The following is a 114,162-nucleotide window of genomic DNA, read 5'->3' as shown; positions in this document are numbered from 1 at the left end:
ACGAGACCCGCGCGGCGATCACCTCCGGGCTTTCCGTCAGCAGGCCGAAGGAGCGCAGTCGATCCAGACGATCCTCGAGATCGCGTTCCGCTCGTGCCCGGGAGTCAGGGACGGGGTCCCAGCAACGGACCTCGGTGCCGGCCCGGGCGAAGACCAGCGCGAAGGCGACACCGATGGACCCGGTGCCGACGATGGCGATGGTCATGCCGGCACCGCCCCCGCGTCGAACTCCCGGAAGGAGCGGTCGTCGGCGTACCCGCGGCGCAGGATCTCCACGATGCTCTCGTGTGTGAGCTCGCGGGGGTTGTTCGCGGTCAGGCGCGTGGCGAGCAGGGCCTGGTCGGCGACGTAGTCGAAGTGCTCGGGCGTGAGGCCGAGGTCCTTGAGGTTGAGCGGGCAGCCCAGTGTTTCGAGGAGCTGGTCGACGCGTCCGATTCCGGCCCGAGCCTGTGCCTCGAGGCTGCCGGAGGTGTCGGCGGCGCCGAGGATCCGCCCGATCTCGGCGAACTCCTCCACTCGTGCCGGCAGGTTGTAGCGCATCACATACGGCAGCAGGGCTCCGACGCCGAGGCCGTGCGCAGTGTGCGTCAGGGCGCCGACCGGAGACTGGATCGCGTGCGCGCCCGCCGTGCCGGCCGTGTTGATCGCCATGCCCGCGTCGAACGCGGCGCGCATGGTGTCGGTGCGGGCGGCGAGGTCGGACGGGTTCGCCACGACGCGTGCGAAGGACAGGTTGACCAAGGCGAGGCCCTCGCGGCAGTAGTGATCCGTCAGGAGGTTCTTGCCGACGTACAGGTGGGCCTCGATCTCTTCGGATGAGGGGTTCTTGGCCCGGCTGGTGAACGCCTCCACCAGGTGGGTCAGCGCGTCGGCGCCGGTCGCGGTGGTGAGCCCGGCCGGGCAGGTGAGGGTGAGCTCGGGGTCGATGACCGCGGCGGCCGCCTCCAGGTAGGGGCTGGCGACGCCGATCTTCATGCCCTTGTCGCGGTCGTAGACCACTGCGGCGCAGGTGACCTCTGCGCCGGTGCCGCCGGTGGTCGGCACGGTGATGAGCGGGAAGCCGGGGCCGTCGACGTTGTTCTCGCCGTACAGGTCGCGGACGTCGCCGCCGCGCGCCAGCAGGATGGAGGCGACCTTGGCGAAGTCCATCACGCTGCCGCCGCCGATGCCGACCATCACGTCGAACCGGCGGCCGGCGTACAGCTCGACGATGTCGAGGAGGTTCTCCCGGGGAAGGTCCGGCTCGACCTTGGAGTAGACGCTGACGCCGACTCCGCGGCCCTCCATCGCCGCGACGATCGCGGTGAACACCGGGTCCGCGGACATCCGTTCATCGGTGCAGACGAGGGCGGTGTCGCCGCGCGCCGCCACGAGGGCGGGCAGGTGTTGGCGCTGTCCTGGCCCGAAGAGCACGGTCGAGGGCTGGCGGAGCAGTCCGAGCTGCAGGGTGTTGGCGGTGCGGCTCATGCGGAGATCGCCTCGTTCTCGTCGACGGTGATGGCCAGGTACTTGGGCTCGAGGAACTCGTAGATGCCGTCGTGGCCGCCCTCACGGCCCAGGCCGGAGGCCTTCGTCCCGCCGAAGGCCGCGGCAGGGTCGGCCATGATGCCGCGGTTGACCCCTACCATTCCGAAGTCGAGTTTCTCGGCGATCGCGACGGCGCGGTTGAGATCGCGGGTGAAGAGGTAGGCCGCCAGCCCGTAGTCGGTGTCGTTGGCGAACTCCAGCGCCTCCTTGACCGACGTGACGGTGTACAGCGCGGCGAGCGGGGCGAACAGTTCCTCGGTGCACAGCGCGCTGTCGCGGAAGTCGAGGCGCATGACGGTTGGCTGGTAGAAGAAGCCGGGGCCCGCGATCTCGGCGCCGCCGACGAGGATGGCGGCACCCTGTGACCGGAAGGCGGCGACCAGTTCGGTCACCCGGTCGCGCTGGCGCTCGCTGATGATGGGGCCCACGTCGACGCCGTCGTCGAAGCCGTTGCCGACGGTGAGCCGGCGCGTGCGGGCGACGAACTTCTCGGTGAACTCCTCGGCGATGGCCTCGTGGAGGATGATCCGGTTCGCCGCGACGCACGCCTGACCGGCGTTGCGGAACTTGCAGATGACGGCCTGCTCGACGGCCAGGTCGATGTCCGCGTCCTCGAGCACGAGAAACGGGCCGTCGCCGCCGAGTTCCATCGAGGCGTTGACGATGTTGCCCGCGGCCTTTTGGAGCAGGTGGCTGCCGACACCCGTGGAGCCGGTGAAGCTGATCTTGCGCAGGCGTGTGTCGTTCATCATCGCGTCGGAGATCGCCGCGGAAGTGTTCGTGTGGAGCAGGTTCACCACGCCTGCGGGGAAGCCGGCGTCGTGCAGGGTCTTCACGAACAGCGCTCCGGTGAGGGGCGTCTCCTGCGCGCTCTTCATCACCACGGTGCAGCCGGCCGCGAGGGCGGCGCCGGCCTTCCGGGCCGACATCAGCAAAGGGAAGTTCCACGGCGTGATCAGCAGGCACGGGCCCACCGGCTGATGGGTCGTGATGACGCGGTAGCCGCCGGGGGAGCCGTGAGCGTAGGTGCCGTGCAGGTGTGCGATCTGCTCGGCGTACCAGAGGAAGAAGCCGGCGGAGAGCGCGAACTCCGCCCGTGACTCGGCGAGCGGCTTGCCGCTCTCGGCCGTCATGACGACGGCGAAGTCCTCGGCGCGGTCGACCAGGAGGCGGTGCGCGGCGTGGAACAGGTCCGCGCGGGCTCGCGGCGCCCAGGCGGCCCAGGCGTCCTGGGCACGGACCGCGCTCTCCAGCGCCTCACGTGCATCGTCGGCGGTCGCGCCCGCGACCTCGGCGAGGGCGTTGCCATCCGCCGGGTCGAGGACGGTGAACGTCGCGCCGGCGTCACGGTAGGCCCCGTCGATGTAGAGGCCGACGGGCACCTTCCGCCCGTGGACCTCGGCGTACGTGAGGGGTTCCATTGAGGTCATGGGAACGTTCCTTTCGGGGGAGAGGAGAGGAGGCAGAGCGCGGACGGCGGGACCGATGAGCGGCCACCGTCCCTTACCGGTGCGGAGTGCACGGGGTGCCGTGGCCGCGATCCGGCTCGGCTGAGGGCGGGGGTGCCTTACCTGTTCGACGCGCCGGGTGGAGCCGGGGACGAGTCTTCGTGCCGCTCCTGACCCGTGACGGCGCCAGGCTCAGAAAGCCGCCGGCCGGCGCACCAGGTCCGCGCGGAACGACCTGTAGCCGTTCGACTCGGCCTGGCGGCAGTACTCCTGGTAGACCTGACCGCCGCCCATGTACACCTGGAACGCCCGCGGCTTGCCGGGCACGTTGTGGCCCAGGAACCAGGCACCGGCCTTCTCGCCCTCGGAGCACATCACTGTCGCCTCGCCGGCGCGGTTGGTCTCCTGGGCCCACCACTCCTCGGACTCGCGGGTCGCCTCGATCTGCTCGACCTGGTTCGCGCGGGCCCACACGAGGAGCCGCTGCAGCCACTGAGCGCCGAGCTGGATCGGGACCGGCAGGTTCGAGTACGGCGTCTGCGGACCCAGCGACATGAAGAAGTTCGGGAAGCCGTGGACCGAGATGCCCAGGTTGCTGCGCAGCCCTGCGTCGGCCCACTTGTCGCGCAGGATCAGGCCGTCCCGGCCGACGATGTCGATGGTGGTCAACGTGCCGGTCATGGCGTCGAAGCCGGTAGCGAAGATCAGGACGTCGAGCTCGTACTCGGTGTCACCGACCTTCACGCCTCGGGCGTTGATCTCGGAGATCGGCGTCGACTTCACATCGACCAGGTGCACGTTCTCACGGTTGAAGGTCTCGTAGTAGTTGTGCCCGGTCGGGACGCGCTTGCCGTTGAAGGAGTAATCCTTCGGGCACAGCAGCTCCGCAGTCACCGGGTCCTTGACGATCTCGCGGATCTTGGACCGGATGAACTCCGAGGCCAGCTCGCTGGCCTGGTGGTTGGTGGCCAGGTCGTTGAAGCACTCGTTGGCGAAGTGGAATCCGCCCGCCTGCCACTTGCTCTCGAAGACCTCCCGTCGCGCCTTCGGGCCCACCTCGAGCGCGCTGTGCTCGGCGGGGTCCATCGCCACGCCGAACGGATGGTTCGCCGCCTGCTCGAAGATCTCGTCGTAATGATCACGGACGTACTGCATCCACTCCGCCGAGACCTTCTCGTTGTCGGTCTCGACGACATAGTTGGGCGTGCGCTGGAAGACGTGGAGTTCCTCGGCCTGCGGCGCGATGACCGGGATCGCCTGGATGCCGGAGGCGCCCACACCGATGATGCCCACCCGCTTGCCGGAGAGGTCGACGCCCTCCCGCGGCCACTTGGCGGTGTGGTAAAGCTCGCCGGCGAACGACTCGATGCCGGGGATCGGCGGGTAGACGGGTTGTGACAGCACGCCCATGCCGCTGACGAGGTACCTGGCGGTGAGCGTCCGGCCGCCTTCCAGGTGCACCGACCAGCGATTGCTGTCCTCGTTCCAGACCGCCGAGCTCACGCGGGAGTTGAGCTGGATGTCCTTGCGCAGGTCCAGGCGGTCCGCGACGAAGTTGAGGTAGGCGAGAACCTCCTTGCCGTGCGGGTACCGCTCGGTCCAGGTCCACTCCTCACGCACCTCCTTGGAGAAGGAGAACGAGTAGTAATGGAACTCGCTGTCGGTGCGCACGCCCGGATAGTTGTTCACCCACCACGTACCGCCGACGCCGTCGGTCGCTTCGACGACGCGGGTGTCGAAGCCGGCTTCTCGGAGGTGGTGGAGCATGGCGAGTCCGGAGAAGCCGGCGCCGATGACGACCGCGTCGAAGTCGGTGCGGTCGGGGTGCTGCAGGGTCATGGTCGTGTCCTTCCGGGGTGCGGGATGCGGTGGATGTGAGGGCCGAGACCGTCAGCCGTTCCGGTCGGCGGCGTACCAGGCGGCCATGGCCGCGATCTCCTCGTCGGCCCGCGGGTGCCGGCCGGCCAGGAAGGGATACACGTGCTGCTGACCCACACCGACGGAGAAGGTCACGTCGACGCCGCACTTCTCGGCCAGGGCGTGCAGCCGGACACTGTCGTCGAACAGGGACTCGATGTCGCCCGCGCAGATGTAGAGCCGGGGGAAGCCGGTCAGATCCGCGTACAGCGGGTTGACGAACGGGTCCGTGGGCTCCGCGGCTCCCTCGAGGTAGCGGTCGATGTTGGCTTGGAGGCCCTCGCGGGTGATCAGGAAGTCGGTGTCGTCGTTGGTCTCGATGGTGCGGCCGGAGTTCTCCATGTCGAGCCACGGCGACATGGTGAGCACCTGGCGGGGGAGTTCCCGGTCGGCTGCCATCAGGCGCAGCACCATGGCGATCGCCAGATTGCCGCCCGCGCTGTCGCCCACCGGGGTGATGTCCTCGATCCGGTGGCCGCTTTCCAGCAGCGCGTCGATGATGCTGAGCCCGTCCTCGACTGCGGCCGGGTACGGGTGCTCCGGGGCCAGGCGGAAGTCGGCGACGAACGCCGTGACGCCGCAGGCCTTGGCAAGGTGGCCGGCCAGCTTGCGGTGGCTCGCGGAGGAGCCGAGCGCGAACCCGCCCCCGTGCATGACCAGCAGGACGCGGGAGCTGTCGGCACCCAGCGGCGTCACGAGGATGCCCGGGACGCCACCGATCTCGGTGTGCTGATAGGTCACGCCCTCCGGCTCGGCGGTGGCGCGCTGCCAGTCGTCGAACAGGATCCGCAGCAACGAGGTGGACATGTCGGGGTGGGTCGTCATCTCGACGGCCCACTGGGCGTAGATCTCGCCGAGGAGGTCCGCGGGCTCGGGCCGAGTCGTCATGTGTCGCATCTCCCTGAGCGGTGGAAGGGAAAAGGCTCCTGCTGGGCTCTGTGGATCACTGTGAACCGGCCCTCTCCGCGTGCAGAAGAGCCGTCGCAAAATGCGACAGTGCGGGTCTCACAGTGACCCAGATCATGCCTCCGGCCGGCCCCGACACTGCTGTCAGGTGAGGCGCCTGTCACACGGCGGCACCCGGGAAAGACGGACCGGATCCCATGCCTCTGCAACACGAACGGGCCCTGGCCGCGGCGGTCCGTCGGCCCGTCGCGGCCAGGACATCCCCACCCCACCCCATCTCGTCTCCGAGGAGAAGTCATGCCCCGTCTGCGGGGAAAGGTCGCCATCGTCACCGGCGCCGGCCGAGGTGTCGGGCAGTCGATCGCCGAGGTCTTCGCCCGTGAGGGCGCCACCGTCATCGCCACCAGCCGCGGCAAGGAGGGCGACTACGCCGACGCCCCCTCCGGCGTGGAGTACCACCGGCTCGATGTGTCGAACGCCGAGGCATGGGAGCGTGTCGTGACCGCCGTCGTGGACCGGCACGGTCGCGTGGACGTTCTCGCCGACAACGCCGGGATCATCACGTACGAGCCCGTCCACGAACTCACGGTCGAGGACTGGGAACTCGCCGTGGCGGTGAACCAGACCGGCACCCGGCTGGGCATGCGAGCGGTGATCCCGCGGATGCTCGCCCAGGGCGGGGGTTCCATCATCAACGTCTCGTCCATCTGGGGCTCGGCTGCGGTCGCCGGGCGCACGCCTATCACGCCGCCAAAGGCACCGTCCGCAACATGTCGAAGAACGCCGCCATCACACACGCGAAGGACGGTATCCGGGTCAACTCGCTGCATCCGGGCTTCATCGTCACGCCCCTCACCGACGCCCAGGACCCCGTGGTCAACGACTATGCCGTGAGCCAGGGAACAGAACGTCTCAAACGGTCAGGTGATAGGTCTTCATCTTGCGGTAGATGGTCGCTCTCGAAATGCCCAGGATCTCTGCCGCCTTGGCCCGGTTGCCGTCGGCCTCCTGCAACGCCTGGCGGATGGCGCGGACTTCGACCTGTTCGATGAGGGACAGCGCGCGGTCGTCGCTGCGCAGGGACTCGGGCAGGTCGTCCGGACCCACAGGACCCCGCTTGCCGGACGCGGCAAGCTGACCCACCAACAGGCGCAGCTCGGTGAGGTTGCCCGGCCAACGGTACGCCCGCAGCAGCGGCAGCGCGTCGGGATGGAGGACGAGCCCGGCACCGGGTGCCGCGACTCTGGCGAACGCGTTCCACAGGTCCGGTATGTCGCCTGCCCGTTCAGTGAGCGGCGGTACCCAGATGATGCGGCCGCCGCCGATACGCACCGCGAACTCCTCGGCTTCGTGGGCGTCGTCGATGGACAGCGTGATCACCGGGCTCGCCGTGGCGCCGCGTTTGAGTACCGACCGCAATCCGGCCACCGTTGCCCGGTCGAGGGTCTCGGCGCCCCGTACGCAGACAGCGTCTCCGGACGCGATCTTGCCCGCCACGTCCTGCAACCATTCACGAGCGCCGATCACGTGGCTCTCCGCGGAGTCCACGACGACACGACCGGCAGGCAGACGACCCGGGACATGAGGGACACCCAGCGCCACCGAGATTTTTCCCACCCCAGGAGCGCCCGCGAGGATCAGCGGCGACTGCTCCTCGCGTGCCTGGGCCACCTGACGCAACATGGCCAGCCACCCAGGAGCCCGGCCGACGAGACGCGCGACACCGTCGCTGCCGGGACGTGCCCGACCGGTACGGGTCGTGGCCGGTGCGGTGAGGATCACGGCGACGTGGTTGCCGGGCTCGGGCGAGGTCACTTCGAAGGTGAGGCTTTCGGTACGGATCCGGCGGGGTGTGCCCGACGTCGGACCGATTTCCTGGCAGACCTCCTGGATTTCCGCGATCTCCTGCCGGCTGAGTCGGCTCGCCAGCGCGTTCTGGATCACCACTCCCTGCGGTCCGATCGCGACCACGGGGCCCGTCCGGGAACTCGCCGTCTGCAGAAACGCCTCCAGGGCACGGCGCGACGCCGGCTGCTCGACGTCGAGTACGTGCTGCTGCAGTTGGGCGGTCGCCGTCTGCAGCAGTGGGCGCAGTAGCTCCACGCGGGGCGAGACCTCGCAGGACAAGGTGACGGAGCCCAGGATCTTCCCGGTGACCGGATGACGTACCGGGGCGCCGGTGCACACGGCTTTGTGGTAGAAGTCGGCGAAATGCTCCGCGCCCCGCACCTGCACCAGACGCCCGACGGCCAGCGCGGTCCCGACGCCGTTGGTGCCCACGGCTTCCTCGGAGAGGACCGCGCCACGCAGCGTCCCGACGCTGTCCAGGTGGCGCTCAGCGGCGGAATCGCTCGCCCAGCACTCCAAGATCCGCCCGCTGGCATCCGACAGCAGGAGGCCGAGTCCTGTCCCGTCCAGGGTGTCGGTGAACCGCTGCAACGGGGCGCGGAAGATCTCCAGCAGCTGTGAGTCCAGCAGTTCGTCAGCCACTCGGGGGACGTTCCGCACGTTTGACGGTACGCCGAGAGCGGCGTGGCTTCGCCGCCAGGAACTGATCAGTTCGGAGGAAGGCGCCGTCTCCGCTTCCGCTTCGGCCAACAAGGCCGCCTTGGCTGCCTCGATCCGGGCCGTCCGCTCACTGTCCAACGAGTCGACCTCCCTGTCCCGCCTGATACGGGCCGTTCGGAAGAACACTCGGCGGAAAGCCGGCGCGCAGACGAAACACGCCCGAAATGAAGATGACTGCAATCGGGCATACAGTCAAGCGTTCGGACGAATCCGGCGTTGTGGCCTCTCGGCCACACGGAAGGTGCGTCGGCCGGCGCGATCGCCTCATCCCTGGCGTCTCCGGCCTGCCTTTGGAGGCCGAACGGGTGGGGCTCGAATCGCCATCGCGGCTGGTCAAGCGGCATAGCTGTACTCGTGGATCAGGCCGCCGAGGCCGCGGGTGCGCAGGACTCCACGGCTGGCCGGTGTTCGAACCGGAGGCAGTGGTTCCTGGGGCCTTGGGAGGTAGTTGGTCGGGGCCGCAGTGGGGGCGGCGCACGTTGCCGGGCGATGGTGGCGGGGAGACGGGGGCGGCGCCGACCGCGGGGGTGGATGCCCTGGCGGCCACGAGTCCGGCGGTGATCACGGCGCGTCATCCGCAGCGGCCGGAGAACGGGCCGGAGAGGAGGAATCCGGCGGCGTAGGCCCGGCCGTGCCCGCGGGCTGCTGCAGTGGATCGTCTGCGCATACGTCCTCGGCCACGGAGGCTTCCTGCTGCTGGACACCGGCCCTCCGGGGCCGACACGGCGGGCCGAGGTTCGCCGCGGCCGGTTACCAGCGCTCCGGCGTGATACGAACGCTTACGGCCAAGGCGAAGCCCCCGGCGGCTCGCCACCGCGGGCCCAGAAGCGTACGCGCCGCGTACCGCACCGTCGCAGGCTGGACGTGTGACCACATCACCGACGGGAGGCTCCCCATGAAGTTCGCAGTGATCGGCGGTACCGGACTGATCGGGTCGCAGGTCGTGAAGAAGCTGAACGCGGCCGGACACGAGGCCGTACCGCACTCCATGTCCACAGGCGTCGACGTGATCACGGGCCAGGGCGTGGAGGAGGCGGTGGCCGGAGCCGACAGTGTCGTCAACGTGACGAATTCCCCGACCTTCGACGACGCCTCCCCGGAGTTCTTCCGGACCTCGATGGACAACCTCCTGGCCGCCGGCCGCGCAGCCGGGGTCGGCCATGTGGTCATCCTCTCGATCGTCGGCGCGGACCGTGTGCCCGACCTCGTCTACTACCGGGCCAAGGTCCTTCAGGAAGACATCCTCAAGGCCGGGCCGATCCCCTACTCGATCGTCCGCGCCACCCAGTTCATGGAGTTCATGGACGCGGTCCTGTCCTGGACCACCGAAGGCGACATCGTCCGCCTGCCCACCACCCCGCTTCAGCCGATTGCCGCCCAGGACGTCTCCGACACCATCGCCGAAGTCGCCGCCGGCACCCCGTTGAACGGCACCCTCAACATCGCCGGGCCCGACGTCTTCCCCCTGGACGACCTCGGCCGGATCACCCTGAACGCCCACCCTGACGGCCGCACCGTCGTCACCGACGACACCGCCGGCATGTTCGCCGCTGTCCACGGCGATGCTTTCACCGCCAAGGGCGACGCCCGTATCGCCCCCACCCACTACAGCGACTGGCTCTCCTGAACCGCCAACGCACCACTGGAGGTCCTCGCCATGTCGAGCAATGAGCCGGCGGCAGGCAGCGCTGAGAGCCCACCGCGCTCGGAAGCGTGGAAGACGGCGCTCACTGTGCTGCAGTCGGTGAAGCCGCCCTTCATTCCGGACGGGGCAGAGGCGATGACGGTCCTCATCGAGTTCCCTCCCGGCGACCCCGGCACCCCTCCGCACCGGCACGCGGGACCCGCTTTCGGCTACATGCTGGAAGGGGAGATGCTCTTCGAACTGGAAGGCGAGCCCGAGCGGGTGATCAAGGCCGGGGAAACGTTCTGGGAGCCGGGCGGCGGTGTCATCCACTACCAGGACGGAAACAACCGGACGGACTCCTGGAGCCGTTTCCTCGTCACCATGATGTGTGTGCCCGGTCAACCCATGCTCACCCTGGTCGACGACGAGGAACTGGCCCAGCGTCAACACCTGCGAGCCCCGCGTCCCGTGAAACCGCGTCGTCGAGGCGGACGCTGAGCTGGGTTCCCAGCTCCTGGAAGCCCAGCGCAAGTGCTACTCGCTTCGACGGATGCGGCCGTGCCCTCCATTGCGGAAGCAGCCCGGCGCCAAGTGCATGCGCCACCGCCGCAGATGCCGCAGCCCGCGCGAGTCCTCGGCCCCGATGCCCCGGCGCGACCAGCACACTCAGGTGAGCCACCGACCGCGGCCAAGCGTGATAGCCGGCCGCGGCAACCACGTCGTCACTCTCACGCAGGACGAACGCGGGAGAGGTGATGTCCTCCAAGCCGCTTTCGCCGGCGTCCTCTTCACCAGCACGGGCAAGGAGCGCGGCCAGCTCATCCTCGCCGCACACCGCCTCCTCGTCTCCGGCTACCGGCAGAGTTCCGCTATCCGGTTCTCGAAGTCGGGGAACTCCTCGCGGGCAAAACCGGCCAAGGTCACGGCCGGTCGTCTGCGCTCGGGGGCGAACTGTTCTGCTACCGCCGCGAGGTCGGCGTTCGGGCGGGAGACGATGCCCGCATCGTAGGGGTCCATCGCCTCCCTGGGGCCGACACCGTCGGCCAGGATCCACAGGAAGTCGGCCAGATCACGGGCGACGACTCCGGTCTCGCCCTCGGAGCCCAGGAAGACCACAGGCTGGTCTGCGAGTTCGCTGCCCGGGCGTACCAGCCAGAAGGCCGCATAGCCGCCGGCGCCGTCCATGCCGAACACCCGGAAGGCATCCCCGCTCACCTCCTTGTTGCCCGTCCACGCCTGGAACCAGTCGGTCGTCTCCTCGGCGGAGACAAAGGCGTCGAAGGGCTCGAAGTCGACCCCGTTGCCGTGGTCGTAGTCGAACGGGTGGGCCAGAGCAGCGGCGAGCGCGGCGGGGAAGCGGCGGTCATCATCGGTGGAGGTCATGCGCGCAGATTAGTCAGGGGGACTGACATCGCCCCCATCGGCGGCCGCCCCGCTCAGCGTGGTGTCTTCTGGCCCATGGGCACGGTGGCCGTCGTCAATACGGCCGCTGTCCGGCGGTGGACCGCAGCGCAGCACCGGCGGGTGCGCCGCCGGCCCCGTTCGAACGGGGCCGGTCCGCGACTGCCGGTTCGCTGAGGTGTTTAGAACAGGCCGTTGCCGTGCGGCAGTTCGGCCGGGATCGGGGAGATGACGTCCCAGTGCTCGACGATCCGGCCGTTGGCCACGCGGAACAGGTCGTAGTAGGCGACCGGGACCCCGAACTCGCCCTCGGACTGCAGAAGGACGAACTCGCCCTCGGCGATGACCCGGTGGACCTTCTTGTAGAGCAGGTTCTTGCCCTGTTCGGCCCACCGGGCCGCGGCGGCGCCGAATCCGTCGAGACCGTCGGCAGCCTCGGGGTTGTGCTGGTAGTAGGTCTCCGTGGAGATGTAGTCGGTCAGCACGGAGTAGTCGGCGCCGACGAGTACCTTCTCGGCGAACTCCGCGACCAGAGCACGGTTGGCCTCCGTGGTGCCGGGCTCGGTGACCTCGGAGGGACCGTCGGTCTGGGAGCGGCCCGAGGCGGTCTCCTTGACCTGCGGGGTCAGGGCGTCCCAGTGTTCGGCCAGCTTGCCCTCGGCGTCGACGCGGAAGATGTCGAAGCTGACGAGCGGGTCGGGGCCGAAGCCGTGATACGTGCCGTGCAGCGCGACCAGGTCGCCGTCGGTGATGACCCGGGCCCCCTCGTACCGGAAGTCGTCGCTGAGGCTGCCGACCAGCTGGCGCAGCGCCTCGGGGCCGTCGGCCGCGAGCGTGCTGTGCTGCTTGTAGTCGGCCGCGACCCAGCGGTCGACGGCGGAGGGGTCCTTGTCACCGAAGAGCTCGGTGGCGGCCTTGAGAACGATGTCCTTGGCGTTGCTCATGATGTCTGTTTCTTCCTTGGGTGCGGACCGGTGCCGGGAAGGGGATAAGCCGTGACGGCCCGGAGAGTGCTGGCGGGGAGACTGATCACCGCGGCTGTTCCGGTTCCGTTGTGCGGCCGGAGGCTGCGGGGTGGTACATGTCCAAACTAGGTCACCGGCGTTGATCGAACACGGTGAATCGGGGACGGTCTATGGTCAAAAAACGACAGGGGCTCGGAGAAGGTCGGACGGTGGCCGGGCCGACGTGCGCGGCCCCTCCCCGTCCATACCAGCCCCCGCAGCGCGGACAGAAGAGCCTGCTGCGCCGCCGCGGTCAGGCGGTCATGCGCAGCACGGGCTTGAGCACGCTTCCGGCGGCGGCGTCGGAAGCGGCCTCGTTGATCTGGTCGGGGGCGTAGACACGGATCATGCGCTCGAAGGGCAGACGCCCGGACCGGTGCAGGCCCACCAGGGCGGGGATGAAGGTCACCAGGTCGCTGTCGCCCTCGGTGACGCCCCGAATGACGCGGCCGTTGAGGAGGGAGTTGACGTCGAAGGTGCCGTCGGTGCCGACCGGCGGGGCCCCGACGACGGCGACGGTCCCGCTCACCGCGAGGGTGTCGATGGCCTGCCGCAGCACGGCGGGTACGCCGCTGCTCTCCAGGGCGTGGGTGACACCGTGTCCCGCGGTGAGTTCCCGCAAACGGGCCGGGACGTCCTCCTGCCGGGCGTTGATGACGTCGGTGGCGCCCAGTTGGCGGGCGAGGTCGAGGCGGGCGGGTACGACGTCGACGGCGATGACTCGGGCGGCGGAGGTCAGCGCGGCGGCCATGACGGCGGACAGACCCACCGCTCCCGCGCCGAAGACGGCCACGGTGTCCCCGGGGCCGGGGCGCAGTTCGTTGAGCACCGCCCCCGCACCGGTCTGGACGCCGCAGCCGATGGGGGAGAGCAGGGCCAGTTCGTCCTCGTCGGCCGCTTCGACCGGTACGACGCTTCGTTCATCGACGATGGCGTGCCGGGCGAAGGAGGACTGGCCGAAGAAGCGCCCGCCGAGTGGGGTGCCGTCGGCGGCGTGGATCGGAGTGCTGCCGTCGGGTCGGGTGCCGCCGAAATTGCGGTCGATGAAGGTGTCGCAGTAGCCGGGGTGGCCGTGCAGACAGGCGGTGCAGCGGCCGCAGGAGCTGAAGGACAGCAGTACGTTGTCGCCGACCGCGGCCCGCGTGACGTTCTCGCCGACGGCCTCCACGACGCCGGCCCCTTCATGGCCCAGGACGGCGGGCAGCGGGGTGTGCAGCTTGCCGTCCCGCACGCTGAGGTCGGTGTGGCAGATGCCGACGCCCACGATCCGAACCAGGACCTCGTCCGGGCGTGGCTCCTCCAGCCGGACGTCCTCCCAGACAAAGGTTCCCGTGCCGGGACGGGCTATGGCTGCTCGGGTCTCGATCATGATCGGATCCTTCTGCTCCTTCCGCTCGCTCTTTCGCGAGCCACGGCAGTACGGGTCAGCCGCGTGCGGCGCGGATGACGTCGGCGAGGAAAGTGGCCAGGCGGCCGGTGAGACGGGGCACGGCGTCGCTCACGCCGTCGAGCTGTCCGGCCGCGATGGCCGTGTAGGTGGACACCCAGGCGTCGAGCTGCCACTGCGGGGCGCCGTGGGAAGCGCGTGGTGCCGGCCGGAGCAGGGGCTCGCTCGGGGCTGCGGGTCGGCAGCCGCTGCGGCAGGCCCCGCTCGGCCAGGCGGCGGGTGACCCGCCCGCCGAGACGCCCTGCGGATCCCGTGACCGCGATCGCCGCGTCCGGCAATTCGGTCAGGTCGGGCATGGTGGGCGACGCTTCCTGTCGGGACGGTGCGGTGCCGGGCGGAGGCGGTGTCCGCGACGGCTGTCGTCACGGGGTGAGCGCGTCCAGGAGCTGGTCCGCACCGAACGGCACGGACAGGGCGCGGTCTTCGAGGTCGGCGGGAACCTCCGGGTGATGGGGGTTGACGCGCACCAGTCGCGCCCCGGGGGTGTGGCGTACGACGTTCTCCATCGGCCAGCGGATCACGCCCGGGGTGTTGAATCCGGCCCCGAACTCCAGGACCAGCAGGCCGTCTTCGCCTGACGCGTCACCGAGCCACCGCTCCAGTCGGCCACCGGCGGGCAGGTAGGCGCCGTCGACGAACTCCGGCCCCACCCGCACGTTGGGGAACATGGCCTCACCGCAGTGGGGGCAGGCGGGCAGGGCGGCCGGGTCGGGCACCCGCCCGGTGGCGGGATCGTAGGCGGCGAGGATCCGGTCGAGGAACGGCTTGCTGGCCCAGGTCTCCTGCCTGCACGGCACCGTGCACTGCAGACGCCCGTAGTCACCTTGGGGAGCGAAGATCCGGTCGGGGTCGAAGCCGTTGCGGGCGAACAGGGCGTCGACGTTGGACGTCATCACCCAGTGGTCACGGTCCCCGACGAGCGCGCGCAGATGCCGGTAGAGGGGGTTGGGTTGGGAACCGTAGCGGATGTCGTCGATATGGACGGCCCAGTAACCCCACATCATGTCGGCCGGCAGCGGCGCGCCCAGCAGGTAGCGAGAGCGCAGACCGAGCCGGTACAGCGCCGGGAACAGCTCCCTGAAGCGCTCCACATCGCCGTAGTCGTATCCGGCGGCCGCACTCAGCCCGGCCCCGGCCGCGATCAATATCCGGTCGGCCTCGCCGAGCCAGGAGCGCACGGTCTCCGCCGCGTCCGTGAGGCCGGCGGGCCGCCTTTCGTCGCGAACACTCATGTCTCCAAATCCCTTCGGCGTGTGCTCCCTTCGCGTCCGGATGCCGGATCGGGCGGGGCAGTGGGGTTGACGGTTGCGGGAACAGCAGGTGCGGGCGCAGAGCGCGCCCGAGGGGGAGGGGATCGCAGTCCGCCCGGGCGGTGGACGTCGTCGGCTGTGTGACACAGCAGCGTCGGCCGGCTCTCCCGGCCCAGTCGCCGTACGGCCCCGACGCCGGCCCGAGCCGGGCCCCGGAACGGGTGGCCGGTGTGGCCCAGGGGGCAGGCCGGCCTCGGTGTCCGGACTCAGTTCGGCGCGCGGGCGGCGGCGAAGCAGCGCAGCACCGGCGCGAAGGCGTGGCGCCGGGCGTCGAACCCGTCGAAGGCACACCTCGGCCCGAGCCGGTCGGCCGCGTCCATGCCCACCTCCTCGAGCCGCCTACGGGTCTTGCCGCTTTCCGCCGCTGAGGTGTTGCTCGGTGGCGGTCTCCCCTCAACGTACGAGGTGATGTCTCGTGGAACGGAATAGGATTGTGACTGGTCATGGTCAGAAACGGACAAACTGCGGCCCCGGTCGGGGGCTGCGGTCCCGGGGCGGGCGGGTGAGGAATTGCTGGGAGCCTTCATGCGCTGATGAAGCAAGAGAACATGGGGTGCCGGCGGTGTGCGAGCCGAGCAGCCCGAGTGACCGAGGCACGAGATATTGGAGGGGCCGACATGGCAGCGCAGACGCAGAGGGCCGTGCTGGCGGGCGGATGCTTCTGGGGGATGCAGGACCTGATCCGCCGGCTCCCGGGCGTAGTGGAGACCCGGGTCGGATACAGCGGAGGTGACGTGCCGAACGCGACGTACCGTAACCACGGCACCCACGCGGAGGCCGTTGAGATCCTCTTCGACCCCGAGAAGACCGATTATCGCGCGATCTTGGAGTTCTTCTTCCAGATCCACGACCCGAGCACCCAGAACCGCCAGGGCAACGACATCGGTCTCAGCTACCGCTCGGCGATCTACTACGCGGACGACGAGCAGAAGCGGGTCGCCGAGGACACCATCGCGGATGTGGACGCGTCCGGACTGTGGCCGGGCAAGGTCGTCACCGAGGTGGAGCCGGTCGGTCCCTTCTGGGAGGCCGAGCCCGAGCACCAGGACTACCTGCAGCGATACCCGAACGGCTACACCTGCCACTTCCCGCGCCCGGGATGGCGGCTGCCCGCCCGCGCGGAGGGCTGACGGCCGACGCGGCCCGGGGCGCGGCCGGCTGACCGGGGTTCCCCTCGGGTGTGTGCCGCAGGGGCCCCGGGCCCTCGCCCGCGAAGCCCACCAAGAGCGAGTTGACCCTCCCCCTACGTCAGGCTTGAGGCTGTGAGCCGACGAAAGGGCAGGTGGGTGAGTTACTCCGTGGGGCAGGTCTCGGCATTCGCCGGGGTGACGGTGCGAACGCTGCACCACTACGACAAGGCAGGGCTGCTCTCCCCCAGCGGCCGCAGCCACAGCGGCTATCGGCTCTACAGCGACGCCGACCTGGCCCGTCTCCAGCAGATCCTCTTCTACCGCGAGCTCGGCTTCACCCTCGATGAGATCGCCGCGATCCTCAAGGATCCACAGGCGAACGCGCTGAAGCACCTGCGGGACCGGCAGCGGCAGTTGAGTGAGGAGATCGCCCGGCTGCAGCGGCTGGGCGAGATGGCGGAACGGGCCATCGAGGTCCAGCAGACCGGGGTGTCCCTGACCCCTCAGGAACGCTTCGAGGTGTTCGGTGAGATCACCTTCGACCTGAGCTACGCCACCCAGGCAGAGCTGAAGTGGGAGCACTCGGAGGGGCAGCGCGAGGCGATGGCGCGCGCCGCCGCCCACACCAAGGAGGACTGGCGGCAGCTCATGGGGGAGGCCTCCGCCTGGCGCGCGGAACTGCTCGCGGCCTTCGACGAGGGGGAGCCGAGCGACGGCGAGCGGGCCATGGACCTCGCCGAGGAACACCGTCTGTACATCTCACGCTGGTTCACCCCCTGCCCACCCGACACGCACCAGCGCATCGCGGACGACTTCATCGCCGACCCACGCGCCTTCGCCCTGGTCGTACCGCCCTCACAGCAGCGTCCGGGCCTGGCCGCCTATACGCGCAAGGCGGTCCACGCCAACGCGGCCCGCCACGCATGCGGCCGTACCGACTCCGAGGAGCGCCGATGACGATCCTGATCGCCGCGGCCGGATCGCGCGGCGACATCGTGCCCTACACGGGCCTGGGCGCCGAACTGCGCCGGGCCGGGTACGACGTCGCCCTCGCCACCACGGACGCCTTCGCACCTCTCGTACGCGACGCCGGACTGGAATTCCGGGGACTCCCCGGCGACACACGGGCGCGCAGCGGCGTCACCGGGGGACGTGAACTGATGCGCACCGCAGCCGCGTTCCTCACCGAACTGGGCCAGGGGTTCGCCGACGTGATGGACGACGGCACGGATCTGCTCCTGCTGTCGACCACCACGGCCCCGCTCGGCTGGCATCTCGCCGAGGCCACGGGGATCCCGAGCCTCGGCGTGTACCTCCAGCCCACCGCCCCGACCGGGGAGTTCCCGCCCGTCATCACAGGCCGCCGCTCACTGGGCCGCCTCGCCAACCGCGCGACCGGACGCTTCGCTCTCCGCATGGCCGACCGCGTGTCCGAGCAGGCGGTCGTACAACTACGCCACCGCCTCCAACTGCCCCCGCTCTCGGCCTCCGCGATGCGTCGACGGCAGGAACAGGCGAACTGGCCCGTCCTGCACGGCTTCAGCACGGCACTGGTGCCACGCCCTTCCGACTGGCGTTCCGGCCTGAAGGTCGTGGGGAACTGGTGGCCCCACCTCGACGCGACCGAGCGGCTGCCCTCGGACCTGGAGGACTTCCTTCACGCCGGGCCCCGGCCCGTCCTCATCGGCTTCGGGAGCATGGCGTCCGGAGACGGCGAACGGCTGAGCGAGATCGCCGTACGAGCGCTGCGTCGCGTCGGGCTGCGCGGCATCCTCCAAGCCGGCAGTGCCGGGCTCGCGGCCGACGGCGACGACGTCCTCACCATCGGTGACGTACCGCACGCGCTGCTGTTCCCACGGCTCGCCGCGGTGGTCCACCACGCCGGGGCCGGCACCTCGGCCGCCGCGTTGCGCGCCGGAGTACCCGCGGTCACCGTACCCGTGACCGCGGACCAGCCGTTCTGGGCGGGACGACTTGCCGCCCTCGGCGCCGCCACCCACCCGGTCCCCTTCCGATCCCTCACCGCCGAACGGCTCGCCGACGCACTCGGCCAAGTCGTACGGCAGCAGACATACACACGAGCCGCCGCAGAAGCGGCTCGCCGCATGGCGACCGAGGACGGAGCGGGCCAGGCCCTCACCGCCATCCAGCAGCTGACCAGGGGGTGATACCGACAAACCGCGCCGTGGACCGCCGCGCCCCCAGGGCGCCTGCGGCCCCGCCCGGGGTCGGTTACTCTGAGAAAGTACCTGGTCAGAGGGGGGTAACAAGCCGTAACCCACGGGGGACACTCCATGACCGGCTTGACCGTCATCCTGCTGCTCGTGGTCCTGGCCACCGCGGTGGCGACCGGTGCCCGCCGCTGGAGCCTGCCCGCCCCCTCACTCCTTGTGGTAGCCGGTCTGGCCGTCGGGCTGCTGCCCTGGGTTCCCGAGGTTCAGCTGCCGCCTCACGTGATCAACGTGCTGGTGCTGCCGCCACTGCTCTTCGCCTCGGCGGGGGAAATCTCCGTCCGCGACCTGCGCACCGTGTGGCGGCCTGTGACCGGTCTGGTCTTCGGCCTGGTCCTCGCCTCGGCCGTCGCCGTCGGGTACGTCGCCCGACAGATCACCCCGCTCACCGCCGCGACCGCCTTCATCCTCGGCTCCGTCCTGGCCAGCACCGACCCGGTGGCCGTGACCGCCCTCGGCCGGCGCCTGTCGCTTCCACCACGCGTGCAGGCCATGGTGCAGGCGGAAAGCCTGTTCAACGACGCCACGTCCCTGGTCCTGTACAAGGTCGCCGTGGCCACCGCGGTTTCCGGCAGCGTCATCACCGTGTCGGGGACCGTCGAGCAGTTCCTGATCCTTGCGGGCGGAGGAGCCCTCATCGGCGCGGCGGTCGCCGGAGTGGTGACCCTCATCCGCAGACGGACCGAGGACCCCGTGCTGGAGACCGTCATCGCACTGGTCACCCCGTACGCCTCGTACGTCATCGCGGAGGACGCGCACACTTCCGGCGTGACCGCAGTCATCGTGTCCGGAGTCGTCCTCGGCAGCACCGGCCACAAGCTGAGCAGCGCCCCTATCCGCCTCCAGGTCCACGCCGTCTACGACACCGTGACCTTCCTGCTGGAGAGTGTCGTCTTCGCCCTCATCGGACTCGAGCTCCCCTCTGCCGTCCGTCAGCTCGCGCACGACGAACGCGGCTGGCCGCTGTGGGTGCCGGTGATCGCCTTCACGGTGCTGACGATCCGCCTGCTGTGGATCTTCCCGCTGTCCGCACTGATCCACTACCGGCGCGGGGAGGGCGACAGCCGGCTTTCCTGGCGCGTTCCGGCCGTCTTGTCCTGGGCGGGCACCCGGGGCGTCATGCCGCTGGCCGCCGTGCTCTCCATCCCCCTGACCACGCACACGGGGGCGCCGCTGCCGCACCGGGCACTCATCCTCACGCTCACCACCGGGACCGTCGTGCTCACACTCGTCTTCCAGGGTTTCACCCTCGCCCCTATCGTCCGCCGCTCCGGCATCGCTCTGGAACCGGAGCACACCGCCCGCGAGGAGGCCCGGACCCGCCGGCGCATCGCCCACGCCGCTCTCGAAGAGCTCGAACAGCTTGGCGATCCGGATCAGCTCGCCCATCTGGGCACCGCCGCCGAGACCGCCTTGAAGCAGGCCCGTCGCCAACTCGAGGCGCGTGTCCACCAGGCCGACGATGCCCACTACAGCGACCCGGACGCCCGCCCCGCCGACGCCTACCGTGAGATACGCCGGACACTCATCGCCATCGAGGCGGCCGAGCTCCAGCGTCTCTACCGGGCGAACAAGATCAGCAACGCCACCCGGCGCCGGATCCAGCACGAACTCGACCTCGAAGAAGCCAGCCTCCGAGCGCGCGGCTGACCGCTCGTACTGCTCGTGCGTCCACGCGCCCCCCGAACGTGATCACACCGATCCCCAAGGACAAGGCGGCACTCGACCGCCGGCTCGCGGGCGACCCCGGCGCGGCCCGTCGGCTGGAGAGCGCTCAGGCCGCCCCGACGGCAAGGGCACGTTCGGCGGCTTCGCGCAGGACACGGACGCTGCTCTCCAGGGCCCGTTGCTCCTCGGGCGCCATGGCGGGTACGTGCATCTGCTGGACCCCGCCCGCGCCGAGAACACTGGACAGGGACAGCGTGACCTGGTGGGCGGGGCAATAGGCGGCGACGGGCAGCACCGCGCGTTCGTCGCGCAGGACCGCCTCGACGAGTCGGGCGGAGACGGCGCCGATGCCGTACTGGCTCGCGCCGGTGCCCTCGATGATGGTGATGTTGGCGTAACGGATGTCGTTCTCCACCTCGCCGCGCAACTCCTCCACCGACTGGCCGTTCTGGCTCAGCAGGTCGGTGACGGGGATACCGCCGACGGTCGCCGAGGACCACAACAGCACCTCGGAGGTGCCGTGTTCGCCTACCACCAGTGCCTGCACGTCGCGCGGCCGGACCCGGAGGCGCTCGGCGAGCTGCACGCGAAAGCGCAGGCTGTCGATCAGGGTGCCGGTCGAGAACACCCGGCCGTGTCCGGCGAGATGCCGGGTGAGGTCGGCCAGCGGATCCGGTGGGTCGGTGACCACCATGAGCACCGCCTGCGGCGCGATGGCCACCACGCGGGGAACGATGTCGGCGTAGACCGTGGCGTTGGTGTCCAGCAGCCGCAGCCGCCCCTGGGCGTCGGACCGGTCGGTGGCGCCGCCGGCCTTCTCGTTCGTCCCGGCGGTGATGACGACGACCACGGCGTCGGCCAGGTCGTCGTAGCCGCCGGAGCGCACGTCGACCGTCGGTGACAGCGGCGCGGCGTAGCGCAGGTCGGCGGCGACTCCGTCGGCGCGCGCTGTGTCGCGGTCGATCAGCACGATCTCGCGGCAGGTTCCCCCGCGTTCGACCAGGGACAGGGCCGTGGCCGACCCGACGGCGCCCACGCCGACGATGGCGACCTTCATGTCTGTGCCTCCAACGACTCGACGGGCCAGGCCGCCTCGGCGTCCGGGACCCTGGCGATGTGTGCGATGAACGGGTGGCCGCAGCCGGACGTTTCGCCGACAGGCGCCCGGCTTCCCTCCCGGCGCGAGACCACCCGGCTCGGGGCATGCCGGCGAGCCGCGACACGCCGCGTGACCGTCTGTCGTGCTTCGTCCGCGGCCACTGGTTCGAAGGCGCGGGATCGGTTCCGCGGCGTCGTCACGGTGCGGGCCGGCCCGGACGGTGAGCGCGGAGCGGGGACGTGGGTGCGGGACGGGCGGCGATGCCGGTTCCGGCCCGGCGGCGGGCCGGATGCGCGCACAGGCGCCGACCGCATCCAGCGCCCGCGGGAACGCTTCCCTGCCCACCGTATGACGCAACCTGAGCCCTCGCCACCGCGTCCCGCGGCGCGTGGGCCACCCACGCCGGTAGCCGGTCCGCCTGACGCCGTATGCCGGGGGTGACGGTGCCGGTCCCGCGGTCGGATTCCGCAGCGTGCACGTACGGGAACGAAGGTGTGCACATGCGGACCGCTGTGCCGGCTCAGGCGCGTCTAGCGTGATCACGCTGGCGTCTTGGAGCGGCACAACGCCTTGTCTGATGGGGACTCAGGGCAGGACATCTCGGTGATCGGAGCAGGGACGGCGTTCCCTCGGGGAAGGGCGCGGCATGCCCTCCGGGAGTCACGGGCGGTGGTGCGCGTCTCCGGACCGCGGCTGGAGCCGTCGGACCACCGGCGGTGTCGACAGAAGTTCCGCCCTCGCGCTGCCCGGCTGTCACGCAGCCGAGTCGATCCACCACAGCGTGCTCTTCGCGGCCCCGCATCCCGGCGGGTTTCCGGTCGCGGGGAAGCCGGTCGACCGGGACCGCCCCGGACGTGCCGACCGGCTCGGTCGGTGCGCCCTGCGGTGGACCGTCCCGACGGTGCTCCCCGGTACCGGGCAGCCCCCCGTCGACCCCGACGATGTCGTCGCCCGGCACACCGCCGGATGACGGCCGCCGGCGCCGTGCAAGCCGGTGGTGGCACCGTATGCGTGCCCGATGCCCCCGGCCGAACGCGTGCGCCGCGTATCGGCCCGGCCCGGCGCAGGGCCTCGTTCACAGGGAGTTGTGTCATGTCTCATTCCGGCAACCCGACGGTCGTCCTGGTTCACGGCGCTTTCGCCGACGCATCCAGTTACGCCCAGGTCATTCCCGAACTGCTGGCCCGCGGCCTCGATGTGACGGCCCCGGCGGTGCCCAACCGCAGCCTGCTCGGTGACGCCGCGTACATCGCCTCGGTCGTCCGGCAGATTCCGGGCCCGGTGATCCTGGTGGGACATTCGTACGGCGGTGCGGTCATCACCGTCGCCGGTGTGGAGGACAACGTCAGCGCGCTGGTCTATCTGGCCGGCTTCGCCCTGGAGGAGGGCGAGAGCCTGGGAGAGCTGCAAGCCCGTTTCCCCAGCCCCGGCCCCGACCTCGGGAGCGCTCTGGTGTCCGGGTCCTTCCCGATCACGGGCTCGACCACGCCCGGCACCGAAGTGTCGGTCGCGATCGACGAGTTCCCCGCCCTGGTCGCCGCCGACGTCGACCCCGCTCTCGCCTCCGTACTGGCCGTCTCCCAACGCCCCCTGGCCACCGTGGCCTTCTCCGAAAAGGCGCCGGTCGCGGCTTGGCGGACGAAGCCCTCGTGGGGCATGGTCGCCTCGGCCGACCTCAATCCCGCGGTGGAGCGTTACGGCTACCGCCGGGCCGGCATGACCGTCGTCGAGGTCGACTCCGCGCACCTGGTGATGCTCTCCCACCCCAAGCAGGTCGCGGAACTGATCCATCAGGCGGTCCTGGCGACCGTCCGGTGAAGCGCCCCATGAGCCCCTTCAACGCCCGCCCGCGCGCGGAGAAGAACCCCTTACTCCACCGCAGGATCGGTCCTCCCGCCTGCACTGCTCCGAGAGGTCGTTGAACCATGTCGAACGTCATTCCACCGCACGGTCACCCCGGAGGCCGGGACTCCCTGAGCTCCGACGAGGACAGGAGCACGGGGCCCGCCGCCCCTTCCGCCGTGCCCGAACCCCGGGCGGCCGCGCTCCTCCCGGCGTCGCTCATGCGCGCGGTCAGTTTTCTCTCCTTCTACGACCGGTTCGCAACCGCGCCCATGCTGGTGCTGCTCACCAAAGAGGAGGGGATGCCCCTCGACAGCGCCGTGCAACTGGTCACGTCCTACGTCCTGTTCTACGCGCTGGGCCAGCCGCTCTGGGGTCTGCTCGCGGATCGTCTCGGTCGGCTGAGGGTCCTGCGCCTGGCCCTGATCGGGGCTCTGCTCGGCAGCGTGGCCAGCATCGCCGCCCCAGGATTCACCGCGCTCCTGGTGTTCCGAGCCATCACCGGGTTCTTCGTCGGCTCACTGTTCCCGAGCATGCTGACCGTCGTCGGCGATTCCTACACCGGTGCGGCCAGGGCCCGTGAGATATCCGGCCTCCAGACCTTCACCGCCCTGGGCACGACGGCGGCGACCTTGGCGGCGGGCGGCCTGGCCGCCTGGCTGGACTGGCGTGTCGTCTTTGCCGTGACCGCGGCCGGGGCGGCGATCTTCCTGGTGTTGCTGCGGAGTGTCCAGATGCCCGCCATCAAGGGAGTACGGCGCGAAGTACGGAGTGCCTTCACCGCCTGGCCCGTGTGGACCTATGCGCTCGGGGTGCTGGAGGGAGCGATTCTGCTCGGCATCCTCACCTACATCGTCCCCGCCCTGGAGCGGGACGGCTTGTCCACTGCCCTGGCGGGCGTCGTCGGCGCCACGTACGGCGTCGGGATCATCGGCGGCGCCTACCTGGCCAGGCGGGTTGTGGCGCGCGTCGGCCGGACGGGAATGATCGCGATCGGCAGTACCACGCTCTTCGCAGCCTTTCTCGTGGCGAGCCTCTCGCAGGGCGTCGCGGCCCTGACGGCGACCTCGATCCTCATCGGTACATCGAACGCCTTCCTCCACTCCTCGCTCCAGGGGTGGGCCACCGATGTCGCACCCGCCGCGCGGGCGACGACCGTCTCGCTGTTCGTCGCCTCGGTCTTCCTCGGCAGTTCCGCCGCGACCGGCCTCACGGCCGGGCTGACCCGGAACGGCTACGGATCGGTCTTCGCGGGGACCTGCGTTGCCACGGTGCTGCTGGCCGTCCTCGCGGTCGGCAGCCATGCCCTGTGGTCCCGCCGCCGCACCGGCTGACCCTACGATGCAGGGCTGTCCGACGGGCGCGCGCCGTTGTGGGGCTGCTCCCGCCGGGCGGCCCGCCCTGTCGGTCAAGCCGTCGCGCCGGGGTCACCGGCCGGAGCACCGCTGAGGAATACGGTGGGCCAGGCTGCGCCGCCTGGCCCGCGACGCATAGGAGGATCAACGCGCGCCTGATGGCGGGCGGCCGAGTACCACCCGCCTGACCAGGCGATGGCGACGGGACGGCGAGACGCCGGAGCCCCGTCAGCGTACGACGTCGAAGACCTGCTTCTGCAGGCCGTTGGTGTAGACGTCGTGCTCGACCAGCTCCAGCTTCTGGGTGTCCTTGTCCGTGGTGCTGAACAGGCGCTTGCCGGCGCCGAGCAGCAGAGGGTAGACGAGCAGGTGGTAGCGGTCGATCAGACCGGCGTCCGAGAGGCCGTGGTTCAGGGAGGCACTGCCGTGGACGATGATCGGGCCTCCTTCGGTCTTCTTCAGATCGGCGACCTGGTCGAGTGAGCGCAGGATCGTGGTCTCACCCCAGTTGGAGACCAGCTTGTCCTCGGTGAGCGTCGTGGAGACGACGTACTTCGGCATCGTCTTGTAGCGGGCGAATTCCTCCATGTCGGGCCACACCGGGCTGAACGCCTCGTAGCTGACCCGGCCCATCAGGATCGCCGTGGCCTCGCGCTGCTCCCGCTCCTTGATTTCGAAGGCTTCAGGGACGAACTCGACCTCCTTGAAGGTCCATCCGGAGTTCCGGTAGCCGGGTTCGCCCCCCGGGGCCTCCACGACGCCGTCGAGCGAGATGAAGGCGGTGCTGATCAGGGTACGCATGGGGGATTCCTTGGGGTCTCGTGTGTGGTTTTCGACCGCTCGCGCGGAGCGTGTGGAGGTGGAAGGCCGGCCGTCGTTCCAGGATCAGACCGACAAAAAAATTTGTCAAGAAAAGAAGAGTTATCGGAGCGCCGTCACGAGACCGCCGGACGCTACGGAACCCGGGGGAGCCCGGTGGGGGAGGGCGCTGGCTCCGGGACAGTGGTGCGCTGGAGCGCGACCATGGCGGCGTCGTCGGCCAGTCGGCCGCCGACGTGGGCCAGCAGGTCGGCGCGCAGATGAACCAGGGCCACGGGGCTGTCGTGCGTCCAGGAGGCGGCCCGCGCGGCCAGTGGGTAGTAGACGCCCCCGGGGGTGCGTGCTTCGACCACACCGTCGGTGTACAGCAGCAGGAGGTCCCCGGGCTTCAGCGGGAAGGTGTCCACCCGGTACTCCGGTGCGGTCAGCTCGCCCAGCCCCAGCGGCGGTGCGGGGGAGCTGGCGCGCAGTGCGGTGACCTCGTGGTCGCGGAGCAGCAAGGGCGGCGGATGCCCGCAGGACACCATCCGCGCGTGCGGCAGCGCGTCCGGGACGTCGATGATCGCGGCTGTGATGAAGCACTCCCCCTCCTGCCCCGGCTCGGTGGGCTCGGCCAGGTTCCAGCACACGCTGTGCTCCAGGTAGGCCATCAGCTCGGGCAGGGCCGCCGTCCGGTGCGCGGCCTCCCGGAACGCTCCCAGCAGCAGCGCGGCATCTCCCACCGCTGTCAGGCCCTTGCCCATCACATCGCCGATGATCACCCTCGTGCCGGCCGAGGTGCGGACGGCCGCGTACAGATCGCCGCCGATCTGCGCCTGCTCCTGGGCCGCCAGATATGCCGACGCCACCCGCAGGGGTCCGATCCGCCGCGGCAAGGGCCTGAGCACCACTCGCTGCGCTGCCTCCGACACCCTCCGCACCTGCTCCAGTTCACGAGTGTGCCGCTCGCGCAGATAGCGGAACGACGTCACGATCAACGAGACCACCACCAAGGAGACGATCTGCGCGCCGATGCTCTCCGTGGTCAGGATGTGCAGCCCCACACCGACGCCGAGCATGGCCGCCACGGCGATGACGGCGATCACGCCGGTCAGGAAGGGACTGGCGAAAGACGCGGTGATCGCGGGCGCCACGATCAGCAAGGGTCCCAGCGGCACGCCGGGCGGTGTCAGCACGTCGGCTACGACGATGGCGGCGATCAACCCGAGCGGGACCGCGATCAGAACGTCGCTGGCCTGCCATGAGCGATAGCGGAGCGTAGCCCGCTGCCACAGGCGCATGCTTTCTGCTTACACCCCCGGTGCGGCACGGCAGCCCGGAAGGGGGGATCGGCGCCGAGGGCCGCGGACGGTTGCCCGCTCGCTCATCGGCGGGGGCCCTGCGACCCGCGAATACGTGCTCCACCCGTGTATGTCGCCGGTGGACCACCGGGCCACTCCGGACCGAGTTGTTTACCATTTAGTACAAAATTGACTAAAATGGGCGCATTTTAGGACGGGAACGCCCAAGACTCCCGCCGGCAACGAAGGCGTTGACAGGTGACCATGGACCCCTTGACGAGTGGAGGCGCCGGATTGCCCGCAGGTCTCTGCAGGCCTGAACACGCCGGCCGGGTCGGCTGCTCGAGCCGATGCCGGGCGGCCCGCACGCTCCTCACACACGATCAGGGAAGAACACCATGAGCGCACACCGCACCATTGGCGTACTCGGTGCAGGAGAGGTGGGACAGGCGGTCGCCGACAAGGCCGTCCGCCACGGCCATGCGGTCCTCATCGGCAACCGCCGAGGCCCCCGGACCCTCGAAGCCCTCGTGAGCAGGCTGGGGCCGAAGGCGCGCGCCGTAACGGCCGAAGAGGCGGCGAAGCCGGACATCGTCTTCCTCTCGGTGCCGTTTCCGGCAGTGCCGGAGCTGACAGACCTCACCACCTGGTCCGGGAAGATCGTCGTCGATACGACGAACCAGTTCGCAGCGGCGAACCCCTATCGGGGCCGGTACGACGTCGGTGACCTCACGGGCAGCGAGTGGGTTGCCCGCCACCTTCCCGGCGCCCGGGTGGTGAAGGCTCTCAACACCCTGTTCGCCCCGTTCATCGCCGCGGACCCCCGGCATGCCGAAGGCCGGCAAGTGGCCTTCTACGCGGGCGACGACGGCGACGCGAAGGCAGCCGTGGCCGGCCTGCTGGAGGAGTTCGGATTCGCCGCCCTGGACCTCGGCGGTCTGCGCGAGGGCGGCCGGCTGATGCAGTTGGACGGAGCGCTCAGCGCAAAGCACCTGCTGCTGCAGGACGTCGGCTGATTCCCCGGCCAAGCCCCACACATATCAGTGCGTAGGAGGAATCATGAACCGCCGTGTCGTCCATACCCGTGGCGGATCGCCGGCCGACGTCCTGACCGTCATCGAGGAGCCGGAACCGGTACCCGGGCACGGCCAAGTCCTCATCCGCATCACCGCCTTCCCGGTGCACCATGGTGATCTCCTGGCCGTCGAGGCCTACCCGGGGGAGGCCGCAGACCCGGTTCCGGTCGGCGTGGAGGCCACCGGAGTGGTGGAGGCGATCGGCCCGGGCGCGCGTGTGGCGCCGGGTGTCAAGGTAGGCGGCCGCGTATCGGTCTTCCCGCAGCCGGGGACGTGGTCCCAGTGGATGGCGGCGGACGCCGAGGCGGTCGTCGCGGTTCCGGACGAGCTGTCGGACGAGGTCGCCGCGCAGATGCTCGTCAATCCGCTCACCACGGTGATGCTGCGCCGTGAGGCGGAGGAGCACCCGGCGTTCGGATACAACGGACTTCTGGTGCAGACCGCCGCGGGCTCGTCGGTCGGGCGCTTGGTGACGGGCGTGTGCCGGTTCCACAACCTGCCGCTCGTCAACGTCGTCCGCAGCGACCGTGGTGCCGCCGAGCTGCGCAAACGGTTCCCGGACGTGCCGGTCGTGGCAACAGAGCAGCCGGGCTGGGCGGGCGAGGTCCGCAAGGCGGCCGACGGCCGCCCGGTCGTTGTGGTCTTCGACCCGGTCGGCGGGAAGCTGACGGAGAGTCTTCTGGACCTGTTGACGCCCGGCGGGAAACTGGTCAGTTACGGGCAGCTCGCTCAGGAGCCGATCTCGGTGCATGCGTCGACGCTCCTGTACCGGTCGCTGACGCTTCGGGGCAAGAACGTCGGCCGGTGGCTGTCGGAGGCTTCCGCCGAGCGGCGGGCATCCGATGTCGCCACCGCGCAGCAGATCGCGCTGGCGCTCACGGACCAGTTCGACGTGGCCGCCACGTACGGCCTTGACGAGCTGACCGACGCCGTGGAGCTCGCGGTACGGCCCGGCAAGGTCGGGACCGTCCTCGTCCGCCCCTGGTAGCCGCCGCTGCGCGGACGGAAGTCCTGGTGGCCGCCGGCAATACCGGAAGGCCTCGCCCATGCTCGCTCGGCGAGCGGCCGCATGCAGAGGGCCTTCGCAGCGACGTTGACGCTGCGAAGGCCCTGCGCACGTGCCCGTCCCCTTGCCCGCCGCGGGATCGGACGCACGTGGTCAGACGAGGGAGACGGCGAGCAGGGCGACGGCGGAGCCGGCGAAGACCACCGAGTTGCGGAGGTAGGTCTGCGCGCGCACCCAGCGGGGGAAGGCGTCCTCGGCGGCCTGGAGAAACGGCGCGACCTCGACACGAGCGAGCTCCGGGTCGCCCTTGCGGCGGAACGCGGCCTCCACGGACTTCACCGCAGTGAGGTTGCTGTAGACGATTCCCGCGTTCATCAGCAGGACCAGTGAGGAGAAGACCCAGGTCAGAGGCTGGGCCAGAGCGGCGCCGGCGAAGTTCAGGGCAGCGGTGCCGATCATCACCACAGCGACGGTTGCCGGGGCCGCGGTCTCGTGGCCTGACGCGTCGAAGCGAAGCTTGTTCTCCTCCAGCACCTCGGGGCGGACGTTCTGGCGGCGGAGTTCGGCCACTGCGGCGGCCTTGGCGGCGGGGCCGAAGCGGTGGCGGACCACCGGGATGCTGATGAACGCGATGGCGACCAGCAACTGCATGACGGCGGCAAGTGAGTTCATGAGTCTCCCCTTCGAACTTTTACTTAGTTCAATTGCCCGGCGTGCTGAAGGTAGCCGACGACTTGAACGCTGTGCAAGACGTTTCTTGAACTAAGTGCAAGGTGCTGAGTACAGTGAGGGCATGCCACGCGACACCCTGACGACGGACCAGATCGTCCGCACCGCCATCGAGCTCCTGGACACCGAGGGACTCGAGGGACTGAACATGCGCGCACTGGGCAGGCGACTCGACTCCGCCGCCACCGCCGTGTACTGGCATGTCAAGAACAAGGACAACCTTGTGCTGCTGGCCACCGACCGAGTGTGGGGGGAGCTGGAGCTGCCCGACCTGGCTGCGGTCGACTGGCGCACCGCAGCCACCGCCATGGCCACCGGGCTGTTCGCGATGTTCACCCGCCACCCCTGGCTGGTGCAGGCCTTCACCGCACACCTGCTCTACGGAGAGAACAAGGCCCGCCATGACGACCACAGCCTCGCCGTGTACGAGGCCGCCGGCTTCCGTGGCGCCGAGGCCGACCAAGCCGCCGCCGCCGTCTTCACCTACGTCCTCGGGAACGCGGCAGGCACCGCCGCGACCGCCTCACTCACCCGGAAGCTCACCGCGGACCACAGCACCGCCGAAGAGGAGTTCCACAACGCCCTCACCAAGGCCCAGGAGATCGCCGCGCGTTACCCGCGTCTGCGCGCCCGCCTCGAAACCCCGGCTGCGACCGACTACGCCGCCGCTCCCGATCAGACCTTCGAGCGCGGCCTTCAAGCCCTCCTCGACGGGCTGGAGAAGCGACTCGCCGCATAGTGCACCGTGCGGTGATCCGTCCCGAGAGGATCACCGCCGTACCCGTCCGCCGGCCGGCGTCGCAGGTGTCGGCGCTGCCTCGGATCATGACGGCCGCCCGCCGAACTGCCAGTGGTGGACCTCGATGTCGGCATACCGGTCCCGGGTCAGGACGGCGCGTGCCGTCGCCGGGTCCGGCGCCCGGACCACCGCAGCCGTGCCCAGCCAGGCGGCGCCGTCGTCGGACAGCAGCGGCCCGTAGGCGATCAGCTCGTCCCGGTCGTACGGCACAGCGAGGTCGGCTGCCTGCCCCGTGCCGAGGCCGAGTACCAGGTACCTGTTGCCGCCGGTCCGGCCGCCGGGGAAGTCCCACATGGTGCGCCCCAGTGTGTTGCGCCACCGCCGCAGCAGCACGTCCCGGTACACGCCCGCCTGGTAGTTCGGCTCGTCGAAGGCGAACGCGCGGGCGGCGGCGGGATCGGGCAGGTCGACGATGTGCACGCTTCCGGTGGGTGTGCCGCCGTCGTCGGCGAAAGTCGGACCCCGGACGATCATTTCGTGCGCGTACCGGTCCATGTACGACCAATGTTCTTCCAGCAGCGCGTCGCGCAGCGCTACGGAGCCGGGGCGGTCGCGGTGGTAGCAGAGGAACTCCATGCCCACAGGATCTCTTCAAGGAGATCACCGGGTCGAGTGGGTTTCACCGCGCCGCCCGGCCGTTCCACTCCGGTCGTCCGTCCGCGTGGCCGCACGTGGTGATCCTCATGGCAGCCGCCCGTCCTCCCGACCGGTCGGCAGAGCGGCAGCGGCACCTACGCGGAGTTGTCGGGCCTGCGGATCGCGGCGACGTCGAATTCCAGTGACACCTTCGGGCTGACGAACATTCTGGTCGCGGCATTTTCGTTCACGCCCCAGTCGTTGCGGTTGATCGTGATGCCGCCCTTGAAGCCGACCCGGAGGCCGTCCCGCGGGTCGTTCTCGGTGCCGGTCAGCTCCAAGTCCACAGTGACCGGCTTGGTCACGCCGCGGATGGTCAGGTCGCCGGTGATCCTGAAGCCGGTGTCGGCGAGCCGCTGCACCGTGGTCGAGGTGAAGACGAGCGCCGGGTGGCGGTCCACGTCCAGGAAGGTGCTGCGCAGATGGCCGTCCCGCCGCTGGTTGCCGGTCTGGATGCTCTTCATCCGGATCAAAAGCCGGGCGCTGGACTTCGACGGGTCCGCGCCGTCGATGTGCGCGCCGCCCTCGAAGTCCTCGAACCGTCCGCGCACCCTGGTGGCCCTCGTGTGCCGGGCGACGAAGCCGATCCGCGTACGGGTGGGGTCGAGGACGTAGTCGCCCGTCAGTTCGGTCAGCGTGGTCATGGTCGACATGGTGGGTCGCTCCTGGTGGGAGACAGGTGGTTGATCCTTCGGTTCCGGTACGGTCATGACGCGCGTACGGACCCGGGCGCCGAGCCCGTCAGCGGCGTCGTGTCGAAGTACCTGACCTCATAGCGGCGTTCGGTGAACCTCCAGCCGTCCCGGGTGCGCCGGTAGCGGTCGTGGTACAGGGCATAGTTCAGGTGTGAACTTCCGTCGCGCATACGGCCGAACTCCGCGACGTAGGCACGGCCGGTCGCGGTGTCGCCCTCGACCCGGATCGTGCCCGGGTGCACGGTCTGCACGAAGTACTCCCAGTGCTCCTGCAGCCGCTCGACCGCGGCGCGGATCTCCTCCCGGCCGACGAACTCGACGGGTATGTGGGGCATCCGCCAGGCGCCGTCGTGGGTGAACAGCGACGCGAAGCGGTCGTAGTCGTGCATCATTCCCGCGTCGGTGAACTCGCCGCGCAGCGACTCGATCTCCACGCGATCCGCGAGGGCCTGGATGTCGGTCATGGTGTCGATGATCTTCCTGTTCGATGGCAGGTGTTGTCTCAGCAGTACGACGGGACAGCCGCTCGGAATGTCAGGCCGACCTCCCGCCTCACATTCCGAGGGGGTGGTTCGTCGTACTCGGTGTGAGCAGACACGACCAAGGAGAGTCGGTAGCACCATGAACACCTCATCCGAGCCGGGACCCGGTCCGCTCGATCCGGGCCTGAGCGGGATCATGAGTGAGCGGCGTCAGCTGATCGGCGTGGCGTACCGGCTCCTCGGTTCCCTGGCCGACGCCGAGGACGTCGTACAGGAGACCTACGCGCGCTGGTACGCGATGTCCCGGCAGCAGCAGGAAGCCATCAACCAGCCCGGCGCCTGGCTGACGAAGGTCGCCAGCCGCATCTGCCTCGATCTGCTCGGCTCGGCACGGGCCAGGCGCGAGAGCTACGTGGGCGAGTGGATCCCCGAGCCGCTGCCCGGACGTCCGGCGTGGATCGACGAGCGGCCGGGTGACACCACGGTCGACCCGGCCGAACGGGTCACCCTCGACGAGTCGGTCCACATGGCCTTCCTCGTCGTCCTCGACTCGATGACCCCGGCCGAGCGCGTCGCGTTCATCCTGCACGACGTCTTCCGCTACTCCTTCGCCGAAGTGGCCGAGATCATCGGCCGCACGCCGGCCGCTTGCCGCCAGTTGGCCTCCTCGGCCCGCCGGCGCCTCCACACATCGCGGACCCCCGTCACTCCGGCGGTTCAACGAGCCGACATCGTCAGGGACTTCAAGCGAGCCTGGGAAGCCAAGGACATCGATGCCCTCGTCGGCCTGCTCGCACCTGACGCCACGGCGGTCGGCGATGGCGGCGGCCTCGTCAATGCCGCACCGCGGCCCATCGAAGGCAACGAGAGGATCGCGCACTACCTGACCGACCTCGTCAGCAGGGCTCCCGACCTGACGATCCTGGAGCACACGGTCAACGCCCAGCCCGGTCTGACGGCACAGCAAGACGGCGTCACCGTGGCGGTGTTCGCGTTCGACGTCGCAGACGAACGGATCAGGCGCATCTGGGCGGTCCGGAACCCCGAGAAGCTCCGACTCTGGACGGCACGCACGACGTAGCCGTGGATCGTGGCCGCCCGGAACAGGCAGGCACTGCCGGTGCCACGTCAAAGGGGCGCTGAGACCCCGTTTCAGCGAGGGTGGGGATCAGGCGGACCGGTGGCAGAGGTCATCGACATACGTGCGCGCATCCACCTCGGGCAGCGTCCAGGCCAGGAAGACGACGGCGCACCATGAAGACGTCGATCGGGTCCTGAACCTCCACGGTGAACCCGTGGCGCTCGTACAGCCGCCGGGCGGCGCTGCCCTGCAGGACGTTCAGGCGAACGGGCACGCCGTCGGCGTCGATCCGTTCCAGCAGTGTTCGCAGTACAGCCGATCCAAGTCCCCGGCCCTGGAGGCCCGGAGCGAGATAGAAATGCTCCAACCACCACCCGTCGTCCTGCGCCGGCCGCACGGTGACGCAGCCCGCGAAGGCGCCATCGGCCACGATGACCGACGTGTGCTGCGGGGAGAAGGAATCCCGCAGCCGCTGCCGGACCCGATGCTCGTCGAACCGCCCCAACCGCTCCAGGTCCGGGCGCATCACCGTCGCCCGCAGCTCCGCGATCGCCTCGACATCCGCCGGCTCTGCGGAACGCAGCGCCCATTCCAGGGGACGGCCCGGCCGTATCCCGTCCGCCCGCGCACTCGTATCCACGGGCCGAAGTATCTCAATGGCCCGCCGCGACCAAGCGCACAGCAAGACGGTGTGCCGGCCGGGCACGCAGCAGCCCCTGTCGCGCACCCCGTCGTCAGCGGCATGCGGCGTGAGTGGTGCACTGTGGATCCTCACCATGGACGACCACGCGCGGTTGCCGGGGAAGGGCGACGTGTCTCGCACACCGGAGTTCAGGCCCGGCGAGCCGCGGCCGACTGAACTCGACGGGGCACCGAACGGGGCCTCGGGGCACTTGCCGTCAGGCCAAATCCGTCCCTGGATCCATGGCCCAGTGGTTGCTCCTGAGGACCCGGCCTGCGAAGGTCACGTCGACCTCTGCGAGGAACCGGAAGCCGACAGAACGGCAGATGCCGTTCGAGGCCGCGTTGCTCGTTGCCGGGAAAGCATGCACGAGGCCCCAGCGGTCTTGATCCCGAGCCTCCTCCAGGAGGGCACGGACGGCACGTCGGCCCAGCCCCCGGCCTTGGAATTCAGGCAGAACCATCCAACCGATCTCAGAGATCGGTCCGCCATCGGTGTCATGAGACCAGATGGTCACCGTCCCTGCCACCACGTCGGGGCCGGCCTGATCGGGAACGATCATCTTGAACCACGCAAGGTCAGCTGCTGCCTGCTGAGCATCCCGGCGAACCTTGTCCACCATCCCCTCACGCGGCAGGGGTCCGCCCAGGTCGGCCATCATGCGGGGATCGCACCGCATCCGGACATAAGCGTCGACATCGTCCGGCGACACGTTGCGCAGCTGCACCGGCTCCTCCTCGGTCTCACCGGGGATGGTCCCACGGTCAGGGTCCGGGAAGAGGATCACCAACGGCCAGAGCTCCACATCTGCTGTCCGGCCGCGACTGTTTCCGCAGCGAGTTCTGGCGGATGTCAATTCTCAGCCAGTGCGGTGGGCGCAGTCGAAGCCGGATGGGGCCCGGGAGGTACGGGAGATGCGGGAGGTGCCTGAGGTGCGGGGGATGCGGTGCCCTCCCGCTGGACGGCGGGGAGCCGACCGCCTTCGTCGAGCTGCCGGTCGAGTGCGGCGGGCGGGTCTGGCGGCAGCCTTGGTTCGCTCTCTTCCCGAGCGCCGTCCCCCGTGCTTCGCCGCACCCGGATGTCGATCGATGGAGGGTGACCTGTGGTCGCGAGTGTCCATTATGCGAGACGGCGAGATGTGCAGACCGGAATCAATCCGGCATTCGGTCATGCTGTTCGGGGATTCGGCGCCTCCGGCTCGGGTCCGGGTATTGACAAGCTATTCAGACGTCACGGAGTCTGCATGACACTATGCAGCCAGGTCCGGGGACGAACACGATCGTCTCGGCGGATCCCTGGCTGCGCTGACACAACTGCGAAGCACAGGATGGTGAGTGAATGGGCGCATCGGTGGAACTGAGGTCCATAGACGTCGTCCCGGACGCCGAACGCCACGGCACGGCATTCAGTCAGTTCACCCTCTGGCTGGGTGCCAACCTCCAGATCACGGCCGTCGTCACCGGCGCCCTCGCGGTCGTGTTCGGCGGTGACGTCGTCTGGTCGGTGATCGGCCTGCTGGTCGGCAATCTGCTGGGTGGCGCGGTCATGGCCCTGCACTCGGCCCAGGGTCCGAAACTGGGCCTGCCCCAGATGATTCAGTCCCGCGCGCAGTTCGGAGTGCGGGGAGCGGTCGTACCTCTTCTGCTCGTGATCGTCATGTACGTGGGCTTCTTCGCCAGCGGCAGCGTTCTGGCCGGTCAGGCGGTCGGTGAGCTGACCCACACGAACGACACGACCGGCATCATCGTCTTCGCGCTCGTCACCGCCGTCGTAGCGACGATCGGCTACCGGGTCATTCATACGCTGGGCCGCGTGGCGAGTGCCATCTGTGCCCTGGCCTTCATCTACCTGGGCATACGGCTGCTCGACCGCGTGGATCTCGGCACCCTCCTGAACGACGCGCACTTCTCGCTGCCGATGTTCCTGCTGGCCATCTCCTTGTCGGCGTCCTGGCAGCTGGCCTTCGGCCCCTACGTGGCGGACTACTCGCGCTACCTCCCTCGTACGACGTCGGCAAAGGCCACCTTCTGGTGGACTCTGTCCGGCTCGGCGCTCGGCTCCCAGTGGTCGATGACCTTCGGAGTGCTGGTGGCTGCGACAGCGGGGGAGAAGTTCCTGGCGAGCCAGGTGGGCTATGTGGTCGCGCTCGGCGGCACGGGCCTGACGGCTGCCTTCTTCTACTTCGTGATCGCGCTCGGCAAGCTCACGGTCAATGTGCTCAACACCTATGGCGGCTTCATGTCCATGGTGACGAGCGTCAGCGGCTTCCGGGGGCAACGCGTGCTGTCGCCGCGTGGCCGAGCGGCCTATATCGCGCTGATCATGGTGGCGGGGACCGCGGTCGCACTCCTGGGCAAGGACAGCTTCCTCTCCTCCTTCAAGGACTTCCTGCTCTTCCTTCTGACCTTCTTCACCCCGTGGTCCGCGATCAACCTGGTCGACTACTACCTGGTCTCCAAGGAGCGGTACGACATCGCCGCGCTCAGCGATCCCAACGGCTGCTACGGCGCGTGGCGTTGGCGCGCCCTCGGCGTGTACGCAGCCGGTCTGCTCGCGCAACTGCCGTTCCTGGCGACGAGCTTCTTCACGGGCCCGTTCGTGGCCGGGCTCGGCGGCGCCGATGTGTCATGGATCGTGGGTCTGGTAGTGCCGGGACTGCTGTACTGGCTCGTGGCACAGCGCTCCACCGTGCAGCCCCTGGGGGTCATGGCTGACGCGCCGGTTCCCGACCGGGAAGTGGTGTCCCGGGATCGGTGATCCGACGACGGACCGGGACGCGTAGAGCGGTTCGGGCCCGTTCCGGCCGCCCGGCTCCAGCCGGCTGCTGCCCACTTCCCGCAGCAGGCACGTGGGCGGACAGGGACGCGGTGGTCGGAGTCGGCCCGTCGTGTGCCACCCCGATGCCCAGGTCGGCAACCCGGTCGGCTCAGTACGGCTGATCCGTCGCCTGGGGACGGCCACCTGAGGCACGCCGGCCCGGGTGGCCGTCGTCGTGGTGCCCTGGCCCCCGCGGTGCACGACGGTGGCCACCCGGCCGAACAGTGTCTGGTGGCCGGGCGGCCGTCGAGGCGGTCCGCGCGTCGGCCGCCGCGGCGCCCGGCGAAGGGCAGCGAGCCGCGCACCGCTGAGTGCCGTGCGTGAGTCCGGGTGGGCTGGACCGTTCCTGGTGGTCTGCGAGACGGCCGTCTGCCCGGCTACGAGCGGGAACTCGTCGACGGGCTTCCTGCGGAAAGCCGCCCAGCCCCGTGGGCTGTCTGCGCCGTGCACCCGAAAATCACATGCGCGGCCCCTTCACCCGTGTCAGGCTCCCCTGATGGATCGCGACCAGATCTCCCGGCTTGCCCATGCGGATCACCCGATCGCGGCGCCGCTCGACGACGACACGGTGCACCGCCTCCTCGAACGCGGCATCACGCGCGGCGACGCGCGCGTTCTGGATCTGGGCTGCGGCGCGGGGGAGTGGCTCGTGCGCGCCCTGGCGGCGCATCCGCACCTGCGCGCCGAGGGCGTCGACATCTCCGAGAGGTCGTTGGCCGACGCCCGGAAGGCCGCGCGCAGCCGCGGCGTCGACGAGCGCCTCGTCCTGCACCACGCGGACGCCGCGCACGTCGCCGCCTCGCATGCCTTCGACCTCGTGATCAGTGTCGGAGCCACCCATGCCTTCGGCGGTCTCCTCCCGACCCTGGCGGCCGCACGCAAGCACCTGGCTCCTGGCGGACGCGTGCTGATCGGTGACGGATTCTGGGCCCAGGAGCCCTCCCCCGCGGCCGTGGAGATGCTGGGCGACTTCAGCGACCTGCCGACCACGATGGACCGCGTCGGCGGCGAGGGCTGGACACCGGTCTACGGGCACATCAGCACCCGCCACGAGCTCGACGACTACGAATGGGCATGGACGGGCTCACTGGCCTCATGGGCCCTGGACCACCGCGATGACCCGGACGGCGCCGACGCACTGCAGGCAGCCACCGACCACCGCACCGAATGGCTGCGCGTCTACCGAGACGCCTTCGGCTTCATCTGCCTGATCCTGCGCCCGACGTCGGACTGAGACGAGCCGGCGCCGGTGCTGCCCTCGACCCGTTCACAGGGCGCCGGGCGGTCATCCGGGCCCCCGCGACCTGCCGCCTGATCCCGGCCGCTCGCTCACCTCGATGGCGAAGCTGCTGGGCACCTCCCCGGGCACTCTCTTACGACCGCCTCCCGCACCTCGGGAGCCGAGGGCCGGCACCGTCCTCAGCCCGTACGGAGCCCCCACGAAGCGGGCGTACCCGAGCAAGATCATTGTCACTGGGCCCGCCCGTGCCCATTCGTCCAGCGGGCGCCGGGGCGGGGGCAGGTGTGGGGTTCGGTCAGTGGTGGGCGTGGACGACGGCGTGGCCCTTGCCGCGGCCGATCATCCACTTGTTCACCGGTGTGGTGATCAGGAAGGCAAGGACGAAGCCGCCCAGGAGCGAGGACCAGAACAGTCCGTCGGACAGGTGGGCGTCCATCGCGCCGGGAACCAGGGCGATGATGCCGTTGTCGACGAGCTCCATCACGACGATGGAGACGGTGTCGGCGGCGAGCGCGACCTTGATGGCGGTGGTGAAGTCCAGACCGGCGCGGCGGACGCTGAACAGCGTCAACGAGTAGCCGAACACGAAGGCCAGGACGATCGCCAAGATCATGGTGGGCACGTTGCCCCACATCAGGGCGGCGCCGATGGCCATGCCGAGGATCTCGCCGATGGCGCAGCCGGTCAGGCAGTGCAGCGTCGCCCTCACCGCCATGGACCACGATGCGCCGGCGGTGTGCGCGCTGTGGTGCCCGGTGTGGCCGTCGGCGGACGCGTGGCCGTGTGCGATGCCGGTGTGATGCGGGCTGTGGCCCATGAACGTCATCCCCAATCCAGTCCCGTGTGACCCGCTGCCGGGCCTCCGCTCGCTCCGACTGTATACCCCTGGGGGGTATACCGCGAGGAGGATTCGGTGATGGAGACAATCGGCTGGGCGTGCCGCTGCGGGGCGGTCGGTTCTTGCCGAGGGGCTCGTTCATCGCGTCGATCTCGGCGGTCCGGGGGCACGGTCGCCACCCGCGTAAGCGAGGGGAAGGCGTGGGTCCGTCGCGCGGGAGGCGCGGCAGGCTGCCATGAAGGCGTGGCGCGCTGAGGCCGTGGCCGAGCTGTCAGCCGCGGGGCAACAGCAGGCGGGAGAGGGCGGTGGTGGCAAGAAGAAGCACGGCGAGGGTGAGGAGGCCGACGCGCATGCCCGGTAGGGAGAAGGTCCCGTCGGCGCCGGAGAGCAGGCTGCCGAAGAGGGCGACGGCGAGCGCGCCTCCGGTCTGGCGAAGGGAGTTGAGGAGCCCGGACGCGGTCCCCGCGCGCTCTTTGGGGACGGCGTCCATGAGCAGCGCGGTCAGCGCGGGCACCGCGAGCGCCCCGCCGACGCTCAGCGGCAGCAGCAGGACCAGCACCAGCCACACCGGGGTGTGTGCGGTCAGCGGCAGCATGGCCAGCATCGCTGCGGTGAAGACCAGTTGCCCGGCGACGATCACAGGCCGCCGCCCGATCCGCTCCGCCAGCCGTGGCGAGACCAGGTTGGTCGCTGTCACCACCGCCGACATCGGGACGAACATCAGCCCGGCCGCGATCGCCGACATTCCGCGCAACTGCTGGTAGTACAGCCCGAGGAGGAAGACACCGCCGTAGAAGGCGGCGTTGACGGCGAAACCGACCGCGAGCGGGACCGCGACCTCCCGGTCCCTCAGTATGCCCAGCGGGACCATGGGCCGGCGGTGCCGGGCCTCCACCACCCGGAAGGCGTACCCGCAGACGACGGCAAGCACCCCGGCTGCCAGCACGGGGACGCTGGTCCAGCCGAGGTGGCCGCCCTCGATCACCGCGAAGGCCAGCCCGGCCAGGGCCAGTACCGCGGTGAGCTGCCCGCCGCCGTCCAGCGCGGCGGGCCGGCGCGGTGAGCGCGGCACCCGGACGAGCAGGCCGAGGATCACCGCGCCCACCGGGAGGTTGAGCAGGAAGACCGCCCGCCAGCCGGCCGAGTCGGTGAGCAGCCCGCCCAGCACCGGGCCCGCGGCCATCGCGACCGAGCCGCCGACCGTCCACAGCGCGATGGCGCGGGCGCGCGCCCGGGCGTCCTCGTAGGCCTGCCGGATCAGCGCCAGTGAGGCCGGCATCACGACGGCGGCGGCGCCGCCCTGTGCCACTCGCGCGGCAACCAGTACGCCGATGCCTGGCGCGAACGCGCAGCCGAGGGAGGCAAGGGTGAACAGGGTGACGCCCCAGACGTAGGCGCGGCGGGCACCGATGCGGTCGGCGAGGGCGCCGGCGGAGAGCATCAAGGCCGCGAACATGAGCGTGTACGCGTCCACCACCCACTGCAGCCCGGCCATTCCGCCGCTGAGGGAGTTCCGGATCGCGGGCAGCGCGATGTTCACGGCTGAGACGTCGATGGTGATCACTGAGAACCCGAGCAGAGAAGCGACCAGCGCGACGCCGTTCCGCCACGGCGCGGTTGGTCGGGCGCGCCGCCGTGGTCGGAGTGTGGGCGCTGACGGCTCGGGGGCGTACCGGTGAGCGGGGGCGGGGAACCGGGGCGTGGTGGTCGGCATAGTGAATTCCTCGGAAGCAGGCAAGGTTGACGTCCCGTCAAGGGCTGCAGAGCGGGCGGCCACAGCTCGCTGGGGCCGCGGTCCGGTGTCCTGCACCCCCTGGGCCCCGACGGCCGGGCCGCCCGCTCCGGAACAACTCTGCGCCTGTGCGTGGCCGCGCGGCAGACCGCCCTGTTCGGGGGTTTCGCGTTCCAGGCCTTGATACGGCCCCCCACGCTCCCCGCCCGCCTGCGACAATGACCGGATGGCAGCAGCGGACGCGCGGGGCACCGAGCTCGGCAGATATCTCAAGGCCCGCAGGGCACAGGTGCGCCCGGAGGATGTCGGCCTCCCGGTCGGAGCGGGCCTGCGACGCACTCCAGGACTGCGCCGGGAGGAGCTGGCCACGCTGGCCGGGGTGAGCGTCGACTACTACATCCGCCTGGAGCGCGGCCGGGAGAGCAACCCCTCACCCGCCGTCGTGGACGCCCTCGGCCGCGCCCTGCGGCTGCGCGGCGACGGCTACGAACGCCTGCACGAGCTCGCGGAGCTGGCCTCCGGCCGGATCTCCGAACTGCCGGCATCTTCGGACCACACCGTCCGCGACTCGGTACTGCGGATGCTGGAGTCGGTGCGACCGCTGCCCGCCTATGTGGTGAGCCGCTACAACCGCCTCCTGGCAGCGAACCCGCCCGGCCGGCGGCTCCTGCCCGGGCTCTGGGACTGGCCCGAGCACCAGCGCAACCTGACCCGCTACCTCTTCCTCCACCCGCTCGGCCGGACGCTCTACGAGCCGTGGGAGGACACGGTCGCACACTCGGTGGCGCATCTGCGGGCGGTCGCCGGCGCGGACCCGGACGACCCGGAACTGACCGCGCTCGTCGGCGAACTGATGCTGAAGTCACCACAGTTCGCGCGCCTCTGGGAGCGGTACGACGTCTGCGAGCGCGGCGGCGGACAGAAGACCTTCCGGCACCCGAAGGTCGGACCGATGACCCTGACCTACGAGGTCATGCAACTGGCCCGGACGGGCGGCCAGCGCATGGTGGTCTACCAGGCAGTCCCTGGCACCCCGGACGAGCAAGCCATGATCCGCCTGGAGTCCGCCGACGCCCGACCGAAGTCGACGCCGGCGGGCCACCCGAGGCCGGCCGCCGAGCCGTGCCCCACCCGCTCGCCGTCCCCGACCCACGCCTCGGCAGGCTGACCCCGGGCCGCCCTCCCCGTCCCATGGGTCACCTCGGCCGCTGGTCCGGCTCCGGGCGAGGGTCTCATGGGGCCGCGCGCGGCTCTCGACCCAGAGCGACGGTGTCACCAACGTCATGGCCTCGTACGTCTAGGGTGCGGGCATGATCCCGCAGAGCTACCTCTCCGAACTCTTCTCGCTGGACGGCCGGGTCGCCGTGGTGACAGGCGGCAGTTCCGGCATCGGCCGAGCCATCGCCGGGGCTCTCGCGCGAGCGGGGGCAAGCGTGGTGATCGTGGCGCGCAAGGAGCCGGAACTGGCCGCCGTTGTCGACGAGTTGGTGTCGGACGGATGCCAGGCGGCCTGGGTGAGTGCCGAACTGAGCACCCGCGACGGGGTGCGCGCAGCGGCGGAGCAGGCAGCCGAGGTGTTCGGCGAGCCCGACATCCTCGTCAACAGCGCCGGGATCAACCTGCGGCCGCCGATGGGCGAACTGAGCGAGGCGGTGTGGGACGCCACGATGGCGGTGAACCTGGAGGCGCCCTACCTGCTGGGCCAGCGGTTCGGGCCCGGCATGGCCGAACGGGGTTTCGGGCGGATCATCCACATCACCTCCCAGCAGGCACACCGGGCGTTCGTCCAGAGCGGCGCCTACGGGGTCTCCAAAGGGGCACTGGAGTCCCTGGCCCGCTCACAGGCCGAGGCATGGTCGCCGCACGGCGTCACCTGCAACACGCTGGTGCCTGGCTTCGTCATGACTCCGCTCAACACGCGGCTGTCGTCCGACCCGGAGAAGGTGGCGGCGCTGGCCGCACGCACGATGGTCGGGCGCAACGGTCTGGCCGAGGACTTCGCCGGCGCGGCGGTGTTCCTGGCCAGCCGCGCTTCCGGCTACATCACCGGGCAGGCGATCTTCGTCGACGGCGGGCTCTCCGTCCACTGAGAAGCTCATCTCGAAAGGCCGGGCCTCAGCGGCACAGCCGCACCATACTGTGAACCGGGTCACAGTCGGTCATGAGAGGCCGGGGCGTCTCGTCTTGAGTTCACAAGCACGACGAACGGAGACGCCATGAAGATCTTCATCGCCGGAGCGTCCGGCGCCATCGGCAGCCAGCTTGTCGCCCAACTTGTGGTGCGCGGCCACGAGGTAGTCGGCACGACCCGCTCGGCCGCCAAGACCGGTGAGTTGCGTGCGCTAGGCGCCGAACCGGTCGTCATGGACGCGCTCGACCCCGACTCGGTGGCCGACGCAGTGGCCAAGGCCGAGCCCGAGGTCATCGTCCACCAGCTCACCGCCTTGAGCGGACCGGCGGACTTGCGGAGCGTGAAGCGGATGGCAGCCGCCACCAACCGGCTGCGCACCGAAGGCACGGATCACCTGCTGGCCGCCGCACGTGCCGTCGGCGTCCGCAAGTTCGTGGCACAGAGCAACGCGCTGTGGATGGAACGCACCGGCGGACCGGTCGCCGACGAGAACGGCCGGATCGAGCCCAACCCCCCAGGGGACGCCGAGGAGGCGGTGGCCGCACTGCGCCACGTGGAGAACGCGGTGACCGGCATCACCTGGGCCGAGGGCATCGCGCTGCGCTACGGCGGCTTCTACGGCCCCGGGACCGGCATCAGCACCGCGCCGGATGCCGTCATGGCCGAACAGATCCGCAACCGGAAGTTCCCGATCGTCGGCGGTGGTGGCGGGGTGTGGTCGCTGGTGCACATCGCCGACGCCGCGTCGGCCACGGTCGCGGTCGTCGAACGCGGCAAGCCCGGTATCTACCACGTCGCCGACGACGAGCCGGCACCGGTGCACACATGGCTGCCGTACCTGGCCCGTGCGCTCGGCGCCGAACCGCCGCGCCGCGTACCGGCCTGGCTCGTTCGCCCGCTGGCGGGCAAGGCCGCGGTGGATACCATGACGCGGGCCCGCGGGATCTCCAGCGAGAAGACGAAACACGAACTGGGCTGGACGCTCCGGTACCCGAGCTGGCGCACAGGTTTCATCCAGGGATTGGAATAGCCCGACATGTCCGCCTCGGAGCTGTACGGCGAGCTACGCCCCCGGGCATTCGCCATCGCCTACCAGATGCTCGGCAGCGTCAGCGAAGCCGAGGACGTGGTACAGGAGGCCTTCCTGCGGATGCACCAGACCCAGCAGCGGGACGAGCCGATCGCCTCGCCGCGCGCGTACATCGCCACCCTGGCCACCCGGCTGGCCATCGACCACCTTCGCTCGGCGCGGGTACGGCGAGAGAGCTATGTCGGTGAGTGGCTGCCGGAACCGCTGGTCACCGGTCCGACGCCGGCCGATCACGCCGAGACGGCGGACTCGCTGTCGCTGGCGTTCCTGGTGCTGCTGGAGAGCTTGTCGCCGCGCCAACGGGCCGCGTTCCTGTTGCGCGAGGTGTTCGACTATCCGTACACGGAGGTCGCCGAGATCCTCGGCACCGACGTGGACAGTACGCGGCACCTGGTCGCGCGGGCCCGCAATCACCTCCGAACGCGCCGACCGCGCTACCATCCCTCGCGACGGCAGCGAGAAGAACTGGCCCAGCGCTTCTTCGCCGCCGCGGGGCAGGGCGACCTGCGGGCGCTGGAGGCGCTGCTGGCCCGGGACGTGGCGCTGCACGGCGACGGCGGCGGCAAGGTGCCGGCACTGGGCCGGCCGGTCAACGGCCGAGAACGCGTGGCCCACACCGTGCTGCGGGGGTTCGCCGTATACGCACGTCACGGCGTACGCATCCACCTCACCGAGGTCAACGGCCAGCCCGGCGCCATGGCGTACGACGAGCACAACCGGCTGGTCGGCGTCATGGGACTCGGCATCGCCGACGACCAGATCCACAGCATCCACTCGATCAGCAACCCCGAAAAGCTGCACCACCTCGACCACACCAGTGACCTCGGTATCCGGATGCGCGCGGGCCGCCGTTGAGGCGGCGACGGTTGAACGGCCGATCACACCGGCGCCACACCACGACCACTGAGACGGACCTCCCGCACCGTGTGACGCTCCGACGAGTCGAGATGCCGGAGCAGCAACGATAAATCTCTCGCGCCGTTGATGATCACCTGGTGAGATCTGGTACATGGCTGCATCGGCTTCCGGGGAAAAATCGGCCACCGCGACGTACGACCGTATCGGCATCGGATACCGGAATGTGCGCCGGCCCGACCCGCGCCTGGCCGCGCTGATCCACAAGGCCCTGGCCGGGGCGCGCACGGTCGTCAACGTGGGGGCCGGTACGGGCTCGTACGAGCCGGCCGACGCGGAGGTCACCGCGGTGGACCCCTCTCAGGTCATGCTGGATCAGCATCCCGGCCGGCGGAAGTTCCTGGCCGCCGCTGAGGAACTGCCTTTCGAGGACGGTGCGTTCGATGCCGCGATGGCGGTGATGACGGTGCACCACTGGCCCGACCTCCGTCACGGCCTGGCCGAACTGCGCCGCGTCTCCCGTCGGCAGGTCGTCTTCACCTGGGATCCCCATCACCTGCCCGAGCTGTGGATGATCGAGGAGTACCTCCCCGAGATCCGGCAGCTCGAACACGCCCGCTTCACCTCCCTGTCCCACGTGGTGGAAACGCTGGGCGCGCACACCGTACTGCCCTTCGCCATCCCCCACGACTTCACCGACGGCTTCCAGATCGCGTACTGGCGCCGCCCGGAGTTCTACCTCGACCCCGTCGTCCGCCGAGCCAGTTCCACGTTCGCCCAGCTTTCGCCGTCCGTGGTCGAACCTGCGATCGCCGGACTGCGCTCCGACCTCGCCTCGGGAGCCTGGCGGCACCGCCACGCGGACCTGTTGAGCCGGGAGTCCATGGACTACGGCTACCGCCTGCTCATCGCGGGACACAGCGGGCCCGGCGTAGCCTGACACGACCGACGCCCCACCCACGGATGTCACATCCGGGGAAGGGGGCGTCGGTTCGGACACGGCGCGGGCACACCGTCGGAGACGTCGCCGCCGCGGAACGGAGCGGCGCCCGCGGGCGTCAGCTACGCAGGAGCCGCAGGTCGATCGCGTCGGCCATGGCCTTCATGCCCTCGTCGTTGGGGTGGATGTGGTCGCCCGAGTCATAGGCGGGGTTGAGGGCGGCCGGGTTCGAGGGGTCACGCATGGTCTTGTCGAAGTCGATGACGCCGTCGAAGGCGCCGCTGGTGCGGATCCACTGGTTGACGTCTTGCCGGATCGTCTCGGCGGCAGGCGTGTAGTAGCCATTGCCCTGGTCGGGCATCAGGGTCGCGCCGATGACATTGACGTGGGCGGCATGCGCCTCGTCGATCAGAGTGCGGTAGCCGCTGATGAGATCCTGGGCGGTCAGCGGCCGGCCGTCGGGGCCGGCGTTGTTGCCGATGTCGTTGATTCCTTCGAAGAGGATCACGTCCTTGACGCCCGGCTGGCCGAGGGCGTCGTGCCGGAAGCGCTTGAGGGCGCTGACGCCCTGCCACAGGTTGGGGACGTCCGTGAGGACCCGGTTGCCGCCGATGCCGGCGTCGACGACGCTCAGCCTTTGCGGGCTCGGTCCGGCGCCCAGTCGGCGGCCGAGGAAGTCTGGCCACCGGGTGTAGGTGCCGGTCGAGGAGTGGTAGCCGTCCGTGATGGAGTCGCCGAAGGCGACGACGGTGCCCCTCGCGGTGGGCGATACGACGTCCAGCCCTGCCAGGTAGTACCAGGAGGTCGTGGTGGTGCCGAACGCGGCGGTGCCGTCGTCACCGGTGTGGTTGCCGGAGGCGATGTAGGTGGTGTCGAACGCGTCGGAGTGCCAGGTCGACATTCCCGTCGTGCCGGGCACGTAGAGGCTGACGAGCAGGTTCTCCCCGGCGGTGACCGAGATCGGGATGACGTCGCTGACGGCCTCCGCTCCGGCGGGGATCGTGACGTGGCGTGAGCCGCCGAAGGTGACGTTACGAGTGGTACCGCGCGTCGCCTCCCCACCGCTCGCCTGGACGGCCACGTCCACGGTGGGGACATCGAGCGGGGTGGTGCTGTACCGGTTGGACAGGGTGATGCGTGCGCCCGAGCCGGAGACGCTGCTGTGCACCACCATCCGGATGGTCTGGTTGTCGAAGGACGGGCCGCCGGTCGTCATGCTGGGCGACCAGGCACTGACTCGTGTGCCCTTGGCCTGCGGCGAAGACACGGCGGCGCTCGCCGTGTTCGCGGTGCTCAACGGAACGACCGTCAGCGCCATGCCGGTCACTACGCCGAGCACGGACAACAAGGTCCTGCGACGCGGTCGGTGACCCGCCGTCGTGTTTTCCCTTTCCGGGGACATCGTCGATCTCTCCACTCTTCTCGCTCTCCGCTCTTCTCGTCGTCCAGGGCAGCCGCTCGGTCCGCCGAGCGGCTGCCGAACCGCCTCAGCCGAGGTTGCCCAGCGTCACGGACTCACCGGGCTTGAGGCTGATGTTCCGCGAGGTGCCGCCCGCGACGACGGTCGTGGCACGGCCGCCGACGCTCTTCAGCGTCACCTGCGTGACCTTGCCGTTTTTCCACTTGAGGTCGGCGACGAAGCCACCGCGGACGCCGACGCCGGATATCGAGCCGGATGCCGCCCACGCGGCGGGCAGAGCGGGCAGCAGTTCGACGTGACCCGGCCGCGAGTACACCAGCATCTCGACCATCGCGGAGGGGGTGCCGAAGTTCGCGTCGATCTGGAAGATGCCGCGGCCCTGCCCCATGTCCATGATGTCGAAGAGGTTCGACGCGCTGCCGTTGCCGCCGCCCACCGACGGCTTCAGGTTGTTGACGACGAGCTGGTAGGCCTTGCCCGCGTTCTTCAGCCGGGCCCAGCACAGGCTGCGCCAGGCGTTGGACCAGCCGTAGCTGTTCATGCCACGGGCGGTCAGGAGGGCCGTCGCGCCGGCGAGGATGTCCTTCGGTGTGGAGTCGTCCGGGCGGATCCGGTCGCCGGGGAAGAGTCCGAAGAGCGGGGAGAGGTGACGGTGCGTGGTCTCGCCGAGGTTGTCGGGCGACATCCACTCCTCCAGCCAGCCGGTCTTGGGACTGACCACGGGCAGGTACAGGCGCTGACGCAGCCCGTCGATCGTCGCGCTGTAGGAGCTGTCCTTGCCGAGCACCTGGGTTGCGGTGCGGTAGTTGCCGAACAGGTTCCACACCAGTTCCTGGGCGTAGGTGATGCCCTTGGCGTCCAGCGGACCCTGCTCGGGGGACCAGTCGCTGTCCGCGATGAGGACCTCGCGCGAGGCTCCGGAGGCGTCGGTGACGGTCGTGGTGATGAGGCGGGCCTCCCAGAATTCCACGGCACCCTTGAGGACCGGATAGATCTTTTCGAGGTAGGAGCGGTCCTGGGTGTACTCGTAGTGCTCGAACAGGTTGTGGCAGAGCCAGGCGTTTCCGGCCGGGTGCCACCACCAGCCGCCACCGCCGTAGGGATTGGTGGAGATGGCCACGGTCCAGCCGGCGATCTTGCCACTGGAGTTGCGGTATCGGTTGGTCGGGCTGTTGAACAGCCGCTGGGTGACGTCCGTCCATGAGGGCAGCTGCGCGAGGCAGTAGTCCGCGAAGGCGTCGAAGCAGCCGGGCAGACCCGCCCGGTCGGCCATCCAGTAGTTCATCTGGACGTTGATGTCGGTGTGGTAGTCGCCCATCCAGTCCGGATCGTTGCCGTCCAGCCACGGGCCCTGGAGGCCCATCGGCAGGCTGCCCCGCGACCCGGAGATCATCAGATACCGGCCGAACTGCAGGTAGGCCGACTCGAGTTCCGGGTCCGGAACGTTGTCCCGGTAGCGCGCCTGCAGTCGTTGCCAGGTGTCCAGCCTGCGCTGAGCGGTGGACGACGTACCGAGGTTGATGTCCAGTTGCTCGAACACCGGGCGGAAGTCGGCGACATGGGTGTACAGCAGCGTGCTCGCGGAGTGGCCGGCGGCGCCCAGGACCTTGGTCCGGGCCAGGAGCTCCGGATCCAGGGACGGGTCGCGGAACATGGCGGCCGCGTCGGGCGCGTAGTTGGTGCCGCCGCTGACGACGACCGTGAGGTCCTTGCAGCCGCTGAAGGAGATCGAGGACCCGTTGACGGCGACCTTGCCGGTGCTGCTGCGCGCCGTGACGGCGGCGCCGTACTTCAGCCCGTTGGCGAGGGAGGAGCCGAACGAGGCAGAGGACCCGGTGCGGTCGGCGGTGGTGGACTCGCCGTGCGTGCCGGTGAGGGAGACGCTACCGGTGTAGGTGCCGCCGCCCTTCTGGGAGAAGTACAGGACGATGACGTCGTCGGGGCGGCTGGCGAAGATCTGCCGCTGGTAGGTGACGCCGGACAGGTCGTACGAGGTGCTGAGGAGGCCCTGGGCCAGGTCGAGGGTGCGACGGTAGTTGCCGACGGAGCCCAGGTCGTGCGCGGGGATGTCGACGGTGAGCTCGGCCAGCAGGGTCAGGGAGCCGAAGTCGTCCCGGCCGTAGGGGAACTGGCCGTCGTCCTGCAGCGTGTCGTTGAGGCCACCGGTCCACAGGGTGGCGTCGGTGATCGTCAGCAGTTCGCTGGAGGGGTCGTTGCTCGCGAGCGCTCCGAGGCGCCCGTTTCCGACCGGCAGACCCTGCTGGATCATCGAGCCGGGGGAGCCGGGAGCCTGCCACCACAGCTGGTTCTTCGCGGCGGCGGCCGCGGACAGCAGGGGCGAGGAGGTGGGGCGCGCGGGCGCCGCCGAGGCGGTGAACGCGGGCAGACCGCCGAGGGCGGCGGCCGTGCCGGCCGCGGCGGCGAGGGCGAGAAAGCCTCTGCGGCTCGGGCGGTTGTCGGGCGATTCGGTGTGCTGGGTGTCCACGTTGTGCACTCCATGTCCGGGGAACGGCGCATGCGGGAACGGCGGATGCGGGTACGACGGATGCGGCCGTCGGGCGGTGTGTGAGACGAATGCGGCGGGCGTGGGCACGCCCGGACGCTCCGGGACCGTGTGGGGGAGGGGGCGGGAACGTTCCCGGGTGCGGGGCCCGGGGTCGTGTCACTCCCGGGCCCCGCGGCGGGGTCAGACGGACTTGGGTACGTCGATCCTGTCGATGTCAGGTGAGTAGTCCCAGCCACTGTCGAACGTGATGCTGTTGGAGCCCGCCTTCAGCGCCAACTGGACGCTGATGGTCTCGACCGTTCCCCAGTCGCCCGTGGAGGGGAACTTCAGGCTGGTGCCGTTGCCGCTGTTGGAGTAGACGGTCACGGAGCGGCTGTCGCCGCTGACGTAGGCGACGTTGACGGTGTAGATGCCGTCCTTCTTCACCGTGATGTCGTTGAACTGCAACTTGCTGTCGAGGTAGAGGTTGCCGATCTTCTTTCCGCCGGAACAGGCGCCGCATGTGGCGATGGAGGCGTTGCCGGTCAGGGTGTTGTTCGCGGACTCGGCCTCGTACCTGGTGGTCGCCAGCCCGGCGCCGCCGGGCTTGACGGTGAACAGCCGCGAGCCGTGTGCGGGCAGTGTCGCGGAGATCTTGTTCCGGTACGTGCCGAGGTTCTGGTGGTTCCACAGGTCGCGTACGGAGGCCGCGCCGGTGAAACCGAAGGACGCCCAGTCGGCGGTGACGGAGGCCGGCGCGTTGCCGAGGTTGAACAGGGCGACGGTGTAGCTGCCGTCGGGGTTCTTGGTTCCCCAGACCTGCTGGTCGCCCATCGGGGTGACGGGACGCGCGACGGGCGACGTGTTCTGGTCGACCGCGATGACTTCCTGGTTGCTCAGCAGGGAGAGGCCGTAGCTGTCCAGCTTCGTGATGTCGTCACCGGTGTACAGGGGCGACTTGTTGATGGCCCACAGGGTCATGTAGCTCTGCCGCTCGGCCTGGGTGAGACCGTCCATCGCCCCGTTGCCGACATCGATCGCGTCGAGGTCGTTCCAGCCGCCGGGACCTGCCTTGCGGCTCCAGGCCGGGGCGTCGTTCCACCGGTCGTTGACCGAGTTCTCCCAGGTGACCAGGGTGTCGCAGTAGCACTCGACGTCGGTGTCGATGCGCCAGCCGTTGGAGTACTTCTTCCAGTCGGCGGCGTGACCGACGTCGAGCGACCAGGAGAGCTCGAGGTGGATCGCTCGCCCGGTGTCGGCTATGGCCTTCTGCCAGGCGGCGACGTCCGCGACGTTGTCGTAGTTGTCACCCGACTTGAACGAGCCGGGGCCCACGCCGTCCAGCTTGAGGAAGTCGTATCCCCAGTCGGCGAACATCTGCGCCTGCGAGTCGATGTACTTCTGCGCGCAGGGGTTGCCGAAGTTCAGCTTGTAAGCGCTGTCCCAGCCGTTGGTGGTGCGCAGGTCCGGGTAGACGACGTCCGCGGTGGTGCAGCCGGGGGCGTTCCAGATCGGCACCTTGCCGTCGCCGTACGCCCCCTTCTCCAGGCCGACGGGCAGGTAGATGCCGGCCTTGAGACCCTTGGAGTGGATGTGGTCGGCGACCGACTTCATGCCGTGGGGGAACCGGGCCGGGTCGGGCGTCTGCCGGCCGTACTGGTCGAACTCCGACGTCCACTTGGAGTCCATCCACCAGCCGGCGTCGATGTTGACGTAGGTGTAGCCGTACTGCTTCAGCGTGGTGGCGAGGGCGTCCGCCTGCTTCAGGACGTTCGCCTCGGTGAGGTAGCTGTAGTCGCCCGTCGGGTTCAGGCCCGGGTAATGGGAGGACTGCATGCTCCAGCTGGACCAGCCCATGAACGGCTTGGCCGCCGTGCCGGAGGCGGCGTCCGCCGTGGTCGTGGCCGCGGTGACGGCTGTGGTCGTGGACGTCGAGCCGACGGCCATGGCCTCGGTGGCGGCGGCCGGGACCGCTGTGGCGAGTCCGGCCGTGACGGCCAGGACCATCAGCGCTCTCGTGGTACGGCGCGGGAAGCCGGGGAGGGCTCCGCGCAGGGCTCTGTAAGGGGATGACCGCATGGGTCGCCTCCTGGGATGGGGTGAGCACAATCGTGCGGTGGTACCCGCTGGGGGACGGGCGTTGATCCGGGCAGAAGACGGGTGTGGTACCGGACGGGGCGCCGGGGCGAAGCGGCCGGGTGGCCGACCGCCGGGGCGTCGGGCCGGTGCGGCTCAGCCCCTGCCCGAGCTGGTGGTGAGCCCGCTGATGAACCGTCGCCGTAGCGCGAGGTACACCAGGGGCGTGCGGGTGAAGTGCACAGGGAGCGCGGGGATCGCGGTCATGGATGCACGTGGCATGGTTACTCCTCGTACGTGTCTGATCCCATGAAGGACTGGATGGCGGTGGCCGCGGCCCCGCGCGCCCACTCCTCGAACGGCAGGGGACGTGTCATCACGTCGCACTGCGCAGCGGTACCGAAGGCGGACGCGGCGAACGCGTCACGGATGCCCTCGGCGACAAGGTCGTAGGCGGCAAGGCCCTCCCCGGAGATGATCACCAGCTCGGGACCGAGGATGTTCGCCAGGAAGCCGATGGCCTTGCCGATGGCTTCGCCGGCCCGCGCATAGACCCCTCTGACACCGGGGTCCCCGCTGCGGGCCAGCTCCAGCGCCTCGGCCACGTCGGTCACCTGCCTGCCCGTGGCCGTGCGCACCGCGTGGAGTATCGCGGGGTCCGCCGCGATCGCCTCCACACACCCCCGGTTGCCGCAATAGCAGAGCGGCCCGAGCGGGTCGAGGGACAGATGTCCGATCTCGCCGGCCACGCCGTGTGCGCCCGCCACCACCCGCCCGTGCACCACCAGGCCGCAGCCGATGCCGGCGCCCACGGTCACCAGGGCGAAGTCCGAGCGACCGACTCCGGCCCCGAACCAGTGCTCGGCGACCGTGAGTGCCCGCACGTCGTTGTCGACCGTGACCGGCAGCCCGGTCGCGGCCCCCGCGATCTCGGCGAGCGGTACGTCCCGCCACTCCAGGAAGGGCGAGTAGCGGACCACACCGTCCTCGCGGTCCACGTCCCCCGAGATCGCGATGCCCAGCCCCCGCACCCGCACACCGAATCCGTCGGCCTCCGTGAGCAACTCCTGTGCGAGCGCGGTGATGGCGGGGAGCACCGTCTCCGGCTCGCGGCCCGTGAGCCGTACGTGCCGGGAGACCCGGATACGGCAGCACAGGTCGGTCAGCACGGCGATGATCTCGTCGCCCGTCACCTTGATCCCGATGAACAGCGCCCTCCCTCCGTCCACCCACACCAGATTGGCCGGTCGTCCCACCGTGGGCCGCGCCCCTTCGTCCACGCCCTCGACCAGATAGCCGAGTTCCATCAGCGGACGGACCGCCTTGGTGACGGCGGCCGGAGAGAGCCTGGTGCGCCGCGCCACCTCGGTCCGGGTGAGCGGACCGTGGGAGAGCAGGGTGGTGAACACCAGGGAAGCGGCCGGCGTCATCGTCGGAGCCGCCTCGTGGGAGGGGGCCGGGCACATGGCCGGAAACTTAGGGAGGTTCTTTTTCGCTGTCAATAAATAAATCACACTCCTTTTCAAGAGCAGGAGTTGACCATGATGAACCTGCGAAAGACAGACAGCGAGAAGGCGTTGACAGCTGATCAGAGGCAGGGTTGGCTGCGCACTGCTTCTGTGTGGCGCTCTCTCAACGTGAGGAACCATGTCTGCCATCTCCTTCGACCCCACCTCAGGTGTCTGGCTGCTCTCCACCGCGCGCACGTCGTACGCGCTGTGGATCGACCCCACGGGAGCGCCCTGTCACCTCGCCTGGGGGCCTCGGCTGCCCCTTGCCGCGGCCGGTCAGCTCGTGCCTCTCCCGGCCGGGGAGGTCAGCAGCTTCGAGGGCCGCTCCCCGGCCGGCGAGGAGCTGCCGGTCGACGGCGGGGCCCGGTACGGGGCGCCGTCCCTGCGGGTGCGGTTCGCCGACGGCACCCGGGCCTTCGAGTGGGCGCACCTGGGCCACCGGACCAGCGAGCCGGCGCCCGGAACGAGGGAACTCGCCCTTGAGTTCCAAGACCGCCACTACCCGCTGGCGGTCACGCTCCACTACCGCGTGCACGACGACACGGACGTGATCGAGCGCTGGACCGTGCTGCGCAACACCGGGCGGCAGCCGATGACGGTGCTGCGCGCGGACTCGGCCGCCTGGACCCTTCCGCTGCGCGACGACTACCGGATCAGCCATGTCACGGGCCAGTGGTCGGCGGAGAGCCTGCTGCACAGGGAGCCGGTGCCGCACGGCGAGACCGTGCTCACCAGTCGGCGCGGCATCACCAGCCACCACGCGAACCCGTGGCTGATGCTGGACGAGGGCGGGGCCACCGAGGACCGGGGCGAGGTGTGGAGCGCGGCCCTGGCCTGGAGCGGAAGCTGGCACCTCATCGTGCAGCGCACGTCCGACGGGCGTACGTCCTTCACGGGCGGAGCGGGGCAGGACGGAGCGGAACTGCCACTCGGACCCGGGGAGGAGTACGCGACCCCGCGCTTCGCGGCCCTGTACACCGACGGCGGCTTCGGGGCGGCGAGCCGCGGCTGGCACGGATACGTCCAAGGCCATGTGCTCCCGTACCCGGACGAGACGCGCCCGGTGTTGTTCAACTCCTGGGAGGCCACCGGCTTCGACGTCGACGAGGCAGGTCAGCGGGAGCTTGCGGCCCGGGCCGCGCAGCTCGGGGTGGAACTCTACGTCGTCGACGACGGCTGGTTCCGGGGCCGCCGCGACGACACCGCCGGACTCGGCGACTGGACCCCGGCCGCCGAGCGGTTCCCGCAGGGGCTGCGTCCGCTCGTCGAGGAGGTCCACCGGCTCGGCATGCGATTCGGCCTGTGGGTGGAGCCCGAGATGGTCAACCCGGACAGCGACCTGTACCGGGCGCACCCCGACTGGGTGTTGCACTACCCGCACCGCACCCGCACCGAACTGCGCAACCAACTGGTGCTCAACTTCGCGCGTGACGACATCGCCGAGTGGGCGTACGGATGGCTGACCCGGTTGGTCGCGGACAACGGGATCGACTTCCTCAAGTGGGACATGAATCGTGCCTTCAGCGAGGCCGGCTGGCCGGCCCGCGAGGACGGGCAGGACCTGCTGTGGACGCGGTACGTGCACAACCTCTACGGCGTCATCGACCGGCTGCGCGCGGACCATCCCGGGCTGCGCATCGAGACGTGCAGCGGTGGCGGCGGCCGCGTCGACCTGGGCATCCTCTCCCGTACCGACCAGGCGTGGCCGTCCGACAACACCGACGCGGCGGACCGGGTCTCCATCCAGCACGGCTTCAGCCAGATCTACCCGGCCCAGGTGATGGCGGCCTGGGTCACGGACGTGCCCAACCAGCTCACCGGCCGCTCGGTGCCGCTTCGTTACCGCTTCCACGTCGCGATGGCGGGGGTCCTGGCCGTGGGCGGTGACCTCGCGCGCTGGACACCGGAGGAACTCGCCCAGGGCGCGGAGCTGGTGGCGGAGTACAAGAAGGTCCGTCACATCGTGCAGCACGGCGCCCAGCACCGGCTGCGCGGTCCCGTCGACGACGGGCCGACCGCCGTCCAGTACACCACCGCCGACCGCCGGGAGGTCCTCGTGCTGGTGTGGCAGCGGGCACCCCGGCACGGCACACCGCGTCGCGCCCTCAGGCTCGCCGGCCTGGACCCCGCCGCGCGCTACCGGGACGCCGCCACCGGCGCCGTGCACCACGCGTCCGTACTCACCGGATACGGGATCACGCCCGAGCTGCCGGCCGGTGACTGGTCCAGCACGTCCCTGCACCTGATCAGGGTCGACGACGTGGCGGCGGACGGCACCGGCCCCCTCTGAGACGCCGATTTCCTATACGATTTCGACCCCCATCCGCGCGGGCGGCGACCGGTCCCCGGGTCTGTGTGACCGGATTCCGGTGCTTCTCCGCATGTCTGGCTGTCCGTTGACTGGCGCTGTGAGCTGCCATGTCAGAGCGATCGTCATCGATCGTTGCGGTTCAGGGGGTTGACGGGGGGCGGTGCCTGGCTGAACATCGCCCTACCGATTTCCTATTTGATTCTGGAAAGTGGTGGAGATGCGTCCCCCGACCCGTTCCGTTCTGTCAGGAGCTGTCGCAGCCGCTGTACTCATGGCGGGCTCGGCGGCCTGCACCATCAAGTCCTCCGGTCCGTCTTCCAGCACCGGGGCCCCGGCCCCCGCGTCCGGCAAGTCCGGCACGGGCACCGCCGAGCTGGCCGACGGGTCGGGCACCAAGGTGGCCCTCGTGCCCGGCGGCGCCCACCCGTACTTCCAGCCGTGGAAGACGGCCGGAGCCGCGGCGAAGAAGACGTACGGCCTCGGGGACGTGACCTTCGACGAGACCTCCGAGTGGGACCAGCAGAAGCAGGACAACCTGCTCTCCACCCTGGCGGCCCGCGGTTACAACGCGTTCGGGATCTTCGGGGTCTCGCCCACCGACATCAACACCACCTTCGCGGACCTCAAGTCACAGGGCTTCGCCGTGGCGTCGCTCGCCTCCTGCCCGGCCGGAGGCGTCAACAAGGCCGACTTCTGCCTGTCCACGGACGTGGAGGTCGCCGCCTACAAGGCGGCCAAGGCCGCGATCGACGCCATGGGCGGCAAGGGCACGCTGGTCCACCTCACCGGCAACAACGTGGACGCCAACACGCAGTTGCGCATCAAGGGCGTGACCAGGGCGGTGCAGGAGACCGGCGGCAAGGTGAAGCTGCTGCAGACCATCACCGACGTCGACAAGGACCTGCAGACCGCGCAGAAGGCGGTCTCCGACCTGCTCGCGGCGAAGGGCAACCAGATCCAGGGCATCGTCACCACCGCCTACAACCCCGCCGTCGCCGCCGCCGACGCGGTCAAGAGCTCCGGATCCAAGGCCAAGGTCGTCGCCATCGACGACGACGCCAAGATCCTCAGCGGGATCAAGGACGGCTCCGTCGCCGCCACCGTGGTGCAGAACCCCGTGGGACAGGCCGAGGTGGGGACCTGGGCGCTGGCGCTGCTGCAGACGAAGCAGTGCACCATGCGCCACCCGGGCCAGATCATCGACTCCGGCTCGTTCGTGGTCACCAAGGCGAACGTGGGCACCTACGACTCGGCCAGGAAGGCGAAGACCGAGCAGCTCAAGAAGCAGTTCGCAGACACGTTCCTCGCCTGCACGTGACCGCCGACGGCACTACGGAAAGCGGACCTCGAACGATGACCATCATCACGACCGCCACGGCACTGCTCGCCGACATCGCGGTGGAGAAGGACCGCACGGACGCCGTGCAGGCCTTCGTCAAGCAGGAGACGATCCTCGTCGAGATCACCACCGGGGACGGCCTGAGGGGAACCGGCTACGCCTACACGATCGGCACCGGCGGGTCGTCCGTCCTGGCCCTGCTCCGGGAGCACCTGCTGCCTCTCCTCGTCGGAGCGGACGCCCGCAACGTCGAAGCCCTGTGGCAGCGGCTGTTCGCCACGACGCGGGCCACCACCACCGGAGCCATCACCTCCCTCGCCCTCGCCGCCGTGGACACCGCGCTGTGGGACCTGCGGTGCAAGCGCGCCGGCGAACCGCTGTGGCGGCTGGCCGGCGGCCACCGCCAGGAGGTCCCGCTCTACGACACCGAGGGCGGCTGGCTCCACCTGAGCACCGAGGAGCTGATCCGATCCGCGCTTCAGGCCCAGAAGGCGGGGTGGGCGGGCGTCAAGATCAAGGTGGGCAAGCCGCACGTGGCCGAGGACGCCGAACGGCTGCGCGCCGTCCGCGAGGCCGTCGGTCCGTCGATGCACATCATGACCGACGCCAACCAGTCGCAGACCATCTCCTCGGCGCTCCGCCTCGCGGCCGCCCTCGAACCCTACGACCCGTACTGGCTCGAAGAGCCCCTTCCGGCCGACGACGTCAGCGGACACGCCCGCCTGGCGGCCGCGACCCGGATTCCCGTCGCCGTCGGCGAGTCCCTCTACTCCGCCATGCAGTTCCGCGCGTACCTGGAGTCGGGCGCCGCCTCCGTCATCCAGGTCGACGCCGCGCGCGTCGGCGGCATCACACCGTGGCTGAAGGTCGCGCACACGGCGGAGAGCCACAACGTCATGGTCTGCCCGCACTTCCTGATGGAACTGCATGTCAGCCTGGCCGCCGCGGTGCCCAACGGCATGTTCGTCGAGTACATCCCGCAGCTGAGAGCCGTGACCCGCACCGAACTGACGGTCCGCGACGGACAGGCCGTGGCACCGGACGTGCCGGGCATCGGGATCGACTGGGACATGGACGCCATCGACAACAGGAGGGTGGCATGAAGGCACCCACCGCGACACCGGAGAACGACAGCCGGGCCGAGGGGGCGGATGCCGCGCCGCAGCCCGCGCAGCGGCTGCCGTTCTGGGTGAACCAGCGGCTCGGTCTCCTGGTGCTCACCGTCGCTCTCGCCGCACTGTTCGGCGTTCTGCGGCCGGCGTTCCTCGACGAACGGCTCGTACTGTTCCCCCTGTTGCGGGACATCTCGACGCTGACCGTGGTGGCGCTCGCCCAGATGGTGGTCCTCTCCGTGGGACACATGAACCTCGCCGTCGGCCGGATGGCGGCCTTCGGCGCCCTCTTCGCGGGCCTCGGCTACGACCGGCTCGGTCTGCCGCTTCAACTCGGCCTGCTGCTGTGCCTGTTCGCCGGTGCCGTCATCGGCGCCCTGACCGGCTGGATCATCGCCCGTACCGGCGTGAGCTCCTTCGTGGTCACCCTGGCCATGGACTTCGCCCTGCTGGGACTGGTCTCCCTGCTCTACTCGGCGTTGACCGAGAACGCGGCCTTCACCACGCAGCCGAACGGGCTCCTGGACCTGCGCTCCACCTCGCTCGCCGACATCTGTGTCGGTCCCGTCTGCGGATCCCCGGCCGTCCCGCAGCTGGCCCAGTTCACGGTGCTGGCGCTGGTCGGCCTCGGTTTCCTGTACAGCCGCACCCGCATGGGCCGGGAGCTGCTGCTGACCGGCGCCAACCCGGCGGCGGCGGAGCTGTCGGGCATCCCCACGGGCCGCCGCGTGATCCTCGCGCACACCCTGTCCGGACTGCTCGCCGCGCTCGCCGGCTTCATGGCCGCCGTCAGCACCGGCACGTTCCGCGCCTCCATCGGCGAGGACTTCATGCTGCCCTCCTTCCTCGGCGCCGTCCTCGGCGGCACCCTCCTCACCGGCGGCGTCGTCTCCGTACTCGGCGTCCTGCTGGGCACGTCGCTGGTCGGCGTGATCCGCAAGGGCCTGGATCTGCTCGGCGTCGGCCTGGAGAGCCTGAACATCTACCTCGGCTGCGTCCTCCTGCTGGCCCTGTCGGCCGACCGGGTACGCGCCGTCGTGTCCTATCGCAAGGTGGTGCGCTCCACGTGATCACCAGCAACGACCGCGGAGCCCGTACCGGCGCGGCCCTGCGCCGCTTCTCCCGCTCCACGACGATGACACTGCTGTGCGTGACGCTGGCCGGCTACGTCGCCCTGGGGGCGGCCTCGTCGGGCGAGTTCTTCCAGGGGCCGTCGGTCCGGACCTTCCTGCAGTACCTGGCCACACCCATTCTCATCGGCCTGGCCCAGATGACCGCTCTGTGCGTCGGACAGCTCAACCTCGCGGTCGGTGCCCTGGGCGGCTTCACGGCCTGTCTGATGGGTGTCCTGATGGCCGACGACGGTGTCCCGGCACCGATCGCCGTCGCGGCCGGCGTCCTCGCGGCGACGCTGGTCGGTCTGGTGACCGGTGTGTTCATCGTGGCGACGCGGATCAACGGCTTCATCGTCACGCTCGGAACGATGACCATCCTGCTGGGAGCCCAGTACCGGCTGGCCGGCACGCGCACCATCGACGGCTACTCACCGACCCTCAGACGCCTCGGCCGGGCTGCTCTCCTGAACCTCCCGCTGGTGTTTCTCACGGCGCTCGCCGCGGCGGCCCTGCTGGCCGCGTTCCTGTACCGTGCGACCGCCGGTCGCCGGCTCCTCGCGGCCGGCGGCAACCCGCTGGCGGCGAGACTGTCGGGTATCTCCACCGACCGGCAGATCGTGCTCGCCCACACGCTGTCCGGCCTCCTGGTCGGCGTCGCCGCCGTGACCGCGACCGCGTCGCTGCCCGGCGTCAACCGCAGCGTCGGCGGAGACTGGCTGCTGCCGAGCTTCGCCGCTCCGATCATCGGAGGTGTCGCCCTGAACGGCGGATCCGTCGCGGTGTTCGGCACGGTGCTGGCGGCATTCGTCATGCGGCTCATCGACGCCGCGCGCGCCCAGTTCTCGCTCGACCCGAGCTGGGTGAACTTCCTCATCGGCCTGGTCGTGCTCGGCACGGTGGTCGGCGGCCGCATCCACCAGTCACATGTGGAGAAGAAGGGCAAGGGGCGCAACGGACGGCAGAGCATCCCGCCGGCACCGGTCGACCCGGGACCGACGGCCGACGCCGCCCTGCCGAACACGGGAGGTGCCCGATGAGCGACATCCTTCCGAACGTGAAAGGTGCGCGATGAGCGACGTTCTTCTCGAAGGCCGGGAGATCGTCAAGGTCTTCCCCGGAGTACGGGCCCTGGACGGCGTCGGCCTGCGCCTGACGGCCGGATCCGTGCACGCGCTGCTGGGCGAGAACGGTGCGGGGAAGTCCACCCTCATCAAGGTCCTGACCGGCGTCCACCCTCCCGACGGCGGCCGGCTCACCTGGCGCGGTGAGGAGGTCCATCTGCGCTCGCCGCTGGAGGCCACCCGGACCGGCATCGGCGTCGTCCACCAGGAACGCAACCTCATACCCGACTTCTCGGTGGCGGAGAACATCACGCTGCAGAGCCCGCCCTCGCGCCGCGGACTCGTCGAACGGGAGGCCATGAACGCGCCCGCCCTGCGCTGCCTGGCGGAGCTGGGCCTGGATCTCGATCCGCTCCAGCCGGTCCGCGAACTGTCCGTGGCCCAGCAGCAGTTGGTGGAGATCGCGAAGGCGCTCCACACCGAGAGCGAGGTGCTGCTGCTCGACGAGCCGACCGCCTCGTTGTCCCCGCAGGAGGCCGAGCGCCTCTTCGACGTGGTCCGGCGGCTGACGGCCCGTGACACGTGCGTCGTCTTCGTGAGCCACAAGCTGGAAGAGGTCTTCGCGATCTGCGACACCGTCACCGTGCTGCGCGACGGCAGGTCCGTACTGGAGTCCTCACCGCTCGCCGACCACACGCACGACGACATCGTGAACCTGATGGTGGGCCGTGCACACACGGCGACCGAGATGCGGCCGCGCACCCCGGACCTCACGGCCACCCCGGTGCTCTCACTCGATCGGATCTCCACCGCCAACGGCCACCGGGACATCTCCCTGGAGGTGCGGCCCGGTGAGATCGTCGGCCTCTACGGGCTCGTCGGCGCCGGGCGCAGTGAACTGGTCAAGGCCGTTCTGGGCCTCGACCGGGTCACCGGCGGCGAGATCAGGGTGCACGGCAAGCCGGCCCGGATCGCTTCGCCCCGCCAGGCGCTGCACGAGTTCGGCATCGGCTATCTGACCGAGAACCGCAAGGAAGAGGGCATCTTCCTCGAACAGCCCATCGACCGTAACATCACGGTCACCGTGTGGAAGAAGCTGGCCAAGGCCCTCGGGTTCATCTCCGCCGCCGAGGAACGCAACGTTGCGCAGGACCTGGTCGAACGCCTCGGCATCCGTGTCTCGGGCCTCGACCGGAATGCTGGTGAACTGTCCGGGGGCAACCAGCAGAAAGTGAGCCTGGCGAAGTGGCTCGCGGCCGACACTCGGCTGCTGATCGTCGACGAGCCGACCGTGGGTGTCGACGTACGTACCAAACATGGCTTCCACGAACTCCTCTGGGAGCTCGCCCGCGGAGGTCTGCCGATCCTGCTGATCAGCAGCGACCTCACCGAGATGATCACGCTGGCGGACCGTGTCCTCGTCATGGCCGACCACCGTATCCGCGGCGAGGTCGACAACGACCGTGACTACGACCGGATGAGCGGCCGGATCATCCGCATCATCCACGACCGTGCGCTCTCGGCAGTGACGTCGCAGGAGAACGCGGAGCACGCGGAATGAGGCGCGTGGCGCAGGTGATCCGGGTCCGCCCGGAGCAGTTGGAGACGTACTGTGACCTGCACCGCGACGTGCCCCAGCCGGTGCTGGACACACTGCGGGACTGCCACATCCGGAACTACTCGATCCACCTGCTCGGCGACCTGCTGTTCGGCTACTTCGAGTACCACGGTGACGATCTGACCGCGGACATGGCCCGCATGGCCGCCGACGAGGCGACGCAGGCCTGGTGGCGGCTCACCGCACCCTGCCAGCAGCCGGTGCAGGAGGCGGCACCGGGGGAGTGGTGGGTCTCGATGGAGCAGGTGTTCCTCATGCCGTGACGTCCTCCTCATCAATCGAGGACGGATCGGAGAAGGAGAAGGAGAAGAGAACCGCATGAGCGACACGCCGCTCGTCGATGCCCACCACCATGTGTGGGACCTGGCCGTGCGGGACCAGGAATGGATCAACGGCCCCGAACTCGCGCCGCTGCGCAGGACCTTCTCGCTGACGGATCTGCGTCCGCTGGCCGAGCGGGCCGGAGTCGGCGCGACCGTGATGGTCCAGACCGTGACGGTCCCGGAGGAGACCCCCGAGATGCTGGCGCAGGCGGCCTCCGATCCGCTGGCCGCCGGTGTGGTCGGATGGACCGACCTGACAGCTCCCGATGTGGCGGACACGCTCGCCCGGCTGCGTGAACTGCCCGGCGGCGGACGGCTGGTGGGCATCCGGCACCAGGTGCAGTCGGAACCCGACCCGCAGTGGCTGGTACGGGAGGACGTCCTGCGGGGACTGTCCGCGGTGGCCGACGCAGGCCTGGCCTACGACCTCGTCGTCCTCCCGCACCAACTGCCCGCGGCCACCGCCGCGGCCCGCCGTCTGCCGGGCCTCAGGTTCGTCCTGGATCACGTCGGCAAACCCGCCATCGCGTCGGGCGCGCTCGAACCGTGGGCTTCCGAACTACGGGCCCTGGCGGCCGAAGCCAACACCTTCTGCAAGCTGTCCGGCCTGGTCACGGAGGCCGACTGGCACGGATGGACAGTCGACGACCTGCGTCCTTTCGCCGAGACGGTTCTCGCCGCCTTCGGACCGGACCGGGTCATGTACGGCTCCGACTGGCCCGTGTGCACGGTGGCCGCCGACTACGCGGAGGTGCTCGATGCGGCCCGTGCTCTGACGGCCGGGCTCAGCGTGGACGAACGGGCCGGTGTTTTCGGCGGCACGGCCGTGAACGCCTACCGGCTGCGCCTGCCCTGACGCCGCCGACGCCTGCGGTGGGCTTCACCACGGTCGAGGCCCGATCACCGATGCCGAACACGGGACGAGCCCAGGCCGGGACTGCGGGCACCCGGGGCGGCCGTGCGGCCGAGACGCCGGGCAAGGGAAAGGCCCTCACGTCGGTAAACTTCCTTCGTCCCGAGACCCCCGGAGCAGCAGGAGCAGGAGAACGGATGCCACCGCATGACAGCTCCGCTGCCCGGGCCCCGGAGTCCGAAGGAAGAAGCCAGTCCGCCGGTCCTGGCCGCCAGGTCCTTTCGGACAGTGTCTACGAGCAGATCAAAGCCATGGTCATGGACCATGAGATCGCCCCTGGCGCACGCGTGGGGATCGAGGCGCTGTCACGTGCTCTGGGTGTCTCGCCCACACCCGTCCGTGAGTCACTGGCCCGGCTCGAGTCCGACGGACTCGTGGTGAAAAGGTCGCTCTCCGGGTATCGGGCGACCGAGTTGCTGACCCGCGAGGGCCTTGAGGAGCTCTTCGAGATGCGACTCCTCCTCGAACCGCGCGCAGCGGCGCTCGCCGCCATCAATGCCGCCGAGGAGCAGTTCGACTCGATCGAGCGGCTCGTGGAGGAGATGCAGACTCATCCGGGGCCGACGGGGCGGTACGCGGACTACCGCGACTTCGCCGCTCTCGACCAGCGCTTTCACGACGCGATCGCGGTGGCCTCGCAACGTCCGCTGCTCGCCGACGCGGTGGAGCGGCTCCACTCCCATCTGCATGTCTTTCGACTCAGAAGTTTCAGGATCGCCGACGACCCGACGCTGGCGGAGCACGAACGCGTCGTGCGCGCGATACTGCGCCGCAAGCCCGACCGCGCCGCCGAAGCCATGGCGGAGCACCTCGGACGCAGCCTCCAGCGGCAGCTCAGCCAGGGCCTGAAGTCCTGACCGGCGTCGCGGAGGTCCCGCACCCGCGCCCGTACGACGATGCGCCGAACCCGGACAGCGGTGACGCGGCGATCACGGCGGCCGCAGGCCCCGGTCAGCTCAGGAACTCCGCGAGCGGGAACGAACGGCTGCTCCGTGGTGGAATCAGAAAGTTCTGGCGGTGAGTGGTGTGGACGACCGAATTCAAGCCGGCTTCGGGGGAGCGCGGGGAGAAGTCGATTCTTTTGCCATCGGGGTAGTGTCCGTCCATCGCCAGGCGAATACGGTTGAACGTCTCGGCCGTCGGCACGAAGATCAGGAAGTGCAACCCGGCGGCTTTCTGGGCACTGTAATGGTCACCGATCGGGTCGGATGTGTAGAAAAACGGGTTGTCCAGCGTCGCGAAATCACCGCGATTGGACACAGGTGTGCCGACCGGGTAGGACACGCCATAATTGCTGGTTGTCGCTTTCTGTAGGCGGTTCACCGGCTGCATGCTCCCATTGTGACCATAGCTACCGGATTTCTTGACTCGCTGGAAGACGTCTTCTTCGCTTTCGACGGGAGGATCCAGGGTCACCGTTCCTCCAGGGACCGAGAGTCCGGGCTGGTACATGGCGCGGAGTCGGTCGGCGTAGACCGGAAAGTCCTGCGAACCCGCCCGTCCTTCCCCGTACCAGGTGGCCAGATCCGAGTACAGGTGCGAGAGAGGCATGATGGTCCCGTACCTGAAGTAGCCGTTGGGCCATTGGTCGGTCCATCCGGGAAGCGTCTCCAGATTCGACACGGGAGTGGAGCTTTCCGCGGACTTGAGCGTGGTGGTGAAGCCGAGAAAGACGGGAGCGTGCGCGGGAATGGACTTCGCTCCGGGCAGGCCCGCGTCAAGGGCCAGCTTACTGGCTAGCGATTGCTGCCCCGTGTGAGCGCCGCCCGTGAAGCCTCTTCGGATGCTGGTCACCTTGAAGAGATCGCCGGCCTGGTCGCTTCCCGTCCCGAAGAGAGCGTTCGTGCCTTCCATGATGTTGTCGAGAGAGTCACTGCGCAGGAGCACGGCCACGTGGTTCTGCTCCAGCCGGACCTGCCCGAAGCCGGCAGGTGGCTGGTCGCTGGGATACGTTCTGGCTTCCTGGAGCGCATAGACCGTGCGGCCCCGCTGTGTGGACGTCATCAGGTCAACCGGCAAATAGTCCGGGTACCGCGTTCCCGCCTTGAAGAAGCCGGACCCTTTTTCGAGGCTGGGGATGTAGTGCTGGAAATAGGGAAGCCCCCAGGCGACGACGACCCCCAGGCCGCTGGGAGGGGGAGGGAAACGTTTCTCCAGGCCCTGGATGACGGATTCCAGATGGTGCTGTGCCTCCCGCAGGGAATTCGCGTCCGACGGAACCCTCAACGTCGCGGTGATGACGTGATTGTGCAACGGCGGAACGAGAACGGGGATCGTGCCGCTGCTGCTCGCGATGCCTGTGCCGTCGTCCATGATGAGTCGTGGTGTGGGGATGGCGTACTGTTCCGGCGGCAGTGGTTTGTCGGCCTCCGCGGCGGCTCGCTCGGGTGGGGTGACCAGCTTGTCGATGACCTCGTAGATCCCTGCGGAGGCGAGCGCCACTCCAAGAGTTGCGCCCGCGACAAAGCCTCGTCTGCTCGGATGCGAGGATTCCTCCGGGTCGGACAAGCCTTTCTTTTCCTCGTCTTTCACGGGCTCCATCCTCCCGGGGGGCGGCGCAGTAATGGTCACCTGATTCACCCATGAAGGCGGAGCGGCTGCCAGTCGTCGTGGGCCATTCGACTCGGGCCTACGCCGGTGAGGGGCAGCGCCGGCCACCACGGAGCGAGCAGCCCTGCGGGTCGGCGCCGGGGTGGTGCCGACGCCGCTCCCAGGCTTTGCCGCAACCGTCGGCCGGCCGCGTGTGCCCCGGAGGATGAGCGGGACGGCAGGGGGCCCCTGGCCGGCGCTCATGCCGGCCAGGGGCCCCTTGACGCGATCTGCCTACGTCAGCCGTCGGACTCCGACGACGGGATGTAGGCGCCCGGTACGTCGTTCGGCGCGTAGATCTTGCTCTCCCCGGGGTACGGCTTGGTCCAGTTGTGCGTCTCGTACCACGTGAAGTGGTTCATCTGCGCGGGGTTCGCGTAGTCGGGCACGGCGTTCGGTCCGGTCAGCCGCTGGTGCGACTCCCAGCCCTTCCACTGCGCCGCGACGTGCTGCTCGGCCGCCGGCACCTTTGCCGACGTCGGCGCGGGTGCCGCCTTGGCGTTCTGCGGCGCCGGGGTGTCCGCGCCGCAGGAGGGCTGGGGGCTCACGCCGAGGGTGAGCGAGGTCCGGTTGGGCACCGCGGTGAACGGCGTGTTGTCCGCGTGCCGCGTGAACGCACCGAACATCGGGGTGGCCGCGCTGTCCTTCTGGTTCATCGGGTGGATCCCGAGGATCTGCTCGATGGTGCGGACCATCGTGATCTGCGAGTAGTAGTGGCTGTCGACGGTGCCGTGCTTGGCCCAGGGGCTGATGATCTGGACCGGGGCACGGTGGCCGTCGACGTGGTCGAGGCCGGCCTGGGAGTCGTCCTCGACGACGAAGATCGCCGAGTCCTTCCAGTACGTGCTGTGCGTGATCTCGTCCACCATCTTGCCGACCGCGAGGTCGTTGTCCGCGACCTCGGCGGCCGCGTTCGCCGGACCACCGGTGTGGTCGTTGGAGAACCAGAACATATTCAGGTTCGCCGGACCGTTCTTCTCGAAGTCCTGCTTCCAGATCTGGTACTTGTAGACGTCGGGGACGTTGAGGTCGAACAGCGGGAAGCCGGGCACCGACACCTTGTTGAGCGACGGGATCGCCGAGCCCGTCTGAATGGGGTAGGCGGTCTTCTGCCCGGTCGCGTCCATGTTCTTGGCGTCGCAGTACAGGTTCTGCCAGGTCGCGCCGGACGGCTTGCTCTCGAACGACTGGAACTCACCGTAGTCCTTGACGGACTTGCCGGCCGCCTGCGCACCGGTCCAGATGAACCCGGACTTCTGGTGGCCGAGCGCGTCGTCCTCGGTGTCGTAGCTGCGCGTGTACTCACCGGCCGAGGACTCGGTGTACTCCGGGTTGTCGGACTGCATCAGCCAGTTGTGACCCTCGGCGGAATTCGTGCCGATGTCATAGAAGTTGTCGTACAGCCCGAACTGCTGAGCCAGCGCGTGCTGGTTCGGCGTCACATTCTCGCCGAACTGCGTCAGCGACGCGTCGCCGTTGCCCTGCGGCATGTCACCGAAGACCTGGTCGTAGGTCCGGTTCTCCTTGACGAGCAGGAAGACGTGCTTGATCGTCGAGGGGTCGCCGAGCCGCACCGGGACCGGCACCGGCATCGTCTTGCTCTTGCCCCGGGCCAGCTTGAGCGAGTCGGCGGTCCAGCCGTTCTGCTTGAAGACCTTGGCCGTCTCGGACCTGATGACGCTGTCGTCCGGCAGCGTGAACTGCGTCAGGCTCGACGTCGTGTCATGGGTGCCGTGGCCGGCGCTGTCGGGACGACGGGCGTCGATACCACGGGTGTTGGAGACGACCACGTTCTTGCCCACGGTGGCGATCTCCGCGGGGAAGTAGTCCGTCGGGAGCAGGCCGACGTAGCTGGCCGGCTCCTGCGGGGAGGTGTAGCGGTACACGGCGACCGCGTTGGCGCGGCCGAGCGTCACCAGCAGACGGCCGTCGTCGGTGAGCGACACCGCGTTGGGCTCGTAGCCGACCTTCGCCTCCGGCCACGGCTGGGTGGCGATGGTCTGCACGACCTTGTCGTTGGCGGTGTTGATGACCGACACGTTGTTGTCGGCGGTGTTGGTGACGAACACCGCCCCCTTCTTGGCGTACACCGCGGTCGGGTGCAGACCGACGCCGATGCTCCCGACGGCAGCGGACGGGTCCGCCAGGTTGATGACGCTGACCGTGCCGGTGGTGGTGGCACCGGTGTCCGGGTTGGCCGGCACCTGGGTGCCGTAGGAGTTCATCGTCGTGTCGCCGGCCTGGGCCGGACGCCCGCCCTCGTTGCTGACGTAGAGCTTGTTGCCGACCATGGCCATGCCCCGGGGAGCGTTGCCCACGGCCCAGCTCTGCTTGATGGCCCCGGTCGCCGCGTCGATGGCGACCACCCGGTTCTGGCCGTTGACCGCCGAGTACACGGTGGAGCCGTCGGCCGAGAACACCGCCGCGCCCACCAGCGCGTGCTTGGAGCCGTCGGCCGGGATCGAGACGGTCGTCGGGGTGGAGAGGGTGCCGTCCGCGTTCACGGTGAACTTGGTGTAGCCGTCGCTCTGGCCCAGCCACAGCTGCGAACCGTCGGGCGAGTACGTCGGGCCCTCCTGGCCGACGGAGCCGCTCTTGATGCGCAGGTCGTCCTTCGCGTTGGTCCCGATGCGCTGCTTCAGCTGCCCTGTCTTGAGATCCATGATGACCAGCGACGCGGGCCCGTCGGCGATGGAGGCCGCCAGATGGCTGCCGTCCGGGCTGACCGAGGACGACATGATCTTGCCGTCGTTGATGACGGTGCGGCTGCCGTACGGGGCGATGTACTGGTCGGCGGAGACGACCTGGCCGTCAGCGGTGACCTGGCCGACCTGCTGCGTGCCGAACTGGTGCGTCTGGGCAACAGCGGTGCCCGTGACGGCGAGGGCGACGGCGATACCCGCGGTCACCAGCACCGTCCGGCGACCCACGCGTCTGCCGAAAAGGCTGATCTGTTCCTTCTCGATGGTCCGGCGCTGCCGAGTTACCTGCATGGAATTATCCCTTCGGGGTGGTGTCGAGCAGTTCGACGTTGCCGTCGAACTGCCAGAGCGGGTTCGGTGCGTCCCCGATCGGGGTCCGCACCAGGAAGTAGCCGTTGACTTCCTTCGGTCCGTCGCCGTCGGCCACGAACCGCCCGTCTGAGGCGACGTCAAGCTGGTAGACGGCCGTCCCTGGGGCCGCGACGCCGGGCAGATGCCAGGTGACGACGCAACGCCAGTCGTTACCCGCCCCCTCGGCGGCGGCCTGGCCGTCGCTCTTGTTGCACGCGGCGGTGACCCGCAGTTGTGCCTCGGTGACGGCGGGGCGGTGGAGCTGCTGGGTCTGCATGCGGTAAAGGTGGGCGAACGCCGTGGCGAGTGACCGCTGGACCTTGTCCTGCTCGATTCCGGAGCCCATCGACGGGGTCGCCACGGCGACCACCGCGACCGTGACGGCGACCAGCCCGACGAGCGGCAGGAGTCCGATGGTGACCGCGCGGCGCCCGGAACCGTCGTAGGCCGGGTTGGTGAAATCGCGCCGGAGGAAGAGCAGATACGCCAGCGCTGTCGCGAGCACGGCCCACACCAGGCTGACCGTGATGCCGATCAGGAGCGGGCCGAGCTGTGCCGGGCTGGTGAACAGCCCGTTCCAGGAGATGAAGGCGTAGCCCGGCAGAGCGAGACGCACGGCGACGGGCAGCGGCAGCATCTGGGCGATCTGCATCGCGAGCGCGACCAGCGGGGGCAGCAGCAGTCCCATGGGGGACCGCCCCAGCGCGACCGACCCGAGCAGTCCGATCGCGGCGAGAGCCAAGGTCGGGGCGAGGGCGCAGGCCCAGGCGAGCAGGACCTTCCCCGCGGCGTCCCCCGGCGTCAGCGGGTGGCCGTCGAGGCCGACCAGCGGCTGGTTGCCGACCGACACGAGCCCGCCGGCCGCGCTGGAACAGGCCAGCCCGGCCACGAGCAGCAGGATGACGGTGAGGCTGGCCAATGCCTTCGCTGCGAAGATCCGCCTGGGCGAACGGACCGCCACGAGCAGATGGCGCCAGGTGCCGAGCCGGTCCTCGGAGGCGAACACGTCGCCGGCGACCATCGAGGTCAGCAGCGGCAGCGCCCAGGTGCCCGCGAAACCGAGCATCACCAGCGGTCCGGCCCACCCCGTGGCGTGCATCCAGCGGCCGAAGAGGGTGTCGGTGGGGAGCGTGCTCTGCTGACTCACCCCGGCGACGAAGAGCGCCGGCGCGATCCAGCAGGCGAGGACCAGCAAGCGGATCCGCCACTGCGAGACGAGCTTGACCAGCTCGAAGCGGTAGCCGCGGCGAACCGAGACACGGCGCGCACTGGCGACGTTGCCCTCGGCGATGGTCGCGGTCATCGGCCGGCCTCCTGCTGCTCGGTGAGGGCGAGGAACGCGGCCTCCAGCGGCGACACCACGGGGGCGAGCTCGCGCACCGCGACGCCCGACTGCACGAGCCGCGCCACCAGTTCGTCGAGGGCGGGCACCAGCGCGCGTACGACGAGTACTTCGGCGTCACGCCGTGCCCCGGCGTCCTCGACGATACGGATCCCGGCCGTGTCGGCGGCCAGCCGGTGCGCGGCCCGCGCGTCGGAGGTGCGCAACCGGTAGGCGAGTTCACGGTTCTCGGCGGCCAGCTTGGTCAACGGGCCGGAGAAGACGACGCGTCCGGTGGCGAGGATGGTGACCTCCGAGCACAGCTCCTCGAGATCGTCCATACGGTGGCTCGAGAGCACGATGCCGGTTCCGTCCGCCGCGAGCCGGGTGAGGACACCGTGTACGTGTCTTTTGCTCGCCGGGTCGAGGCCGTTGGACGGCTCGTCCAGCACCAGCAGCCGGGGCCTGGTGAGCAGGGCGGCGGCGAGCCCGAGCCGCTGACGCATGCCGAGGGAGAAACCGCGGGTCCGGTCGTCGGCGACATCGGTGAGCCCGACGTGGTCGAGCACGTCGTCGATCCCCGCTGTCCGCGCGTCGTCGCCGCGGAGAGCGGCCAGCGCGGCGAGGTTCTGCCTGGCGGTGAGCGAGGGGTAGAGCCCGGGCCCGTCCACGAAGCCGGCGACACCGTCGGGAGCGGCGAACGCCCGCCCGACCGGCGTACCCAGGATCTCGAGTCGACCGCTGTCGGCGACGGCCAGGCCCAGCAGAAGACCGAGCAACGTGGTCTTGCCGGCGCCGTTCGGCCCGACCAAGCCGTGTATCTGTCCCTGTGTCACATCCAGATCGACACCATCGAGTGCGACGACATCGCCGAAGCACTTGGTGATCCCGCGAGCCCGGACTGCGAGGAGAGTTTCCATGAGCCCCTTCTTTTGAAGTCCGCAGGGACCCTAGGGACTGCACACACCCCAGGCACGAACGCCTGGCTGAACGTTCACGGAACGGATGGTCAAGGCGTCGGCAAAAGATCCAGAGGCACAGCCGCGTCGAGCCGGACCTGGGCCATGCCCGGATGCCACAGAGACATTCGCATCCCTGCACCCCAGTGGCGCCCGTCCGCTGTCAGGGCGTCAGCACGGGCCTCGGACGCGGGCCGCCGCAGACACGGCGGTTTGATCCTCCCCCACCCGGTCATCGAGGCCGTGAAAGGCTCGCCGGATGGACTATGCATTCGATGCTCCTCCCGTTGACCGGGAGCTTCTGGACTTCGCTGTGCGCCTGGTCGGTCGTGCCGGACGGATGTCTGCGGAAGGCTTCTTCGGCGATGACTGGCACAGCCGTCGCAAGGAGGACGGCAGCGAGGTCACCGAGATCGACGTGGCCGCGCTGTCGCGATGTGCAGGCCCTCGCCGATGAGGATGAGCGGCTGACGCGTTCCTGAGCGGGCCGACCGGTGGGGCCGCGACGTGCCCTCGGAGTGAATGCACTGCTCCGTACGCCCGGCGACGCCAGGGTTCGCGCGTCGATCCCGGTCCTGTCGGGAGGCCGGGATGGGTTGTCGCGGACGGAGCTGTTCGCTGCGGTCCGGCGGGACAAGCGTCTCGGTCCGGAGATGTCGCTGGAGGAACTGAACGCCAGGCTCGTCGGGATCGACGCGGTTCAGGACGAACGGTTCCTCGCAGGCAGGCTGACCAGCGTCGGCTTCAACTCGTCGCGGAGGCCGACCATCTGGCGCCGTCGCCGTGAGCAGCTCAAGTCGGGTGTTCAGACGTCGTGGTGTGTGGGGTTATGGGGTCAGGACGTGGGTGGCGGCGATGGCTGATGCTGTGGTGCCGCCGATGGTGACGGCGCAGGCGGCGATGATGGGGGCACGGGTGGTCCAGGTGCGGAGTGTGGCTGAGGCTGAGGTTCGGGCGAGGAGTGCGTCGCGGCCGTGCAGTACGGCGAGGCTGACGGTGGTGAGGGTCAGTGCCATGCCGGCGCCGAATGCGATGACCATGGCGATTGCTGTGCCGACCCGGCCGGTGAGCAGTCCGGTGAGCAGGACGAGGAATGCTGAGGGGGAGGGGAGGAGACCGCCGGATGTGCCGAGGAGCAGGATGCCGCGGCGGGTGAGCAGGGACTTGGCGGCCGGGATGTGGTGACTGTGGCCGTGGTCGTGACTGTGGTCGTGGTCGTCAGGGTGGTGGCTGTGGCTGTGGCTGTGGCTGTGGTTGGTCAGGTGGCGTCGGAGCAGGTTGATGCCCACGGCGGTTACGACCAGGGCTGCGATCAGTTGGAGCCAGTTGGTGATCGTGCTGGTGTTCGGTGTGTGCTGGGCGGCAAGCCACCAGCCCACGGCGAGTACGGCGACGGATGCGGTGTGCATGACGGCGACGATGGCGCCGAGCCAGAGGGCGTCGCGTTTTTTGCCGTGGCCGCCTACGAGGTATCCGGCCGCGAGTGTCTTTCCGTGGCCGGGGGCGCAGGCGTGGAAGGCGCCTGCCGCTGCGGCGGCGAGAAGGGCCAGGGGCAGGACGGTGCCGTGGTCCAGGAGCGCGTTGAGGTCCGTGGTCCAGGTGGTGGCCGGTCTTGTGGTGGGGGTGGAGGGGTTGTTGCCGGTGTCGCTGAGGGTGAGGGCGTGGGTGGGGTCGCTGGCTGTGTGCAGGCTGCCGTTGCCCTTTTGCGTGACGGAGATGGTGCGGTAGGCGGGGTTGATGTCGGTGAGTGCGGTGATGGTCAGGGTGATGGTGTTGACGATGTGTGGGCAGGTGTAGTGGATGAGGGCGCCGTCGCGTGCGAGGTGCCGGGTGTCAGCGGTGTCCGTCGGGCAGGTGTGGCCGTTCTGGCGCACAGTGATGTGTGAGCTCAGGTAGCGGGCCTCGTTGCCGTGGGCGGTCTGGTGCAGGACGGCGAGGTCGTCCTGCTGGGCTGACCAGGTGATCTCTACGGTGCGGTCTTCGGCTTTGACTTTGGCGACGGGTGGCGTGCCGAAGGGGTGGGCCTCGGCGGTGCCTGCGGCGGTGAGGAGTGCCAGTGCGGCGGCCAGGCCGGTCAGGAGGAGACGGGCGGCGTGGGCGGGGAAGGTGCGGAGGGTGTGCACGGTGGTGGTCCCGTCGGGTGTGGAGCGCCGCGGGTTGCCTCCCCTGGCGGGGGAGGCGACCCGCGGCTGGTTGATCAGTGTTCGCGCAGGTGGCGGGCGGCCAGTGCGTGGAGGGTGCCGTCGTCGGTGAGGGCGAAGATGTAGTCACCGCTGACGGAGAGCGACGAGGTCACGCTGGCGCCGAGGTTGTACTCGGTCAGCAGTTTGCCGGTGGCGCGGTCCAGGACGACCAGGCGGCCGTCGCGGGTGCCTGCGTACACCAGGGCTTTGGTGACCAGGGCGTGCATGGCGGGTGAGCTGGGGTCTCCCGTGCATCCCATGGGGCTTCTGCCGGGCTGGTAGCCGACCTTGGTCTCCCAGACCGGTGTGGACGGGTCGGCGGCGCTGGTGTCGTAGGCGCGGATGACGCCGTCGCGGCTGGCGACGTAGGCGGTGGTGCCCCAGATCGCGGGGCTGGTCAGGGGCGCGGGGCCGCTTTCGCCGCAGGTGCTGGAGCCGCCCAGCGGGGCCTGCCACCGTACCGTGCCGGTGCTGAGGTCATGTCCGCGGACACCGCTGTTGGTCATGGTCACCAGCTGCGGGGTGCCGGTGGCCGGGTCGGTCAGGGCCGGGGAGGAGTGGCTGGCGATGTCGCCGTTGGTGTCCTTCGCCCACAGCTGGCGGCAGGTGGCGAGGTCCATGGCGACGACCGTGTTGCTGGAGCCGGTGTGGAGGTAGGCGATGTCGGAGCCGGGCTGGCGGACGGCCGTGCTGTGGAACTGGCCCCAGCTTGTTGCGCCGTTGAAGCCGCCGAGCAGGTCACCGGTCTTGGCGTCCCGGCATTCGATCTTGTTCCAGTTCTGGTAGACGGCGACGGTGCGCGGCTGGGCGTTCAGGTCGAAGACGGTGACCGGTCCGCCGGCCCGGCCGTAGCGGCGGACGGTGTCGCCGTGCTGCTGTTCGTCCTCGATCTTCTGCCACAGGACGTGGCCGTCCTCGGCGTCCAGGGCGTAGATCCGGCCGACGGCGGTGGTCAGGTAGACCTTCCCGTCGTGGTAGGTGGGTGCCGACTCGGCGTCACCGTCCAGGTAGGTGCGCCAGATCTCGCGGCCGGACTTGATGTCGTAGGCGAGCATCATGTGGTGCGGCGAGTCGAACGCCCGGGAGGAGACGATCACCTTGCCGTCCGCCACGACCGACCCGTTGAGGTTGAACTGTTCGCCGGTGTTGGCGGCCCACTGCAGGTCGAGCTTGGTGCCCGGGTTGTCGGTGCTGGCGGAGCGTCCCGCCTCGTCGCGGCCCTGGCGCAGCCAGTCCTGGCCGGTTTTCGGTGCGGCGATCTTGCCTTCGGGTACCACGGTGAAGGTGTGGGTGACCGAGGGCCACGTCTTGCCGCGGGTGTCGGCCGCGGTCATCTCGGCGGTGTAGGTGTCCGGCCGCAGGCCGGGGAGACGGTCGCTGACGCGGGTCCACGAGATCCGGGTCTGCGGGCACGGTTCCGGGGTGCCGCCGGGGGGTGTGTAGCAGTTCTTGATGCCCGTCGTGCGGGTTCGGGCCCCGAACTTCATCCGCTCCTCGTGCCAGGCGATGCGGCCGTGGGAGTCGCGGATGGTCAGTGAGGCCGTGGCCGGGGTGCGTCCGGCGTCCTCGGTGTACAGCTCGATCGGGATGTTGGCGCTGTTGCCGTGCACACTGCCCTGGGCGGGGCTGACCAGGGCGACCGCGTCGCGGACGTCGAACTGGCGGTGGGTGCCCATCACATAGCCGGTGTCCTCGTTGCGCTTGGTGCGCGGGTCGTCGTAGATGCCCTTGAAGCTGAGGATCTTGAAGTCGGGGCGGGCGCCGTCGATGCCGTACTCGCCCTGGTTGTTGACCTCGACGGAGCGGTTGAAGGCGCCACGGCGGTATTCGGCCTGCTGGTTGTGGCCTGCGGCGAACATCCGCACGTCGTACTTCGACAGTTCGTCGACGGTCGGCTGCATGCCGGCGCCGGGTCCCCATACGGTGAACAGAGACCGGTGTGCGAAGACGAGCACCTGCTTGCCCGCCGCGTGACGCTTCAGGTCCTCGCGCAGCCAGTCCAGTTGCGGCTTCAGGCCGCTGGAGTCGTAGTTGTCCTCCAGGACGACGATGTGCCGGCCATTGCGGTCGAAGCTGTACCACTCGGGGCCGAGGTTGCGGCGGTAGTACTCCAGGCTGCCGCCGTAGCCCTGGGAGGCGGCGGTGCCGCCGACGTCGTGGTTGCCGACCACGGGGTAGAAGGGCATGCCGAGCTTGCCGTCGGCCAGGCCCTTGCGCAGGACGTCGTAGCCCACCTGGCGGCGCGGCTCCGCCGCGTAGTCGGTCACGGTGTTGTCACCGGTCGTGATCGCCATGGTGGCGCCGTCGACCTGGGACATCGCCTCGACCTGCCTGGGCCACCACTGCCGCGCGCTCTGGGCGGCGCTGTCCGTGGTGTTGCTGACCTCGATGTCGGAGTTCATCACCCACTTTTCCGTGGGGTTGGCCGCGTTCTTGTCCTTGACGAGGGCGAAGTCGACGCCGGAGCCGCCTTCCTCCGGGACCTTGTGGAAGAACTGCGGTATGTAGTCCTCGCGCAGTGCGGGGGTGTAGCCGTTGGGGGAGATGATGCTGACGAGGTCGGTCTCCCGGCGGGCCGGGTCGATCTGCAGGGTGTACGAGCCGTCGGGACCGGTCGTCGTCCACGCGGCGCCGTCCGTGACATCGACCCCGGGCATCGCAGCCTCGCCCGCGTCGCGCTTGCCGTTGCCGTCGGTGTCCTCGAAGACCGTGCCCGTGACGGTGACCGTGTTCGCGGCAGCCGCCGCTTCCCCGGCGAGCGGCGCCGCCGCGGCCACCTGGGGAGCCAGGCAGGACAGTGTCACCGCGCCGACGGCGGCCAGCTTGAACCACCCGCGCCCGGTGCGCACCTTGGCGGCCAGCCGGGCGAGGTGGAGCCGCCCGGTGCGGATCTGCCACACCGCGAGCAGCAGCGCGGCGGCCACCACGACACCCAGCGACACCGCTGCCCACGGGAAGCCGGGAAGCGCGTGGGCGCCCGAGGCGTCCACAACCGGGGTCTTGGCGTTGGCGTTGACCGTGGTGCCGTCGAACTCGACGACGGCCTGGGTCAGCCCGCCCTGCCGCAGCATGGCGCTCAGGTCGAGTTTGTCGACGTGGCAGCTCCACGCGAGCTCGACCACCACACCGCCGGGGACGCCGCCGCCGTCTCCGGCGACGCCGGAGCCGGTGGCGGGGCACGCTGCGCTCAGCAGGTGCGACGCCCAGGCACCCGCCTTCTGGGGTGACACCACGTCATGGTGGACGATCAGCCGCCCACTGGTGAGGTCGCCCTTGGTCGCAATGACGAGTTCGGCATGCTGTGGAGATACATGCGCCGCAGCGGGCTGCGCACACAAGCCTATGAGGGAGATGAGCAGCGCAAGGCCTAGACCTGCTGCTCTGCGAAGGAATCTCATGTGCAGGGAGGCTAGCTTGGCTGGACAAGTTACCATTCCTTTAATCATCGATCTTCATCGAACGGTCCATCGGAATTCATGTGAGGGCGTGTGGGGCATCCCCGTGGCGGCGTCCCTGCTTCGCGGTGAAAGGCCCTGCGTGCGCGCGGGATCGAGCGCCGTCACCACGCCCCCGAGGGGAAGCAGGCCGGAGGCGGAGATGTCCTGTCGGCCGACGGGCCGGCGCGCAGCCGGTCCTCATCGGCCGCGTGAGTGCCCGCCGTTACGCGCCCGCGCCAGACGGCGTGAAAACGGGCTGAACCCCGCGGTACCGGGCCGCGTCGGCGGACGGATGACGCCGGCGGACGGACATCGACGGCCTCACGGGGGCCTTGGTCTTCAGGGGGGACTGCGAAGCTGCACAGCCTCGGCGCCGGCCGCCGCGCCGACAGCGCCGCCGACTGCCGTGATGCCTGGGCCGGTTGGTCTCATGCCAGCGCGGACTGCCATCACGCCCGTGCGGGCCGGCCGGGCGGCCGGCCCGATGCCGTTGCCGCATCGTGTCCGGCGCCCCTTCGCCTCGCGGATCTTCTCCGTCCGGGTCGTGCCCGGGTCCTGGTGTGCCGTCCAGGAGAGGTATTGACGCCGGTATGCGCGAGGGTGCCGACTCTGTCAGTACAGAGGCGGCACCCTCAAGAACTCAGACGAGCCAGCCCACGAAGTGGAGGACACCGGCGAGCAGGTTGGTCAGAACGTTCATTGATGATTCTCCTGTGTGTGAGTCACGTGCGTGGGACTACGCACGCTTCACGTGCCGAGCACGTGAGGGACATGCGCAGGCCTTCGGTCTGCAGCCCGTTGCCCGCGCACCACAAGAATCGTCGGGCATCAGGGGCCTCCGCAGGCGCACAGGTATGGTGCACCCGTTTCGGGGAGTGCCTGCCCTCCTGTTCGATTCATGGTCCCCGGCCCGCGGCAGTCGGCCGCAGCGGGAGCACCTGGACACCGCCTTCCTCGCCCCCCATCAAAGGCAATGGCCAAGGTCGGTGTCGGCAGGCTGCGTGAGCGCCCGCGGGGACGGCACGGCAGGGACGGCGAGAGGTGGCCGGTCCTGGATCATCCGATCTGGCATCCTCCGGGCCGCCGTCATCAGCAAGGCGAGGCCGCCACCGCCACCGGCATCACGGTGGAGAGCCGCGCCCGGTTGGGCTGCACCGCGCCGGTCGGCACGACCGGCGACGGCCGAATGCGGCGGCTGACCGTGCACCTTCCGCCCGAGTACGCGCACCGCTTGACGCGACGCCCGGCGACGCGGGCCGGGCGGGCCGAGGGCAGTACCGATCGGCCGGTGTGTCGTTAGTGCCGGTGGAGGTCTTCGGCCGGTGAGGGCGGAAACGAGGTGCTGCCGCCCGTCGTCGTGCCAGGACCGCGTGCTGCATACGGGCGGCGTGGCCGGAGGCGGGGTTCGGGAGTGCTGAGGAGTGACGCGGTGTCCATCGGTCTGCCCGGGCTGCGCGAGTCCTACGATGTCTGCGCGCACGAGACCCAGCAGTTCCTGGCTCCGATGTGGACGGCGACCGAGGTCCTGCCCGCCGGGATTCGGCCCCACGTGCGCGCCGTGCACGGCTTCGCCGTGCGGACCGACCGAATCGCCGACGAGGGCGCGCCGGCGGATTGCCGGCGGCGTCTGGCCCGCTGGCGGGCCGGCACCATGGCGGAGTTGCGGTCCGGGCACAGTGAGCACCCGGTGCGGCGGGCGTTCGTGGACACGGTGCGGCGATGGGATCTCGACCACGCGGTGATCGAAGAGTTCCTCGACACCGTTCAGGCCGACTGCGCGTCCTCGCCCGTGTTCGACACGTTCGCGGACCAGAGGTGCTATCTGCGGGGAATCGCCGGGACCGTCGCCGAGCTGTGGACTCCGCTGCTGCGACCCCGCGGGCCGCAGGCGCTGCCGCTGGCCTCTGTGCTGGGCGAGGCGTGCCAGGTGGCGGACCTGTTCGAGGACCTGCCGGTCGACCTCGCCGCGGGCCGGTGCTATCTGCCGCGCGCTGATCTGCGGCAACTGGGGCTGGAGGTCGCCGACCTGCGGCGCGGTGAGCGGCGTGAGGCGCTGGACGAGCTGATGGGCATCCAGCTCGCTCACTGGCAGGACCTGCTGGAGCAGGCGGCGCCGGTGACCGGGACGGTGAGCCCCGAGCACCAGCCGTTCCTGCATACCCTGCTCCTGGGGGCGCAACTGCAGTTCGACGAGGCCATGCTCCTGCGGTCCCGGGTGCTGGCCGGCGGTGTCGAGCCCTTGACGTCGACCGGTGCCGCCCGCCGCCGCCAGGCACCACATGATCGTGGTCCGGTGCCCGCCCATGTCGCGGTGATCATGGATGGCAACCGGCGGTGGGCCGCGCTGCGGGGCCTTCCTGCCGCCCAAGGCCACCACGCTGGTGAGCGAGCCGCGATGCGGCTGGTCCACGCCGCCCTGCGGCTGGGGATCCGGCACGTGAGCATCTACGCGTTCTCCACCGAGAACTGGGACCGCTCCCAGGAGGAGCTGGCCGCCTTGTTCGACGCCATGGCCGACGGGATCGCCCGGGCGGCCGAGTGGCTGCATCAGCTCGGTGTGCGCGTGCGGTGGTGCGGGCGTCGCGACCGGATCGAGGAATCGCTCGCGTCCGCACTGGCGGTGGTGGAGAGCATGACGTCGAACAACGAGGTGCTGTCGCTGACCGTCTGCGTCGACTACGGCGGACGGGAGGAACTGGTCGCGGCCGCCCGTGCGTTGGCCGCCGAGGCGGTCGCGGGGACGATCTCGCCCGAGGACATCGGCCCTGCCGATGTCGCCCGAAACCTGTACGCGCCGGGCCTTCCCGACGTCGATCTGCTGATCCGGACCTCCGGTGAGCAGCGGATCAGCAACTTCCTGCCCTGGCAGCTCGCCTACGCCGAGTTCGTGTTCGAACCGGCCCCGTGGCCCGACTTCGGGCTGCGGCACCTGCTGGACGCCGTCACCGACTACTCCGGCCGTCAGCGCCGCTTCGGCGGCGGCCTTCCCGGCCAGGTCTTCCCGCCTGCGCCGGCCCGGGTCGGCTGAACCGCCGGGCCGGCGCGCGGGTCACTGCTTCGGCGGCGGGGTGTACACGCCTTCGGCGCTTACGTACGCCAGCACGGTGCCCAGGGTGAACCCGGACGCGCCGAAGGCGGTCGCGAAGGCCTCCAACGACTCGCTGGTCGGGCGCAGCGGCAGGTCACGGAGCCGGAGCGGAAGTGGCCGGCCCGGCGGCACGGGGTCCGCGAGGAGACGGCCCTCGGCCAGGCCGCACCGGAATACCGACCTGTGCCCGAGATCGGCTCCGTTGACGACGCACGTGCCGGACGCCTGCCCGTTGTGCAGGACACTCTCCAGGCTGGTGATCTGGAATCGACCGGTCGCAGTGCGCACCGCGAGCCCGCCGCCGAGGAGGCCGGTGCCCTGAGCGTCGGGCAGGCTGGCCAGAGAGGGATCGCCCGCTCCCGACCGCAGGGGAAAACGTACCGCTGAACCCCGGGCGTCCTTGATCAGCTGGGCAGGAGCGATGGCCTCCACCACAGCCCCGAACCGGTCGAGCTGAGTTTGGGCCTGCGGGGTCCAGCGGACCTCCACCCAGCCGTCGGAGAACGTGCCCCACGTGGCGGGGGTGCTTGCTGCGGTGGCCGTCTGCGTGAAGCGGGCCAGCAAGGGGGCGGACATGGCGGCGCCCAGAACCCCTCGTCTCGTCGTGCTCATCGATGCGTGTCTTCCTTCCTCGGGCCGCAGGACGCGGCCCCGGGAAGATCATCCGGCCACCCAGGTACCCCGGCCGCGAGGCGGGCTGGGATACATCCGAAAGAGGGACGGATCGCGGCGCAGGGCACCTGGCGTCGAAGGACGGCGAACAGGAGGGCGAACAGCGCGGCCCCGGCCACCGGGCGTAACGCGACGGCGCCCTCAGCCGCCGCTGCCGGTGTCACAGGCTCATGAAGGTGAGCCCAGAAAAAAATTCGGACCGCGATGTCGAGAACTCGTGCCTGGTTCCGTCCCTGGGATGAACGCGACCACAATGGGTCGCATCAGCACCGAGGAGTAACACGATGGCCAAGTACTTGCTGCTCAAGCACTACCGCGGCGCTCCGGCCCCGGTCAACGACGTGTGCATGGACCAGTGGACGCCGCAGGAGGTCTCGGCGCACATGCAGTACATGAACGACTTCGCGGCCCGGCTCGAGAAGACGGGCGAGTTCGTCGACGGTCAGGCGCTCGCCCCCGAGGGCACGTGGGTCCGGTACGACGGTGAGGGGCGCCCGCCGGTCACCGACGGCCCGTTCGCCGAGACCAAGGATCTCATCGCCGGCTGGATGGTGATCGACGTCGACAGCTACGAGCGCGCCATCGAGCTGGCCGGGGAACTGTCGGCCGCCCCGGGAGCGGGCGGGAAGCCGATCCACGAGTGGCTCGAGGTGCGACCGTTCCTGGCAGCGCCGCCCACCATCACGGAGTGACCTCATCGATGAACGAGGCCCTGCTCAGGAGCCTCACGCCCAGCGTGCTCGCCATCCTCGTCCGCCGCGGAGCCGACTTCGCAGCGGCCGAGGACGCCGTGCAGGACGCGCTGGTCGAGGCGGTCCGCGTCTGGCCGGCCGAGCAGCCGCGGGATGCGAAGGGCTGGCTGGTCACCGTGGCCTGGCGCAAGTTCCTCGACGCGATGCGGGCGGACGCCGCCCGCCGCCGGCGTGAGGACCTCGTCGACGAGGAGCCGCTGCCCGGGCCCGCACCCGCAGTGGACGACACGCTCCAGCTCTACTTCCTGTGCGCCCACCCGTCGCTGACGCCGTCGTCCGCGGTGGCCCTCACACTGCGCGCCGTCGGCGGGCTGACCACCCGCCAGATCGCCCAGGCCTACCTGGTGCCCGAGGCGACCATGGCGCAGCGCATCAGCCGGGCCAAGCGCACCGTCTCCCGCGTGCGGCTCGACCAGCCCGGCGACGTCGCGACCGTGCTGCGCGTCCTCTACCTGGTCTTCAACGAGGGCTACTCCGGCGACATCGACCTCGCCGCCGAGGCGATCCGGCTCACCCGGCAGCTCGCGGCCCGGGTCGACCACCCCGAGGCGGCGGGGCTGCTCGCCCTCATGCTGCTCCACCACGCGCGGCGTGCCGCCCGGACCGCGCCCGACGGCAGCCTGGTACCGCTCGCCGAGCAGGACCGCGGCCGGTGGGACACCGCCTCGATCGCCGAGGGCGTCGAGATCCTGCAGGCGGCCCTCGCCCGCGACCGGCTGGGCGAGTTTCAAGCCCAGGCCGCCGTCGCGGCACTCCACGCGGATGCGCCCACCGCCGAGGAGACCGACTGGGTGCAGATCGTCGAGTGGTACGACGAGCTCACGCGCCTGACCGACAGCCCCATCGTCCGGCTCAACCGCGCGGTCGCCGTCGGCGAGGCCGACGGACCGCGCGCCGGGCTGGCCGCGCTCGCGGCGCTGGACGCCTCACTGCCCCGCCACGCCGCGGTGGCGGCGTACCTCCACGAGCGTGACGGCGACCTGGTGACGGCGGCACGGCTGTACGCCGAGGCGGCCCACAAGGCGCCCAACCTCGCCGAGCGTGACCACCTGACGCGTCAGGCCGCCCGGCTCAACTCCCGCCGGTGTCGCTGACAGTCCGCGCTCGGCACTTCCCGCAGCCCTCGGCGCGGCCCCGTGGCCAGAGCGCTCGCCCGCATCCGCCCCGGCTGCCGCGCCGGGCCCGGTTGCGGACCTGCTCGGCCCGCCCTTGGCCGACAGGCCGCCGGGGCCGCACCAGGGACACAGAGCCGTCAGAGCGGGTTGAGGCGGGCCTTGAGCAGGCAGAACTCATTGCCCTCGGGGTCGGCAAGAACGTGCCATGGCTCCTCGCCGGTCTGGCCGATGTCAGCCGGGCGCGCCCCGAGCTTCAGGAGACGTTCGAGTTCGGCGTCCTGATCGCGGTCGGTGGCGTTGACGTCGATGTGCAGCCGGGACTTCCCCGGCTTCGGCTCGTCCGTGCGGCTGAGGGTGATCGTCGGTTGCGGGCCGCCGAACCCCTCGCGCGGCCCGATCTCGAGGGTGCCGTCCTCTTCGCGATCGAGTACTACGAAGTCCAGGACCTCGCACCAGAACCGCGCCAGCGCCTCGGGGTCGCGGCAATCGAGCACGAGCTCACTGATACGACATGCCATGGACGAAACCTGCTCTCAGCGTGGGAACTGCCGGTGCGGCCGCGTGCGGAGCTCTTGGGCTCCCCGCAGTGGACATGCGCGCAAGACCGTACCGGGCGAGGCGAGCAGGTGGGAAGGGTGTGTGGGGTCGTGGCCTCGCCCGGCCGGGCCGCCGGGCGAGGACCGTGGGCGCAGTGTGGCAGACGGAAAGGTGACGACAAGCCCTCACCAGCAGGCCGAGCCGTTCGACCTGCGCGAGCAACGGCACTGCGGAAAGGCCGCCGCCGGCAGAGCCCGTGACGGCGAGCCCGTGTCGGCGTCAGGGGCCGCCGCCTCAAGCAGGCCGCCTCGCTGATCGCGCACGGCCGCCTGGTGCAGGCGCCGACGACAGAGGAGCAGTCGCCCCGAGTACCAGGTGCGCTGGCGCTGGCAGAAGGACAGCGTCGCCATCTGGGACAACCGCTCCACACAGCACTACGCCGTCCAGGACTACTGGCCCGCCGTCCGCAAGATGGAGCGTGCCGGAATCGTCGGCGACAGACCCTTCTGAGCCCTGAGCAGCGACGGAAAGGTGACGCCCATGGGACTGCACACGACCGGCACGAGGGTGCCGGACACGTCTCCCGCCGAACCAGCCGTACCCCGCGGCTACGCCTGGCTGGTGTTCGCCCTGAGTTTCGGGCTCCTGCTGTCCGACTACATGTCGCGGCAGGTCCTCAGCGCGGTCTTTCCCCTGCTGAAGGTGCAATGGCTGCTCTCCGACGCCCAGTTGGGGTCGCTCAGCGGCATCGTGGCCCTGATGGTCGGTGTGCTCACCTTCCCTCTGTCGCTGCTGGCGGACCGCTGGGGCAGGGTCAAGAGCCTGGTCATCGCCGCACTGGTGTGGAGTCTGGCGACTTTGGGCTGTGCCGTCTCCGCCGGCTACGGCCAGATGTTCCTGGGCCGGTTCATCGTGGGCGTCGGAGAGGCGGCCTACGGCAGCGTCGGTATCGCGGTGGTCCTCAGCGTCTTCCCGGTCCGTCTGCGAGCCACGCTCGCCGGCGCGTTCATGGCGGGAGGGTCGTTCGGCTCCGTACTGGGTGTGTCGGCCGGCGGCATCCTGGCCCAGGCATACGGCTGGCGCTGGGCGTTCGGCGCCATGGGGATCTTGGGCCTGGTCCCGGCCGTGCTCTACGGCCTCGTGGTCACCGAGAAGAGGCTCGGGTCGGCCTGCGGCAAGCACGGCAGCACGTCCGGTGAACACGCCTCCCTCCGGACCCTGCTCCCGCGGCTGTTCTCCTCGGTCTCCGTCATCTGCGCCTACATCGGCAGCGGAACGCAGTTGTTCATCGCGATGGCCCTACTGGCCTGGATGCCCAGCTTCCTCAACCGCTACTACTCCATGGCCTCCGCGAAGGCCGGCCTGGTCGCCGGGGCCTTTGCGCTGATCAGCGGCACCGGCATGATCCTGTGCGGGGTCGTCGCGGACCGCCTCAGCCGACGGGCCGGAGGCCGGAAGTGGACCGTCGCAATCGCCTGCAGTCTTGGATCGCTGGTGCTGCTGATGAGCGGATTCCACCTGCCGACCGGTCCGCTTCAGCTCGTACTGATCGCCGCCGGGACCCTGGTGGCCGGGGGTGCCTCCGGCCCGGCGGCCGCCATGGTGGCGAATCTGACCCCTGCCGCCATCGCGGCGACGGCCTTGGGGGCAGCAGCCCGTCTCAAGGCCCGGCACCACCGGCGGGACGGGGCATTGCGACCGTGCGCTGATCCCCTCCGGCCGGGTAGTGCTCTCGTCGGACCCGGCAGCTTGTCAGCGGACCGCCGCCGGGGTGTCTCGCAGGGTGACGTTGGCGTGGCTCTCCTGGAAGCTCTGCTCTGAGACGAGGGTCAGCCGGGCCGTGGACTGAAACTCCGGCAGGGTTGTGGAGCCGCAGGAGACCATCGTGGTCCTGAGCTTGGCGATGGTCAGGGCGAGCCCTTCGCTGAGGTCGCCTGCGTAGGGGACGTAGCCGTCCACGCCTTCCTCGAAGAGCAACTGCCGGCCTCCCTGGCCGTAGCGCTGCCAGTTGCGGGCCCGGTTCGACCCCTCGCCCCAGTACTCCTTCACGAACCCGTCGCGGGTGGGCAGCTTCGCGCCGGCCGCCTGGTCGAAGCGCGCGAAGTAACGCCCCATCATGACGAAGTCGGCTCCCATCGCCAGCGCCAGCGCCACGTGGTAGTCGTGCACCAGCCCGCCGTCGGAGCAGATCGGCACGTACTCGCCGGTGCGTTCGCGCAAGGCGTCCCGGGCTGCCGCGACGTCCAGCACCGCGCTGGCCTGGCCACGGCCGATGCCCTTCTGGTCCCGGGTGATGCAGATGGAGCCGCCGCCCACCCCGACCTTGACGAAGTCCGCCCCCGCCTCGGCGAGAAACGTGAACGCCTCGCCGTCGACCACGTTGCCGCCGCCGACCGGGATCTCCGGATAGTGCTTCTTCACCCAGGCCAGAGCCTGCGCCTGCCAGTCGCTGTAGCCGTCGGACGAGTCGAAGCACAGCACGTCCACGCCCGCCTCCAGCAGGGCCGGGACCCGCTCCTGATAGTCGTGCGTGTTGATTCCCGCGCCCACGCGCAGACGCTTGGCAGCATCCACGAGCTGGTTCGGGAAGCGCTTGTTGTCCGTGTAGTCGGAACGGAACACCAGATGCTGCAGGTGCCCCGCGGAATCCACGACCGGGAGGCAGTCCAGCCGTTCGTCCCACAGTCGCGCGTTGGCCTCGGAGAGCGTGATGTCAGGCCCGGCATGGGCCAGGTCGGTGATGGCGGTCAACCGACCGCTGACCGGTCCGTCCAGGCCATGGCGCTGAGGGTGGAAGTCTCGGGAGGTCACCAGACCGAGCAGCCGGCCGGTGGCGGTCCCGTCGTGGGTGACCGCGGCGGTGCTGTGACCGGTGCGGCGCATGACGTCGGCCAGGAGGCCCAGGCTGTCGTCGGGACGGACGTTGGTGTCGCTGACGACGAATCCGGCCTTGAAGTTCTTCACCTGGAGGACCGCCGCAACCTGGTCCTGGATCGGCTGGTTGTGGTGCAGGAAGCTGAGACCGCCGTTGCGCGCGAGCGCGATCGCGAGATCGGGTGTGCTGACGGCCTGCATGATCGCCGACGTGAACGGGGACTGCAACTCGATCGCCGACGTCTCGCCCGCGATGTGCCGCGCCAGGGGCGTGCGCAGGTCAACCGTCGCAGCCGAGCAATCGGTCCGTGTCCGGTTCGGCAAGAGCAGAAACTCGTTGAACGTCCGTGAGACCTCGGCGATGATCTGTGCCACTCGTTCCTCCTGACCCGTCGGCCGGGGCCCGACTGCCCCGCCGTGCGATCGCCCCCGTGTCCCAGGGCCCGGGCAGGCAGAGACCGGCACGGCAGCCGTGGAGGTGCCACCAACTGCGGCAGAGCCCTGACCGGCCCGCGGGGCGCACGGGGTGCGGTCGTGACCTGGCACCCTATCGATTGACTCGGCGGCTGCACGAATCGTGCCCCGCACCGGACGCCGCCACTGTGCCGGGCTTGTGGAAGGAGTGGGCGTCCTCCCGGACCCGGGTGAACAGCGCGAACCCGTCATTGTGGGCGACCAGCCCGCCGAGTCCTGGGCACCGCGGCGCCGCTTTCACTCGGGTTCCTTCGATCATCCGGAGCTGCACACGGTCTTCACATCATCTACGTCCGCTGCCGACACACATTCCTCGTCCGTGAGAGCCCATGGGCGGTAGCCTCGCGTCACGCAGCGCTCGCTGCACGGGGGAGGCATCAGTGGTGACGAACTGGTCGGCGCCTGGATACAGCGAGATCCGGTCGTTAGGTTCCGGAGCAAGCGGTCGGGTGGCCCTGGCCCGCAAGGACGAGACCGACGATCTCGTCGTGATCACATACCTCTCCGCGGAACTCGTCAGCGACGCCGCGAACGCCGAGCGTATACGGCGCGAGGCCGCTCTGCTGGCCGGGATGAGGCACCCGAACATCGCACACATCGACGAGGTGCTCGACTCGCCCGACGGCGAGGACATGGCCCTGGTCATGGCGGCCGTCGAAAGCCGGACACTACGCGCGATGCTGTCCCTGCGCCGCCTGCTGCCCGAGGCCGCGCTGGCCACGGTGCGCTGTGCGCTGCTGGGCATGGCCGCCGCCCATGAACGAGGCGTCGTACTTCGCGACCACAACCCGGACAACGTCCTCGTCGATGCCGCCGGGCAGTGCAAGCTCATCAACATCGGCATCGCCGCTCCGACCGGAGAGGCCGGCCCTCTCCTGGGCGCCCCGCCCTACCTGGCGCCGGAACTGTGGGACGGCGCCCCCGCCTCACCGGCCTCGGATGTGTACGCCGCCGCAGTGACGCTCTTCGAGTGCCTCACCGGTGCCCAGCCGTTCCGCGGCTCCACCGCCGAACTGCGCTCTCTGCACCGCGACGCCCCGGTGCCGCTCGACCAAGTGCCGGATCCCGTACGAGGGTTGGCGGCACGGGGAATGGCCAAGGACCCGCAGCAGAGGTATCCCAACGCACAGGCCTTCATCGACGACCTCGATGCCACCGCCGACGCCGCCCATGGCCCGGGCTGGCTGGAGCGCGGGCTCCAGGCGCTCGCGGAAGCGGCCGAGGTCATGATCAGCGCCCCGGACGGTTCCGCGGCCTCTCCCACCGGGGCAGGCGAGCCCTGGTGGCAGAGCCGCAGGGCACGGTTCGCGGGCGTGGCGGCGGTGGTCGTTCTCGCTCTTCTGGCGGTGCTGCTGTTCCTGATCGACGGCAGCAGCACGGAAAACGTGGTGCGCAAACCGTTCGACCAGGCGTTGGCCGCACTCGCGAAGTCCCCGGGCGTGCGATATCAGGACCGGCACGTGAACTTCGAGTATTTCGACGTCACGATGACGGCGACGGGTGAGAAGTTCGGGAGCGTGGGGAGCACCCCCGATGCCTCGGGCAAGTCCGACGAAGCTTTTGTGACAGCCGGCGGCCGGGACTACATGAGTTTCAAGAACGACCCTGTGACCAGGGGCTGGAGGTACGATCCGGGCGATGACGAGAAGAACGCCGGCCCCGCTCTCAAGGACTACCTGGCGCCGGCCCAGCTGGCGGCGAAGCTGACCAAGGCGCTCGAGCAGCAGCCTCGGCTGCCGGTTGTCGGCGACAGAACGGCGGCATCCGTCAAGGTCCATGGGACGCCGGCCTGGAAGGCCGACACGGTGGACGGTTTCATCTTCGTCACGCGGAAAGCCCCCTACCGGCTGCTGCGTTGGGAACCGCCGGGTGTGAACACCCTCCCCAAGATCACGTCGACGAGCCGGCTGCCCCGGTCCGTCGAGGCCCGGACTCCGCTGTCCGACTCCCGCGGCATGGACGTCACTCCGATCACCGACGCCGACCGGCTGTACGCCACCGTCGTCAAGAACACCAGAGAACTCGCCGATGCCACGGCCGACTCCGTCCAGATCCTCCAGCAAAACGGCGGCGCGAGCGGTGTCCGCTGCAGTTCGTCCGGCTGCCACGTCCACGTGGCGTTCTCCGGCCCCGTCTACAACGCCACATCCACCAAGTACTCCCTGACCACGGTCTACATCGAACTGACCGTCGGCTCCATCACCACCGGAACCATAGAGGTCGGGGGATGCGCCAGCGGCCACCGACCCTACCGGCTGACCGGACGCACCCTGGACGGCACGCTCACCTGCGACAACCCCCGGGCCGGCGCGACCTACGATTCCGTCGACGCTCAGAACCAGCGCAAAGCGAACGCCGCCGGGAACAGCTCCTTCTGGGACGTCGCGAGCGACATCAATCTCCGGGTCTACCCGCTGAGCAGTGCCGACATCGACAAACTCGTCGCCACGCAGGAACGTGAACTGAAGTCCCTCGGCTAGGACTTGCGGGCAGGCGTTCACCTCGGACAGGGGGATATGAGGGATGGCCTCACAAGAAGCGGACTCACAAGAACACCCGCAGCCGAATCCCGTGGCGCTGCGAGACAGCATCACCTCAAGCGTCATCGCACAACTCGCTCCGGAAGAACTTCCGTTGGTCGAATCACTGCACGGGCTGGACGACGAGACGGCGCTCCGGGGTCTCACCAGGCCACGCCGCCGGAGCGAGCCGCTGGGATTCGGTCTCGAAGCCGTCGGCGCGCTGTTGACTCCCGTGCTCTGGATAGCCGTCGATGAGGCCGTACGCCGGGTCATCGACTCGACCGCCGAGCGGGCAGCACGGTCCGGGCGGCGCCGACTGTTCGGACGACGCCGCGAACCCTTGCCCCCGAGCGCGCCGGCCCTCACGCGTGAACAGTTGGAGACCGTCGAGCGGTGTGTGCGCGAAGCCGCTCAGCAGGCGCGCCTTTCCAGGGACCGCGCCGAGCGGATCGCGGACAGCGTCGTCAGGCGGTTGGCGCTGGCACAGCCAGGCGGTGAACAGCCCGAACAGAGCGCCGGAGGCAGCGCGTGACGGCAACGGGGGGAGCGCCCTCCGAGTCCCTGGACAGCCCGGCATCTCCCCGTCGGCCGCCACGCATCGGTGCGGGAACCACACAGCGCTTCGTCCTTCTGGCCGCGCTGTTCGTAGCCGGGGCGCTGTCCATGCTGTCCGATCTTGTGTCGCTGCTGACCGATCCCCTCAACAACATCGCAGGATGCGAGCTCGCAGCCGGCTTCGACCCCGTGCACAACAGCCCCGCCAACGTGCTGGCCCAGGACACACCGGCCTTCCACGTCTGCATCGACCAGCATGTCGGACGATGGACCCTGCTCTGGTTGCCGCTGCTGGCCACGGCGGCCGTGCTGATGCTCACGATCCTGCTCGCCCTGCTGATCCCTCGCTGGAAGGGACGACGAGCCCGGGTCAGGCCGCTTGAGCACACCGAAGTCACCGACTGGCTGGCCACTCTGGCCGCCACCAGCGGCCTGCCCAGGACTCCGGCCTTCGTCGTCGACCGGACAGCGCTGTTCAGCGCGAACGCTGTCGTCTTCGGACGGCCGGGGCGCTACACAGTGCGCCTCGACATGGGGCTGGTGAAGCTGTTTCACCAGGACCGCAGCGCGTTCGAGGCGACGATGCTGCACGAGTTCGCCCACATCCGTAACAGGGACGTCGACATCACCTATCTGACGGTCGCGCTGTGGCGGGTGTTCCTGATCGCGGTGCTGATCCCCTTCGCCGCGGTGAACGGCTGGAAACTGGCCGTACCCGCATCGGAGGACAACCCCTTCGACGGCTCGGGAGCCGTCCTCGCCCGCAATCTGGCCCTGGCCGCGTTCATGGTCGTACTGATGTACCTGACCACGGCCGATGTGCTGCGCACCCGGGAGATCCACGCGGACCTCGACGCGGTCGCCCAGGGTGCCGACGTGATCTACTGGACCCGGCACCGACGGCCCGGCCCGGGACGCCAGAGCCCCGTGCGAGCGGCCGGCCGTGCGGTGTCCGCGATTCTGCGCACTCATCCGGACTGGGACATGCGGGTCGCCGCACTGGCCGACGCCTCCGCACCCATCGCGGTCCGGGCCCTGCCGATGTTCCTGACCGGGGCATCGGTCGAGGTCCTCGGATACCTGATCACCTTCACTCCCGGACTCAACAACTATCTGCCGGGCTGGCTGGCCGACCTCGGAATGTGGCCTGCGGCGGCGCTGGCCACGGCCGTCGGAGGAGCCGCGGTCTGGCGCGGTGTGGTGTACGCCGGAGAAGGCGAACCCAGGCCCTCCGGGATCCGTGCGGGATTCTGGCTGGGCGTCGGCCAGTTGGGCGGAGAACTCGCGGTCAGCCAGTTCCTGGGAAACCAGTGGACTCCCGCGTTCCCGGAGGCGTTTCTGCTGCTGTTGGTGGTCATCGTGCCGACTGCGGTGCTGTGGTGGACCGCGGGTTGTGCCGGGCTGTGCGCCGATCTGCGGCCTGGCTGGCGACGCACCGCAGCCGGGCTGGTGACGCTCTCCGTCGCCGGGACGGCGTTCGCCTGGTGGTACGGCTGCTGGCAGGCCGTCGGCACCGCCTTCGCCACCGGCATGCCCTACTCGAACGCCACAGCACTCGAGTTCCTCAACCAAGGCTTCGCCCCCGCGGACAGGTTGGCACCGTCGACCACTGCGCATGTCATCGCGAACCTGACCATCGTCGTCGTCAGCTTGGCGAGCCGATGGTGGGGCATATGGCTGACGGCCGCGCTGTGGATCATTCCGCTGGCCGGCCTGGCGCACCGCCGTCTGCGACCCGTCGGCCGAGCCGACGCCCAGGGCAGGTCCGGCCCGCTCCCGGAGCGAAGGCGCCCGCCGCGCGCCCTCCTGTCCGGTACGGCATGCGGTGTTCTCGGTGGTGTCGCGGCGGGTGTCGGTGTCGTTGCCGTCACGTACCGCGCCCATGTGTGGATCTGGCAGGACGGGCAGTCGTTCGTCCCGGGCATCACCGTGTACGCCGACTGGCTCTTCGCCGTCCTGCTGGGCGGTGTCATCGGTGCTGTGCTGCTCACCTCGCTCCTGAGCCGCGGCGATGTCCTCGCGGCGATGGCGGCTGCGGGTTCCGCGATGGCCATCGGATCGCTCGTGCTGCTCGCGGTCAACGCGACCGACGGATGCGTGCGGCCGCTGAACACGGTGCGTTCCACGTGCGCGATCGCCACCGGCGGCGATCGGCAGGTGCTTTCCCTGTTCCTGCCGGAACTCCTCGCCATGGCCGGCATGGCCGCCCTGGTGGCGGGACTCCCGATCGCGGTCATCGCCAGAATCCCCGGGGCCATGCGGCCCGCTCCCGCCCGCCCCGGGGCCGCCCCCCTCGAACACGGCACGAGAAGACTCGGTGCCGTACGCCTCACAACCACCGCAGCGGTCTGCACCGTGCTTCTCGGTCTCAGCGCGGCGAACTACTCCACCGCGACCTCTCCGGCCTCGGCTGGAAACGCGAACCGGGCCGGCGCCGACCCGCTGATCACCGATCTCAGAAAGAGTCCCCTGTCCGACCTGCAACTCGGCTTTCAGGTATACGCATGGGCACACTTCGGCGGAGCCGACATCATGGGTGACTACGAGCAGGACCTGGCGGACATCGACCGCAGCGTCGCGTCGAACGGAACGATCGACGGACGAGCGATGAGGCGCGGCTGCACGCACCTGATCAAGACGATCGACCGGGCCTACGCCTACTTCCCCATCCCCGACGCCGAACAGCAGACCGCCTGGACGGCCGCACTGGCGAACAGCCGCAAAGGCGCACAGGACTGCCTCGATGCCCTCACCCCGTTGAACACGGCAAGGGCATGGCGTGCGCTTTCCGCGCTGAACCCTCCCGTGGACCCCGTGGCCACCCTCTTCCACGACCTGGACAAGCTGACGAAGCCGTTCGAGAAATAGCCGGGGACAGCTTCCCCCTGTTCGCCTCCGTGGCCGTCCTCGACGAAGGAGGCCACGAAATCGTCCTGCGAGACAGCACACGACAGTTCTCCGACGGTGGTGTCCGGGACACCCCCGGGCTGGAGACGCTGTGCTGGGCGGTCTCGGGGCTGCGCCTGTGGCTGATCGCCGTGCTGCCCGGCGCCTGTCGTCCGTACTGCTGTGGGCCGAGGTGAACCCGCCCGGACGGCCGGTGGGAGCGCGGGCATGGCCGTGCACCGGACCGGCCGCAGCCGTCCGGTGCACGGCAACTCCGCGTTCAGGGGTCATGGCCAGTCGATGTCCACTCTCCTCACGACGTACGACCCCATCCCAGGCGGGGCGGCGACCACCGCCGCCCGGGCCGCTCCGGCCGGGCCCGCAGCCGTGACCGCGCGGGCCGTTCCGGGCGGGAGTCGTCCGCCACGACCGGTGCGTCCGGCATCGCCGAGAGGACACCGGCCCTCGCGTACCAGTCGTCGAACACGCCGCGGAGCACCGGGTGGGCCGGGGTCGAGCGCCTCAGGGAAGCCATCACGTTTCTCCAGGTGTTAGTCGAGGCCGACCGGACGTCCCTGGTGTCGGCCATTCCAAGCTACTGAGAAACGGCTCGCTGATACCGTCCAATGGCATGCGGGTATCACAGACCAATGTGGCGGGCGATCTCCTGCTCGACCTGGGTCGGCACGGCGACGGACCGCTGCACGAGCGGCTGAAGCGAGCGCTGCGGTCGGCGATCCGGGAGGGGCGCATCGAGGTTGGCACCGCCTTGCCGCCCAGTCGCCGGCTCGCCGCCGACCTCGGCTGTTCACGCTGGGCGGTGACCGAGGCATACGGCCAGCTCGTCGCCGAGGGATACCTGGAGGCGCGCAGCGGCTCCGCCACCCGGGTGCGGTGGTCGAACACCTTCGACACCGACGTCGCGCGCCCCGCGACACGCCAGGCTCCGACCGCCCGTTTCGACCTCGCACCGGGCCTGCCGGACCTGCGCGCGTTCCCGCGCCGCCGGTGGGCCGACGCCGTCCGCGCCCAGGTGACTCAGGCGGGGGTCACGGAGCTCGGCTACCCGCCGGCCGGCGGTCACCTCCGGCTCCGCCGCCTGCTCGCCGAGTCCCTCGGCCGCTCCCGCGGCGTCACCACGACCGCGCAGGACGTGACGGTGTGCACGAGCGTGACCGACGGGGTACGGCGCATGTGCCACGCCCTGCGCGCCCAGGGCATCACCGCCGTCGGCTGCGAGGAACCGGGTTGGACACGGCTGCGGCAGGTGATCCGCGCGGCGGGCCTGGAGCCCGTGCCGATCCGTATGGACCACGGCGGCCTGCGCATCGACGACCTCGCCGGACATCGGGGCCTGCGCGCCGTGCTGACGGCCCCGGCGCACCAGTTCCCGCTGGGCACCGTGCTCGTTCCCGAGCGGCGCGCGGCGCTGCTCGACTGGGCCCGCCGGGTGGACGGCGTCGTCCTGGAGGACGACTACGATGCGGAGTTCCGCTACGACCGCCGCCCGGTCGCGGCCGTCCAGGGCATGGATCCGTCCCGGGTCGTGCTGTTCAAGTCGCTGAGCAAAACCCTGTCCCCGGCACTCGGTATCGGGTGGGTGGTGGCTCCGCCGCGCTGGACCCAACAGCTGCGCCAGACCGACCAGGTGGCCGCCCAGCCCTCGATCCTCGACCAACTCGCCTTCGCCGCACTGCTGGAATCGGGCGCCTACGACCGTCATCTGCGGGCCTGTCGGCAGCGGTACCGGCAGCGCCGGGACACCCTCGTCCGGGCCCTCGCCGATCAGCTGCCCGGTGCCCCGGTCTCCGGCATCGCGGCCGGCCTCCATCTCATTCTGCGGCTGCCCGCCGCCGTGGACACCGCCGCCGTGGTCGCGACGGCGGCCGCCCGTTCGCTGCGCGTCGCCGACCTCGCTGTCTATCACGCCACCGAGGACCACGCCGACCACGGCCTGGTCCTCGGCTACGGCAACCTCGCCGACAGCGGCCTGCACGAGGCGGTCCGACGCCTCCGCGAGGCGATCGAGTCCGGGCCGAGCGGACCGCTGGTCCTCCGGCCACGCCGATTCAACACATAGACCGGTCCGGCCACGCCCAGCGCGTTCACGACCGGCTGCCACGCGGCGGCGTCGGCCATGCCCCCGGCACGATGAGTGCCGCCTTCGCGCCCGCATCGCCGAGATGCCGGCAGCCCGGCAGCAGGACCTGGACGGGGCGTGCCGTCGGGCACGGATGGTCCGGTTCCGGGTCCGGCAGCGTCTGAGAGTACGTCAGGGCAGGGTCAGGATGCGGGGGCCCTGGTCGGTGATGGCGACGGTGTGCTCGATGTGGGCGGCCCTGCTGCCGTCGGTGGTGCGCAGGGTCCAGCCATCGATATCGGTGCGGTAGGTGTTCTGCCCGCCGGCCATGAGCATGGGTTCGATGGCGAGGACCAGGCCATGGCGAAGGGGGAAGCCACGGCCGGGGCGGCCGCGGTTGGGGACATGAGGGTCTTCGTGCATGCGGCGGCCGATGCCGTGGCCGCCGAAGTCGGCGGGCATGCCGCAGCCCGCCTTGCGGGCGACGGTGTCGATGGCGTGGGAGATGTCGCCGATGCGACTGCCCACCTGAGCGGCGGCAATGCCGGCGTCGAGGGCCTGCTGAGTGGCGTCGATCAGATCGAGGTCGCCGGGGCGTGGCGTTCCGACGGTGAAGGTGATGGCCGCGTCGCCCGTCCAGCCGTCGAGCTGGGCGCCGCAGTCGATGCTCACCAGGTCGCCGTCGCGCAGCCGGTAGCCGGTGGGGATGCCGTGCGACACGGCGTCGTTGACGGACGTGCAGATCACGGCCGGGAAAGCGACCGGGGCAAAGGACGGCCGGTATCCGAGGAACGGGGAGCCGGCTCCGGCCTCGGCCAGAACTGACCGGGCCGCTTCGTCCAGATCCTGCAGGGACACCCCCACGCCGGCTGCTTCTTGGACTGCGGCCAGGGCGCGGGCCACCACACGTCCGGCTGCCCGCATCGCGTCCAATGCGGCATCGGTCTTGATCTCCACCATGTGTTTGACTCCTTGCAGCACGTCGACCCAATACTTATACCGGTATTAGTATCACGGTCGTGGTGAGGAGTCCTCTGACACCGTGGGAACGGGAACGGGAACGCGGCGAGCGGTTCGGTGCGTTGCTGCGTCGAGCGCGCGGCAGCCGCAGCACGGCGGAGGTGGTGGCCGCGGCGGGGGCTTCCGTGGAGACCCTGCGCGAGAGCTTGAGGAGTTCATGGTGGAGCTGTCTGAAGACGCCGACGCTGTGATCGATACGACCGTCGGTTGAGAGGACGCGCCGGAGTTGCGGCGTGGATCGGGTCCCTGCAGGCTGTATCTGGCAAGCGACCTTGATGGCGTGAAGAGGTGACCGGGTTGCAGGGCCTTGCGCGCCCGGTCAGCCCTCCGAAACGTTGGTGTGGGTGACGCGTGCCGCCTCGTAGACGGTATCCCGATGAGTCCAGTCGTAGATGTTTCAACGACCGGCCCGGCGCAGGCATCGGTCGTACGGGAACCGGCTTCGCAATCCTCGTCCCACTCCGGCACGGATGTCCGGAGTGGGACTGTGCGGCACGCGCCGCGGACTCCGTGCTCGATCCGTGGTGTCCGCTGACCGTGTGGTCCGCCGTGGCCCACATGGCCGACGCGTACGGCCACGGTCGCCACAGCCCGCCACCAGCGACAGGGAGCCACAGAACATGGGTGGAAAGCAGAAGACGCTCGCCATACTGACCGGAACCGCGCTTGCGGCCGGACTCACCAGCCCCGCCTTCGGGTCCGGCGCCGCTCACTCGCCGGCCCTGCCCATCGCGGCCACAGGGTCGGGGACGTCGGTCGTGGAATGGAACCGCGAGCTCATCACCATCCTCGGCGATCCGAAGGCGCAGCCGGCCACCGTCCACCCCACACGCAGCTTCGCGCTCCTCCAGGCTGCCGAGTACGACGCGGTCATATCGATCACCCGGGCCGGCCCCGCCTACATGTTCTCGGTGTCGGCGCCGCGAGGTGCTCGTGCGGACGCCGCAGCGGACCAGGCAGCCCACGATGTGCTGGTCGCCCTGTACCCGGCCAAGCGCGCGGGCGTGGATCAACGGCTCGGCAGCCAGTTGTCCGCGATACCCAACGGCCCCGGCAAGCAGGCGGGCACGCGTGTGGGAGCCGAGGTCGCCCGCCGACTGCTCAGCCTGCGGTCCCACGACGGATCCTCAGCGAAGCCGCCGCGGTTCCGCCCCGGCGACAAGGCCGGTGACTACCGGCCCACCCCTCCCGACTTCCCCACACCGGTGTTCACCAACTGGGGCTCGGTCAAGCCGTTCGTACTGGCCGACGGACGCCAGTTCCGCCCGGCGGCGCCGCCCGCCGTGAGCAGCGACGCGTACGCCACCGCTGTGAACGAGGTCAAGAGCCTGGGGAGCAAGACCAGTACCACCCGCACCCCCGATCAGACCGCGGCCGCGAAGTTCTGGGCGGCGGCGCCCGTCTGGAACGTCTGGAACCAGATCGCGCAGAATCTTGTCACCTCCCAGAACGCGAGCCTGGAGAAGGCGGTGAAGGTCTTCGCCCGTCTCGACCTGTCCCTTGCCGACACCGCTATCGCGATGTACGACGCCAAGTACACCTACCGCGTATGGCGGCCCGTGACCGCCATCCGGCTCGGCGATACGCACTACAACGCGCGTATCGTCGGCGATCCCCACTGGACCCCCCTGCTGACGACCGCCCCGGATCCGTCCTATCCCGGCGCTCACGGAGCCCTCAGCCAGGCGGCGGCAACGGCGCTCGCTGGGTTCCACGGTGCGCGGTATCACTTCGCGGTGACGTCGAAAGGCATCACCCGAACTTTTGCCGGCTTCCAGGACGCCGCCACTGAAGCGTGGCTCAGCCGGATCTGGTCCGGCCAGCACACCTCGCTCGACAACCGCGCGGGCCAGCAACTCGGCACACAGGTGGCCGACTTCGTGGCGGGTCACCTCTGACCGTCCGCGGCGGTCGTCCGCCCCGCGGCGGTGAGACCTGGGCCGCGGTGACCTCGGCGACATCATCACCAGGCCCGGTCAATGAGCTGTTCGCACCAGACAGTCTTTCCCTCGTGCGTGTGGCGTGTGCCCCAGCGCTGGGTGAGCTGGGCGACGAGGAGGAGGCCACGTCCTCCCTCGTCGGAGTGCCGTGCGCGGCGCATGTGGGGTGTGGTGCTGCTGCCGTCGGACACTTCGCAGATGAGCGTTCGGTTCCTGATCAGCCGGAGTTGGATGGGAGCGGTGCCGTAGCGGATGGCGTTGGTGACCAGCTCACTCACGACCAGTTCGGTGACGAAGCACACATGGTCCAGTCCCCACGCGGCGAGTTGGCGGGTGGACCAGGAGCGGGCCGCGGCTACCACCGAGGGATCGCCCGGTACGTCCATGACCGCGACCTGGTCCACGTCCAGGGCGTGCGTGCGAGCGATGAGCAGGGCGGCGTCATCCATGAAGTGGTCGGGCAGCACGTCATGGAGCACGCGGTCGCACAACGTCCCCAGGGACGAAGCAGGTTCGGCGAGTGCGCGGCACAAGCGCTGGAGTGCGTCATCGAGGTCGCTCGTACGGTAGTCGAGCAGTCCGTCGGTGTAGAACGCGAGAAGGCTTCCTTCGGCGAGTTCTATCTCTGCGGCTTCGAACGGCAGATCTCCCAGGCCAAGCGGGGGACCGGTGGGCAGCGTCAGGAGTCGGACCTCGCCATCCGGGGCGACCAGAACCGGCGGGGGATGTCCGGCGCGTGCGACGCAGCACGCACGGGAGACCGGGTCGTAGACGGCGTACATACAGGTTGCTCCGAGGACCGAGGCGTCACTGCCGACGTCGTCGTCTTCAGCGCCGAGACGGATGACCACGTCGTCCAAATGGGTCAGCAACTCGTCTGGGGGCAGATCGACATCGGCGAGGGTGCGTACCGCTGTGCGCAGACGCCCCATGGTCGCGGCAGCGTTGACGCCATGGCCGACGACATCGCCGACCACCAGCGCGGCCCTCGCCCCGGACAGCGGGATCACGTCGAACCAGTCGCCCCCGAGGCCGGACTGGCCACCGGCGGGACGATAGCGGGATGCGGTCTCGACGGCTGCGTGGGCGGGATTCCTCTGCGGGAGCAGGCTCTGCTGCAGCGTGAGTGCGGCGGTGCGCTCGCGGGTGTAACGGCGTGCGTTGTCCAGGCAGACCGCGGCCCGGGCGACCAGTTCTTCGGCCAGAAGGCGGTCATCGTCCGCGAACGGGACCCTGGTCCGTCTGAAGAATACGGTGACGCCCAAGGTCATGCCTCGGGCTCGAACAGGAACGCTCATGATCGACTGAAATCCATATGCGCGGAACTTGTCGGCCCGCACAGGATCCTGGGCCAGCCAGGATCTCATCTCGGCGTCCGACACGTTGTGAAGTACCGATCGACCCGTCGCCATGCAGCGAACCGGCGGTGAATGCGCCGGGTAGAAGTCCAGTTCCCCGGGCTGACGCACAGCCTCAGGGGATCCTTCGAGGATTGACCGGTTCGCAATCCGGCGCAGCGCCACGACACCGGTGAACGGGCCGGGCTCGTCGCCGGTGACCATCGGCTCCAGCAAGTCGACGGTGAACCAGTCGGCAAGCCTGGGAACGACCACGTCGGCAAGTTCCCGAGCGGTGTGCATGATGTCCAGAGTGCTGCCGATTCGAGTGCCGGCTTCGTTCAGCAGGGTCAGCCGCTCCCGGGCTCTGTGCTGAGCGGTGACGTCTGCCACTGTTGTGCACAGGCCGAGGACGTTCCCCCGGAGGTCGTGCAGAGCGGAGGCTGAGGCAGCAAAGACATGATCATGACCGGGGCAGGTGCGCAGTCGGCTGTGGATCTCACCGCCGAAGGCGGGCTCGCCCGTCTCGAGCGCCCGGCGCATGCACCCCTCCCACAGTGTGGCATCGGACCCGGACATGATCTCCGGCAGGCGTTTCCCCCGGCACTCGGACTCCGGTAGGCCGATCAGATCAGTCATGGCGGCGTTCTGCCGCACACACCGGAGATCCGTATCGAAGATCGTCACTGCGACGGGGCAGCGGGTGAACAACCACTCCAGCATCGTCTGCTCGGCCTCCAGTGGGAGGAACCGTCCCGGAGTGCCTGCCACGAGTATCCACTGGACATGGGCACCGCGGTCCATGAACTGGTGGCCCCTCACTCGCAGTGGCAGCACGGAGCCGTCCTGGCGCCGTACTGACACTTCCCCCGTCCAGCCGTCCTGCCCAGGGGGAAGGGTCCACAGCGGTGGGGCGCCGACGGGTACCAACAGATCCACAGCCGGTCGCCCCACGGCGTCCTCGGCACGGTAGCCGAGCATCCGCTCAGCGTCCCGGCTCCAGCCGGTGATGATCCCGTGGTCGTCGATCATGATCACGAGCGCGCCCTTGGCCTCCGCGTCCGCCGGCCCTTCGCGCGGAGGGGAACCACAGGCGTCCATGACCCACCTCACTCAGGCCGGTCGTCTGGCTAGCCTCCAGCATGCGCCGTCCAGCACCTCGGTTCAAATGCGCTCCGCACTGCATCATGTGCGCAGGGTGCTTCCTCGCGGATCTGCGTGCCCGCCCCGGCCGGCGCATCCGCCGCTTCCCGGGCGCTGCGGGCCTGCCAGACACTGTTTCCCGGCCAGGCCGCCCCGATCGTGAAGACCAGGCCACTCGGCCCGCTGCACGGTGACTCGGCTGAGCGGGGCTACGCCACATCCCGCGGTACCCGGTCATGCGATCGACCTCGCCGACGCCACCCTCCTCCCCGGCCTGGTCGACAGCCACAGCCACCCCGTGCTCGGCAGCGACGGGCTACGTGCCGCGCTCGCCACAGCTGAGCGGATCAACGGCTGGGTCCGCGGCTGGGGCCTGGGGCACCTCTGATCGAACTTCCCAGGGCAGCGTCGCCGCCGTCGCCGCGCGGACGTCTCTCGAACCTTTCTCCATGACAACGCCGAGGCCAGAGCCGCGCGCCGCCTGGTGCACATCCCGGTCGGCCGGTTCACGGAGACCAGGGAGATCGCCGCGGCGGTCGCGTTCCTCGCCGGCGGCGACTCCTCCTTCGTGAAACGCCACCGACTTCCTGGTGGACGGCGGGATCTCGGGCGCGTACCTGACACCGCTGTGAGCCGGGTGGGACGGTCAACCTCGGTGGCCGCGCCGTCAGAACGTGAGGGTAAGGTGCCGCCGTGGACATGGCGACCCCTGGGTGGTACCCGGACCCGTGGCATGAGGGCGGCGGCCCGGCCGGGCATCGGTGGTGGGACGGCACGACCTGGACCGAGCACGTGCAGGCGCCGCAGCCGCCCGGCGGGGGCAAGCGGCGTCGCGGCCTGGTCGTGGGGCTCATGGCCGGCGCCCTCGTGCTGGTCGGCGGCACCAGCGCCTGACTGCGGCGCCGTCCGGCCCGTCACAGGAACGTCCGGCCCTCGCTGCCGTACGTCGGCACGGATCGCCATCGTCCACCAAGAGTTCAGCGAGAGCCTGGCGGTGGAAGCGGTGCACGACTCGTCCCGAAGCCGCGGATGGTCAGTCCACTTTGTCGCCACTGGCCCTGTCCTGACCGCTGGAGCTTCCGTTGGGATGGACACGCTTCCGCCGATGGGATGGGAAGCGCAGAATTCGTCGCTGCCGCTACCGAGAGGCCCTCGATGACCATGCCGCGCACCCGCTCTTTCACACAGGTCGACGTGTTCTCCACGATCCCCTACAGCGGCAACCCGGTTGCGGTCGTCCTGGACGGGACGGACCTGACCGACGAGGAGATGCAGCGCCTGGCGCGCTGGACGAACCTGTCCGAGACCACGTTCGTACTGCCCCCCACCGTCCCCGAGGCGGATTACCGGCTGCGGATCTTCACTCCCCAGGGTGAATTGCCGTTCGCCGGGCACCCCACCCTCGGCTCCGCGTGCGCCTGGCTGGACGGCGGCGGCACGCCGCAACTCGCCGGCCGTGTCGTGCAGGAGTGTGCCGTCGGCCTGGTCACCGTACGCCGCGGCACGGGCACGGGCACTCTGTCATTCGCGGCGCCGCCGCGTGTCCGCGACGGCGCGCTGGATGACGCCTATCTGAACCAGATCGTCGCCGCATTCGGCATCACGCGTGACCAGGTCGTGGCCCACCAATGGGTCGACAACGGCCCCGGCTGGGCCGTGCTCCAACTGCCCACAGCCGAGGAGGTTCTCGCCCTCGAACCCGACCTCTCCCTCATCCCGACCGCGATGGTCGGCGCGATCGGGGCCTACCCCGAGGGATCCGAGCATCACTTCGAGATGCGTACCTTCGCCCCCGGTGCCGGCGTGCCCGAGGACCCCGCGTGCGGCAGCATGAACGCGGCCGTCGGGCAGTGGTTCACTGCCACCGGGGCCGCACCCTCCGCCTACCGGGTCTCCCAGGGCGCGAGGCTGGGCCGGGCCGCCAGCATCGAGATCACCGCCGACGCGGACGGCACCGTCTGGGTCAGCGGCGCCACCACCGTCTGCATCCGCGGCACCATCTCTGTCTGACCCGCCCGCCGCCGCCCCTACGCCGGACCACCGGGGTGAGGACGGGAGCGTCATGTGGTGTCGGGTGAAAGTGTTTTCATGGTGACGTAGCTGGTCACCGTGGCCACGCCGGGCAGGCTGGCCAACTGGTTGGCGTGGAAGTCCTCGTAGGCGGGCAGGTCGGCCACCTCGACCTGGAGCAGATAGTCGAAGTTGCCGGTGATGTGATGGCACGCGACCACCTCGGGCAGTCGGGTGACCCGACGCTCGAACGCGACCACGTCCGCGCGGGTGTGCCGCATCAGCCGCACCCCGGCGAACACCCGCAGACTCCGGCCGACCGCGACGGGATCGATCAGCGCCCGGTAGCCGCGGATGACCCCCGCTTCCTCCAGTTGGCGCACGCGCCGCAGGCACGGTGACGGGGACAGCCCGACCCGGACGGCGAGCTCCGCGTTGCTGATCCGACCATGCTGTTCAAGCACAGCCAGAATCGACCGATCAACCTCATCCATGGTGGCAGATTATTGCTCCAGAGGATTGCGTACCACAATCATGTGCCTGCTGTGCACGCAATTTGCTGCCAAAGTTGCTCGAGTCTGTTCGCATCGGGGCGCCGGTCGGCCACGCTTCATGGCGTCATATCGAGGTTCACGGAAGGGCAGCCATGCCGGGCAACAGCACCATCACCGTCCACGCTGATCGCGACGTCCATCCCACCCGCGCCGTGGCACCGCCCATCTACCAGACGGCGGCGTTCTGGGCCGAGGACGGGGAGACGTTCGCGCAGGGCGCCGTCGAATCGCGGGGCAAGGACTTCTACACCCGCTTCGGCAACCCGAACCACGCGCAGGTCGCTGCCGTCGTCGCCGAACTGGAACACACCGAGGCGGCCATGGTCACCGCGTCCGGGATGGCCGCTCTCACCACCTCCGTGCTGGCCCTGGTCTCCGCCGGTGACCACGTCATCGGGCAGAAGTCCACCTACGGCGGCACGGCGTCCGTACTGCTGAACATGCTGCCGCGCCTCGGCGTGTCGACCACCCTGGTGGACCAGACCGACCCGGAGGCGTTCGCGACGGCACTGACCCCGCAGACCCGCCTGATCCTGGTGGAATCACCGAGCAACCCGCTGCTGCAGATCACCGACCTGCGCGCCGTCGCGGACCTCGCCCGTGCGCATGGCGTGCTCACCCTGGCGGACAACACCTTCGCCACCCCGCTCAACCAGCGTCCGGCGGACCTCGGCATCGATCTGGTCTGGCACAGCGCGACCAAGTACCTCAACGGCCATACCGACGTGTCCGCCGGGGTGATAGCCGGGCGGGCCGAACTCCTGGACCGGATCTGGGACGTCGGCCTGCTCACCGGTGCCACGCTCGGGCCGATCGACGCGTGGCTGCTGCTGCGCGGCATGCGCACCCTGCCCCTGCGGGTGCCGCGGCACAACGCCAACGGTCTCGCGCTCGCCCAGGCGCTGAACGAGCATCCGGCCGTCAGCCGGGTGCACTATCCCGGCCTGGAGACCCACCCCCAGCACACGCTGGCGGCCGGCCAGATGAGCGGTTTCGGCGGAGTGCTCGCCATCGAGTTCGCCGGCGGTTTCGAGCCGGCCGACGCCTTCCTCGGCCGGCTGCGCTACTCCCGCCGGTCAGCCAGCCTCGGCGGCGTCGAATCCCTGGCCGTGCACCCGGCGTCCATGTGGCGCGGGATGCTCAGCGAGGATCAGATCGCCGAGTCGGTCCCGCTGGGCCTGGTCCGGCTGGCCGCGGGCACCGAGGACACGGCCGACCTCGTCGCCGACGCACTCGCCGCCGCCGACGCGGTGAGCACCTGAGCGACCGTTTGTGCGGCGGCAGTGACCGCTTGTGCGGTGGTTAGACCCGTGGCACGGCTCCCGGCGCCCCGCCCTCACCGTGGCCGAGGCCATGAGCGCGCCAGGAAGCCGTGAGCACCACCGACAGAGTGCACCGTGGGCGGACGACCACACGTCGGCGCACCCCGGCCCTGACCTGGGTGGCGCTGGCCGGGGTGCTGGCGATCCTGGGCCTCATGGCACGTCGGCCCGACACCCGCGGGCAGTTGTATTTCACCGGTGGCCTGGCGGTGGCCCTCATCCTCGTCGGCTACCTGCGGCAGAAGGCTCTGAGGTCCGCGGCTGATCGGCACGGCCGTAAGCAGAGTAGCGGTGGCCGCCACACATGATCTCGAACAATCCGAAAGCGTCTGCGAAGGAGTTCACCCGATGAAGACCCTGCTCACCGCCGGCACCGTGGTCAGCATGGACCCGGCGGTCGGCGATCTCGACCGCGGTGACGTGCTCATCGAAGACGGCGTGATCGTCAAGGTGGCCGAACGGATCGATGCGCCGGACGCCGAGGTGATCGACGCGACCGACCGGATCGTCATGCCCGGTTTCGTCGACAACCACCGCCACACCTGGCAGACCGCGTTCCGAGGCGTCGGCGCGGACTGGACATTCCGCGATTGGGCGGTGGCCATGCACGGCACGGTCAAGCCCCATTACCAGCCCGAGGACGCCTATGTGGGCACCCTGCTCGGCCGCCTGGAGGCCCTGCACTCCGGCGTGACCACGATGCTGGACTGGTACCACGTCGCGCAGAGCCACGAGCACGAGGACGCCGCCGTCGCGGCGCTGCGGGACACGCCGGGGCGGTCGATCTTCTGCCTCGGCGCAGGATGGGGCACTCCCGACCCCGTCGGCGCCGAGATCCGCCGCGTCCGCTCCGACCTGGCCGGGGACGGCCTGGTCACCATGGCGCTGGGGCTGCGCGGGCCCGAAGACACCAGCATGGAAACCGTCGCCCAGGAGCTGAAGCTGGCGGCCGAACTCGGCCTGCGCACCAGCCTGCATGTCGACGGCGGCGGGACGCAGCGCCCGGTCGCCGAGTTGCGCGAGCACGGTCTGCTGCGGGACACCACCACGTTCGTCCACGCCAACGGGATCAGCGACGAAGAGCTGCGGATGCTCGCCGACGCCGGCAGCTCGGTGTCGATCAGCCCGGACGTCGAGCTGAAGATGGGGTTCGGATCACCGATCACCGGCCGGGCGCTGGCCGCCGGCCTGCGCCCGACGCTGTCCATCGACGACGTCCCGTCCGCCGGCGGCGACATGTTCTCCACGATGCGCACCGCCTTCGCCGTGCAGCGCGGCCTGGACGGAGGCCTGCGCTCCCGGGACCTGCTGGCGTTCGCCACCGTCGACGCCGCCCGGTCGTGCGGGCTCGACACCCGAACCGGCAGCATCACGCCCGGCAAGGACGCCGACATCATCCTTCTGCGTGCCGACGACCTGACCGTTTTCCCGGTCACCGACCCGGCCGGCACCATCGTCAGCGCCGCCCATCCCGGCCTGGTCGACACCGTTCTCGTCGCCGGCCGCGTGGTCAAACGCGACGGCGTACTGGTGGACGTAAACCTGACGGCGCTGAGGACCCGACTGGTCGAATCACGCAACAGGATCGCGGCGGCCGCCGGCATTCCACTCGACGGCACCTGGCGCCCACGGCCGGAATCGGAGTGACAGCGCTCAAGCAGCGCACATGGTACGGCGCATCCGGACACATCTCCGGCGCTGGGGACCAGCGCTGCAGCCGCTGGCGCCAAGCACTTGATCTTGGTCGTCCAGCACAGGCGATCGGGCTATTGCGGGGGTTTTCCGGAAGCTCTTCGATCGCTGGCGGGGGCTGGCTACCGTCCGCCGCATGCCGGTGGAATTTCTGACTGATGAGCAGGCTGAGGCGTACGGGAAGTTCGCCGAGGAGCCGATGGCCGCGCAGTTGGAGATCGAGGACGTCTCCTGCGTCAAGGAGTACACCGAGCGGTTGAAGACGGCGTACGAGCACGCGTGGGAGATCCGCGACGCGTACGGGTACAACCCCTTCGAGGACCACGCCCAGGGCCGGAGGTTCCGGGCGTTCCTGCACGGCCGGGCGTGGACGGCGCATGCAGAGGGGCCGAAGGCACTGTTCGATCACTCGGTGGGCTGGCTGCGCCGGCACCGGGTGCTGCTGTCGGGGGTGAGCGTGCTGGCCCGGCAGGTCTCCGAGGTCCGCTCCCCGAGAAGAGGCTGCACACCACGGTCGCGAAGGCCGCCCGGCGGGCGGACCCGGCGCTGCCTGGTGACCTGGTCGCCACGCTGAAGACGCCGGAGGGCAAGCGGTACTCGGAGCTGGAACGGATGCGTCAGCCCCCGACGCGGACCACGGGTACCGCGATGAAGGGCGCGTTGCAGCGGGTCGAGGACATCGCGGCCTTCCAGCTGGGCCGCCTGAAGCTGGAGCGGATCCCGCCGAACCGGCTGTCCGCGCTCGCCCGCTACGGGCTGGGCACCAAGGCCCCGAGGCGGGAGCGGACCCCGGAGCCCAAGCGCACGGCGATGTCCACCGCGGTGATGCGCCACCTGGAGGCCAAGTCGATCGACGACGCCCTGGACCTATTCGAGATCCTGATGGCCACCAGGCTGATCAGCACCGCGAAGCGATCCACGGACAAGCAGCAGCTGTCCACGCTGCCGCAACTGGAGAAGGCATCGAGGCTGGTTGCCAGGGCGGCGGCGGTGTTCATCGAGGAGCTAGAACTGATCGAGCAGAGCGGCTGCGATGTGGACGTGGCCGCGCTGTGGGCGGCGCTGGAGGAGGTCGCACCCCGGGCGGCGCTGTCCAGCGCGGCCACCGTGGTGGTGAGCCTGGTCCCGGGCCCACCGGCCACGACTGCATGATCACCATGCCGGCGGAACTCGCCGAGCTCCTGCTCAAGCTCGGCTGACCCCGAGGGGGGATATTCGCTGGGCCGGACCGGCGGTGTGTCCGTAGGGTCACCGTATGACGGACGAGGACCAGCGTGCGATACAGGCGGCGATCGACGCGGAGCTGCGGCTCCTGGACCCCGAGGTGCGCGCCTCTCAGGCCCTCGTCCTGGAACTCCTCGACCCGGAGTTCACCGAGTTCGGAGCGTCCGGCCGCCGCTGGGACGCGACGTCGATCCTGACGGTGACAAGCGGCGGATCGGTGTCCCCCGAGTCACCGGTCGAGGTGACCGCGATGTCCGGGACCGTCCTGTCCCCGGGCATCGTCCACCTGACGTACTTCGCGGACAACCAGGGGCGCCGGGCATGGCGCAGCTCCGTGTGGCGCCTGACGGAGACGGGCTGGCGGATGTACTTCCACCAGGGGACGCCGGCCGCCTAGCTCTCATGCCGTTGCCGCCTATTCCGAGCCCCGCCGCTCGTATGATGGCGGCCCGGCGTTCGGAGCCCGGGTAGCGCTGGATCAGTTCGCGCAGCGCACGGGTCCGGTCGGCCTCGTGGGTCCACAGGCTGCCGTCGCTCGTGATCGCTACCGCGGCGTCCGGTGCGGCGCCCCGGTCCGCCATCGCGAGCACAATGACGGTATGTATTGCCTGCAAGCGGTCATCGCCGCCAATCCTGTGCTCCGCGAATTGATCGGCTCCGTCGAGGACGCACGCGTGGTCCCACTCGGCCAGCAGCTGTCGCTGCTGCCCATGACCGACGTGCTGTTCGACGCAGTAACCGTCGCGGTTGCGCCCGAGCTCGAAGGGTTCTGGAAGACGCCCGCTGGGTTCGACCGCGCGCTGGCCGTCTGCTCCGCGCATGGTCCGATAGCCTATGTCGAGGCCGAGTACTTCGGCGGGGTTGGAACGCAGTCCGCGCAGGTATGGGATGGCGGGAAGGTGGTCCTCGGCCCGGTGTGTCTGGCAGAGGGACAACCAGACCCCTTTGACGGCACCCCGATCTCTCAAGCGCTTCGGCGACTCGGAGTGGCCAAAGGTAACCACGTCGACGAGTTCGATGCTGTCGCCCTCGGCCGTCACCGCGACACGGACGACTGGCTGGCATCCACGAGTTGATCAAGATGCGAAGCCTGGCCCCTTGACTTGATGCAGGGAAGGAAGCGGAACCAGCGCAGCACGGCACGCCCGTACGCCTCGATACGCAGAGGCTCGAGACCGCACGCCTGGCACGTGCGCAGGTAGTCAAGAACCGGCACCACGGGCTGCTCGTGTGCGTCGATGACCAGGAGAGTAATTGTCAAGAGCTGTGGCTTGCTCGACTTGTCTGCTGCGATGAGGACTCGCCAGACCCCGGCTGCGACGTCAGGGCCTCGGCAAGGCGGTCGACGCCGAATCCGCTGATCAGCAGGCGTTCTTTGCGGTTACCGGTGAGCAGTTGGCTCCATTCAACGAAGCCGCCGTCGCCGACTTCCAACTGGTGGCCTCCGATGCTGGTGTAGATCTTGAAGCAGATGCCGGTGTAGTAGCCGCGTCCGGTGGTCCGGTCGGGGTCCTCGCACACCTGTATTCCTGGCACTCCGGCGAGGTCGTGGCGTATCTGCTCGAGGGTCGGACCAGTCGTGTCCCCCAGAAAGGTCAGTCTGATCTGTGTGTCCTGTGCCCCGACGCCGGCCATGACCCGGGCGGCGTACCGTAGGTGCTCGGCCAAGTGCCGGTGCTCGAAGAGTCGGTTGCCGGTGTCTCGACCGGCGGTCACGAGACCGAAGAGCTGGAAGTGGGCAAGGTTCTTCGGACCGTTGAAGCTCTGGGCGCGAGCCACTCGCTGGCTGGCCGCCAGCCGGACCGGCGCATTCGAACGCGGATCGGCAGCCAGGGCCAGGGAGCGCCGGTGCGATGCCTCTAGCGCCAGTGCGTTCGTCGGGTCGGCAGCCACCTCGCTGCCTCGAACAGTCATGATCACCTTGCGTGGATCGACGGTCGCCACGGCCGAATGCGCGGCCAGCGGCACGACCGGGGCGAGCACGAGGACCTCGAAGCCGTCGGGCAACGCCGACACCAACGCGTCCTCGGTGCGGCGCAGTGCGGTGAACTCGACCGGCGCTGGGGCCACGAACCGGTCGCTGCGATAGCGCCGCATCACATCGGCCGGCGAAAGCCGGTCCGCCCGGCGCCGGAACACCTCCAGCAGCAGCGTGGTCAGATCCGCGCCCGACATCCCGCTGGCCAGCAGTTCCAACAGTTCCGGGCCCCCGGCCCGTGTCAGAACCCGACGTAACGCTGGGTTGACCGGGATGTCTTCGGTGAGGTCATCGCGCGTCATGAACGTCGAGTATCACGGTTGGGAAATCAGCTGACCAGTGAGTTTCTGACACTTCGACGGTCATGCCACCGCAGGCTCAGGGCGCTCGACCAGGACGCCGTTCTCGAAGCGGGCGCCCGCACGGACCAGGGGCACCAGGTGGGCTCCGGTGATTGCCCGCCAGCGGGCCTGGGCGGACTCGACCAGCTTGAACACCATCGCGAGGGCGGCGGCAGGGCTGCCGGCGCCGCGGGTGACCTTGGTGCGGAGCTTGACCGTGGAGAACGTCGACTCGATCGCCCGGCTGAGCGGACTTCGGAAGAGAGTTCGTGACATTCCGGGCCTTGTGAACCCAGCATCGCTGATGCCGGGCAGCCGGGAACACCTCGGCCAGCGCCTTCCACAGCCCCATCGCGCCGTCGCCGACGACCAGCTCGGGATCGCGCATGCCGCGTCGGCGGCAGTCGCGCAGCAGGTCGGCCCACGACTCGGTGGACTCGCGCAGGCCCTCGGCCGGCGCGATCAGCTCCTTGGTGCCGTCCAGCCGGACGCCGAGCAGGACCAGAACGCAGGAGTGCGCCTGCCCGAGCCGGACCTTGGGGTGCACGCCGTCGGCCCACACGTACACGTAGTCGCGGTCCGACAGGTCCCGGTCCTGAATGCGGCGTGGTCGTCCTGCCAGTGTTTCGTCAGCCGGGTCACGGTTGCCGCGGACAGGCCCGCGGCGCCGCCGAGGAACTGCTCCAGCGCCGGAACGAAGTCCCCGGACGACAGACCATGGAGCCGGACTGCGCGGAGCCTTCGTCGGTGACTACGCTGAGTACGGGCGTGCCCTCCCGACCCGCGCTGCGAACGCGGGCCTACTCGGTGACCATTAACTCCGCGTACCGCATCACGAGTTGGAACAGGAGGCCATCAAACTCAGCCGACAGCTCGAAGAATGCCAGGAAGACCTCGACGCTGCCCGATCCGTCAACCACGAGTACATGGCTCGACTCAACGGTCCACCCCTGTCTCCGAGGTGAGAGAGCAGCCCACGACAGTACGGAGGGGCTTCGCCGAAGCCCGCAGAACCACGGCGTGCCGTTGATGAGGACCTCGCACTGCTGCTCTCGAGTTGCTTGTTCTGGTCTCAGGGGACCAGAACGACCTTGCCGAGATTGCGGCGGGACTCGATGATCTCGTGTGCGCGCGTTGCTTCGGCGAGCGGGATTTGAGCGAATACCCGGGGGCGCAGCGTGCGGTTGCGGTGGAGTTCCCACAGCTCGTCAAGCCAGTGCGCGTAAATTTCGGGTTCGGCCCGGGCGATGGCCGCCATCTGGAAGCCGATGGCCGAGGCGCTCCGGATGAGCAGTTCGTAGGCGTCGATCGTGCCGCCGCCGGAGCTGAAGGCGACCAGCCGGCCGCCGGAGGCCAGGGCGCGCACGGCGGGGCCGAGTAGTTCTCCACCGACACCGTCGATGACAATATCGACGGGATCGCCCCAGGACTCGTCTCCATACAGCACGACCTCGTCGGCGCCGAGGGCGCGAACGAAGTCCGCCTTGTCCGCACTGCTGACGGCCGCGACCACGCGGGAAGACTCGCCCGCCTTCGCGTACTGCAGGGCCAGGGTGCCGACAGCGCTGGCCGCAGCGGTGACCAGGACTGCGTCGCCGGGGCGGGGGCGGCCGGACTCGTAGGCGCCGCGTGCCACCAGGCCGCTTCGGACCAGCGCCACGGCCTCGACGCTGGTCGCTCGGTCGGGAACGGCAGAGGCCATCGCGTCGTGGATAATGGCCAGTTCGGCGTAAGCGTGGGAGAAACAGAGACCGGTGACACGGTCGCCCACTGCGAAACGGGTGACGCCTTCGCCGACGGCGGCGACAGTGCCCGCTACCTCGCCGCTGAGGGGGACGGGCTCGGTGCCCTCGCGCACCTTTCGTACGGCTGGCAGCGTGACACCGACCGCATTGGTGCGAACGAGTAGTTCACCTGGGCCGGGCTCTGGAACGGGCGCCTCCTCGGTGAAGAGAACCTCGGGGCCGCCGTTGACCTCGTAGCGGACACGACGCATGGACACCTCCGGGTGTGACACGGCTCGAAATCGTTGGGATTCCCAATGGGTGCAGGGTAGGGAAGGGCCGTTGGGAAGTCCAATGAATTGGGGATAGCCTGTCTCCATGAAGTCCACCGAGCGCCCGCCTGCCCTGGCGCACATCCAGTCCCTGCCGAGCTGGCTGGCCGGCCGGGTAGCGGCGCGCGGCCGGAGCCTGGTCGCCGAGGCGATCGCTGAGGAAGGGCTGAAACTGCCGCACCACGCCGTGCTCGCGGCAGTGGCTGAGTACGGGCCGGTCGCCCAGGCGGATGTGGTGCGCCGACTGGGATTCGATGCCAAGGACGTGGTCCTCCTGCTCAACGATCTGGAGGAAGCGGGGCTGGCGGTGCGCGAACCCGATCCGCGGGACCGCCGCAAGAACGCAGTGACGGTAACGCCGAAGGGCGTGCGGATCCTGGAGCGGTGTGCGGAGTTGGCGGAGCAGGCTAACGCCGCGCTCCTGGCGCCGCTCAGTGCGGCGGAAAGCGAACAGTTGATGGCTTTGCTGACCCGGGTGTACGAGGCGTAGCGCTGCCGGCAGGAGCGTCATGGAGCGGTTCCAGCACAGGCAGCGGCGAGGCATGACCGCCCGCCACACCCGGCTTCAGGAGCGAGACACGGCCCAGCCACTTGCACCACATGTGGTGCAGTCACTACCGTGCCGGCAACTACCTTTTGAGCTGCGAGGATGGCGGCGATCCAGGATAGCCGTGCGCAGCACCCCCACAGAATCGCAGATGCTCTCACGCTGATCCCCCAGGTGAAGCAGATAGCGGCCGTGACCGTCATGGATCAAGGCGGAAGCGTTCACCGGCTCCGGCCGCCCATCGAGGCCCTCGGCTTTCGCGTCCAGGGGTTTGGCCCGCAGCGTCGGCGACCGGACGTCGGCGAACGCCAGCCACCGAGCGCCGCAGACTTCCTCGTCCCGCAGTGTCAGGGACGGAGGCCGATCGGGCATGAGGTAGAAGACGAAGCGGAAATCGAAGTACTGGTGCGCGGGCTCATTCTTGGCCGGATTGGCGTCGATGTCGTGGACGTCGATCGGTGCGCCGAGGAACTGCGGGGTGAGACAGAGGTCTTGGGGGAGGATCCCGGTTTCCTCACGCGCCTCGCGCAGCGCGGCAGCCAGAAGGGTCCGGTCGTCGTGGCCGCCCGGTGTGAGGAACTTCCCCGACGCCTTGTGACCGATGTGCAGTACACGCCGCTCACGATCGATGACGGTCGCGCTGCACGTGATGTGGCCGGGCAGCGTCGCGCGGCTTGTCGGCTCGTCGGGTCGGTCGAGGACGGCCGGCAGCCCGGCCAGGGCCTTTCGCTCGTGCGGGTGCCGGACCAGGTACGCCTCGGTGGTCGCACGGATGTGGGAGCGGGTGAGCGGCACGTCATCACCTCGGAGGGGCGTGGGCTGGTGAAAGGAGTGCGTGGCCGTGGGCGAGGCCAGGTCGGCGGTTCCTGGTGATGTGGTGTCGGTGCGGTTCATGGGCGTGCTCCGTGCTGCTCGCTGTCCGGCTCGGAGGTGACCTGGTAGGACAGCAACTGCTGGAACATGCCTGGTTGTCGGGCAAGTTCTGGGTAGGTGCCCTCCTGTACGATCCTGCCTTCGTCGAGAACCACGATCCGGTCGGCCACGGCGACATTGGTGATGCGGTGGGTCACCAGCAGCACCGCCCGGTCACGGGCCAGGTCCCGGAGCCGCTGGAAGATCCGGTACTCGGCGCGGGGATCGAGGTTCGCGGTCGGTTCGTCGAGGACCAGCAGTCCTGCCTCGCGGAAGAAGGCCCTGGCCAGAGCGATGCGCTGCCATTGGCCGCCGCTGAGTTCTTCGCCGTTGAGCCACTCGCGGGCGAGGAGGGTGTCCAGGCCGGCACCGAGCTTGTCGACGACCTCGTCGGCGCCGGCAGCTTCGCACGCCTCACGCACCGCCGTGTCACCGCGCGCCGTCGGCTGTCCCAGGTTCACGTTCTCGCGTACCGTCAGCGGCCAGTGCGCGTAGTCCTGTGGCACCAGGGCCACCTGCTGCCACAGGGCCTGCGGATCCGCTTCGCTGATGGGCATTCCGTCCCACAGCACCTGCCCGCTCGTGGGCAGGTTCAGGCCGCTGATCAGCTTGGACAGTGTCGACTTTCCCGATCCGTTGAAGCCGACCAGAGCGGTGACTTCGCCGCGGCGCAAGGTGAGCGAGACGTCGGACAGGGCGTCGCGGTCCTTGCCCGCGTAGCGGTGGGTGACCGACTTGACCTCGATCGTCTTCGGCGGCTCGGGTCGGCGCGGACCACGGCGCATGCGGAATCCGCCGGCCTTGTCCAGGAAGCCGCTCCAGTCGTCCATGTACAGGCCGGTCCGTACGGCCCGCGCGCCGACGGCCACCAGGCCGCGGACCGACTGGCCCACCGTCTGTAGGGCGAAGACGGCGGTTCCCGCGTGCCCGACGCTGATGCGTCCGTTGGCCAGCAGCAGGACGACCGCCGCCCACACGAGGGCCGATCCCAGGCCCCCGCACAACGCGCCGACCAGGGACATGCGGGCGCCCTCGTCGGCTGCGGCCCGGTCCTCGCGGTTGATCCGGGCGACTGTCTCCCGGTACCGCCCGGACAGGAACGCGGACATGGTGCCGGCCCGGATCTGGTCGGCGGCGTCCTTGGTGTAGATGTGCCAGCGCAGCACCGACAGCATCCGCAGGTCGCCGTTGCTGCGCAGGTTCGCCAGGTATCGGACCCGTGCGGCACTGACCTGGGCCAGGGCTTGCGGGAGACTGGCCGCGATCAGGAGCGGCAGCAGCATCCAGTTCACTCCGGCGAGCACGAGCGCCCCGGCGACGAACGACGCCGAGGAGGCGATCAGGTCCTGCCCCTCGTCGATCAGGTCCCCGGTGACCTGCGCTCCGCGGTCGGCGGCCTCGCGGGCACGGTTGAAGTCGGGGTCGTCGTAGGCGCACAACTCGGCCTCGGCGCAGCCGGTGAGCAGCATCTGTTCGGCCTCGCGCGACATCAGCGGGCCCAGCCGGGAGGACAGCCAGTTGACGATGATGCCCAGCAGCGCGCGCACCCCGGCGGCTCCGGCCAGCAGGGCCACGGACGGCCACGCCTGAAGCAGCCGGTCGTAGACGTCTCCGCTGGTGAGCAGCGCGGTGAGGGTGCCGCTGATGGCGACCAGGCCGAGGGCCTGCATCACCCCTGTGACGGCCTGGCACAGCAGGAGGCCGATGGTCGCGCGTCGGTCGACCTGCCAGGCGAGAGCCAGTGAGCGGCGCACCAACTGGGGCAGACGCCGGGCCATGTCCCGCATCCGGATGGACCGCCCGGCCGCTTCCCGGCTGCCGGTCAGGTCGACGTACCGCATCTGCGGGGCGGAGACGGCTGTCTCGGGGGCAGTGCCCGGCTCGGTCTGTGAAGTGATGACGTCCGGTCCGTTGTGAGGGCGGACAGACGTTGCTGTGGATGTGGAGGGCACCCGGGTGGTGCGCGGCCCCGGGACACGGTCGGCTGCTGCATCGGTCGGCTCGCTCATGCTGCCCACCCCGTGTCCGGTCGTGCTGAGCGGCGGGTGACGGCGTCAACCGTGTGCGTGGTGAGGGAGAAGGAGCCGACGACGGGCCGCCGCTGTTCGAATCCAAGAGGCTCATTCGTGGGGGCGAGTACAGGATTCATGGCGTCCTCCATCTGGGCGCGTGAGGGGTACTGGTGCTCTTAGAACTCCTAACAAAGTGAGAGGTTGACCAGTCGGCGCCAGCAGATGATGCCGCAGGCCAGGCTGAGGAACGCTTCGTGGATGTCGTCGCGGATCTCCCAGCGGATG

At 69.7% G+C, this 114,162-nt stretch carries 95 protein-coding genes and 8 pseudogenes (1 of these 103 only partly in view); 57 read left to right on the top strand and 46 right to left on the bottom strand.

Features of this window, described 5'->3' with window-relative positions; translation table 11 throughout:
* The 5 genes from ACWD5Q_RS08430 to ACWD5Q_RS08410 form a co-directional block, all read right to left on the bottom strand.
* On the bottom strand, positions 1–205 hold the beginning of the coding sequence (locus ACWD5Q_RS08430; protein ID WP_451426249.1) for a 3-hydroxyacyl-CoA dehydrogenase. The gene continues 752 nt to the left of window position 1, outside the view; the window shows 205 of its 957 coding nt (coding positions 1–205); its start codon is at positions 203–205; the stop codon falls past the left edge of the window.
* Positions 202–1,467 (bottom strand): iron-containing alcohol dehydrogenase, encoded by a 1,266-nt coding sequence (locus ACWD5Q_RS08425; RefSeq protein WP_451426248.1) that lies wholly within the window; start codon positions 1,465–1,467, stop codon positions 202–204. The genes ACWD5Q_RS08430 and ACWD5Q_RS08425 overlap by 4 nt, the downstream gene beginning before the upstream one ends.
* The gene (locus ACWD5Q_RS08420) at positions 1,464–2,957 is read right to left on the bottom strand and encodes an NAD-dependent succinate-semialdehyde dehydrogenase (RefSeq protein ID WP_451426247.1); all 1,494 of its coding nucleotides are present in this window, start codon (positions 2,955–2,957) and stop codon (positions 1,464–1,466) included. Before ACWD5Q_RS08420 ends, ACWD5Q_RS08425 begins: the two co-directional genes overlap by 4 nt.
* A 210-nt stretch (positions 2,958–3,167) precedes the next feature.
* Positions 3,168–4,814 carry a flavin-containing monooxygenase gene (locus tag ACWD5Q_RS08415; protein ID WP_451426246.1) on the bottom strand — a complete coding sequence of 549 codons (1,647 nt, stop codon included), beginning with the start codon at positions 4,812–4,814 and terminating at the stop codon, positions 3,168–3,170.
* A 51-nt stretch (positions 4,815–4,865) separates the two neighbouring features.
* Positions 4,866–5,780 (bottom strand): alpha/beta hydrolase, encoded by a 915-nt coding sequence (locus tag ACWD5Q_RS08410; protein WP_451426245.1) that lies wholly within the window; start codon positions 5,778–5,780, stop codon positions 4,866–4,868.
* A gap of 315 nt (positions 5,781–6,095) precedes the next feature.
* On the opposite strand from ACWD5Q_RS08410, the pseudogene ACWD5Q_RS08405 reads away from it, so the two are divergent.
* Positions 6,096–6,601: pseudogene (locus ACWD5Q_RS08405) on the top strand (SDR family NAD(P)-dependent oxidoreductase); the annotation flags it as partial.
* Between the two features lie 109 nt (positions 6,602–6,710).
* Here ACWD5Q_RS08405 and ACWD5Q_RS08400 read toward each other — a convergent pair.
* Complete coding sequence (locus tag ACWD5Q_RS08400; protein WP_451426244.1) at positions 6,711–8,288, bottom strand: helix-turn-helix domain-containing protein; 1,578 nt, start codon at positions 8,286–8,288, stop codon at positions 6,711–6,713.
* Between the two features lie 973 nt (positions 8,289–9,261).
* Between ACWD5Q_RS08400 and ACWD5Q_RS08395 the strand changes: the two genes are divergently transcribed.
* Entirely contained in the window at positions 9,262–9,993 is a 732-nt protein-coding gene (locus tag ACWD5Q_RS08395) for an SDR family oxidoreductase (RefSeq protein ID WP_451426243.1), read from the top strand.
* Between the two features lie 30 nt (positions 9,994–10,023).
* Positions 10,024–10,491, top strand: coding sequence for a cupin domain-containing protein (locus ACWD5Q_RS08390; RefSeq protein ID WP_451426242.1), 468 nt, complete (start codon positions 10,024–10,026; stop codon positions 10,489–10,491).
* Here ACWD5Q_RS08390 and ACWD5Q_RS08385 read toward each other — a convergent pair.
* The 5 genes from ACWD5Q_RS08385 to ACWD5Q_RS08365 form a co-directional block, all read right to left on the bottom strand.
* On the bottom strand, positions 10,403–10,828 hold the full coding sequence (locus tag ACWD5Q_RS08385) for a GNAT family N-acetyltransferase (protein WP_451426241.1): 426 nt from the start codon (positions 10,826–10,828) through the stop codon (positions 10,403–10,405). The two genes, ACWD5Q_RS08390 and ACWD5Q_RS08385, sit on opposite strands and share 89 nt — an antisense overlap.
* A gap of 17 nt (positions 10,829–10,845) precedes the next feature.
* Positions 10,846–11,376: an SMI1/KNR4 family protein gene (locus tag ACWD5Q_RS08380; RefSeq protein WP_451426240.1), complete on the bottom strand. Its 531-nt coding sequence runs from the start codon at positions 11,374–11,376 to the stop codon at positions 10,846–10,848.
* A gap of 200 nt (positions 11,377–11,576) precedes the next feature.
* Positions 11,577–12,338, bottom strand: coding sequence for a nuclear transport factor 2 family protein (locus ACWD5Q_RS08375; RefSeq protein WP_451426239.1), 762 nt, complete (start codon positions 12,336–12,338; stop codon positions 11,577–11,579).
* A gap of 313 nt (positions 12,339–12,651) precedes the next feature.
* On the bottom strand, positions 12,652–13,767 hold the full coding sequence (locus ACWD5Q_RS08370) for an NAD(P)-dependent alcohol dehydrogenase (RefSeq protein WP_451426238.1): 1,116 nt from the start codon (positions 13,765–13,767) through the stop codon (positions 12,652–12,654).
* A gap of 440 nt (positions 13,768–14,207) precedes the next feature.
* The gene (locus ACWD5Q_RS08365) at positions 14,208–15,077 is read right to left on the bottom strand and encodes an NAD-dependent protein deacetylase of SIR2 family (RefSeq protein WP_451426237.1); all 870 of its coding nucleotides are present in this window, start codon (positions 15,075–15,077) and stop codon (positions 14,208–14,210) included.
* Positions 15,078–15,772: 695 nt separating this feature from the next.
* Between ACWD5Q_RS08365 and msrA the strand changes: the two genes are divergently transcribed.
* The 4 genes from msrA to ACWD5Q_RS08345 all read left to right on the top strand — a co-directional run bounded on the left by msrA (position 15,773) and on the right by ACWD5Q_RS08345 (position 20,166).
* The gene (msrA, locus tag ACWD5Q_RS08360) at positions 15,773–16,285 is read left to right on the top strand and encodes a peptide-methionine (S)-S-oxide reductase MsrA (RefSeq protein WP_451426236.1); all 513 of its coding nucleotides are present in this window, start codon (positions 15,773–15,775) and stop codon (positions 16,283–16,285) included.
* A 156-nt stretch (positions 16,286–16,441) separates the two neighbouring features.
* Positions 16,442–17,242: a MerR family transcriptional regulator gene (locus tag ACWD5Q_RS08355; RefSeq protein WP_451426235.1), complete on the top strand. Its 801-nt coding sequence runs from the start codon at positions 16,442–16,444 to the stop codon at positions 17,240–17,242.
* On the top strand, positions 17,239–18,453 hold the full coding sequence (locus ACWD5Q_RS08350; RefSeq protein ID WP_451426234.1) for a glycosyltransferase: 1,215 nt from the start codon (positions 17,239–17,241) through the stop codon (positions 18,451–18,453). Before ACWD5Q_RS08355 ends, ACWD5Q_RS08350 begins: the two co-directional genes overlap by 4 nt.
* A 126-nt stretch (positions 18,454–18,579) precedes the next feature.
* The gene (locus tag ACWD5Q_RS08345) at positions 18,580–20,166 is read left to right on the top strand and encodes a Na+/H+ antiporter (protein WP_451426233.1); all 1,587 of its coding nucleotides are present in this window, start codon (positions 18,580–18,582) and stop codon (positions 20,164–20,166) included.
* Between the two features lie 124 nt (positions 20,167–20,290).
* Here ACWD5Q_RS08345 and ACWD5Q_RS08340 read toward each other — a convergent pair whose 3' ends face one another.
* Entirely contained in the window at positions 20,291–21,241 is a 951-nt protein-coding gene (locus ACWD5Q_RS08340) for a lactate/malate family dehydrogenase (protein ID WP_451426232.1), read from the bottom strand.
* Between the two features lie 688 nt (positions 21,242–21,929).
* Here ACWD5Q_RS08340 and ACWD5Q_RS08335 point away from each other — a divergent pair.
* From ACWD5Q_RS08335 to ACWD5Q_RS08325, 3 genes are all read left to right on the top strand, one after another.
* The gene (locus tag ACWD5Q_RS08335; protein ID WP_451426231.1) at positions 21,930–22,253 is read left to right on the top strand and encodes a hypothetical protein; all 324 of its coding nucleotides are present in this window, start codon (positions 21,930–21,932) and stop codon (positions 22,251–22,253) included.
* 122 nt (positions 22,254–22,375) lie between these two features.
* Positions 22,376–23,101: an alpha/beta fold hydrolase gene (locus ACWD5Q_RS08330; protein ID WP_451426230.1), complete on the top strand. Its 726-nt coding sequence runs from the start codon at positions 22,376–22,378 to the stop codon at positions 23,099–23,101.
* A gap of 203 nt (positions 23,102–23,304) precedes the next feature.
* Positions 23,305–24,459, top strand: coding sequence for an MFS transporter (locus ACWD5Q_RS08325; protein WP_451426229.1), 1,155 nt, complete (start codon positions 23,305–23,307; stop codon positions 24,457–24,459).
* 249 nt (positions 24,460–24,708) lie between these two features.
* Here the strand turns inward: ACWD5Q_RS08325 and ACWD5Q_RS08320 are convergent, their stop codons facing one another.
* Entirely contained in the window at positions 24,709–25,281 is a 573-nt protein-coding gene (locus ACWD5Q_RS08320) for a dihydrofolate reductase family protein (RefSeq protein ID WP_451426228.1), read from the bottom strand.
* Between the two features lie 152 nt (positions 25,282–25,433).
* A complete protein-coding gene (locus tag ACWD5Q_RS08315) occupies positions 25,434–26,579 on the bottom strand; it encodes a PP2C family protein-serine/threonine phosphatase (RefSeq protein ID WP_451426227.1) in 1,146 nt (381 codons plus the stop codon).
* Positions 26,580–26,977: 398 nt separating this feature from the next.
* Here ACWD5Q_RS08315 and ACWD5Q_RS08310 point away from each other — a divergent pair, with 398 nt between their 5' ends.
* On the top strand, positions 26,978–27,595 hold the full coding sequence (locus ACWD5Q_RS08310) for an NADPH-dependent F420 reductase (RefSeq protein ID WP_451426226.1): 618 nt from the start codon (positions 26,978–26,980) through the stop codon (positions 27,593–27,595).
* Between the two features lie 43 nt (positions 27,596–27,638).
* Positions 27,639–28,643 (top strand): zinc-binding dehydrogenase, encoded by a 1,005-nt coding sequence (locus ACWD5Q_RS08305; protein ID WP_451426225.1) that lies wholly within the window; start codon positions 27,639–27,641, stop codon positions 28,641–28,643.
* A gap of 171 nt (positions 28,644–28,814) precedes the next feature.
* Here ACWD5Q_RS08305 and ACWD5Q_RS08300 read toward each other — a convergent pair whose 3' ends face one another.
* Positions 28,815–29,333, bottom strand: a complete 519-nt coding sequence (locus ACWD5Q_RS08300) for a hypothetical protein (RefSeq protein WP_451426224.1) — start codon at positions 29,331–29,333, stop codon at positions 28,815–28,817.
* A 121-nt stretch (positions 29,334–29,454) separates the two neighbouring features.
* Between ACWD5Q_RS08300 and ACWD5Q_RS08295 the strand changes: the two genes are divergently transcribed.
* Complete coding sequence (locus ACWD5Q_RS08295) at positions 29,455–30,129, top strand: TetR/AcrR family transcriptional regulator (protein WP_451426223.1); 675 nt, start codon at positions 29,455–29,457, stop codon at positions 30,127–30,129.
* 84 nt (positions 30,130–30,213) lie between these two features.
* Here the strand turns inward: ACWD5Q_RS08295 and ACWD5Q_RS08290 are convergent, their stop codons facing one another.
* The 3 genes from ACWD5Q_RS08290 to ACWD5Q_RS08280 all read right to left on the bottom strand — a co-directional run bounded on the left by ACWD5Q_RS08290 (position 30,214) and on the right by ACWD5Q_RS08280 (position 31,984).
* Positions 30,214–30,765 (bottom strand): YciI family protein, encoded by a 552-nt coding sequence (locus ACWD5Q_RS08290; protein ID WP_451426222.1) that lies wholly within the window; start codon positions 30,763–30,765, stop codon positions 30,214–30,216.
* A 155-nt stretch (positions 30,766–30,920) separates the two neighbouring features.
* Entirely contained in the window at positions 30,921–31,469 is a 549-nt protein-coding gene (locus tag ACWD5Q_RS08285; protein ID WP_451426221.1) for a YceI family protein, read from the bottom strand.
* Between the two features lie 62 nt (positions 31,470–31,531).
* Complete coding sequence (locus tag ACWD5Q_RS08280; RefSeq protein ID WP_451426220.1) at positions 31,532–31,984, bottom strand: nuclear transport factor 2 family protein; 453 nt, start codon at positions 31,982–31,984, stop codon at positions 31,532–31,534.
* Between the two features lie 157 nt (positions 31,985–32,141).
* Between ACWD5Q_RS08280 and sigJ the strand changes: the two genes are divergently transcribed.
* Entirely contained in the window at positions 32,142–33,083 is a 942-nt protein-coding gene (sigJ, locus tag ACWD5Q_RS08275; protein ID WP_451426219.1) for an RNA polymerase sigma factor SigJ, read from the top strand.
* A gap of 109 nt (positions 33,084–33,192) precedes the next feature.
* Here the strand turns inward: sigJ and ACWD5Q_RS08270 are convergent, their stop codons facing one another.
* The gene (locus tag ACWD5Q_RS08270) at positions 33,193–33,666 is read right to left on the bottom strand and encodes a GNAT family N-acetyltransferase (protein WP_451426307.1); all 474 of its coding nucleotides are present in this window, start codon (positions 33,664–33,666) and stop codon (positions 33,193–33,195) included.
* A gap of 316 nt (positions 33,667–33,982) precedes the next feature.
* Positions 33,983–34,492 carry a GNAT family N-acetyltransferase gene (locus tag ACWD5Q_RS08265; protein WP_451426218.1) on the bottom strand — a complete coding sequence of 170 codons (510 nt, stop codon included), beginning with the start codon at positions 34,490–34,492 and terminating at the stop codon, positions 33,983–33,985.
* A gap of 611 nt (positions 34,493–35,103) precedes the next feature.
* Here ACWD5Q_RS08265 and ACWD5Q_RS08260 point away from each other — a divergent pair.
* A complete protein-coding gene (locus tag ACWD5Q_RS08260) occupies positions 35,104–36,522 on the top strand; it encodes a purine-cytosine permease family protein (RefSeq protein ID WP_451426217.1) in 1,419 nt (472 codons plus the stop codon).
* Between the two features lie 79 nt (positions 36,523–36,601).
* On the opposite strand, the pseudogene ACWD5Q_RS08255 reads toward ACWD5Q_RS08260, so the two are convergent.
* Positions 36,602–36,816, bottom strand: a pseudogene (locus tag ACWD5Q_RS08255) (nucleotide disphospho-sugar-binding domain-containing protein); the annotation flags it as partial.
* 262 nt (positions 36,817–37,078) lie between these two features.
* On the opposite strand from ACWD5Q_RS08255, the gene ACWD5Q_RS08250 reads away from it, so the two are divergent.
* Entirely contained in the window at positions 37,079–37,816 is a 738-nt protein-coding gene (locus ACWD5Q_RS08250) for an SAM-dependent methyltransferase (RefSeq protein WP_451426216.1), read from the top strand.
* A gap of 301 nt (positions 37,817–38,117) precedes the next feature.
* Here ACWD5Q_RS08250 and ACWD5Q_RS08245 read toward each other — a convergent pair whose 3' ends face one another.
* Together ACWD5Q_RS08245 and ACWD5Q_RS08240 are read right to left on the bottom strand one after the other, a co-directional pair.
* Positions 38,118–38,639: a DUF4396 domain-containing protein gene (locus ACWD5Q_RS08245; RefSeq protein WP_451426306.1), complete on the bottom strand. Its 522-nt coding sequence runs from the start codon at positions 38,637–38,639 to the stop codon at positions 38,118–38,120.
* 292 nt (positions 38,640–38,931) lie between these two features.
* On the bottom strand, positions 38,932–40,374 hold the full coding sequence (locus ACWD5Q_RS08240) for an MFS transporter (protein WP_451426215.1): 1,443 nt from the start codon (positions 40,372–40,374) through the stop codon (positions 38,932–38,934).
* 244 nt (positions 40,375–40,618) lie between these two features.
* Between ACWD5Q_RS08240 and ACWD5Q_RS08235 the strand changes: the two genes are divergently transcribed.
* From ACWD5Q_RS08235 to ACWD5Q_RS08215, 5 genes are all read left to right on the top strand, one after another.
* Positions 40,619–41,560, top strand: a complete 942-nt coding sequence (locus ACWD5Q_RS08235) for a helix-turn-helix domain-containing protein (RefSeq protein ID WP_451426214.1) — start codon at positions 40,619–40,621, stop codon at positions 41,558–41,560.
* A 142-nt stretch (positions 41,561–41,702) separates the two neighbouring features.
* Positions 41,703–42,482 carry an SDR family NAD(P)-dependent oxidoreductase gene (locus ACWD5Q_RS08230; RefSeq protein ID WP_451426213.1) on the top strand — a complete coding sequence of 260 codons (780 nt, stop codon included), beginning with the start codon at positions 41,703–41,705 and terminating at the stop codon, positions 42,480–42,482.
* A gap of 126 nt (positions 42,483–42,608) precedes the next feature.
* Entirely contained in the window at positions 42,609–43,553 is a 945-nt protein-coding gene (locus tag ACWD5Q_RS08225) for an NAD-dependent epimerase/dehydratase family protein (RefSeq protein ID WP_451426212.1), read from the top strand.
* Positions 43,554–43,559: 6 nt separating this feature from the next.
* Positions 43,560–44,468 carry an RNA polymerase sigma-70 factor gene (locus ACWD5Q_RS08220; protein ID WP_451426211.1) on the top strand — a complete coding sequence of 303 codons (909 nt, stop codon included), beginning with the start codon at positions 43,560–43,562 and terminating at the stop codon, positions 44,466–44,468.
* A 154-nt stretch (positions 44,469–44,622) separates the two neighbouring features.
* The gene (locus ACWD5Q_RS08215; RefSeq protein ID WP_451426210.1) at positions 44,623–45,408 is read left to right on the top strand and encodes a class I SAM-dependent methyltransferase; all 786 of its coding nucleotides are present in this window, start codon (positions 44,623–44,625) and stop codon (positions 45,406–45,408) included.
* A gap of 118 nt (positions 45,409–45,526) precedes the next feature.
* Here the strand turns inward: ACWD5Q_RS08215 and ACWD5Q_RS08210 are convergent, their stop codons facing one another.
* From ACWD5Q_RS08210 to ACWD5Q_RS08190, 5 genes are all read right to left on the bottom strand, one after another.
* Complete coding sequence (locus tag ACWD5Q_RS08210; protein ID WP_451426209.1) at positions 45,527–46,747, bottom strand: SGNH/GDSL hydrolase family protein; 1,221 nt, start codon at positions 46,745–46,747, stop codon at positions 45,527–45,529.
* 148 nt (positions 46,748–46,895) lie between these two features.
* Positions 46,896–49,313 carry a glycosyl hydrolase family 95 catalytic domain-containing protein gene (locus ACWD5Q_RS08205; protein WP_451426208.1) on the bottom strand — a complete coding sequence of 806 codons (2,418 nt, stop codon included), beginning with the start codon at positions 49,311–49,313 and terminating at the stop codon, positions 46,896–46,898.
* Between the two features lie 201 nt (positions 49,314–49,514).
* A complete protein-coding gene (locus ACWD5Q_RS08200; protein ID WP_451426207.1) occupies positions 49,515–51,392 on the bottom strand; it encodes an alpha-galactosidase D in 1,878 nt (625 codons plus the stop codon).
* 153 nt (positions 51,393–51,545) lie between these two features.
* Positions 51,546–51,671: a hypothetical protein gene (locus tag ACWD5Q_RS08195; RefSeq protein WP_451426206.1), complete on the bottom strand. Its 126-nt coding sequence runs from the start codon at positions 51,669–51,671 to the stop codon at positions 51,546–51,548.
* A 2-nt stretch (positions 51,672–51,673) separates the two neighbouring features.
* Positions 51,674–52,819 carry an ROK family protein gene (locus ACWD5Q_RS08190; protein WP_451426205.1) on the bottom strand — a complete coding sequence of 382 codons (1,146 nt, stop codon included), beginning with the start codon at positions 52,817–52,819 and terminating at the stop codon, positions 51,674–51,676.
* Positions 52,820–53,036: 217 nt separating this feature from the next.
* Here ACWD5Q_RS08190 and ACWD5Q_RS08185 point away from each other — a divergent pair, with 217 nt between their 5' ends.
* From ACWD5Q_RS08185 to ACWD5Q_RS08145, 9 genes are all read left to right on the top strand, one after another.
* Complete coding sequence (locus ACWD5Q_RS08185; protein WP_451426204.1) at positions 53,037–55,190, top strand: alpha-galactosidase; 2,154 nt, start codon at positions 53,037–53,039, stop codon at positions 55,188–55,190.
* Positions 55,191–55,428: 238 nt separating this feature from the next.
* A complete protein-coding gene (locus tag ACWD5Q_RS08180; protein WP_451426203.1) occupies positions 55,429–56,529 on the top strand; it encodes a sugar ABC transporter substrate-binding protein in 1,101 nt (366 codons plus the stop codon).
* 35 nt (positions 56,530–56,564) lie between these two features.
* The gene (locus ACWD5Q_RS08175) at positions 56,565–57,653 is read left to right on the top strand and encodes a mandelate racemase/muconate lactonizing enzyme family protein (protein ID WP_451426202.1); all 1,089 of its coding nucleotides are present in this window, start codon (positions 56,565–56,567) and stop codon (positions 57,651–57,653) included.
* Positions 57,650–58,732: an ABC transporter permease gene (locus ACWD5Q_RS08170; RefSeq protein ID WP_451426201.1), complete on the top strand. Its 1,083-nt coding sequence runs from the start codon at positions 57,650–57,652 to the stop codon at positions 58,730–58,732. The genes ACWD5Q_RS08175 and ACWD5Q_RS08170 overlap by 4 nt, the downstream gene beginning before the upstream one ends.
* The gene (locus ACWD5Q_RS08165) at positions 58,729–59,814 is read left to right on the top strand and encodes an ABC transporter permease (RefSeq protein ID WP_451426200.1); all 1,086 of its coding nucleotides are present in this window, start codon (positions 58,729–58,731) and stop codon (positions 59,812–59,814) included. The genes ACWD5Q_RS08170 and ACWD5Q_RS08165 overlap by 4 nt, the downstream gene beginning before the upstream one ends.
* Before the next feature lie 31 nt (positions 59,815–59,845).
* Positions 59,846–61,399 carry a sugar ABC transporter ATP-binding protein gene (locus ACWD5Q_RS08160; protein ID WP_451426199.1) on the top strand — a complete coding sequence of 518 codons (1,554 nt, stop codon included), beginning with the start codon at positions 59,846–59,848 and terminating at the stop codon, positions 61,397–61,399.
* Positions 61,396–61,719 carry an L-rhamnose mutarotase gene (locus tag ACWD5Q_RS08155; protein ID WP_451426198.1) on the top strand — a complete coding sequence of 108 codons (324 nt, stop codon included), beginning with the start codon at positions 61,396–61,398 and terminating at the stop codon, positions 61,717–61,719. Before ACWD5Q_RS08160 ends, ACWD5Q_RS08155 begins: the two co-directional genes overlap by 4 nt.
* 55 nt (positions 61,720–61,774) lie before the next feature.
* The gene (locus ACWD5Q_RS08150; RefSeq protein WP_451426197.1) at positions 61,775–62,635 is read left to right on the top strand and encodes an amidohydrolase family protein; all 861 of its coding nucleotides are present in this window, start codon (positions 61,775–61,777) and stop codon (positions 62,633–62,635) included.
* A gap of 194 nt (positions 62,636–62,829) precedes the next feature.
* Positions 62,830–63,549 (top strand): GntR family transcriptional regulator, encoded by a 720-nt coding sequence (locus tag ACWD5Q_RS08145; RefSeq protein WP_451426196.1) that lies wholly within the window; start codon positions 62,830–62,832, stop codon positions 63,547–63,549.
* Positions 63,550–63,643: 94 nt separating this feature from the next.
* Here ACWD5Q_RS08145 and ACWD5Q_RS08140 read toward each other — a convergent pair whose 3' ends face one another.
* The 4 genes from ACWD5Q_RS08140 to ACWD5Q_RS08125 all read right to left on the bottom strand — a co-directional run bounded on the left by ACWD5Q_RS08140 (position 63,644) and on the right by ACWD5Q_RS08125 (position 70,575).
* Positions 63,644–65,224, bottom strand: coding sequence for a DUF7405 family protein (locus ACWD5Q_RS08140; RefSeq protein ID WP_451426195.1), 1,581 nt, complete (start codon positions 65,222–65,224; stop codon positions 63,644–63,646).
* Between the two features lie 296 nt (positions 65,225–65,520).
* A complete protein-coding gene (locus ACWD5Q_RS08135; protein ID WP_451426194.1) occupies positions 65,521–68,274 on the bottom strand; it encodes an alkaline phosphatase family protein in 2,754 nt (917 codons plus the stop codon).
* A 4-nt stretch (positions 68,275–68,278) separates the two neighbouring features.
* Positions 68,279–69,637, bottom strand: a complete 1,359-nt coding sequence (locus ACWD5Q_RS08130; protein ID WP_451426193.1) for an ABC transporter permease — start codon at positions 69,635–69,637, stop codon at positions 68,279–68,281.
* Complete coding sequence (locus tag ACWD5Q_RS08125; RefSeq protein WP_451426192.1) at positions 69,634–70,575, bottom strand: ABC transporter ATP-binding protein; 942 nt, start codon at positions 70,573–70,575, stop codon at positions 69,634–69,636. The genes ACWD5Q_RS08130 and ACWD5Q_RS08125 overlap by 4 nt, the downstream gene beginning before the upstream one ends.
* A gap of 298 nt (positions 70,576–70,873) precedes the next feature.
* Here ACWD5Q_RS08125 and ACWD5Q_RS08120 point away from each other — a divergent pair, with 298 nt between their 5' ends.
* Together ACWD5Q_RS08120 and ACWD5Q_RS08115 are read left to right on the top strand one after the other, a co-directional pair.
* Complete coding sequence (locus ACWD5Q_RS08120; RefSeq protein WP_451426191.1) at positions 70,874–71,071, top strand: hypothetical protein; 198 nt, start codon at positions 70,874–70,876, stop codon at positions 71,069–71,071.
* A gap of 61 nt (positions 71,072–71,132) precedes the next feature.
* The gene (locus ACWD5Q_RS08115) at positions 71,133–71,477 is read left to right on the top strand and encodes a hypothetical protein (protein ID WP_451426190.1); all 345 of its coding nucleotides are present in this window, start codon (positions 71,133–71,135) and stop codon (positions 71,475–71,477) included.
* Here ACWD5Q_RS08115 and ACWD5Q_RS08110 read toward each other — a convergent pair.
* Positions 71,442–72,737, bottom strand: a complete 1,296-nt coding sequence (locus ACWD5Q_RS08110) for a hypothetical protein (protein ID WP_451426189.1) — start codon at positions 72,735–72,737, stop codon at positions 71,442–71,444. The two genes, ACWD5Q_RS08115 and ACWD5Q_RS08110, sit on opposite strands and share 36 nt — an antisense overlap.
* Before the next feature lie 74 nt (positions 72,738–72,811).
* Entirely contained in the window at positions 72,812–76,027 is a 3,216-nt protein-coding gene (locus tag ACWD5Q_RS08105) for an outer membrane protein assembly factor BamB family protein (RefSeq protein ID WP_451426188.1), read from the bottom strand.
* Positions 76,028–76,033: 6 nt separating this feature from the next.
* Between ACWD5Q_RS08105 and ACWD5Q_RS08100 the strand changes: the two genes are divergently transcribed.
* The 3 genes and pseudogenes from ACWD5Q_RS08100 (at position 76,034) to uppS (ending at position 79,262) form a co-directional block, all read left to right on the top strand.
* Positions 76,034–76,168: a hypothetical protein gene (locus ACWD5Q_RS08100; protein ID WP_451426187.1), complete on the top strand. Its 135-nt coding sequence runs from the start codon at positions 76,034–76,036 to the stop codon at positions 76,166–76,168.
* A gap of 1,165 nt (positions 76,169–77,333) precedes the next feature.
* Positions 77,334–77,468 (top strand): annotated as a pseudogene (locus ACWD5Q_RS08095) (telomere-protecting terminal protein Tpg); the annotation flags it as partial.
* A gap of 195 nt (positions 77,469–77,663) precedes the next feature.
* Entirely contained in the window at positions 77,664–79,262 is a 1,599-nt protein-coding gene (gene uppS / locus ACWD5Q_RS08090; RefSeq protein WP_451426186.1) for a polyprenyl diphosphate synthase, read from the top strand.
* A gap of 21 nt (positions 79,263–79,283) precedes the next feature.
* Here uppS and ACWD5Q_RS08085 read toward each other — a convergent pair whose 3' ends face one another.
* Positions 79,284–79,934: a hypothetical protein gene (locus ACWD5Q_RS08085; RefSeq protein ID WP_451426185.1), complete on the bottom strand. Its 651-nt coding sequence runs from the start codon at positions 79,932–79,934 to the stop codon at positions 79,284–79,286.
* 344 nt (positions 79,935–80,278) lie between these two features.
* Between ACWD5Q_RS08085 and ACWD5Q_RS08080 the strand changes: the two genes are divergently transcribed.
* Positions 80,279–80,686, top strand: a complete 408-nt coding sequence (locus ACWD5Q_RS08080) for a YciI family protein (RefSeq protein WP_451426184.1) — start codon at positions 80,279–80,281, stop codon at positions 80,684–80,686.
* Between the two features lie 8 nt (positions 80,687–80,694).
* Positions 80,695–81,840 (top strand): RNA polymerase sigma factor, encoded by a 1,146-nt coding sequence (locus ACWD5Q_RS08075; RefSeq protein WP_451426305.1) that lies wholly within the window; start codon positions 80,695–80,697, stop codon positions 81,838–81,840.
* 158 nt (positions 81,841–81,998) lie between these two features.
* On the opposite strand, the gene ACWD5Q_RS08070 is transcribed toward ACWD5Q_RS08075, so the two are convergent.
* Positions 81,999–82,379 carry a VOC family protein gene (locus ACWD5Q_RS08070; protein ID WP_451426183.1) on the bottom strand — a complete coding sequence of 127 codons (381 nt, stop codon included), beginning with the start codon at positions 82,377–82,379 and terminating at the stop codon, positions 81,999–82,001.
* Positions 82,380–82,761: 382 nt separating this feature from the next.
* Between ACWD5Q_RS08070 and ACWD5Q_RS08065 the strand changes: the two are divergent.
* A pseudogene (locus ACWD5Q_RS08065) lies at positions 82,762–82,908 on the top strand (TauD/TfdA family dioxygenase); the annotation flags it as partial.
* Positions 82,909–82,938: 30 nt separating this feature from the next.
* A complete protein-coding gene (locus ACWD5Q_RS08060) occupies positions 82,939–84,219 on the top strand; it encodes an MFS transporter (protein ID WP_451426182.1) in 1,281 nt (426 codons plus the stop codon).
* Here the strand turns inward: ACWD5Q_RS08060 and ACWD5Q_RS08055 are convergent.
* Positions 84,151–85,647, bottom strand: coding sequence for an IMP dehydrogenase (locus ACWD5Q_RS08055; protein ID WP_451426181.1), 1,497 nt, complete (start codon positions 85,645–85,647; stop codon positions 84,151–84,153). The genes ACWD5Q_RS08060 and ACWD5Q_RS08055 overlap by 69 nt on opposite strands.
* A 479-nt stretch (positions 85,648–86,126) precedes the next feature.
* On the opposite strand from ACWD5Q_RS08055, the gene ACWD5Q_RS08050 reads away from it, so the two are divergent.
* The 4 genes from ACWD5Q_RS08050 (at position 86,127) to ACWD5Q_RS08035 (ending at position 91,906) form a co-directional block, all read left to right on the top strand.
* Entirely contained in the window at positions 86,127–88,226 is a 2,100-nt protein-coding gene (locus ACWD5Q_RS08050) for a serine/threonine-protein kinase (protein WP_451426180.1), read from the top strand.
* A gap of 154 nt (positions 88,227–88,380) precedes the next feature.
* The gene (locus ACWD5Q_RS08045) at positions 88,381–88,800 is read left to right on the top strand and encodes a hypothetical protein (RefSeq protein WP_451426179.1); all 420 of its coding nucleotides are present in this window, start codon (positions 88,381–88,383) and stop codon (positions 88,798–88,800) included.
* Positions 88,797–91,691: a M48 family metalloprotease gene (locus ACWD5Q_RS08040; protein ID WP_451426178.1), complete on the top strand. Its 2,895-nt coding sequence runs from the start codon at positions 88,797–88,799 to the stop codon at positions 91,689–91,691. Before ACWD5Q_RS08045 ends, ACWD5Q_RS08040 begins: the two co-directional genes overlap by 4 nt.
* A 29-nt stretch (positions 91,692–91,720) precedes the next feature.
* Positions 91,721–91,906: a hypothetical protein gene (locus tag ACWD5Q_RS08035; RefSeq protein ID WP_451426177.1), complete on the top strand. Its 186-nt coding sequence runs from the start codon at positions 91,721–91,723 to the stop codon at positions 91,904–91,906.
* Positions 91,907–92,022: 116 nt separating this feature from the next.
* Here ACWD5Q_RS08035 and ACWD5Q_RS08030 read toward each other — a convergent pair whose 3' ends face one another.
* A complete protein-coding gene (locus ACWD5Q_RS08030) occupies positions 92,023–92,244 on the bottom strand; it encodes a hypothetical protein (protein ID WP_451426176.1) in 222 nt (73 codons plus the stop codon).
* Between the two features lie 96 nt (positions 92,245–92,340).
* Between ACWD5Q_RS08030 and pdxR the strand changes: the two genes are divergently transcribed.
* Entirely contained in the window at positions 92,341–93,789 is a 1,449-nt protein-coding gene (gene pdxR / locus ACWD5Q_RS08025) for a MocR-like pyridoxine biosynthesis transcription factor PdxR (protein WP_451426175.1), read from the top strand.
* Positions 93,790–93,981: 192 nt separating this feature from the next.
* On the opposite strand, the gene map is transcribed toward pdxR, so the two are convergent.
* Positions 93,982–94,749, bottom strand: a complete 768-nt coding sequence (map, locus tag ACWD5Q_RS08020; RefSeq protein WP_451426174.1) for a type I methionyl aminopeptidase — start codon at positions 94,747–94,749, stop codon at positions 93,982–93,984.
* A gap of 59 nt (positions 94,750–94,808) precedes the next feature.
* On the opposite strand from map, the pseudogene ACWD5Q_RS08015 reads away from it, so the two are divergent.
* Both ACWD5Q_RS08015 and ACWD5Q_RS08010 read left to right on the top strand, forming a co-directional pair.
* Positions 94,809–94,952 (top strand): annotated as a pseudogene (locus ACWD5Q_RS08015) (helix-turn-helix domain-containing protein); the annotation flags it as partial.
* Between the two features lie 477 nt (positions 94,953–95,429).
* Complete coding sequence (locus ACWD5Q_RS08010; RefSeq protein WP_451426173.1) at positions 95,430–96,707, top strand: vanadium-dependent haloperoxidase; 1,278 nt, start codon at positions 95,430–95,432, stop codon at positions 96,705–96,707.
* Between the two features lie 65 nt (positions 96,708–96,772).
* Here ACWD5Q_RS08010 and ACWD5Q_RS08005 read toward each other — a convergent pair whose 3' ends face one another.
* A complete protein-coding gene (locus ACWD5Q_RS08005; RefSeq protein WP_451426172.1) occupies positions 96,773–99,187 on the bottom strand; it encodes a SpoIIE family protein phosphatase in 2,415 nt (804 codons plus the stop codon).
* A 232-nt stretch (positions 99,188–99,419) separates the two neighbouring features.
* On the opposite strand from ACWD5Q_RS08005, the gene ACWD5Q_RS08000 reads away from it, so the two are divergent.
* The 4 genes and pseudogenes from ACWD5Q_RS08000 (at position 99,420) to ACWD5Q_RS07985 (ending at position 101,239) form a co-directional block, all read left to right on the top strand.
* Complete coding sequence (locus ACWD5Q_RS08000) at positions 99,420–99,617, top strand: hypothetical protein (RefSeq protein WP_451426171.1); 198 nt, start codon at positions 99,420–99,422, stop codon at positions 99,615–99,617.
* 78 nt (positions 99,618–99,695) lie between these two features.
* Positions 99,696–99,861, top strand: a pseudogene (locus ACWD5Q_RS07995) (SDR family oxidoreductase); the annotation flags it as partial.
* Positions 99,862–99,928: 67 nt separating this feature from the next.
* A complete protein-coding gene (locus ACWD5Q_RS07990) occupies positions 99,929–100,123 on the top strand; it encodes a DUF2510 domain-containing protein (RefSeq protein WP_451426170.1) in 195 nt (64 codons plus the stop codon).
* Positions 100,124–100,384: 261 nt separating this feature from the next.
* Positions 100,385–101,239, top strand: coding sequence for a PhzF family phenazine biosynthesis protein (locus tag ACWD5Q_RS07985; RefSeq protein ID WP_451426169.1), 855 nt, complete (start codon positions 100,385–100,387; stop codon positions 101,237–101,239).
* Positions 101,240–101,289: 50 nt separating this feature from the next.
* Here the strand turns inward: ACWD5Q_RS07985 and ACWD5Q_RS07980 are convergent, their stop codons facing one another.
* Positions 101,290–101,733, bottom strand: coding sequence for an Lrp/AsnC family transcriptional regulator (locus tag ACWD5Q_RS07980; protein ID WP_451426168.1), 444 nt, complete (start codon positions 101,731–101,733; stop codon positions 101,290–101,292).
* Positions 101,734–101,885: 152 nt separating this feature from the next.
* Here ACWD5Q_RS07980 and ACWD5Q_RS07975 point away from each other — a divergent pair, with 152 nt between their 5' ends.
* From ACWD5Q_RS07975 to ACWD5Q_RS07950, 6 genes and pseudogenes are all read left to right on the top strand, one after another.
* Positions 101,886–103,055, top strand: a complete 1,170-nt coding sequence (locus ACWD5Q_RS07975; RefSeq protein WP_451426167.1) for a trans-sulfuration enzyme family protein — start codon at positions 101,886–101,888, stop codon at positions 103,053–103,055.
* A gap of 110 nt (positions 103,056–103,165) precedes the next feature.
* Positions 103,166–103,423, top strand: coding sequence for a hypothetical protein (locus ACWD5Q_RS07970; protein ID WP_451426166.1), 258 nt, complete (start codon positions 103,166–103,168; stop codon positions 103,421–103,423).
* Positions 103,424–103,463: 40 nt separating this feature from the next.
* Entirely contained in the window at positions 103,464–104,762 is a 1,299-nt protein-coding gene (locus ACWD5Q_RS07965) for an amidohydrolase family protein (RefSeq protein ID WP_451426165.1), read from the top strand.
* 181 nt (positions 104,763–104,943) lie between these two features.
* A pseudogene (locus ACWD5Q_RS07960) lies at positions 104,944–105,935 on the top strand (DUF4158 domain-containing protein); the annotation flags it as partial.
* 127 nt (positions 105,936–106,062) lie between these two features.
* The gene (locus tag ACWD5Q_RS07955; RefSeq protein WP_451426164.1) at positions 106,063–106,428 is read left to right on the top strand and encodes a nuclear transport factor 2 family protein; all 366 of its coding nucleotides are present in this window, start codon (positions 106,063–106,065) and stop codon (positions 106,426–106,428) included.
* A 202-nt stretch (positions 106,429–106,630) separates the two neighbouring features.
* Complete coding sequence (locus tag ACWD5Q_RS07950; protein WP_451426163.1) at positions 106,631–107,107, top strand: hypothetical protein; 477 nt, start codon at positions 106,631–106,633, stop codon at positions 107,105–107,107.
* A 181-nt stretch (positions 107,108–107,288) separates the two neighbouring features.
* Here the strand turns inward: ACWD5Q_RS07950 and ACWD5Q_RS07945 are convergent, their stop codons facing one another.
* The 3 genes and pseudogenes from ACWD5Q_RS07945 to ACWD5Q_RS07935 all read right to left on the bottom strand — a co-directional run bounded on the left by ACWD5Q_RS07945 (position 107,289) and on the right by ACWD5Q_RS07935 (position 110,346).
* A complete protein-coding gene (locus ACWD5Q_RS07945; RefSeq protein WP_451426162.1) occupies positions 107,289–108,311 on the bottom strand; it encodes a hypothetical protein in 1,023 nt (340 codons plus the stop codon).
* Positions 108,312–108,371: 60 nt separating this feature from the next.
* A pseudogene (locus ACWD5Q_RS07940) lies at positions 108,372–109,073 on the bottom strand (IS256 family transposase); the annotation flags it as partial.
* Between the two features lie 349 nt (positions 109,074–109,422).
* Entirely contained in the window at positions 109,423–110,346 is a 924-nt protein-coding gene (locus ACWD5Q_RS07935) for a quinone oxidoreductase family protein (protein ID WP_451426161.1), read from the bottom strand.
* A 106-nt stretch (positions 110,347–110,452) separates the two neighbouring features.
* Between ACWD5Q_RS07935 and ACWD5Q_RS07930 the strand changes: the two genes are divergently transcribed.
* On the top strand, positions 110,453–110,896 hold the full coding sequence (locus ACWD5Q_RS07930) for a MarR family winged helix-turn-helix transcriptional regulator (RefSeq protein WP_451426160.1): 444 nt from the start codon (positions 110,453–110,455) through the stop codon (positions 110,894–110,896).
* Positions 110,897–110,971: 75 nt separating this feature from the next.
* On the opposite strand, the gene ACWD5Q_RS07925 is transcribed toward ACWD5Q_RS07930, so the two are convergent.
* The gene (locus tag ACWD5Q_RS07925; protein WP_451426159.1) at positions 110,972–111,847 is read right to left on the bottom strand and encodes an NUDIX hydrolase; all 876 of its coding nucleotides are present in this window, start codon (positions 111,845–111,847) and stop codon (positions 110,972–110,974) included.
* Positions 111,844–113,706, bottom strand: coding sequence for an ABC transporter ATP-binding protein (locus tag ACWD5Q_RS07920; RefSeq protein ID WP_451426304.1), 1,863 nt, complete (start codon positions 113,704–113,706; stop codon positions 111,844–111,846). Before ACWD5Q_RS07920 ends, ACWD5Q_RS07925 begins: the two co-directional genes overlap by 4 nt.
* Positions 113,707–114,162: the final 456 nt, after the last annotated feature.

The sequence above is a fragment of the Streptomyces sp. NPDC002513 genome (genome assembly GCF_053595355.1).
This window is presented reverse-complemented; position numbering and strand designations above follow the sequence as displayed.

Coding starts and splice junctions, on each gene's coding strand:
- ACWD5Q_RS08200 (WP_451426207.1), bottom strand. CDS start 51,392: ATGCGGTCATCCCCTTACAGAGCCCTGCGCGGAGCCCTCCCCGGCTTC.
- ACWD5Q_RS08395 (WP_451426243.1), top strand. CDS start 9,262: ATGAAGTTCGCAGTGATCGGCGGTACCGGACTGATCGGGTCGCAGGTC.
- ACWD5Q_RS08345 (WP_451426233.1), top strand. CDS start 18,580: ATGACCGGCTTGACCGTCATCCTGCTGCTCGTGGTCCTGGCCACCGCG.
- ACWD5Q_RS08250 (WP_451426216.1), top strand. CDS start 37,079: ATGGATCGCGACCAGATCTCCCGGCTTGCCCATGCGGATCACCCGATC.
- ACWD5Q_RS08085 (WP_451426185.1), bottom strand. CDS start 79,934: ATGAGCACGACGAGACGAGGGGTTCTGGGCGCCGCCATGTCCGCCCCC.
- ACWD5Q_RS08295 (WP_451426223.1), top strand. CDS start 29,455: ATGCCACGCGACACCCTGACGACGGACCAGATCGTCCGCACCGCCATC.
- ACWD5Q_RS08235 (WP_451426214.1), top strand. CDS start 40,619: ATGGCAGCAGCGGACGCGCGGGGCACCGAGCTCGGCAGATATCTCAAG.
- ACWD5Q_RS08075 (WP_451426305.1), top strand. CDS start 80,695: ATGAACGAGGCCCTGCTCAGGAGCCTCACGCCCAGCGTGCTCGCCATC.
- ACWD5Q_RS08130 (WP_451426193.1), bottom strand. CDS start 69,637: ATGACCGCGACCATCGCCGAGGGCAACGTCGCCAGTGCGCGCCGTGTC.
- ACWD5Q_RS08225 (WP_451426212.1), top strand. CDS start 42,609: ATGAAGATCTTCATCGCCGGAGCGTCCGGCGCCATCGGCAGCCAGCTT.
- map (WP_451426174.1), bottom strand. CDS start 94,749: ATGGTGGAGATCAAGACCGATGCCGCATTGGACGCGATGCGGGCAGCC.
- ACWD5Q_RS08245 (WP_451426306.1), bottom strand. CDS start 38,639: ATGGGCCACAGCCCGCATCACACCGGCATCGCACACGGCCACGCGTCC.
- ACWD5Q_RS08375 (WP_451426239.1), bottom strand. CDS start 12,338: ATGAGCAACGCCAAGGACATCGTTCTCAAGGCCGCCACCGAGCTCTTC.
- ACWD5Q_RS08170 (WP_451426201.1), top strand. CDS start 57,650: ATGAAGGCACCCACCGCGACACCGGAGAACGACAGCCGGGCCGAGGGG.
- ACWD5Q_RS07990 (WP_451426170.1), top strand. CDS start 99,929: ATGGCGACCCCTGGGTGGTACCCGGACCCGTGGCATGAGGGCGGCGGC.
- ACWD5Q_RS08195 (WP_451426206.1), bottom strand. CDS start 51,671: ATGCCACGTGCATCCATGACCGCGATCCCCGCGCTCCCTGTGCACTTC.
- ACWD5Q_RS08145 (WP_451426196.1), top strand. CDS start 62,830: ATGCCACCGCATGACAGCTCCGCTGCCCGGGCCCCGGAGTCCGAAGGA.
- ACWD5Q_RS07985 (WP_451426169.1), top strand. CDS start 100,385: ATGACCATGCCGCGCACCCGCTCTTTCACACAGGTCGACGTGTTCTCC.
- ACWD5Q_RS07935 (WP_451426161.1), bottom strand. CDS start 110,346: ATGCGTCGTGTCCGCTACGAGGTCAACGGCGGCCCCGAGGTTCTCTTC.
- ACWD5Q_RS08390 (WP_451426242.1), top strand. CDS start 10,024: ATGTCGAGCAATGAGCCGGCGGCAGGCAGCGCTGAGAGCCCACCGCGC.
- ACWD5Q_RS08220 (WP_451426211.1), top strand. CDS start 43,560: ATGTCCGCCTCGGAGCTGTACGGCGAGCTACGCCCCCGGGCATTCGCC.
- ACWD5Q_RS08070 (WP_451426183.1), bottom strand. CDS start 82,379: ATGGCATGTCGTATCAGTGAGCTCGTGCTCGATTGCCGCGACCCCGAG.
- ACWD5Q_RS08340 (WP_451426232.1), bottom strand. CDS start 21,241: ATGAAGGTCGCCATCGTCGGCGTGGGCGCCGTCGGGTCGGCCACGGCC.
- ACWD5Q_RS08300 (WP_451426224.1), bottom strand. CDS start 29,333: ATGAACTCACTTGCCGCCGTCATGCAGTTGCTGGTCGCCATCGCGTTC.
- ACWD5Q_RS08425 (WP_451426248.1), bottom strand. CDS start 1,467: ATGAGCCGCACCGCCAACACCCTGCAGCTCGGACTGCTCCGCCAGCCC.
- ACWD5Q_RS08320 (WP_451426228.1), bottom strand. CDS start 25,281: ATGCGTACCCTGATCAGCACCGCCTTCATCTCGCTCGACGGCGTCGTG.
- ACWD5Q_RS07950 (WP_451426163.1), top strand. CDS start 106,631: ATGTATTGCCTGCAAGCGGTCATCGCCGCCAATCCTGTGCTCCGCGAA.
- ACWD5Q_RS08285 (WP_451426221.1), bottom strand. CDS start 31,469: ATGACCACGCTGACCGAACTGACGGGCGACTACGTCCTCGACCCCACC.
- ACWD5Q_RS07925 (WP_451426159.1), bottom strand. CDS start 111,847: ATGAACCGCACCGACACCACATCACCAGGAACCGCCGACCTGGCCTCG.
- msrA (WP_451426236.1), top strand. CDS start 15,773: ATGGCAGCGCAGACGCAGAGGGCCGTGCTGGCGGGCGGATGCTTCTGG.
- ACWD5Q_RS08010 (WP_451426173.1), top strand. CDS start 95,430: ATGGGTGGAAAGCAGAAGACGCTCGCCATACTGACCGGAACCGCGCTT.
- ACWD5Q_RS08005 (WP_451426172.1), bottom strand. CDS start 99,187: ATGGACGCCTGTGGTTCCCCTCCGCGCGAAGGGCCGGCGGACGCGGAG.
- ACWD5Q_RS08260 (WP_451426217.1), top strand. CDS start 35,104: ATGGGCGCATCGGTGGAACTGAGGTCCATAGACGTCGTCCCGGACGCC.
- ACWD5Q_RS08185 (WP_451426204.1), top strand. CDS start 53,037: ATGTCTGCCATCTCCTTCGACCCCACCTCAGGTGTCTGGCTGCTCTCC.
- ACWD5Q_RS08240 (WP_451426215.1), bottom strand. CDS start 40,374: ATGCCGACCACCACGCCCCGGTTCCCCGCCCCCGCTCACCGGTACGCC.
- ACWD5Q_RS08150 (WP_451426197.1), top strand. CDS start 61,775: ATGAGCGACACGCCGCTCGTCGATGCCCACCACCATGTGTGGGACCTG.
- ACWD5Q_RS08030 (WP_451426176.1), bottom strand. CDS start 92,244: ATGGCTTCCCTGAGGCGCTCGACCCCGGCCCACCCGGTGCTCCGCGGC.
- ACWD5Q_RS08190 (WP_451426205.1), bottom strand. CDS start 52,819: ATGACGCCGGCCGCTTCCCTGGTGTTCACCACCCTGCTCTCCCACGGT.
- ACWD5Q_RS08365 (WP_451426237.1), bottom strand. CDS start 15,077: ATGAGTGTTCGCGACGAAAGGCGGCCCGCCGGCCTCACGGACGCGGCG.
- ACWD5Q_RS07965 (WP_451426165.1), top strand. CDS start 103,464: ATGAAGACCCTGCTCACCGCCGGCACCGTGGTCAGCATGGACCCGGCG.
- ACWD5Q_RS07945 (WP_451426162.1), bottom strand. CDS start 108,311: ATGACGCGCGATGACCTCACCGAAGACATCCCGGTCAACCCAGCGTTA.
- ACWD5Q_RS08380 (WP_451426240.1), bottom strand. CDS start 11,376: ATGACCTCCACCGATGATGACCGCCGCTTCCCCGCCGCGCTCGCCGCT.
- ACWD5Q_RS08120 (WP_451426191.1), top strand. CDS start 70,874: ATGGACTATGCATTCGATGCTCCTCCCGTTGACCGGGAGCTTCTGGAC.
- ACWD5Q_RS08100 (WP_451426187.1), top strand. CDS start 76,034: ATGGTGGACGATCAGCCGCCCACTGGTGAGGTCGCCCTTGGTCGCAAT.
- sigJ (WP_451426219.1), top strand. CDS start 32,142: ATGAACACCTCATCCGAGCCGGGACCCGGTCCGCTCGATCCGGGCCTG.
- ACWD5Q_RS08060 (WP_451426182.1), top strand. CDS start 82,939: ATGGGACTGCACACGACCGGCACGAGGGTGCCGGACACGTCTCCCGCC.
- ACWD5Q_RS08125 (WP_451426192.1), bottom strand. CDS start 70,575: ATGGAAACTCTCCTCGCAGTCCGGGCTCGCGGGATCACCAAGTGCTTC.
- ACWD5Q_RS08315 (WP_451426227.1), bottom strand. CDS start 26,579: ATGCGCCTGTGGCAGCGGGCTACGCTCCGCTATCGCTCATGGCAGGCC.
- ACWD5Q_RS08290 (WP_451426222.1), bottom strand. CDS start 30,765: ATGGAGTTCCTCTGCTACCACCGCGACCGCCCCGGCTCCGTAGCGCTG.
- ACWD5Q_RS07930 (WP_451426160.1), top strand. CDS start 110,453: ATGAAGTCCACCGAGCGCCCGCCTGCCCTGGCGCACATCCAGTCCCTG.
- ACWD5Q_RS08370 (WP_451426238.1), bottom strand. CDS start 13,767: ATGATCGAGACCCGAGCAGCCATAGCCCGTCCCGGCACGGGAACCTTT.
- ACWD5Q_RS08280 (WP_451426220.1), bottom strand. CDS start 31,984: ATGACCGACATCCAGGCCCTCGCGGATCGCGTGGAGATCGAGTCGCTG.
- pdxR (WP_451426175.1), top strand. CDS start 92,341: ATGCGGGTATCACAGACCAATGTGGCGGGCGATCTCCTGCTCGACCTG.
- ACWD5Q_RS08415 (WP_451426246.1), bottom strand. CDS start 4,814: ATGACCCTGCAGCACCCCGACCGCACCGACTTCGACGCGGTCGTCATC.
- ACWD5Q_RS08310 (WP_451426226.1), top strand. CDS start 26,978: ATGAGCGCACACCGCACCATTGGCGTACTCGGTGCAGGAGAGGTGGGA.
- ACWD5Q_RS08330 (WP_451426230.1), top strand. CDS start 22,376: ATGTCTCATTCCGGCAACCCGACGGTCGTCCTGGTTCACGGCGCTTTC.
- ACWD5Q_RS08410 (WP_451426245.1), bottom strand. CDS start 5,780: ATGACGACTCGGCCCGAGCCCGCGGACCTCCTCGGCGAGATCTACGCC.
- ACWD5Q_RS08135 (WP_451426194.1), bottom strand. CDS start 68,274: ATGCAGGTAACTCGGCAGCGCCGGACCATCGAGAAGGAACAGATCAGC.
- ACWD5Q_RS08175 (WP_451426202.1), top strand. CDS start 56,565: ATGACCATCATCACGACCGCCACGGCACTGCTCGCCGACATCGCGGTG.
- ACWD5Q_RS07955 (WP_451426164.1), top strand. CDS start 106,063: ATGACGGACGAGGACCAGCGTGCGATACAGGCGGCGATCGACGCGGAG.
- ACWD5Q_RS07975 (WP_451426167.1), top strand. CDS start 101,886: ATGCCGGGCAACAGCACCATCACCGTCCACGCTGATCGCGACGTCCAT.
- ACWD5Q_RS08420 (WP_451426247.1), bottom strand. CDS start 2,957: ATGACCTCAATGGAACCCCTCACGTACGCCGAGGTCCACGGGCGGAAG.
- ACWD5Q_RS08080 (WP_451426184.1), top strand. CDS start 80,279: ATGGCCAAGTACTTGCTGCTCAAGCACTACCGCGGCGCTCCGGCCCCG.
- ACWD5Q_RS07980 (WP_451426168.1), bottom strand. CDS start 101,733: ATGGATGAGGTTGATCGGTCGATTCTGGCTGTGCTTGAACAGCATGGT.
- ACWD5Q_RS08180 (WP_451426203.1), top strand. CDS start 55,429: ATGCGTCCCCCGACCCGTTCCGTTCTGTCAGGAGCTGTCGCAGCCGCT.
- ACWD5Q_RS08160 (WP_451426199.1), top strand. CDS start 59,846: ATGAGCGACGTTCTTCTCGAAGGCCGGGAGATCGTCAAGGTCTTCCCC.
- ACWD5Q_RS07920 (WP_451426304.1), bottom strand. CDS start 113,706: ATGCGGTACGTCGACCTGACCGGCAGCCGGGAAGCGGCCGGGCGGTCC.
- ACWD5Q_RS08335 (WP_451426231.1), top strand. CDS start 21,930: ATGCCCTCCGGGAGTCACGGGCGGTGGTGCGCGTCTCCGGACCGCGGC.
- ACWD5Q_RS08305 (WP_451426225.1), top strand. CDS start 27,639: ATGAACCGCCGTGTCGTCCATACCCGTGGCGGATCGCCGGCCGACGTC.
- ACWD5Q_RS08155 (WP_451426198.1), top strand. CDS start 61,396: ATGAGGCGCGTGGCGCAGGTGATCCGGGTCCGCCCGGAGCAGTTGGAG.
- ACWD5Q_RS08230 (WP_451426213.1), top strand. CDS start 41,703: ATGATCCCGCAGAGCTACCTCTCCGAACTCTTCTCGCTGGACGGCCGG.
- ACWD5Q_RS08350 (WP_451426234.1), top strand. CDS start 17,239: ATGACGATCCTGATCGCCGCGGCCGGATCGCGCGGCGACATCGTGCCC.
- ACWD5Q_RS08215 (WP_451426210.1), top strand. CDS start 44,623: ATGGCTGCATCGGCTTCCGGGGAAAAATCGGCCACCGCGACGTACGAC.